Source organism: Streptococcus sp. NPS 308, from assembly GCF_002355895.1.
GTDB lineage: Bacteria > Bacillota > Bacilli > Lactobacillales > Streptococcaceae > Streptococcus.
The window spans coordinates 1209988-1325330 of the sequence record NZ_AP017652.1; the positions used below are offsets into that span (position 1 = coordinate 1209988).

Consider the following 115343-nt stretch of genomic DNA (forward strand, 5'->3'; position numbering starts at 1 on the left):
TCATCTGACCAGCAAAGAAAAGGTTTGGTTGTTTCTTAGAACGGTAGGTCTGCTCAAGAAGATTTGGTGAATCCATGTAAGAATTGCGGTGCATAACCCCATAACGGACAAACTCTGCATTTTCAAGACCAGGAATCATTTGGAAAACACGCTTTTGCTCCCCCCATTTGAGATGGGTTTGGAAACCGACGATATTGTAAAGACTACCAGCTGCATTATCCTGACGGAGCTGGACAACAGCATAAGGTGTTTTAAATTCTCCGTCACGAGGGCCTGTGTAATCATCTGGATACTCCAGACCGACTGGCTTCATAGGACCATAAAGCATAGTTTTAATACCACGCTTGGCCATGACTTCGATCGGCATACAACCTTCAAAGTACTTTTCTTTTTCGAAAGAATTGAGCGGTGCTTCTTCCGCATTGACCAAGGCTTCATGGAAATCCATAAACTCTTGCTTGGTCATGGGAGCGTTGAGATAGGCCGCTTCTCCCTTGTCATAACGAGACTTGAGGTAGACCTTATTCATATCAATGGTGTTGACATCGATAATAGGCGCTGCCGCATCATAGAAATAGAAACCATCACCATCATTAAGGGCATGAATTTTTTCAGCTAGAGCATCGCTCGTCAAAGGGCCAGTAGCGACAACTGTAATAACATCTGTTGGTAATTCTGTAATCTCATCACGGACTACTTCAATCAGAGGGTGGTTGGCTACTTTTTCGGTTACCATCTGAGAGAAACCATCTCGGTCCACCGCAAGCGCCCCACCTGCAGGAACACGTGTAGCTTCTGCTGATTCCAATATGACAGAACCTAATCGACGCATTTCTTCCTTGAGGAGCCCAACAGCATTAGTCAGGGCATCGCCACGAAGAGAATTGGAACAAACCAACTCCGCAAAATTGTCTGTTTTGTGCTGAGGTGTTGACTTGACACCACGCATTTCATAGAGTTTAACTGGAATACCACGTTCTGCGATTTGGTAGGCAGCTTCAGACCCCGCTAAACCTGCTCCGATAACATTGATATAAGATTGAGACACGACACTAATACCTCTTTGGGTGGAACATCCGTCCATATCCAAACAAGCCCCTGGATTGTTTGACAACCACAAATCTTTCTAATTTTTCTTTTACTAGTATAACAAAAAAAGGGAAGAAGGCAAACTTCCCTGTTTAGTCATTTTCTTGATTTTCTTCCCAATCGTGGTAGGCAGCGTAGAGCTGGCTTTTATTCCACTGGTAGAGTTTCGCAACTTCCTTAATGGCTTGATTTTTCTTCATTCCTTGCTGGATACGATGTTGGATTTCTAAGAACAAGTCCTCCTCGTCCTTTTCCTCCACATCCTGACTGGCACCTTCAACGATGAGGAGACACTCGCCCTTGAGTGGCGTTTCAACCACGCTTGCCAGCAATTCAGAGATGGTTCCTCTTTGGTATTCTTCATAGATTTTGGTCAATTCCCTGACCAGGACCACCGAGCGGTTACCGTAGACTTCTAGCATATTTTCCAATGTATCTGCCACACGATGGGGCGATTCGTAAAAAATCTGAGTTTCAGGATAGTCTTTTTTTGAGTCGAAAAATTGCTTTTGCTGGCCTGATTTTCTCGGTAAGAAACCATAAAAAATATGTGGTTGTGGCGCCAAACCACTGGCAATCAAGGCAGAAATCCCTGCAGAGGCACCTGGAACTGTGACAACTGCAATCTCTTCTTCGATGGCTGCCTTGACTAAATCATGCCCAGGGTCTGAGATACTGGGCAGACCCGCATCGGAGACCTGAGCAATACTTTGCCCTGCTTTCAGGAAACCAATCAAATCAGGAATTTTTTCCTTGGCATTGTGCTCATGAAAGCTGATTTGCTTGGTCGGAATGTCAAAATGCTTGAGCAAAAGACCAGTATTGCGCGTGTCCTCAGCCGCAATCCAGTCCACCTCTTTCAAGGTCTGGATAGCACGAAAGGTCATGTCATCCAGATTGCCAATCGGCGTTGCCACTAGGTAAAGCTTGCCATAGGGAGATTGCCCCTTAAAACTTTTTTGAATCTGCATGCCTACTCCCTGTATAACAACTCGTCACAGAACATACATTCCTCGTCCTGTTCTCGGCGTTGTCCATAAAAATCATTACAAACGTGAAACCCGTCCTTATAGATTCGACGGACGCTTTCACGAACATGCTTGGCCTTGACGGGAGCATCTGCTTCTACCTCGCCTAAGCGTTCGCGCAACTTACTATTTTCCAAACGAAGAGCTGTATTTTCCTCTACCAAGCTCTTGAGATTTTTCTTAATGGCTTCCACATCGGCCAAGGTCACCAATAACTGTTGGGAAAAATCGTCCAGCGCATCAAATAATTCTTTCTTATCCATAAACCAGCCCTTTCCTTTCTTTATCCTTCATTGAGTTTATATTTCTTTCAAGACCAGATATTCCAAGGCATTTTGAAAGCTGACATTAGCCTGCCACATTTTTCTAGCTTCTAGTAAATCTTGTAAAATCTGTCGAATCCTTGCTTGCAAGAGATCCTGCCCACAGAGCACCTCGAGGATTCGCAAAACCTGATCTTGTTTTTCCTTGTCATCTGCCAAGCTGGCTAATTTCGCCACCTGCAAATAACTCTCTTTTTTCTTAGCTAATAACCAGGTCAGCAGGCGTTCGCTCTCATCCACCAAGGTCCAAAAACTAGCCTGATTGACCAACTTTTCAGCTTCAGCACGTGATTGACAAAACTGGGCTAAGAGAGTTGCTTTTTTCTTGACCAGACCTGTTTGTTCTAATTGATGGATGAGCTTTTCTTCTTGCTTTTTAAAGTTGAAAATCTGGGTCCGACTACGGATTGTTGGCAAGATTTTTTCCTCATCGCTGGTCAAGAAGAAAATGTAAACTTCGCTCTGGGGTTCTTCGATGACCTTGAGCAGAGAGTTAGCTGCGTTGGGATGCATTTTTTCGGCCTGCTCGATAATAAAGACCTGCTGCTGGCTTTCAATCCCTGCTTGGGAAAACTGACCCACCAATTCCCGAATCCGTTCTGTCTTGATGACCTGATTGACTGGCTTGATTAAAGTAACATCGGGAAATTCTTCCTGTTCAATCAGCTTACAGTTTCGGCATTTCTCACATGGTAGAACGCCTACCTTATCCCTACAAAAGAGGCTCTTAGCCAAAAACTGCGCCATTTCCAAGCTTCCAAAGAAACCTGAAAAAAGATAGGCGTGATTGAGCTGGTCTTGTTCTAGGACACGGACAAAGCGGTCAAACTGGTCTGGCTGCCAAGCCTTTAGTTGATCTTGTTTCATTTATCCAAGCCCATTCTGTCAAATAAGACAGCCTTGGTCGTTTCCACAACTTGCTCCAAAGGAAGACTCGCATCAATCTTGACAATGCGATTTCCTTCTTTGTCCAGAAGAGAAAGGTAACCTTGACGAACTTTCTTGTGCAAGTCTAAGCCTTCCAAGTCCAAACGATTGACCTCGCGATCACTATTGGCAGCAATACGAGCCAGCCCTTCTTCCACTTCGATGTCAAAATAAAGTGTCAAGTCGGGTTTGAGGCCATCTGTCGCAAAGTGATTGAGCCAATCAATGGCATCAATATCCAAGCCACGGCCAAATCCCTGATAAGCAACGGAACTATCGATGAAGCGGTCCATAATGACCAACTTACCAGCTTCAAGAGCAGGCAGAACTTTTTCCACCAAGTGCTGTCTGCGACTGGCGATATAGAGAAGAAGCTCTGTTTTAGGATCCATCTGAGTATGGCTGGGGTCCAAAATCACTTGACGAATCTTCTCCCCAATCAAGACTCCACCTGGCTCACGGGTCGTCAGTACCTCTACTCCTTTTTCCTCTAAAATGGGGAGTAGAGCCTCTAAAACACTGGTCTTTCCTGCTCCCTCTGGTCCCTCAAGAGAGACTAAAAATCCTTTTGACATGTCTAACTCATTTCTTTTTTTCTACCTTCTATTCTATCAAAAAAATAGGTTTTTGTGACAATCTTTTTACGCCTTCTCTATTCAATCGACCATAAAAGAGGCTGGAAGTCATCCAACCTCTTATTTACCTAGTTCTTGTGTTCGTTTATAAGCTTGATGAACTGCGTCCATGACGGTACCTCTAAAGGCATGTTCTTCCAGACTTGCTACACCCGCGATAGTCGAACCTCCTGGGCTGCAAACTTGGTCTTTCAAAACTCCAGGATGTTGCTGGCTTTCCAGAACCATTTGTCCAGCGCCGACTACTGTTTGGGCTGCCATTTTCAAGGCCCTTTCTCGGGGCAATCCTGTCTGAACACCTGCATCTGCCAAAGCTTCGATAAAGAGGTAGACAAAGGCAGGACCACAACCAGCAAGCCCTGTCGCAGCATCGATTAAGCCATCCCCAAGTTCAACTAAGAGGCCAGCCTTGGCTAAAAGCTGACAAAAGAGTTCCCTGTCCTCAGCACGACAGTTTGCTGACATGGCATAACTAATCACTCCTTGGCCAATAGCCACTGGAGTATTGGGCATGATGCGAATGATTCGGTGTTGACTTGGGATAAGACTAGCTAGTTTTTCCAAGGTCAATCCAGCCGCCATGGAAATCAAAAGAAGACTCTCTCGTTTTTCAAGGATGGTCTGGTATTGAGAAAGCAAGTCTGAGAACTGAGCAGGCTTAACACCTAGAAAAATCACATCTGCTTCTGCAAAAATTTCTTCATTGCTGGAAGCCTGACCGCCGAAGTTGGCGATAAAAGCATCTACTTTCGCTTGACTACGATTGGCAAGGAGAAGGTCATCACCCGTCTTGGCCTGCCAGACAGCCTTGGCCAAGCTAGCTCCCATATTCCCCAAGCCGATAAATCCAATCTTCATCTCTTACTCCCTTATCTGTCCGTCACCAGTAACCACATACTTGTAGCTAGTTAATTCCTTCAAGCCCATTGGACCACGCGCGTGCAGTTTCTGAGTCGAAATCCCCATTTCACATCCAAGACCAAACTGGCCACCATCAGTGAAACGCGTTGAAGCATTGACATAAACCGCTGCAGAGTCTACTTGATTTGTAAAGTAAGCCGCAGCTTCAGCATTTTCTGTCACAATGGCATCCGAATGATGGGTGCTGTGGGCTTCAATATGCGCAACCGCTTCTTCTAAACTGCTCACAACCTTAACAGCTAGGACATAGTCCAAAAACTCGGTGTCAAAGTCTTGGGCCTCAGCTGCTTGACCTGAAAGAAAGTGACTTGCTTTGCTATCCAAACGGAATTGAATCGGTTCCAGCCCAGCTTCTTTCCGACTTGTAACCAGAACTTGCTCCAAACGAGGAAGGAAGCTTGCTGCCTTGTCTTCATGAACCAGCAGAACCTCCATAGCATTGCAGACAGAAGGACGACTGGTTTTAGCATTGTTGATGATGGCTAGAGCCTTGTCTTCGTCTGCATCCTTATCTACATAGACATGGACAATCCCAGTTCCTGTCTCAATAACAGGCACGATAGCATTTTCAACCACGGCATTGATCAAACCAGCTCCTCCTCGAGGAATGAGAAGGTCTAGATAGCCCTTGGCCTTCATCATAGCATAGCTACTTTCTCGACTGGTATCTTCTACTAGTTGAATCACATCTGGGTGAATAGTAGTCGTCTCCAAGCCCTTCTTCAAGGCTGTGACAATAGCATGGGCAGTTTGATAGGCATCTTTACCACTACGAAGAACGACCGCATTTCCACTCTTAAGAGCCAAGGCAGCCGCGTCAGACGTCACATTTGGACGACTTTCGTAGATAATCCCAATAACCCCCATGGCCACACGTTTCTTGGTAATAACCAAGCCATTTTCAAGCTGACTTGTTTCTAGGACCTCACCAATAGGATCTGGTAAAGCAACCACTTCACGAATCCCTCTTGCCATCGCTTCTATACGTCCCGCATCCAAATAAAGACGATCCAGCATGACATCTGAGATCTTCCCTTTGGCTGCTGCCATATCGAGGGCATTGGCCTCTAAAATCTCCTCAGTAGCTGCCAATAAATAATCAGCCATAGCTAGCAAGGCTTGGTTTTTCACTGCTTCACTGGCAGTATTGATTGATTTCTTAACAGCCTGTACCTGTTCGAATTGTTCTTGTGTACTTACCATCGTTCACCTCTAAAATTCTGTAAAGAGCAGCTGGATTTCAGGAGTGATGGAAATCCAGTCATCACGGTGAATCAAGACTCCCTTAGCTTTTTGAGAACGGAGCATATCTTCTAGGGCTGAGACACCAAATTGGACACGTCCCTTTCCAAGAGATTGACCTGTTTCTTTATCTGCTACTGTTACAATATCGTGGTAAGAGAAGTTTCCTTCCACTTCTACCACACCCGATAAAAGGAGACTTTTCCCGTTTTTTGAAAGTGCCTCTGCAGCTCCACCATCTACCCAAATCGTTCCCTGACTTTGAGCATAGAAGGCTAGCCATTGTTTCTGAGTACGAAGGCCTTTCTCTTGCGCAACAAAGAAGGAACCATCCTTGGTCTCTTCCGCCGCCTCAATCAGAGCATCTGATTTCAGGGACGAGCAGATATAGACTGGCACCCCCGACTCCGTCGCGATCGTAGCCGCCTTGATCTTAGTCAACATCCCACCTGTACCATTAGACGAACCTGCTCCACCAGCCATATCAATAATCTCACGATTGATAGTCTCGATTTTCTCAAGACGTTTAGCTCTTGGATCTGAGTTGGGATTTCCAGTATAGAGACCGTCTACATCCGTCAAGAGAACCAAAAGGTCTGCTTGCACCATAGCCGCTACCTGAGCACTCAGAGTATCATTGTCCCCCACCTTGAGCTCATCAATAACGACACTATCATTCTCGTTGATGATAGGAATGGCACCACGATGAAGCAATACAGACAAAGCCTGATGGGCATTCTTATAACGACGTTTATCTACAAAATCATCCTGAGTCAGCAAGATTTGCGCAGAGACGATTTGACGCATGAGGAGGTTGGTTGTGTATTCTTCTAGGAGCAAACCTTGTCCTACTGCAGCTGAAGCCTGCTTATCTGCAATCTTGGTCGGCCGTTTTTTAAAACCTAAAGCACCAAAGCCTGCCGCTACTGCCCCAGATGACACCAAAATCAACTCATGTCCAGCTTCATGCAACATAGCCAATTGCTGGGTAATTGCCTTTACTTTACTTCTTGATAAACTCCCGTCTTCATTTGTCAAGGACGAAGTCCCTACCTTAAAGACGATTCGTTTGTACTTCATATTCTCACTCCGATTCTTCATATTTATCCATTATAACATGAATACTTTAAAATGGAAAAGACTTGAAATGAAAAAGGTTGAGACAAGGCATCTCAACTCTTTTATCTATTCTCAGTTTTACGCAATCTTTCCAGCGTTTCTTTAAAAATCTCTGGAATATCTGCTGTGAACTCCAAGGTTTCACCTGTTCTCGGATGAGTAAAGCCTAGAGTCTTAGCATGGAGAAATTGCCCATGTCCCTTCAGTGTCTTACGAGGACCATAGACTTCATCACCAGCGACTGGATGGCCAATATAAGCCATATGAACACGGATTTGGTGAGTACGCCCTGTTTCCAGTTGCAACTCTAGCAAACTATAATCTCCAAAGCGTTCCAAGACTTGAAAACAAGTCACTGCTGGCTTCCCTTTAGCAGTCACTGCCTGTTTCTTACGATCTTTTTCACTACGACCAATCGGAGCTTCAATCACACCACGATCATTGGGAAGATTGCCATGAACAATCGCCCAGTATTTGCGGAGAGACTTCTTATCCTTGAGTTCTTGAGCGAGTGCTAAGTGGGCCTCATCATTCTTAGCAATCATAAGGAGACCAGACGTGTCCTTGTCTATGCGGTGAACGATGCCTGGGCGGAGAACCCCATTAATACCTGACAGGTCCTTGATATGGTACATGAGAGCATTGACCAAGGTTCCACTGGTATGACCTGCGCTGGGATGAACCACCATCCCTTGAGGTTTGTTAACAACGGCCACATCCTCATCTTGGTAGATAATCTCGAGCGGAAGATTCTCAGCTACATACTCCAAAACCTCCGGTTCTGGCACATGGTAGGTGACGATATCCCCCTCTTGGACAGTGTATTTAGCTTTCTTGACTTGACCATTGACCAAAACTTGTCCTGCTTTGATTTGTTCATTAGCGAGACTGCGTGACAATTCTGTCAGGTCCGACAGGGCCTTGTCTAAACGCACCCCACCTCTTTCAATTTTTATTTCCATTTACTTCCTCTTTAAGCATTGCAATCAATAAAACGATCACGCCAACTGTCAAATAGCTGTCAGCCACATTGAAAATCGCAAAGTTGATAAAGTCTAGGTGAAACATATCCACCACAAAACCTTGACTCATTCTGTCGATAAAGTTGCCAAGACCTCCCGCGATTATCAAAGTCAGTCCAAAAACCATCCAGAGAGAATCCTCCATGTGCTTATGTAGATACCATATGGCACCTGCCATGACAAGCAAGGTTATGATGGCAAAAAACCACTGCTGGTCTTGTAACATAGAGAAGGCTGCCCCTCTATTCTGCAGGTAGGTCAAGCTAACAAGATTGGGTATCCAAGACCGGACCTCTCCCAAAGGTATCTGTTGGACGACATAGGCTTTAACCCACTGATCCAGTGCAATTAAGAGCAGTACAATCACTGCCACTATTCCTCTTTTTTTCATGATTTCCTCTTCTGATCAAAATATTCTTGCATAACCTCAACGAAGAGTGTCCCAGCTTGACTAAGCTCAACTTCTTCCCGTTTGACATAAACCATGCGGTTATCTAAATTATCCTTGAGACGAATAACTGTAATGCCATTAACACTGTCACTATCCAAAAATCCAGACCCAGTAGCATAAGCATCCGTTCGCTCTAAAATACCGTTTAAGGTAGCACGGTCCGTCACATTGAACATCTGGGAGCTAGCACTGGTATCAACAAAGTTCTCTGAATAGTAAAGATACTCGTCCTTTTCTTGAGTGAAACGAACTGTTGGTAAGTCAGCTAAATCCTCCATGACCAGTTCTTCTTTTTCCGCCAAAGGATGCCCTTCACGCAGATAGATGTGGGTATGAAAAGGAATCAGATCAATGACTTCGAGACCTAACTTTTCAACTCGTTGTAGAATTCCCTTTTGATTTTGATTGTTGAGGTAGATAATCCCAATCTCACTGTGCCCCTGAGCTACTTCATCTAAGATTTGAACTGTAGTAGACTCAAAAATACGGAAATTCTTGTAGTCAGGATAGCGCTCTGAAAAAGCCGTAATGGTTGGTGGCAAGAAGTCATAGTGCTGGCTAGCAATAGAGAATTCATCTTTTTCTTCCTCAGGATTGGCATATTGATTTTGAAAAACATCAAAGCCTTTAACTAACTCCTGCGCTTTCTCATAAAATTCCATACCACGACGGGTCAAGAAAGTCCCCGAACTTGTCCGACGGAAAATCTTAAACCCCAGCTCTTTTTCCAAATCGCGTACAGAAATAGACAGACTAGGCTGACTGACATACATCTTTTCAGCAGCTTCACGAAAAGTACCACTGTTGGCAATGGCCACAACATAGCGTAATTGTTGAATGTTCATCTTCTACCCCCAACTTCTCTATCTGTTCATTATACCATAATTCAGAAGTTTTCCACAAAGGAAAAAGAATATCCATGATAAAATCCAACTACACAAGACTTAAAAAATATGGGTATCAGCGTGGGTACCAAAATAAAAAAATAGGCTTTCCGAAAACTCGGAAAGCCTTATTTAATGCTACTTCTAGCTTCCTCGCCTTTTCATTTCAAGGCTCGGGATAAAAAGGTTCACTGGACCTTTTTATTTTGCGATTGGGTAAACAGAAACTTGTTTCTTATCGCGACCTTTACGTTCAAAGCGTACTACGCCTTCAACTTTAGCGAACAAAGTATCGTCTCCACCACGTCCAACGTTTACACCTGGATAGATGTGTGTACCACGTTGACGGTAAAGGATTGATCCACCTGTTACAGTTTGTCCGTCAGCTGCTTTAGCTCCAAGACGTTTCGCTTGTGAATCACGTCCGTTTGATGTAGAACCTCCACCCTTTTTGTGGGCGAAAAGTTGCAAGTTGTTAAGAGTCATTTTTAACATAATGTTTTCCTCCGTGTTAGTTTTCTGTGATAACTCTGGTTTGGACGAACTCAGATGAGTCCTCCGATAAGTTTGCCATACCCAAGAAAAATGATTCGAAGAATAACTGCGTCATTTCTCTCTGGTGAGAAGGAAGATCTTTTGGTATTTCCACCATCAGATAGCCACCTTCATCTTCGTTTAATTCTAGGATTGGTTCATAGCCTGCAAATTTCTCAATAGAATTGATAAAGTTAATGGCAAGCGTAGAAACCGATGCACACACGACATCTAAGCCGTATTCGCCACTCTCGGCGTGTCCAGTAATTTCCGCACTCCTCAGCTCGCCATCTTCGGCTCTCTCAAAGACTGCCTGTATCATGTGTTCTCCTTAAAATTAAGCGTTGATTGCGTTGATGACAACTTTTGTATATGGTTGACGGTGACCTTGTTTACGGTGGCTACCTTTTTTAGGTTTGTACTTGTAAGTAACAACTTTCTTTTGTTTTCCTTGTTTTTCAACAGTTCCAACTACAGTAGCTCCAGCAACAAGTGGAGTTCCGACAACAGTGTTTTCACCACCAACAAGAACAACTTCGTTAAAAGTAACTTCTTGACCAGCTTCAACGTTCAATTTTTCAACGTAAACTGCTTGACCAACTTCAACTTTAACTTGTTTTCCGCCAGTTTTGATAATTGCGTATGTGCTCATTATGCACCTCCTATGATTTTTAGGGTTTCCCCGTATTTTGTGAAGACTCGCCTAGCATCGTGGGACGAACCACTTAGTATATGAGCTCTATGTATAACAAAGTTTAAACTTCGTATACGACAAGCAACGATGTTCGTGCGGTTGCACAGGACTGTGCATAGTCAACTCTTCAAGTATAGCATATCTTCTTTTTTCTTACAAGCGAAATCAATCAAAATTAAGCTTTTTCTTTCCTTTTTTCCTCCAAGAAGCAAAAACCATACTAAGGTAAAAGATGCTCATCATCACTGGAACACCTAGAATCGTCTTTTCATGATAGAAAATCGTCAAGTAAGCTGAAAAGACAACTCCAAGAACAAAGCTGGTAAGTAGGCTAACGAAAATCAAGGCTTCTCGCAGGAAGGGCGTATGCTTGGTTCGGAAATAATCCCCAAAAGCCAACATGGTTCGTTTAATATTCCCAGTCATAAAAGCATTATTATAGGCAATCCCTGACACTTCTCCAAAGGCTGTTGTCACCAATCCCATACAAAAAGCTAAAGGTGGGACTAAGTAGATATTGTCAACTGACAAGGGAACAAAGCCAATGATTATGGATAAGACCGCGAGTGGAATCAAGGACAAAATCGGCTTTTTTACTATTCGGAGTTTTTCTTTATACAATGTCAGTAAAAAGACCCCCATCATAAAGGAAAGCAAGGTCATTACTTTAGCACTGGCATCCGAGACATTCTGTTGAATGAGTCCTACAGAAAGAAAAACCACATTCCCAGTTTGACCTGCTACAAGTGTATTCCCTCGAACGATGAAGGTATAGGCATCGACATATCCTGCACAAAAGGTCAAAAAAAGCGCTAGTCTTTTAGACTGACGAGATATTTTTCTTATTGGTAATAATCTCATTATCTCTCCCATTTCAGTTTCATTTACTCATTTCAATATTGTACCACTTTCTTTGAGAAAAGCGTAGTCCATTTGAAAATTTTTACCATCTGTTGGATAGTCCTTCTTTTCTATGTTATAATGAAGGAAGGATTTAAAGTCGGAAAAGGAGTATCTATGTTTAAACTAGGTGTCATCGGAACAGGCGCTATCAGCCATCACTTCATAGAAGCAGCCCATGCCAGTGGCCAATACCAGCTGGTCGCTGTCTACTCTAGAAAACTAGAAACTGCCGCAACCTTTGCTTCTCGATATCAAGATATCCAGCTCTTTGATCAATTAGAGGGCTTCTTCAAGAGCTCCTTTGATGTAGTTTATATCGCCAGCCCAAACTCCTTGCATTTTGTTCAAGCCAAGGCTGCCTTGTCTTATGGCAAGCATGTCATTCTTGAAAAGCCAGCTGTCACTCAGCCACATGAATGGCTGGATTTGAGACAGACAGCTGAGAAAAATCACTGTTTTATCTTTGAAGCGGCTCGTAATTACCACGAAGAAGCTTTTACCACTATCAAAAACTTTTTAGCAGACAAGCAAGTGCTGGGAGCAGATTTCAACTATGCCAAGTATTCTTCCAAGATGCCTGACTTGTTAGCAGGACAGACTCCCAATGTCTTTTCAGACCGTTTTGCTGGCGGTGCCCTTATGGACTTGGGGATTTATCCTCTCTATGCTGCTATTCGCCTTTTTGGAAAGGCTCAAGACGCGACTTATCAAGCTCAACAGCTTGACAATAGCATTGACCTAAATGGAGATGGTATCCTCTTCTACCCAGACTATCAAGTTCATATCAAGGCTGGGAAAAACATCACTTCCAATCTTCCTTGCGAGATTTATACAGCAGATGGAACCTTGACCCTCAACACGATTGAGCATATCCGTTCAGCTATTTTTACCAACCACCGAGGAAATCAAGTTCAGCTCCCTATCCAACAGGCTTCTCATACGATGACTGAGGAAGTTGCTGCGTTTGCACAGATGATCCAGCAACCAGATCAGACACTTTACCAGAACTGGCTGGATGATGCAAGTTCTGTTCATGACCTATTATATACCATGCGCCAGTCTGCTGGCATTAGATTTGAGGCAGAAAAATGAAAACTAAACTACCGACTGAATGGCAAGAACTGAGCGACCAGCTCGGTTTCCAAGAATTCACTCCCATTCAAACTCAACTATTTGAGCCTATACTTGCTGGAGAAAACCTCCTAGGAGTAAGTCCGACAGGAACTGGTAAGACCCTAGCTTACCTCCTGCCAAGTCTTCTAAGGCTAAAAAAGAAAAAATCTCAGCAGCTCTTGATTCTAGCACCAAATACCGAACTGGCTGGACAGATTTTTGATGTATGTAAAACGTGGGCAGAAGCCATCGGTTTGACTGCTCAGCTCTTCCTATCAGGTTCCAGTCAGAAACGCCAGATTGAACGCCTAAAAAAAGGACCAGAAATTCTGATTGGAACTCCTGGCCGTATCTTTGAATTGATTAAATTGAAAAAAATCAAGATGATGAATGTGGAATCCATCATCCTGGATGAATTTGACCAATTGCTCGATGATTCTCAGATTCACTTTGTCGAGAAAATTACCCACTACGCACCTCGTGACCACCAACTCATCTACATGAGTGCGACGACCAAGTTTGACCAAGAAAAAATTGCTCCAAACACACGCACCATTGATCTTTCTGACCAAAAACTGGACAACATTCAGCATTTCTACATGCAAGTAGACCAACGTCATCGAGTGGATATGCTACGAAAGCTAGCTCATGTTGAGGATTTCCGTGGTCTAGTCTTCTTTAACAGCCTATCAGACCTTGGAAGCGCTGAGGAAAAACTACAGTATCGGGATATCTTGGCTGTTTCCCTCGCTAGTGACGTCAATGTTAAGTTTAGAAAAGTCATTTTAGAGAAATTCAAGGACAAACAACTAACCCTGCTCCTTGCAACTGACCTTCTGGCACGTGGGATTGATATTGATAGTCTAGAATGTGTCGTAAACTTTGATATTCCTAGAGACATCGAAACTTACACTCACCGCGCTGGCCGTACAGGTCGCATGGGCAAAGAGGGCTATGTGATCACTCTCGTAACCCATCCTGAAGAGCTTAAAAAACTCAAGAAGTTTGCTACAGTTCGAGAAATTGTCCTAAAAAACCAAGAACTCTATATCAAATAAGGTTGGCTCACACCAACCTTTTTTTATCCCCAAGTAATTTCTAATTGATAGCTGGCAAAAGGGTGTCCCTCTTGATTTTGTAGTTGATAGGCTAGCTCAATCTTTTGCCCATCCAGTTTGTAGTGACTCGTTTGAATGATAAACTCCTGCATCCCCATTGGAGTCGGAATATAAGCTAAACTATCACTATCCTTGAGAAAACGCATGATGGTTTTGGGACTCGAGAAACGGGTCATCACTAGTTCTTCTTCATGAAACTTGAGAACCACTTTTTCCTTTTCCTCATTATAGAAAAGCAAATAACGATAATCTCCCTTTTCACGCACTTCCACGTCATAGAGTTGGTCTATGACTTCCAACTGTTCATCAAACCGAATCGTATTTCGCATCCGAATCTTCACATCAAATCCTCTTTCATGTCTCTTGTCCTACTATTTTACCAAAAAGAGCAGGATTTTGCTATAATGGTCATATGAACGAAAAAGTATTCCGTGACCCAGTTCACAACTATATCCATGTAAATAATCAGGTCATCTATGACTTGATCAATACAAAAGAATTTCAACGGCTCCGTCGTATCAAACAGTTAGGGACATCTAGCTATACCTTTCATGGTGGAGAGCATAGTCGTTTTTCTCACTGTTTGGGCGTCTATGAAATTGCCCGTCAAATCACTGAAATTTTCGAAGAAAAATACCCTGAAGAATGGGATTCCAATGAGTCTCTCTTAACCATGACTGCAGCGCTTCTCCACGACCTTGGACATGGAGCCTACTCTCATACTTTTGAAAATCTCTTTGACACTGACCATGAGGCTATTACCCAGGAAATTATCCAAAGCCCTGAAACAGAGATTCACCAGGTTCTTTTACAGGTCGCTCCAGACTTTCCTAAGAAGGTTGCCAGCGTTATCGACCACACTTATCCAAACAAACAGGTGGTTCAGTTGATTTCTAGTCAGATTGATGCGGACCGCATGGACTATCTCCTTCGCGACTCCTACTTTACCGGTGCTTTTTATGGCCAGTTTGATCTGACTCGTATCCTTCGTGTTATTCGTCCTGTTGAAAATGGAATCGCCTTTCAGCGTAATGGGATGCACGCCATCGAAGATTATGTTCTCAGTCGTTACCAGATGTACATGCAGGTGTATTTCCACCCAGCTACACGGGCCATGGAGGTTCTTCTGCAAAATCTTTTGAAACGTGCCAAAGAACTCTATCCAGAAAACAAGGACTTCTTTGCCCTAACCTCTCCACACTTACTACCATTCTTTGAAAAAAACGTTTGCTTGTCTGATTATCTAGCACTAGATGACGGAGTTATGAATACCTACTTCCAACTCTGGATGACTAGTACAGATAAAATTCTAGCCGACCTTTCCCAACGTTTTATCAATCGTAAGGTCTTTAAATCTATTACTTTTTCTCAGGAAGACCAAGACCAACTCGCAAGCATGAGACAACTGGTTGAAGAAATCGGTTTTGATCCAGACTACTATACTGCCATTCATAAGAACTTTGACCTCCCTTATGATATCTATCGTCCCGAATCTGAAAATCCACGGACACAGATTGAGATTCTACAGAAAAATGGAGATCTAGCAGAACTCTCTAGTCTGTCTCCTATCGTCCAATCCCTTGCTGGTAGCCGCCACGGAGATAATCGTTTCTATTTCCCAAAAGAAATGTTAGATCAAAACAGCATCTTCGCAAGTATCACTCAGCAATTTTTACACTTGATTGAGAACGATCATTTTACCCCAAATAAAAACGAATAGAGGAAATATATGAGTATTAAACTAATCGCCGTCGATATCGATGGTACCCTGGTTAACAGTAAAAAGGAAATCACTCCTCAAGTCTTTTCTGCCATCCAAGATGCCAAACAAGCTGGCGTCAAGGTCGTCATTGCAACGGGCCGACCTATCGCAGGCGTTGCCAAACTTCTGGACGACTTACAGTTGAGAGACGAGGGTGACTATGTGGTAACCTTCAACGGTGCCCTTGTCCAAGAGACTGCTACTGGTCATGAGATTATCAGCGAATCCTTGACCTATGAGGATTATCTGGATATGGAATTTCTCAGTCGCAAACTCGGTGTTCACATGCACGCTATTACCAAGGACGGTATCTATACTGCCAATCGCAATATCGGAAAGTACACGGTGCACGAATCAACCCTCGTCAGCATGCCCATCTTCTACCGCACTCCTGAAGAAATGGCTGACAAGGAAATCGTCAAGTGTATGTTTATCGATGAACCAGAAATTCTCGATGCTGCGATTGAAAAGATACCAGCCGAATTTTACGAGCGCTACTCCATCAATAAATCCGCTCCTTTCTACCTTGAGCTCCTTAAAAGGAATGTAGACAAGGGTTCAGCCATCACTCACTTAGCTGAAAAACTCGGATTGACCAAAGATGAAACCATGGCGATCGGTGACGAAGAAAATGACCGTGCCATGCTGGAAGTCGTTGGCAACCCCGTTGTTATGGAAAATGGAAATCCAGAACTCAAAAAAATCGCCAAATACATCACCAAAACAAATGACGAATCTGGCGTAGCCCATGCTATTCGTACCTGGGTATTGTAGCAAAAGGTAAATAAGTTTGCCTTAGTTTCTGCAGAAACCGAACCTGTAGAAACTACCATACCCAACATTTCAAATGCAAGGATAACTCCACAAGCACCACCAACTTTCATTTTACGGATTGAACCATAAGCCTTATATTCTTGTCCTTTTTACATTTAATTATTTATCTCCTTTTCTAAAAACATTTATAACAAATTAAAACTCTCAATCACTTGATGGTGAACGAGAGAGTTTATAAACAACTACAATCATATTTTCTCCTTTTCTACAAAAAAAGAGCCAGTAAAACTGACTCTTAATCTATTTCCATCTACCTAAATCATCAACCCAATAGCCTTGTACCCTCTCAGAACGAGCATAGATACCATTAGACTTCAAATAAAACCATGCTTTATAATAATTATCGTAAATCCATTCACTTTTTGCCATCTTACCATTAGATTTCAGATAATATGAGCCTTGCCATGCACTATTCGCATAAACTCCATTCGATTTTAGATAATACCACGCTTGATAAGAACTATCATAAATCCATTCACTTTCTGCCATCTTTCCATTAGATTTCAGATAATATGAACCCTGCCATGCACTATTCGCATAAACTCCATTCGACTTTAGATAGTACCATGACTTGTAATATGAGTCATAAACCCATTCACTCACAGCCATCTTCCCATCTGATTTCAAATAATATGAACCTTGCCAAGTATTTTTCAATGGTTGATTATTCTTATAGAAATACCACGTTTTACCTTCTTGAATCCAGCCATTCTTCTTAAATGAAGGTGCAAGATCAGGCTTAGTTGGATTTTTTTCTACCTTTTTCTCCTTTGATGGAGTTGGTTTTGTCTGAACAGGTTTCTTATTCTGAACATATCGTCCAGTACCATCAACATAGTATCGACCATTGTCTACCCATGAATCTGTAACCATTTTTCCATCAGAACCAAACCAATAATCACCTTCCCATGTGTTTTTTATAGGTCTATTATTCTTATAGAAATACCATGCTGTTCCTTCTTGAACCCAGCCATACTTTTGATTTTTATTTTGAACATATTTTCCTGACTTGTCAACGTAATAACGTCCATTATCTACCCATGAATCGGTAGCCATTTTTCCGTCAGAACCGAACCAATAATCACTTTCCCATGTGTTTTTTATAGGCCTATTATTCTTATAGAAATACCAATCGTTTCCTTCTCTTATCCAGCCTTTTTTCTCTTTTAAGGCTTCTTTCGCTTTACGTTCTTTCTCCTTTTCTTTTTCTTCTTCTTCGTTTAACTTATCAATTTCTTTAGAGATTTTTTCATATTCTTTATAAGAAATATTTAGTTTTTCCAACTTCCCTTTTTCTACTTCCAACTCTTTCTCTTTCTTGCCAAGAGTTGATTTTCTGTTACTTTCTGTAGTATTCACAGGAGTTTTTGTACTAAAATTATTCTTAGTTGATTTTGAAATTTGCTTGTCCGAAACAGTAATAAAACTCATTTGAGTTCCATCTTTCAACAAGAAAATTGAAAGACCAAAATAATCTACATTATTCGGCTTCCCCCAATTCACTCCAGCAATGGATTGAGCATGATAGTATTCATAACCATTATACATAAAATCTAAAATGGCATTATAAATAGTACGTTTTAATTGTGCTTTTGTAACATCATATAAACCCTGAGTCGTACCTGCGCCATTTTCATAATATTGAGCACCATATTTTTTTTCTTCATCTTCCTTAGTAGAAGTAGGCAACCCATACTCTCTGGCTACCTCATTGATTCCTTTTACATAGTGCCAATACTCTACACTTCTATCTGCTTTTTGCATTTTAACAGACAGTTTACTAGCAAAATCAATAGACGATTCAGCAAGAACTAGTTCCTTAGTTCCCATTTGCCTTCTTACTTGATTTATCATATCAAAGGCAAAATAGTTCAATTCAATCAATACTTCTTTTGGAAGATTATCAAGATCATAAACTTCAGCTTTATCTGAACCAACAGTTACAAAGTCATTTTTCTGTAAAGCTAACTTCGCACTTTCACTTTTCAGAATTTCTTCTGCCTGATCTCGTTCTTGTTCACTCTTACTATCATCAAAATTATCCTTTAATGCTTTAACATAAGCAGGACTTACCTTAATAGTATTCTTTTCACTATATGGAACTTTCAAGGCTTCAACTTGTTTCTTCAAGGTATCAACCTTATTCTCAGACTCAACAAGTGAATACCAACGACCATCACCTAGATAGCCAGTAACACCATTCTTCTTAGCAAGTTCACTTCTTTGATTATCTAATTCTTTAATCTTAGATTGTCTTGCAGAATCAGCATGAACAACACTACTAAATGCCAACAATATAGCAGTTGATAAAAAAGCTATTGACTTTTTATATTTCATTCAAATATCCCCTTTTTTTAAAATGTTATATACATTATATCATATCCCATTAAAAATAAATTTTATTATTTTAAAATTCAATAATCACTCCATCTTCTCTGAAACGATTATAGGTTCTTTCAATCTTAGACATAATTTTACTGTAATAACTTCGTGTAAGTTGACCTACAGCATACAACCGATAATACAAATCATCACAACATTTTTTTGAAGATACATAAACATCAGCACCATTTTTTACATGAGCATAGATTTTCAAATTCCAGCAGAATCGACTATAGATTCGGTTATACTCTTTTATGATCCATTCTTCGGAATATGTCCTCAAACCCTCCTTATAACCATACTCTTCGATTTTAACACACCTCTTTCCTACTACTAAATCTTCTCTGCTAGGTCAAGTAAGAATCGTTTCACTTCACCTTATGAACATACTTAGTCTTATCATCTTCAGCAAAGCGAATAGTTTCTTCATAACTCTTTCCCTTAGTCAACATTGTTACCAAACCATGAGAAAATTGATGGTGACAACCTAGATTGTCTAAATCCTTTGTAGACAATATTTCTTCACGCTTCACAGTGAATTTTTCATCTACATTGATAAAATCATCTATCATACAATTATAATATTTTGCTAGCTTGTAAAGTTTATCAATGCTAGGCTCACGATCACCACTTTCATAGCGTTTATACGCTTTCTTTTGGATTCCTAAATAATTTGCTAAATCATCCTCTGACTTATTATTTCTTTCTCTATATAGAATCAATGCTTTTGATACGTTTATCATTTTTGTTACCTCATTTTCTATCTTCAACACCTCTACTCATATTGTTAATTTACATAAAGGAATATAGTAGATTCCCTTGTGAAAACTAACAATACTTTCAATTCTTATCAGGACAAAACCTGTTTTATAAAAATCTAGTTATTGTTAATTTTTCGCAAAATAAAAAGGCTTATTTCAAAGTCTTTTTACGTTTTTTCAATAGAATATAGCAAAATAAAATGTACGCTCTTATCTTCGCATACTTTCAGCTTCTCAGCCTACTACCTTCGCCAAGGTCACAAATTTAAAGATAACCCAATATCCCCTCTTTCTTACCCAAAGGCATTAGCAAGATTTTACTCTCACACCGACCATACAACACATAGACCTCACTATCTCACTCTAGCTACCTTCTAAGAAGTATCATTGACTGTACCACAGCCGTCAGTTCCCTTTTCTTATCTACTAAGTCGAAAGGACGAAACACCCACATTTTACATATTCGTATATAAAATGTGGGTGTTTCTCATAACTAATTTACATTAAACAGGGATAAATGAATCAAAAATTAATCGTTTAACTAAAATAGCGAATTTAAATAACTTATACCTATAAAGACTTACTTCTATGATCTACTTTACTTCATAATCATAAAAATCAAAACAAATATTTGGTCAAATTTGAGTCATACTTTGGTCAAAAATTCCAAAAATACTAACCTATTTTAAAAAGCTAACTTATGATGATTGCCCTTAAACTAACATTTTGAATATTCTTTGTTTTTCTTTATATTTCCCAAAATGCCCCCTGCAGGAATCGAACCTGCAACTACTCCTTAGGAGGGAGTTGTTATATCCATTGAACTAAGGGAGCTAGAGAAAAACCCTGCTGGGTGAGCAGAGTTTTTTAGTCGAATTAACGACGGATTTCTTTGATACGAGCTGCTTTACCTTGAAGAGCACGCAAGTAGTACAATTTCGCACGACGTACTTTACCGTAACGAACAACTTCGATCTTTTCAACACGTGGAGTGTGGATTGGGAAGATACGCTCAACACCTACACCGTTAGAGATTTTACGAACTGTGTAGTTTTCTGAAATGCCAGCACCTTTACGTGCAATAACAACACCTTCAAAAATCTGGATACGTTCACGGTTACCTTCGACAACTTTCGCGTGTACACGAACAGTGTCACCAGGACGGAATGATGGGATATCTGTACGAAGTTGACCTTCAGTCAAGCTTTGGATTAATGGATTCATTTTATTCTCCTATCTTTGTCAATCTTGAGGAACCTTCCTCAGCGGATAAACTGTATTTTTGTGCGTCCATTACACACAAGATACAGTTTACCAAATTTCCACCTAAAAGTAAAGAAATTTATAGCAGAATTCCTAAAAAAATCGCTAGAAAACCACCTATGTAAGTTATAACTAAATAGCTATAAAATACCTTCTTGTCACTGATTAGTCTTTGCAGCTCGTCATTCAAGGTTGAAAAGGTCGTTAACCCTCCACAAAAACCTGTCGCTAGGATGGCATAGACTTCCTTGGACTCCACATGATTGTAGAGTAGGCCAATTAAAAAACATCCTAGAAGATTGGCAATGAGAGTTCCCAATGGCAATTTTGAAGCTTGATTATAGCGGGAAAAGAAATAACGCACCAAGGCTCCGAACCCGCAGGCGATTGCAAGATAAACGACTACCATTTCTTCCTCCCTAGAACATAAGCTAAGAGTAGGCCTCCACCGATGCTCAAAAATAAGTAGATGCCTAAGCTAAGATAACGCCCGGTATCAAGCAGTTTTACTGCATCAAGCATTAGGCTAGAAAAAGTTGTCAAGCCACCACAAAATCCTGTACCCAGCGCCAAAACCAAGCCTTTACTAGTTCCTGTATAGACCAGATAGCCTTTCACCAGATAGACCAGGCAGAAAATGCCTAGATAGTTGACAAGAAAGGTCCCCCAAGGAAAGTCTGGGCTAGCTGGTAACCAAGTGGAAATGAGATAGCGGACAAGGCCTCCCACCATTGCAGCTAGAAAAATCCCTAGCGGATAGAATTGTTCTTTCTTCATTTGATATTCTGATCCTGATAATCACGCGAACGTTTGAGAATGTCTGAAAAAGTCGCAACAATGGTTTCTTGGTAATTCTTATTGGTTACACGACTCCTTACCTTTTCAAAAATGACTGCTTCTCGCTTGGTATCTAAAATAGGTTTTCCTGAGGCTTTCTTATAGGCAACTACACCCTCAACCAAGTTCATTCGTTCTTCCAAGAGCTTAACGATTTGGTCGTCGATTTGATCAATTTCTTGCCGAATACTAGCTAAATCCATAGTGTCTCCTCCTTTATTTGAATTATTGTATCAAAAAGCCACCAAATAGGCTAGTAAAATCTAGTTTAACTACTAAAAACTGCACCGACTCCTTCCAGTCAGCGCAGCTTGTTTCTTATCCTACTTTTGCAGCCAATTCTTCTGCGAATTGTTCCAAGCGTTCGATGTCTTCTTCTTCAGCAGAGAGATCAACTTTAACACATTCTGAACCTTTTTCTGCACCTGTCGCTACAAAAACGCGATCAAAGTCATCGACAGCCTTACAGAATTCGTCGTAGAAGGTGTCACCTGAACCAACAACTCCGTAGATTTTACCATTCAAGTTGAGATCAGCTAGGTCTTCATAGAAGTCCATCATCTCATCCGGCAATTCTCCATCGCCATAAGTATAGGTCGCAACGATTGCGATATCCGCTTCCAAGAAGTCTGAAGCGTCAACAGTCGTACATTCATCAACATCGACATCCAAGCCCAAGTCACGCAATTTATCTGCTACAATATCTGCAATTTCTTCGGTATTACCGGTCATACTGGCAAATACAATTTTTGCTAATGCCATATCGTCCTCCTCAATTTATCTTTCTCCATTATATCATATCTTTTTCATTTTAAAAATAAAAATTCTTGTGCTACAATGAAATGAGAAAGAATTGAGGTTATTTATGGAAATTTGCCAGCAAATTTTAGAGAAAATTAAAGAATACGATACCATTATCATTCATCGTCATATGAAACCAGACCCTGATGCCTTGGGAAGTCAGGTAGGCTTGAAAGCTCTTCTCACACACCATTTTCCAGAAAAGACCATTAAAGCAGTCGGTTATAACGAACCGACTTTGACTTGGATGGCAGAAATGGAAACTGTTCAAGATAGTGACTACCAAGGAGCTCTTGTCATTGTCTGCGATACAGCCAATACTGCTCGTATCGATGATAAGCGTTATCATCAAGGTGACTTCCTGATTAAGATTGACCACCATCCTAACGATGATGTTTACGGAGACTTGTCTTGGGTCGATACTGGCTCAAGCAGTGCTAGTGAGATGATTGCCCTATTTGCAGAAAATACTCAACTAACCTTGTCAGATCAAGCTGCTGAACTACTGTGTGCAGGGATTATCGGTGATACCGGTCGCTTTTTATATCCTTCTACTTCTGCTCGTACTCTTCGTATTGCCAGTCAACTCAGAGAACATAACTTTGACTACGCTGAATTAATGCGTAAAATGGACACTATGAGCTTTAAAATTGCCAAACTGCAAGGGTATGTTTATGATCACTTAGAAGTTGATGAAAACGGAGCTGCACGCGTTCTTCTCAGTCAAGAAATCTTGAAAGAGTATAATGTTACTGACGCTGAAACCGCAGCGATTGTCGGTGCACCAGGAAGAATTGACAGTGTCAGTCTCTGGGGGATTTTTGTCGAGCAAGCTGATGGGCACTACCGCGTTCGTTTACGTAGTAAAATCCATCCAATCAATCAGGTCGCCAGAGAACATGACGGTGGCGGCCATCCGTTAGCAAGTGGAGCCAATTCTTATAGTTTAGAGGAAAATGAACAAATATACGGGAAGCTTCAAGAAGTCGCAAGAACAAATCAAGGCTAAGATTCATTCTTAGCTTTTTTCCATTCTTTTTTCTTGAAAATATACGGTTTCTTTGTCACTCACTTTATGGTATAATAAACCAAAGAAAAGGAGACTTATTATGGAAAAAAATCGTTTGTTTATTCTCATTTCTGCTGGAGTAGCCATTCTAGGTTCACTCTTGCCATGGGCTACTTTAAATGCAGGTGCTTTTGGCTCCTATAGTGTGCACGGTTTTAACGGAGATGGCTGGTTTGTTATCATCGCGGCTATCGTCTCTATTGTTCTGACATGCTTGAATAATGTCAATAAACCAATGCCTAAAGGTTTTGCCATTGGTGTCATTGTTGCAGGTGCAATTTCTACCCTCGTCACTCTTGTTAATTTATTCAGCATAAACAAGTATGTAACTCATATTGGTGGATACGGCGTTTCAATCGGTTTTGGTTTGATTCTTTCCCTTCTTGCTAGTATTGCCCTTGTAGTGACTGGTCTCTTGGCAATGTCAGGTGGTAAAATCACAAAAGACTCATTAGCAGAATTAGCTGAATCAGGAAAAGATTTTGCTCAAACAGTCGGACGCGTAACAAGTACTACCGTAAAAACTGCAGTTGAGGAAATCAAAAAAGAATCTCAAGAACATAAAAAAGAAGAAACTCCAGCTGAAAAAAAAGAGACAGTTAAAGAGGAAACCGAGCAAAAAGAAGAAGAAGCTACAGAACCAGCTCATGTCAAAGCTGAAACTGAAAATGAAGAACCTGTTAAAGAAGAACCAGTTGAAACTGAACTAGCTGAAGAAGAAACTACTGAAAATAAGACTGTTGAAGAAAGTGAAACAGTAAAAGAATCATCTGAAGAAGATTCAACTGAATCTAAAAATGAAGAGAAAGAAGAACAAAAAGATCCAAGTCAAGCGGACCAATAATTCTTCTCCCTATCACCTCAGTAAAAACTGGGGTGATTTTTATCTATATTTTTAATAAAATCAGGGAAAAGACTTGCCAAAATAGTCATAATCTGATAGACTAGTAAGGTAACAATCTATGGCTCGCAAAGAGACCATGGCAGAAAGGAAATATTGCAAAATGAAAAAAGATATCCATCCAGAATATCGCCCAGTTGTCTTCATGGACACAACTACTGGTTACCAATTCCTTAGCGGTTCAACTAAGCGCACTAACGAAACTGTTGAGTTCGAAGGCGAAACTTACCCATTGATCCGTGTGGAAATTTCATCAGACTCACACCCATTCTACACTGGACGTCAAAAGTTCACTCAAGCAGATGGACGCGTGGATCGTTTCAACAAAAAATACGGTCTCAAATAAGAATAAAAAGAACAGTTTCAACTGTTCTTTTTTCTTTCTTCAAATCAGGGCTCAAGCACCACTGCTGTTCCGCTACAGGTAACCATCAGCATACCATTCTCAGCACCTAAGGTTTCATAGTCCATCTTAACCCCAATGATAGCATTTGCGCCACGTTCACTTGCACGCGCCATCATTTCTGCTAGAGCTTCTTCTCTCGCTTGGGTTAATTCGCCTTCATAACTACTAGCACGACCGCCAAAAATATTACGGAAACCAGCCGCCATATCTTTGAACATATTAACCCCAGCAACCACTTCGCCAAATACAATTCCTTTGTATTCTAGGATTTTCTTTCCTTCGATCCCCGTAGTTGAAATAATCATCTTTAGGTCCTCCTTGCTTCTTTTAGAACATTGTAAACCCTTTCATTATCTTTGTCAAGAAATTCCTTATTGTTTTTATACTCCCATCAAAAAAGAGAAGACTTGGAGTCTTCTCTTTTTTCTTGGTTAAATCGCTTCTGTGACAAAACTACGACTTTCTAGCACCTTAAGCATGGCATTTGCTGTGTCTAGTGCTGTAAAGAGTGGCACACCGTGTTCAATGGCTGAACGGCGGATTTGCTCACCATCTTCGTCAGCAGTTCGCTTGGTTCCGACAGTATTGATGATCGCTTGGATTTTTCCTTTACGAACAAAGCTTGGGATATCCTTCTCATCATCACCAATCTTACCAACAGGCTGGGTATGCAATCCATGGCTAGCAAAGAAGGCTGCAGTTCCTTCTGTCGCGAGGATACCGTAACCGATATTTTGGAAACGGCAAGCCAAGTCCAATGCTTCTTCTTTGGCATCATCAGCAATGGTGAAGACTACATTTCCAAAAGTTGGCAAATGGAGGTAAGAAGCTTCAAAGGCTTTATAGAGAGCTTTTTCTAGAGTTGCATCAGATCCCATGACTTCCCCTGTTGACTTCATTTCAGGACCGAGCAAGCTATCTACCTTAGCCAACTTGGTGAAGGAGAAGACAGGAGCCTTGATATGAACGCGAGTACTTTCAGGGTAAAGTCCATCTTGGTAACCAAGTTCTCCAAGGTTTTGACCAAGAATTAACTTAGTCGCTACTTGAGCCATAGGGATATTGGTTACTTTTGAAAGGAATGGAACCGTACGGCTGGCACGAGGATTTACTTCAATGACGTAGACTTTTTCATCCTTGATGACAAACTGGATGTTCATCATACCAAGACAGTTAAGACCGATTGCTAGGCGTTTGGTGTAGTCTGCAATGGTTTCTTGAACCTTTTGCGACAAGGTTTGCGGTGGGTAAACGGCCATTGAGTCACCTGAGTGGACACCAGCACGTTCGATGTGTTCCATGATACCAGGGATGAGGACATTTTCTCCGTCTGAAATGGCATCAACTTCACACTCTTGCCCAACGATGTAAGAGTCAACAAGAACTGGGTGGTCTGGACTAGCCTTAACAGCGGTACGCATGTAAGAACGGAGGTCTTCTTCGTTTTCAACGATTTCCATGGCACGTCCACCCAAGACATAAGATGGGCGAACAAGGACTGGGAAACCAATCTTGCGAGCTGCAAGCACGGCTTCTTCTTCATTGGTAGCCGTTTGTCCTGGTGGCTGGGGAATATCCAAGTCTTTAAGGGCTTGCTCGAAGAGGTCACGGTCTTCGGCACGGTCTAGATCAGCGACTTGCGTACCAAGGATGGTCACACCTGCTTTTGCCAATGGCTCCGCAAGGTTGATAGCTGTTTGACCACCAAACTGAACGATAACGCCTTTTGGTTGCTCCAAGTCGATAACATTCATAACATCTTCGAAAGTCAATGGTTCAAAGTAGAGCTTGTCAGATACCGAGAAGTCTGTAGAAACGGTCTCTGGGTTTGAGTTCATGATAATAGCTTCATAACCAGCGGCCTGAATAGCCTTAACCGAGTGAACAGTTGCGTAGTCAAACTCAACCCCTTGACCGATTCGGATTGGACCTGAACCTAGGACTAGGACGGATTCCTTATCAGACTTGATAGACTCATTTTCCCATCCATAGGTTGAATAAAAATATGGGGTTTCAGAGTCGAACTCTGCCGCACAGGTATCGACCATCTTGTAGACTGGGATAATCTTGTTTTCCAAGCGAAGTTGACGAACTTGCTCAGCTGTTGTTTTCCAGAGTTCAGCAATCTTACGGTCTGAGAATCCATTTAGCTTAGCTGTTTTCAAAACTTCTAGCTCTTGTGGATGAGCACCCAATTCTTGCTCGATTTCAAAGATATGCAAGAGTTTATCAAGATAGAAGATATCAATCTTGGTCAATTCAGCAATTTCTTCTGGTGTGTAGCCACGGCGAATGGCTTCTGATACGTAGAAGAGACGATCATCTTGAGCCTTGACAACTTTTTCAATCAAGGCATCATCCGAAACAGATGCTAGTTCAGGCATTTCATTGTGGTGAACCCCAATTTCAAGTGAACGACAAGCTTTAAGAAGTGACTCTTCGATGTTGCGTCCAATGGCCATGACTTCTCCAGTTGCTTTCATCTGAGTTCCAAGACGACGCTCACCTTTTTCAAACTTGTCAAATGGGAAACGTGGAATCTTAGCAACGACGTAGTCAAGAGCTGGTTCAAACATAGCATAAGTTGAACCTGTAACTGGGTTGATGACCTCATCCAGGGTCAAACCAACGGCAATCTTGGCAGCCAATTTGGCAATCGGATAACCCGTCGCCTTAGAAGCAAGGGCTGACGAACGCGATACACGAGGGTTTACTTCGATAACATAGTACTTGAAGCTATGCGGATCAAGGGCCAGCTGAACGTTACACCCACCTTCAATCTTGAGAGCGCGGATAATGCTCAAGCTCGCGTCACGTAGCATTTGGTTTTCATAGTCTGACATGGTTTGCGCAGGAGCAAATACGATGGAATCCCCTGTGTGAATCCCAACGGGGTCAAAGTTTTCCATGTTACAAACAACGAGGGCATTGTCAGCTGAATCGCGCATCACTTCGTACTCGATTTCCTTGAAACCTGCGATTGAACGTTCAATCAAACATTGGGTAACAGGTGACAGTTTCAACCCATTTTCAGCGATTTCACGCAATTCTTCCTCGTTGGCACACATACCACCACCAGTACCACCTAGGGTAAAGGCTGGACGAACGATAACAGGGTAGCCGATTGATGCTGCAAAGGCAACAGCTTCTTCTACTGTGTTGACAATTTCAGACTCTGGGATTGGTTGCTCAAGCTCTTCCATCAATTGTTTAAAGAGGTCACGGTCCTCCGCTTGGTCGATGGCAGACAATTTAGTACCGAGAAGCTCCACACCAAGCTCATCTAAGATACCATTTTTAGACAATTCCATGGCCATGTTCAGACCCGTCTGACCTCCAAGAGTTGGAAGCAAAGCATCAGGATGCTCCTTACGGAGAATACGTGTCACAAACTCGAGTGTAATCGGTTCGATGTAGACCTTGTCCGCAATCTCCTTGTCCGTCATGATGGTTGCAGGGTTTGAGTTCACCAAGACAACTTCATAACCTTCCTCTTTCAAAGACAAGCATGCTTGGGTCCCAGCATAGTCAAACTCAGCAGCCTGACCAATAATAATCGGACCAGAACCAATCACCATAATTTTTTGAATATCAGTACGTTTAGGCATTTATAAGATATTAAGGGCGTCAAGCGGACAAAGCTAAAATAGGAGTTATGACGAAGAACTGTCAGTTCTAGGAATAACTATCTTTTTAGCAATGTCCGTAGCCCGTATTCAGTTCAGCAAATACGGATTGCCCTTCTCCTTTCTATTCGGCAACTCTCAGGTTACCATTAAATAAATTCTCCGACGATTTTTTAGCGAAACAATCATTTTCGATAAAAAATCTAGTGCAGGGAGTTTATAGTTCGCCTTATAGCGACTAAAAGAAACGACCTGACTTTCTATTCGTCGCCTCAGAGGGCGACATTAAATAAATTCTCCGACGATTTTTTAGCGAAACGATACTTTTCGGTAAAAAATCTAGTGCAGGGAGTTTTTAGTTCGCCCAATAGCGACTAAAAGAAACGACCTGCCTTTCTATTCGTCGCCTCACAGAGCGACATTAAATAAATTCTCCGACGATTTTTTAGCGAAACGATACTTTTCGGTAAAAAATCTAGTGCAGGGAGTTTTTAGTTCGCCTTATAGCGACTAAAAGAAACGACCTGCCTTTCTATTCGGCAACTCTCAGGTTGCCATTAAATAAGATACAAAGGGCGAATAGAAAGCGATTGAATTTTAGGAAACCAAGGAAGGATTGACAATCCAAGTTGGTTTCTCTAAATTCCGAGCTTTCCGTCCGTGTTCAGTTACATAAATTCTCCGACGAGCTTTTACTCGTTTTTAGTTTGCTTGTTTAAAAGCTTCCATCATCTCGATAAACTCGTCAAATAGGTAGCTAGCATCGTGTGGACCAGGAGCTGCATCTGGGTGGAATTGTACAGAAAAACCTGGTTGGTATCTGTGACGTACACCTTCAACTGACTTGTCATTGATTTCTTCGTGGGTAATAATCAAATGCTCTGGCAAGTCCTCACGGCTAACTGCATAACCATGGTTCTGGCTAGTAAAGTCTACTCGTCCTGTTGCGATTTCACGTACAGCGTGGTTAAATCCACGGTGGCCAAATTTCATCTTGTAGGTCTTAGCCCCATTTGCCATGGCAAAGAGTTGGTGTCCCATACAGATACCAAAGATTGGAATTTTTCCTTGCACACCACGAATCATGTCCAGTGCTTCTGGAACATCTTCTGGGTTTCCTGGACCATTTGACAGCATGACGCCGTCAGGGTTGAGATGGAGAATTTCTTCTGCTGTGGTTGTATATGGAACCACGGTCACGTTACAATTCCGTTTCGAAAGTTCGCGTAAGATGGAGTGTTTGAGACCAAAGTCTACCAGAACGACACTCAATCCAACTCCAGGAGCAGGATAAGCTGTCTTAGTAGAGACTTGCTTGATATTATCTGTCGGCAAGACTGTTGCTTGGAGCTGGTCTGCGATATGGTCCATGGTATCACCAACATGCGTAAGGGTTGCCCTCATAGTACCATGCTTACGGATAATCTTTGTAAGCGCACGAGTATCAATTCCTGAGATACCAGGGATTTTCTTGGCTTTCAAGAATTCGTCCAAGGTCATTTGATTGCGCCAGTTGCTGGCTCTACGCGCTTCTTCAAAAACTACTACTCCCTTACAGGTAGGACTGATGGATTCGTAGTCATCACGGTTAATCCCATAGTTTCCCACCAACGGGTATGTGAAAGTCAAGATTTGTCCATTATAAGACTGGTCTGTAATGGATTCTTGATAGCCGGTCATCCCTGTATTAAAGACGATTTCACCTGTTACATCAATATCTGCTCCGAAGGCCTTGCCTTCAAAAACTGTGCCATCTTCTAATACTAGAAGTCGTTTTGTCATATAGTCACCTCTCGTGGACGCTCTCAGGCGTCTTTTAACGTCTTGTGTTTATTTTGCTTTTCTGTATGCCAGAACAGATTCTAAGATTGCCATTCTGACAAATACACCATTGGTCATTTGTTGGACAATGCGTGATTTTGGCGCTTCAACTAAATGGTCTGCGATTTCGACATCACGGTTGACTGGGGCAGGGTGCATGAGAATTGCTTTTTCTTTCAAGCGATCATAACGCTCTTGCGTCAAACCATGTTGCGCATGGTAGCCTTCTTTTGAAAAGACTACTCCACTTTCATGACGTTCATGCTGGACGCGAAGGAACATCATGACATCCACCTGATCGATGATCTCGTCAATACTTACAAACTGGCCATAGTCTGCGAATTCCTGACTTCTCCATTCCTCAGGACCTGCAAAGTAGAGCTCTGCGCCTAAACGTTTCAAAATTTGCATATTTGATTTGGCTACACGTGAGTGGTCCAGATCCCCAGCGATAGCGACCTTAAGCCCCTCAAAATGGCCAAATTCTTCATATATTGTCATCAAATCAAGCAAGCTCTGACTTGGATGTTGTCCTGAACCGTCTCCACCATTGATAATGGAAGTCGTAATGGTTGGACTGGCAATCAACTCTCTGTAGTAGTCGACTTCTGGGTGACGGATAACACAGGCATCCACTCCAAGTGCAGACAGTGTCAAGATTGTGTCATAGAGTGTTTCACCCTTGTTAACTGAACTTGTCTTCACATCGAAATCGAGTAGATTCAGTCCCAGCTTAATCTCTGCTACTTCAAAGGACTTATGTGTACGAGTCGAACTTTCAAAGAAAAGGTTGGAAACGATATGCTGGTCCTCATAGGAAGCCTGCGCTCCATTCTTAAATTCGATTCCTCGTTTGATCAATTTCATGACCTGATCTACAGTAAGGTCTTCCATAGAGACCACATGTTGCAAAGCTTGTTGATTTTCTGACATGGTTAACTCCTTTTTGCTATCTAGGCTTCTTCGGTAATAAGAACTCTATCTTGTCCATCTAGTTCTGCCATCTCTACGATGATCTCTTCAGAGCGACTAGTTGGAATATTTTTCCCAACATAGTCTGGACGGATTGGAAGTTCTCTATGTCCGCGATCCACTAGAACTGCTAAACTCACACGAGCAGGGCGACCATGGCTGACGACGTTGTCAATAGCTGCACGAATGGTACGACCTGTATAGAGCACATCGTCCACTAAAATGACTTCCCGGTCTGTCACATCAACAGAGATTAAAGAAGTATCTTCACCACTTTTAACATCGTCACGGAAAGGTTTGGTGTCCAGCTCTACTACTGGAACTGAAAGAGATTCTAACTGTTCCAAGCGTTCTTGGATACGGCGAGCAATAAAGACACCTCGCGTTTTAATACCAGCCAAAACGATTTTGTTCAAATCTTTGTTTCGCTCAATAATCTCGTAAGTGATTCGAGTAATCGCGCGTTTGACGGTCAATTCGTCTACAACTTCTTTTGCCTTCATGACAAACCTCCAAAAAGAAAAGTCTCCTTAACAAGGAGACTTCAGAATGTATAGCCAAGCGAGCCCTACTGCAAACAGTATAGACTTCACCCTTCTACTTAATCCAGCTCCTTGTCTGCCTCACGGGACAGGTTTAAAGGAATATTTTATTGTCATTACTATATCACAAAGACCCGTTCAAATCAAGTAAAAACATTCATTATTTTCACTTATAACGAACTAAAATCATATAATTGAGGATAGTGATCGCATTCTGGATTTTTTGGATGACAGATAGCCCGTCCAAAGTAAATCATGGCTTGGTGGGCTGCCAACCATTTCTCTGGTGGCAGAATGTCCATAACACGTTTTTCTACTTCGAGGGGTGAAGCCGATTTTTTGACAATATCATGGTGCTTGCAGATACGCTCAACATGGGTGTCCACTGCAAAGGCTGGAATCCCAAAGCCCACGCTCATGACGACATTTGCTGTTTTGCGACCAACACCTGCTAAGCTTTCTAATTCCTCGCGAGTCTGAGGTACTTGTCCGTCAAAATCGTCTAATAATTGTTGGGCACATTTTTTTAAAAACTTGGCTTTATTGCGATACAGTCCCAAGCGAGAAATGTGCGAAGCAATTTCACTTTCAGTTGCCACAGACATGGCTTGAGGCGTTGGAAAAGCAGCAAAGAGACCTGGTGTAGCCTTGTTGACTGCAGCATCTGTCGTCTGGGCTGACAACATCACTGCAACCAATAGTTCAAAGTGATTGGTAAAATCAAGGCTGGGTTTGGCATCTGGGAAGAGAGCTATGATTTCTTCTAGCACTTTACGTGCTCGTTTTTTTGACAAGACCATTATTCGTCTCCATCAAATAGTCCTTGCAAGCCAGCAAATGGACTGTTTTCTTCTTTCTTGACTGCTTGTTGAGCTTGGTACTCCTCCTCTGTCATGATTTGCCAGTCATTACCTGAAACAAATCCTTGACCAGCTTCTTCTTCAGCTGTCAAGACTTTGATTGGAATGTTTAGCAAGATATTATCTGACACACTTTCAGCCAAATCAATTTCACCATTTTCGATAGGCAGGACCAAGTCATCATCTAAAACTTCCTGATCTAGTTGGTTGGTTGCGCCTTCCATGAAAACCTCTGTCACTGGATAAGACTCTGCCAACTCAACTGGCTCCATACTGCGACTGGAAGCAAGGACAATGGTGTAAGATAGTTGATAATCTAAGAAATACATGCGGTCTTCATATTGGACCTTCCCTACCGCAAGGATATCTTTGACATCTAAAATTTCTTGATTACGGGCACGCAAGTCTGATGCCAGGTCTAAAGCTTGTTCAAAATGTAGGCCTTCAGGCTGCTTACGAATTTCTTGAATATTTAACTTCATATTTCCTCCATAAAGATTTACTCACTTGATTATACCATGAAAAGGCTACAAGTCAGCCTTCCAAACTTTGATATTAAAATCTCCTTTTTAACATATTTACTATGACATATTTTCTGTTTAGTGCTATACTATAGGCAAGAATACATCAGAGCAAGGAGGATGCTCATATGGAAGACAAAGCACTAATCAACGAAGCTTACCAACTCCTATCCGAGTTAAATAAAAGCTACCAAAGTTGCAAACAGGGTACAGCCGATGATTTCCGTCTACAAGAACTGCTGAACAGCACTCTCAAGGAACTTAAAAAAGCGGAAAAGCTTGACAACAGTATCTTAATCGACCTTGAGAAATTTTACCAATGTACCAGTCTTTTGATCGGACTGGGGAGCCTAAAACTAAACGATCCAGCACGCACTGCTTGGCGCAACTATGACAAGTTCCACTACGAACATGTCAAACACGTGCTAACTCTCTATGGGCCTGTTTTCGGATTTTAGAGTTTATAATTTTAGGTTTACTATTGACAAAATTTCCTTAAAGGTATAGGATAGAGGTACTAATACTCGGAGGTAAGGGAGACATGAACAACTAAGTCTATCAAATAAAGAACTTTATTTAGTAGATCTTGTTTTTGTCTCTTTTTGCATGCTCTTTTTGTACTAGATTTTCTAGTATCTTGTCCTCATTGAAAATCAAAAAACTAGAAAGCTATGCTCCTCTTGGGTTGGGGTAGGCAGCTCCAAGCTAGTTTGACGAGCTTTTTAACGAGGAAAATAGAGTTTTGACAGTGACTTTGGGCTCTACTAGATAAAGTAGAGCTTTTTGTTATGCACTATGGACATTCTAGAAAGGGCAACAATATGATAAAAATCAATCATCTGACCATCACACAAAACAAAGATCTACGAGATCTTGTATCTAACCTAACCATGACTATCCAAGAAGGAGAAAAGGTTGCTATTATTGGTGAAGAAGGAAATGGTAAATCGACTTTACTACGAGCTTTAATGGGGGAAGCATTACCTGATTTTACTATCAAGGGCGACATTCAGTCTGACCTTCAATCACTGGCCTACATTCCTCAAAAGTTACCTGAGGAGCTAAAAAATAGAACTCTACATGACTACTTCTTTTTGGATTCTGCTGATTTAGACTACAGCATTCTTTATCGTTTGGCGGAGGAGTTGCACTTTGATAGCGACCGTTTTGCTAGCGACCAAGAAATTGGCAGTCTGTCAGGTGGCGAAGCTTTGAAAATTCAGCTCATCCATGAGTTGGCAAAACCCTTTGAGATTCTATTTTTAGATGAACCTTCAAATGACCTGGATCTTGAGACAGTTGATTGGCTAAAAAGTCAGATACAAAAGATGAGGCAAACCGTTATTTTCATTTCCCATGATGAAGACTTTCTTTCTCAGACGGCAGATACTATTGTTCACTTGCGACTAGTCAAGCACCGGAAAGAAGCGGAAACACTAGTCGAGCATTTAGACTATAATCTCTATAGTGAACAAAGAAAGGCTAATTTTGCCAGACAAAGCCAGCAAGCTGCTAACGACCAGAGAGCCTATGACAAAACCATGGAAAAACATCGCCGAGTTAAGCAAAATGTAGAAACTGCCTTGCGTAACACTAAAAACGATGTTGCTGGGCGCTTACTGGCTAAAAAGATGAAAACTGTTCTCTCTCAAGAAAAACGCTTTGAAAAAGCAGCTCAGTCCATGACACAAAAGCCACTTGAAGAAGAGCAAATCCAACTTTTCTTTTCAGACATCCAACCATTACCGGCTTCTAAAGTCTTAATCCAACTGGAAAAGGAAAATTTGTCCATTGGCCAGCGCATTTTAGCTCAGGAGTTACAACTAACGGTCCGTGGCCAAGATAAAATCGGTATCATAGGGCCTAATGGTGTTGGAAAATCGACTTTGTTATGCAAGTTACAACAACTCCTAAGCGACAAAAGAGAAATTTCTCTTGGTTTTATGCCACAAGATTACCATAAAAAACTGGAATTGGATCTATCTCCAGTAGCCTATCTCAGCCAAACTGGGGAAAAAGAGGAATTACAGAAAATCCAATCTCACTTAGCCAGTCTCAATTTCAGTTATCCAGAGATGCACCACCAGATTCATTCTTTATCTGGTGGTCAACAAGGTAAACTCCTACTTTTAGATTTAGTCTTGCGCAAACCAAACTTTCTCCTTCTGGATGAGCCTACACGTAATTTTTCTCCCACTTCTCAACCCGAAATCAGAAAACTCTTTGCCTCCTATCCCGGCGGTCTGATCACTGTTTCACATGACAGACGCTTCTTAAAAGAGGTCTGTACGAGTATCTATCGTTTAACAGAAAATGGTTTGGAAGTTGTTGATTTACAAGATTTTTAGATTTCAAACATAGCAAAAATCCAGAGACGACCTCTGGATTTTGTTTACATATGTTTTAAGCGTTCGATTCGTTCTGAGATAGGTGGGTGGGTATAAAAGAGTTTTTGTAGTCCCCCACCTTTCTTGGGATCATTGATATAAAGAGCGCTGCTAGCATCGTCTACGTGACAGATTATGCTCTGACTTTTGTTTAAATTGTATAAGCTAGAAATCATTTTTTAATATTTTACAACTCAAACCATTCTAATATGACATTATCTCATATACAAAAAGCAAAACGCAACCAGATTATTGAGGACATGCAAAAGAATGGAATTCCATAGGTTGTCAGAAGTCTTGTACCTTATCCCAAATGCAAATCCCATACCTAAATAGGTGATAAAGCTAGGAATAGTATAGGGACCATGCAGATAAGCAAAAAGAAGCGATGTAGCAAACAATCCAAAATATGTATTCTTAAATACTATCCCCTGTAACATACCTCGCATAAAGATTTCTTCCGTGACAGGTGCCAAAACACAGAGATCCACAAAAAGTACAGACCATGAAAGTGAAAAACTTTGCACAGCTTGAGTTGTGTCTGATTGGGTAGGGCCTAAAAAATTGACCAAAATATAAAACAGGAAAAGCAAGGCGTATGATAGAAAACATTTTAAAATATCTTTTAGGCAGATTTTCCGAATGTGAAACAAGTCATACTTTTTTCCTACATATAAAAATAATGCAAGTTCAACAAGTGTAAAAAGGATTGATAACGTTAATGAATTTTCTCGCATGATTTTCTCTGCTATACTCAAATGAATCGGCATAAAAATCAAAATCAAGAAAAACGTCATCCAGCGCTTATACATCATTCACCTCAATTATATAGAATTATATAGAATTACATATATTATACTATTTTTTTGTGAGATGACAAGTTAAAAGTGAGATGCTAAAAGCAAAAATCCAGAGAAACTTCTCTGGATTTTGTTTACATCTGTTTCAAACGCTCAATTCGTTCTGAGATAGGTGGGTGGGTGTAAAAGAGTTTTTGTAGTCCGCCACCTTTCTTGGGATCATTGATATAAAGAGCGCTGCTAGCATCGTCGATGTGGTGATGCATTGGCTCGCTATTGTCCAACTTGCGCAAGGCATTGATCATCCCTTGAGGATTGCGGGTCAGCTCCACACTGGATGCATCCGCTAGAAATTCTCGCTGACGAGAGATAGCTAGTTGTACCAAGGTTGCTGCAAGTGGTGCTAGAACAATGGCTAAGAGAGAGATAACAAGCATGATAATCTCTAGACCATTTCCATCGCGATCATTATCACTCCGTCTGCGGCCTGCGCCACCCCACCACATCATCCGACCAGCCATACTAGATAGCAGTGTAATAGCACTAGCAAGTGCAACAGCAATGGTCGAAATGCGGATATCGTAGTTCCGAATGTGACTGACTTCATGACCCATGACCGCTTCTAGCTCCTCACGGTTCATGATGGCTAGAAGACCCGAAGTGGCCGCAACTGCCGCATTCTGCGGATTAGAACCTGTTGCAAAGGCATTTAAAGAAGAATCCTCAATGATGAAAACACGTGGCATGGGAATCTGAGCAACCATGGCCATATCTTCCACTACATGGTAGAGGTCTGGTGCTGTTTGCTCATCAACCTCACGCGCCCCATTCATAGACATGACAATCTCTGTTGATTGAAAGATCATGGTCAAGGCATAGACAAAACCGATGATTAGGGCTATGATCATACCCCCAAGACCTGAGCGCATGAAGAGATAACCAACCGCATAACCAACCAAGGTCAAGAGTAGGAAGAAAACCAGCAATAAAATCCAAGTTTTTCGTTTATTACTCGAAATTTGATCAAACAACATCTTAGTCACCTAAACCGCTAAAGTCAACTTTAGGAACTGCCTTTTCCTCTTCAGGTGTTTGAAGGAAGTCTGCAGCTTTAAATCCAAATAGTCCTGCGATGATGTTACTTGGGAAGCTTTCAAGTTTTACATTGTAGTTGCTGACAACACTGTTGTAGAGTTGGCGTGAGTAAGAAATTTTATTTTCTGTATTGGTCAACTCTTCTTGCAATTTGATAAAGTTAGCACTAGCTTTCAAGTCTGGGTAATTCTCTGCTACTGCAAAGATACCAGAAATCTGGCGGGTAAGGGCATCACTGGCCTTCATCGCTTCAGCTGGTGAAGTTGCTGCGGCTACTTGTCTACGAAGTTCTGTCACCTTTTCCAAGGTAGAACCTTCATATTTGGCATAGCCTTTGACTGTTTCAATCAAGTTTGGAAGGAGATCATTACGACGCTTCAACTGAACATCTATCTGGCTCCAAGCCTCCTTGGTCTGCATACGATTTTTCACCAAACCGTTATAGCTAACAATCACAAAAATAACAATCAGAGCCAAAACTCCAAGAATAATCCAAGTCATAATCTTATTCCTTTCTGCTTTTAGATTACTACCAGTATATCAAAATTTTAATGAATATGGTAAAATAAGATGATACTAGAGAAGGAAACGACTATGAAACCAGAAACATTTTACAGCTTGCTCGTCGAGCAAAATCTTCCACTTTCTGACCAGCAAAAGAACCAATTTGAACGCTATTTTGAACTCTTGGTCGAGTGGAATGAAAAGATTAACCTGACCGCTATTACAGACAAAGAAGAAGTCTACCTCAAACACTTTTATGATTCTATTGCACCCATCCTACAAGGCTTGATTTCAAATGAAACTATCAAACTTCTTGATATCGGGGCTGGGGCAGGATTTCCTAGTCTTCCTATGAAAATCCTCTATCCTCAGTTAGATGTAACCATCATTGATTCGCTAAATAAACGCATCAACTTCCTCCAACTATTGGCCCAAGAGCTGAATTTGGACGGAGTTCACTTCTACCATGGACGTGCAGAAGACTTTGCCCAAGACAAGAACTTCCGTGCCCAGTTTGATATGGTGACAGCTCGTGCTGTTGCCCGTATGCAAGTCTTATCTGAATTGACCATTCCCTATCTTAAAGTTGGTGGAAAACTCTTGGCACTCAAGGCCAGCAATGCTCCCGAAGAATTGCTAGAAGCCAAGAATGCCCTCAATCTCCTCTTTAGCAAGGTTGAGGATAATCTCAGCTACGCCCTACCAAATGGAGATCCACGATACATCACTGTGGTAGAAAAGAAAAAAGAAACCCCAAACAAATATCCACGTAAGGCTGGCATGCCCAATAAACGCCCGCTTTAATTTTTTTAGTAAAAAAATGTTTACAAAGTTCGTAATTTCTGCTATACTATCACAAGCAAAGGTTTTTAATGTCATCCCGTGAGGTGACGAAGACGCAGAAATATATAAAATTCTTTGAGAATGAGATCATCCTCTTTTTAAAGAAGTCTTACTCTGAGAGCCTGTTGCTGTAAAATAATGGGCTCTTTTTTGATGCCCAAAAGTGAGGTTTATATGAAACAAGAATCAACTGTTGATTTGTTACTAGACGTTGATCAACGTCCTTCAGCTGGGAAAGGTATCCTCCTCAGCTTCCAGCACGTTTTTGCTATGTTTGGAGCGACCATCCTAGTTCCTTTGATTTTGGGAATGCCTGTATCCGTTGCCCTCTTTGCATCTGGTGTCGGAACCCTGATTTATATGGTTTCAACTGGCTTTAAAGTTCCGGTTTATCTCGGTTCTTCTTTTGCCTTCATCACTGCAATGTCTCTTGCTATGAAGGAAATGGGTGGCGACGTCTCTGCTGCTCAAACAGGGGTTATTCTAACTGGTTTGATTTATGTCATTGTCGCAACAAGTGTCCGCTTTGCTGGTACGAAATGGATTGACAAGCTCTTGCCTCCTATCGTTATCGGACCTATGATTATCGTAATTGGTCTTGGTCTTGCAGGTTCAGCTGTAACAAATGCTGGTCTTGTTGCTGATGGCAACTGGAAAAATGCTCTTGTAGCTGTGGTTACCTTCCTCATTGCTGCCTTCATCAATACAAAAGGAAAAGGGTTCCTTCGTATCATTCCTTTCCTCTTTGCCATTATCGGTGGATATATCTTCGCAGTTCTTCTTGGTCTTGTTGATTTTACTCCAGTCCTTCAAGCCAATTGGTTTGAAATTCCTGGTTTCTACTTGCCATTTAATACAGGTGGTGCCTTTAAAGAGTACAACTTATACTTCGGTCCTGAAACAATCGCAATCTTGCCTATCGCTATCGTAACCATCTCTGAACACATTGGAGACCATACCGTCTTGAGCCAAATCTGTGGCCGTCAATTCTTAAAAGAACCAGGACTTCACCGCACGCTTCTTGGTGACGGTATCGCGACATCTGTATCTGCCTTCCTCGGTGGACCAGCCAATACGACTTACGGTGAGAACACTGGAGTTATCGGTATGACTCGTATCGCTTCTGTTTCCGTTATCCGAAACGCTGCATTTATCGCAATTGCTCTTAGCTTCCTTGGCAAATTTACTGCCTTGATCTCAACCATTCCAAATGCTGTGCTTGGTGGCATGTCCATCCTTCTCTACGGAGTTATTGCCAGCAACGGTTTGAAAGTTTTGATTAAGGAACGCGTTGACTTCAGTCAAATGCGTAACCTCATCATTGCTAGTGCCATGTTAGTACTTGGACTTGGTGGAGCCATCCTTAAACTCGGTCCAGTAACCCTTTCAGGTACTGCCCTATCAGCGATGACAGGTATCATTTTGAATCTGATCTTGCCATACGAAAACAAAGACTAATCTTATAGATAGCAAAAATCCACTCAGTTGAGTGGATTTTTTATTTATGCTTACTTTCCAGCAGTAAATCTTTCAAAGAAATGATAGTCACTGCAAGCAGAATCATGGCCATACCAACAAAATCAATCGCATAGAATTGCTCCTTCATAATTAAAAAGGCAAAGAAAACAGCTGAAATGGGCTCTATGGAAGCCAATAAACTGGATTTAACTGGTCCTATTAGACTAGCTCCTTTTAGAAAAGCTGTGTAGGCAAATACTGTTCCAATGATGATAATGCCAGCAAATGCAAAGAGAAAATCCAAGCTAGTCGGTATACTGGCCTGCAAAACTCCTGTGAAGGGAATAGCCCCGACACCAGAAATAACCATTCCTACACCAATCACCAACATACTTCCCCACTTCTTAATCAAAGCGATAGGAAGGATAATATAGAGGGCGTAGGTCAAGGCAGAAAAGAGTCCCCAAAAAAGACCCGCAGGTGTGATCGACAACTGGTCAAGTTCCCCATGCGTAGCAATAAGAAAAGTTCCTCCAATTGCTAAACCAATTGAAATAATCTCAGCCAGAGTCGGTGCTACCTTGTCCTTGATACAAGTATAAATCAAGATTCCAACAGGACAAACATACTGGAGAACCGTCGCCGTTCCAGCATTGGTTTCCTGAATGGCAGAAAGATAGGCAAACTGGTTTAAGAAAAGTCCAAATAAGGCAAATAACAAGAGAGAAAAAAGGCTTTTTCTGTATTTTAAAAAAGCAAGAAGTTTATCCTTTGAAGTTGCATAGGTTAAAAATATGAGAGCCAAGCCTGCAATGATAAGTCGTAAATTAGTCAAGACTAGAGCGGAAATCCCGTGTGCCATCAGGTATTGACCACTGGTTCCAGACAAGCCCCAAGCAATCCCTGCCACTACTGTATACAGAGTTCCTTTTACGGTTTTTGACATGCTTCTCCCTACTCCTCTTGACGAATCATTTCCATCACTTGATTTCGATCGACTATCCACTGGGCACGCTCATCCTTCTCATACGTTCTGTTGGATAGAAAGATAGCCGCTTCCTGCTTCTCCCGATTCCACATAATGAAGGTACCTGTATAGCCCGTATGATCCAGCCAGTCTTCTTCCAGATTCCAAGCTAGCGAACGCTCTTTATCCTCTAAGGGAGAGTAATTTCGACTTAGGTTTTCAGCAAAATCATCTTTCAAGTAATGTTCCAGAAAGATTTGCAAATCCTTAACAGTTGAAAATAAACCAGCACTCCCAGCATGTTTGCCCAAAAGACGAGCTTTGGGATCGTGGATACTACCTGCCGCTACTCCTCTAACTGTTGGTACAGCAATCTCAACGGGACCAAACATTGTTTCCTTCATGCCCCATGGTTCCAAAACTTGTTCTTCTATAATCTGATCCAAGTCTTGGTTAAAGATTTTTTCCAAAAGAAAGCCTAGGAGTAAAAAGTGAACATCCGAGTATAGAAAAGCAGGACGACTACGTCTATTTAGATGAAACATGGCCTCTCTTAATTCCTCAGAGTCTAACTGATCCCTATTGGGAATAAAGGGATCCAGATCTGTCGCGTGGGTCAAGAGTTGACGAATAGTGATATCTGGGTAATCACATTCAGCTAAAAAGTCCGCCACTGGTCGATCAATGTCTAGTTTCCCCTGTTGCCACAAGAAGGTCAAGACTGTCCCGACTCCCACAACCTTACTCACACTGGCTAAGTCATAGACTAGCCCTGACTCTGTTTTCAAACCTTTCTCAGGATCACTCAAGCCTAGGTAGGATTCTCTCCATTCTCCGTCCTTAAAATACGCAAAAGAGGCCCCGGGATAGACCCCTGCCTCGATTTGATCTTCTATTTTTTTTAGAATCTTTGTCCACTTCATGCTTCTTCAAACCATAATTCGATGTTATTGGTATCTTTACCAAGGAAGAATTTTTCAGACTTTGGAATAAAATAGTCTGTGCCTTCAAATTTCTGACGAAGACTAGTCAACTCTAGATCCTTTACCAAAAATTTCAGCATAGACAAGTCCCAGGTAACATTGTTTTCAACAGCCAAATCTGGACCTTTCCCTTGAGTAAAGGTAATGGCATTAGTTGCCACTTCTGAAGCAAGTAAACTCTCCCTGTCCTCAGGGAGACGGAGCTCGACGGAAACCTCAAATTGACTCAAGTATTTTATACTTTTATTTGAATAAAATTCCGGAATCGTGTCTAGCAGAACTAAGTCTTCAATATGATTTTCCGCATGAACAAGGATCACATCCTGTTCAGGAGAAACAATCTCAAAAGCATAACCACAGCTTCCTTTAAATAGGCGAGGAAGGGACTTCATCTGTGAAAGAATGCCCTCGATTTCAGAAGGATTCTCAACTTTTACCACGAGTCTAGCAAGTTTCTTAAGCCCTTCAACTCTGCGAGTTCGCATGCTCGGAGCTTCTTCTAAAATCAATCTCTCCGTACCTGTCTGATCTCCCAAGGAGAGAAAGGCAGACTCTTCTAACAAGGGTTTCATCCCTAGGGTTTCAATGTAAAATTTTTCATTTAATTTTCGGTTATTAACTTTCACAGTCGGAATGATCCGAACTATCTCATTCACACTCATAAATTCCTCCAACTCTCTTATTTTAAAGGATTTTCGAATATTTTACAAGCCATATCTGTTTTATTTAAAAATTTTATAGCAAAAAAACTGGGTTCCCCCAGTTTCTTTTATTATAGATAAAGTAGTTTGAATACTGCTACTGCTGCAATAGCCGCTAAGATTGGAGCTACAACTGGTACCCATGCATACCACCATTTTGAATCACCCTTGTGTTGACCAAGAACTGATTTTGGAAGGAGTTCGTGAAGAAGACGTGGTCCAAAGTCACGAGCTGGGTTCAAAGCAGGCCCAGAAGGTCCACCGAGTGAAGTTACCAAGGCCATCACTAGGAAACCAAGTGCCAAGTGCGCAACTGAAAGTCCAGCAGCTGTGTGTGGAGCTACTTGAGCTTTCACTGCCATTTCAGTTAAATCAACAGTTTGTCCAGCTTGAGTAGCCATTTGTTTCATGTATTGAAGAACCTCAGCACCGAAGAAGTTTTTAGTCAAACCAAGTGCTGCAAAGAAAAGAACAAATGAACCTACAAACTCATTTAGGAAACCATTAACAGTAGCTGCAAAACGTGATTCTTTTGTTCCATGGTCCAAACTTGAGATAGTTGAGAAAGTTCCCAAGATGTTGTTTGGATTTTCTGTTTTCAAATAGTAAGGACGGTGAGTCGCTACAACCATAGCTTGACCGAAGATTGCTCCCAAAACTTGTGCTAGGATGTAAAATGGTACTTGATCCCAAGAGAAAAGACCACTAACAGCAAGTCCAAGAGTGAAAGCTGGGTTGATGTGGTTTCCTGATACGTTACCGAACATCAAGGCTGGGATCATAACCCCCATACCATAACCAACTGCGATAACGAGCCAGCCACTTTGGTGACCTTTCGTACCTTTAAGTTCAACGTTAGCAACTGCACCATTACCAAGAATGATCAAAATAGCAGTTCCCAAGAATTCTGTGGCATATTTAATAGCCCATGTAAAATCCATTTGATAGATTCTCCTTCAATTTTTTTAGACAATCCTTATTCTATCAATTTTTAGGCCTTTTAGCAATATCTTTTCTAAAAGAATCTCTGGAAAACGCTTTATTTAACTTATCTTTAAGAAAAGGACAAAAGGAGTCAAACTCCTTTCATCCTTTTCATTAGTCTTGACGTTGACCAAAGTCTGCAATCATCTGCTCCATCTCTTGACGGCTTGGAGTTGTCAGCATATAAAGGTAATCCCCTTGTAGCTCTGCAAAAGCTGCTGGCATGATTTTTTTGACCTTGAATTGTTGGCTATACTTGGCAAGCAAGTCTTCTTCTGAATAAACAGCGAAAAAAGTTCGAAATTCTTTTAAAATTAAAATTACATATTCTTTAATATGTTCTTTTAAGAAAAGTTAACTCTTTCCACTATTTAAATTCATCTGATTCGTATATATCTGATGGTAAAGAGTTATTCATTACAAATTTCTCATTATTAATACGAATAAATTCTCCATCTATTAAGTCATAATTGTAATTAGTCCTACTATTTATTTCAATAAATTGATTTTCAACATTATTAAATAAAAATACGGTAACTTCTAGGTTACTACTAGTAATAGGTTCTGTGATTTGAATATTGTAAAATTTTTCCTTACGATTATAATCACATGAACTAAACTTCCTATAATCATCACTTCCTGTTTTGATAAGTCGTACAGTTTTATCATCTAAAATTATACCTATACTATCATCATTGTATTTTTCAATTTTTCCAATATATTCCGCTTTCTCATTATAGATAAAATTCTTTTCATCAAAAGTTAATATCTTACCCAAAAATATAATTCTATTGCCATCAATAGTTAGTATGAATTTTCTAACAATAATATCTTGCTTCGTAAACTTATTTATTGTAATCATATTCCAATTTCCGCATAAATATTTTTGATTAGATGGTAATCCAAGCATAATTTGAATTTTTTGTCTCAGTTTCTTAAAATAAATTAAAAATAAAAAAAGAGGATATGTTATTTCTAATACAATAAACCTATAAAGTCCAGTTAGTAATACCGTATTAAAGGAACCATTATTGAATTCAGTACGAGGAAAAATTAAAGAGGTAGTATAAATTACTGGAATCAAAAATAATATAGATATTTTAATCAACGATAGTTGTTGTTGTCGTTGTTTAGCTACTTTTATATTAAATACATCTTCTAAAGTATCTGTTTCAAATAATAAAGTTATGACTGCTGTGGTTGCTGAAACTAAAGCAGAAGAAGATGAATCAATAAAAAATAGTAAAATTGAAAAAATAATTACAAAAACGATTAAAAATGTTCCAGTCAGTATCGCCCTTGAATTTGATTTTTCTTTTATAAAACTCTCTATAGATATCGTGAATATAGAAAAAAGTAATATCCATTGTTGAGGATCATTAAACATGGAAAATAAAGTAAGAAACTCTATCAGACCAAATAAAATTGTTATAAAATAATTAAAGCTCTTTTCCAGTTTATTTTTTCTTTTTGAAACAAAGTAAGTCACTGGCATTTTTGTTAGAAGAAATACCACAAATAAAACTGATAAAACCTGATCTGTCATGCCAAAAATGGAAATGAAGTGAGATCCAAGAAATAACGTTATTATAAATATAATAGTGTCAATAATAGACGAGAGAAAAATAGGCTTTATTTCTTCTTTTTTCATTTTAAATTTATACTCCTTAAAATAAATTAATAGTTGATTTACAAAATATATTTAAAATAATAGAAAAATTTTCTATAAAACATCTTTGATAATAACGTTTATACAACATTATATCATATTAATTAAAATGGTTCAAATTCACTAACAATTAGTCTTCTGTTCTATTAAAAAGGACAAAAGAAGTCAAACTCCTTTCATCCTTTTCATTAGTCTTGACGTTGACCAAAGTCTGCAATCATCTGCTCCATCTCTTGGCGACTCGGAGTGGTCAGCATATAAAGATAGTCCCCTTGTAGCTCTGCAAAGGCTACTGGCATGATTTTTTTGACCTTGAATTGCTGGCTGTATTTGGCAAGAAGGTCCTCTTCTGAATAAACATAGTTGGCATTGGCACGACGTGATGTAGCTAGACAGTATTGAGGTTCAAATTCTGATGCTGGGAACTCTTCTCCTGCGACAATAGCTGCATAACCTCGGTAGAGATCCAAGGAGTGAGCGAAGTTATAAACATCAATGGTAAAGCCACCTGCAGGACGGTTATTGTACTCAATGGCAATGTAGTCATCCCCGTCACGGAAGAACTCGATATGGAAAAAGCGTTCTCTCATTCCAAATTCCTTGACTATGGCCTCGCCATACTTGCGCAGTTTGGGATCCATATCCTTGAGGACATAGTAGGAATTGTCCATCTTATAAATCATCAGATCAAGTGGTGTATAGGCGTAGTCAAAGGTTGTTGAAAAGACAATCTGACCATCCTTATCCACTAGTCCGTCAAAGGTACAGATTTCACTAGAAGTGACAAATTTTTCAAAGAAATACACGGTTGAATGGTCCCATGCTTGCTTGAAGTGATTTATATCTTCTTCTGTTTCAAGCTTAAAGGTTGCTGCCGCTCCCACTCCGTTATCAGGTTTGGCAATCATTGGTAGGCCAATCGTATCGACTGCTTGGTCTACATCTGCTTCTGTCTGGATAACAGCGCCTGGTACAACAGGTACGCCTGCCTTTTGGAAGAGTTTCTTCATCTCAGACTTAAACTTGGTTTTTTTAAGATCTTCAGGTTTGGCACCAAAGACATTGAATTGTTCTCTGAGTCTTGCGTCTAGCTCAAGCCAGTATTCATTGTGGGACTCAATGCGGTCGATAGGACCATGCTTGTAGAAAAGAAAGGCAACCGCACGCTTGACTTCATCTATATTTTCAAGATTGTCAACACGGAAATACTCGGTTAGACTATTACGCAAAGGCTCATCCAGTTGCTCGTAGGGTTCTTGACCAATTCCCAAGACTGTAATGCCTTTACTAGCTAGTTCGATAGAAAACTGTTGAAAATTTTGTGGATAGTAGGGAGAAATAACAAGGTAATTCATAGGCAACTCCTTTTATAGATACAAGTGTCCAAGAAAATAAGGCATTTGTTTACGCCACCATTCCCAGTCGTGGGCAACATCATGCCCCCATTCAGCAAACCAGGCTGGAATTTGTTTCTGGTCAAAGGCTTCTTTGAGCTTGTAGAAAGATGGTAGACCGTCTTGTTCCCAAGCACCTAGGCCCGTACAGACGACGATTTCTGCCTGACGGTAACGATCGATAAACCATCCGTCGTTTTGATTCCAGATATAATCGACTGGAGAGTTTTGGTAAATAGCATCATCATTGTAGTAATCACCAACGAAGAAACGTGCGTCATAAACACCGCTGAGAGCAATCACCTTGGTAAAGACATCTGGATGCTGGAGGAAGAAATTGAGTGCATGGTAAGCCCCCATGGAGCAACCAGTTGTCATCATGGCATCAAACCAACCTGTCTTATGCTTGATAAAAGGAATCGCCTCCTCAATCACATAACGTTCGTAAGCTCGATGCATCTCCGCCTGGTCATGACTATTTTTCCAAGTAGCCAGCCAGCTCTCACTATCCACACTAGATAGGGTAAAGAATTGAACACGACCTTCTTCGATAAAGGAAGCACAGGCATCAATCATGCCAAAATCATAGTATTCATTGTGACTGCCACCAGATGAAGCAAAAACAACAACTGGAATCCCAGCATGCCCATAACGGTTGAGATACATTTCTCGGTTGAGGTGGCCACTCCAGTGGTTAAGGTTTTCAATATGCATTGGCTTTCTCCTTTCCTAACTTACCATTTCTCTGCAAAAAATCGAAGACAGTCTGGTAAATTTTCCGACCAAGGAATCTCACTATGGATGGCACCAGACTGAACTTTCAAAACAAGATTATCCAAGTGTATTCCACCTGCAATCAAATCATGATAATAGCGAAGAGATGAGTCGATATAGGCTTGCTTGATATTGCCAGCCATCAGAGTCTTGTCCGTATCATCCGCTTCTTCCGTTCCAACATAGATAAAAATGCGCTGTTCAGGCGACAATTTCTTGCGCTCGATATAGCGGTTAAAGGCTTCTTGGTGAAGCCAGTTAGCAGATGAGAAGACACCTAGACAACCAATTCGGTCTTGGTACTCTAGTCCGATAAACTGGGTGATATTGCCTCCTAGCGACGAACCAATCATAGCCGTGTGCTGGCGATCAGCTTTGGTACGATAGGTCTCATCGATAAAAGGCTTGACCACCTCCATGACAAACTCGGCATACTCCACACCCTTACCGCCAAACTGCTGGCCTGGAATAGGAGATTCTTGGAACTTCCAAGCCGCGTACTCATGCATCCGACCCAAACCATCATTGTCGATAGCTACAACAATCATGCGACTGATATCAGGGTTTCGCTTAATGGCTGGAATAATCTTCCAAGAGTGTCCGATATAGGACTCCTTGCTGTAAAAGACATTTTGCCCATCATGAAAATAAACAACAGGGTAAAAACGGTCTGTGTCTTTCTCGTAGTCCTTAGGCAGGAGAACACGCACACGACGCTCCTTTCCTGTATAAGGAACCTTGAGTTTATGTTCTCTCATTTTTAAGTAAAAGTAAGAATGATTCATTGTCAGAAAACTCTCTATATTCAAAATTTTATCTCATTATACCATAAAAATAGAAAAAAAGTCAGTAATTGTCCATTTTAAGGATAAATAACTAACTTTTTTCATTTGAATTCTAAATTCTTCTGGTTTTTCTGATTAGAGGAGATTATCAATTAACTCATCGACAGCGTCTTTTTCAGCTTGAGGTGTGATCTTAGTAAGCATAATCCCTGCCACTGCTCGCTCAACCAATCCTTCGACATCCATGCGTTTTTCATACTGCTCTGCATTCTCTATCTTAGGATTGGTCTTAGGACGATCAGGCGCAAAAATAGTACAGCAGTCCTCAAAAGGCTGGATAGAAATTTCAAAGGTATCAATTTCCTGAGCGATGTCAATGATTTCCAGCTTGTCCATGGTAACCACAGGACGAATGATTGGAGTGCTAGTCACAGCGTTGATAGTCTGCATGCTTTCCAAGGTTTGGCTCGCTACTTGACCAAGACTTTCCCCATTAATGATAACTAAACCATTTCGTACCTCACGGATACGATCGGTAATGCGCATCATAAAACGACGGGTCAATGTCATGAGGTAGGCTTCTGGCGCCTTAGCCTTGATTTCTTCTTGAATCTCTGTGAAAGGCACCTCGATAAACTGGATATTGCCCCCAAACTTGGTCAATTTTCGAGTCAAATCGTGGGCTTTTTTAAGGGCACCAGGACTAGTATATGGTGGGCTGGCAAAGTGAACGGCTTCAATATCAACCCCACGTTTGAGAGCTAGATAACCTGCCACAGGTGAATCAATTCCACCTGACAACATGAGCATGCCTTTACCAGAACTTCCCACAGGTAATCCTCCTGCTCCACGAAAGGTTTCATAGGATAGGTAGGCAGCCTCCTCACGAATCTCAACTTGAAGATTAATATCTGGATTTTTCATCTGAGCTTGCACGTTTGGAATAGCCTCGAAAACAGCACCGCCAAGAGTTTGATTGAGTTCACGACTATCCAATTCGAAGTTGTGGTCGCTTCGCTTACTAGTGATTTTAAAGGTCATGCCCTCCTTGTAGATAGCTTTCATAATCTCTTGGACAGCTGATTTAAGAACTTCTACAGACTTTTCAACCTTATATACGGGAGAAAAGTTTTGAATTCCAAAGACTTGTTTGAGAGATTCTGCTACTGCTGTATAATCAGCTCCATTGAGATAAGCGTGGGCACGGTCGCGATCTGCGGTTACCTTAACTTGAGGATAGATGGACAAAACGTCCGAAATATTATTACGAAGTTTATTGATGAAACGCATACGATTTTTGTGCTTGGTTGACAATTCTCCATAGCGAATCATAATTTCTGAATACTGCATAAATGCTCCTATCTTACTTTTCTAGTTTGATTGTAAATTAATTTTAGCTTGGTCAAGAACTGCTCGACCTGACTCATGTCATTTTCTAAGTCTAAGCTTAGACGCACAGCTGACTGGGCCTTATCTTTGTCCAGTCCCATGGCTATCAAGGTACCCGCAGGTTTTCCAGCCTTGGACGAACAAGCAGAGGTTGTGGAAATGAAAATATCATAGTCTTCAAATGCATGAACGATGACTTCCCCACGAACACCCTTAATCCCAAAAGTCAGGATATGAGGGGCAAAGTCATCCTCATCTGAAAAGACAAAAATATCTGGATAGTCCAGAAGGGCTTGGCGAATGACAGCCTTCATCTGCCCAGTCTTAGCAGTAAATAAGTCTAGCTTTTCCATAGCCAAACGTAAAGCCTTAGCTGTTGCGGCAATCCCTGCAACATTTTCAGTTGTCGAACGATAGTCTCCCTCTTGACCACCTCCAGTTAAAAGAGGCATGATCCTCTTACCAGACTTGATATAGACAAAGCCAACACCTCGGACACCATGAAACTTATGGCTCGAAAAGGTCGCAAAATCCACTCGATTCGTCAGATACTTTTCAGTTGGAATTTTAGCAAGTGCCTGAACTGCATCAACATGGAAAGAAATAGTTGGCTTGTCTGCCAAGAGTTTTGAAATAGCCTCAATAGGCTGGATAGAGCCGATTTCATTGTTTACTGCCATAATGGAGACGAGGGTCGTGTCAGGTCGTATCAAATTCGCTAGAGCCTCAACATCCACAAATCCTCTGCTATCAACTGGGGCAATATCCACCTCAAAACCTTGACTTTTCAGCCAGAGTGCTGACTCCTTGACTGCTGGATGCTCAATAGCTGATACGATGATGTGCTTGCCAAACTGGGCTTTTTCAAAGGCTACACCCTTGATAACCCAGTTATCCCCTTCTGTTCCACCAGAGGTAAAGAAGATTTCATCACTTTTCTTCCCAATCAAATCTGCAATTTGCTGCCGGGAAGCATCTAAAATTCGTGTTGCCTGGTCTCCCAAACGATGGAGACTGGATGGATTTCCGACAATTTTTGAAGCGACCTGCATGTAGGTTTCAAGAGCTTCAGGATAAGGCTTGGTCGTTGCCGAATTATCAAAGTAAATCATGTTTTCTCACGCTTTCTAAAATCACTTCCTCTATTGTATCACGAAAAGAGACCTGCGACAAGAAAGGGAATCTTCTCTTTTTTTAAGATTTTTTTAAAGAAATGAGGTATAATAAATCATAATCAAAGGAGAGTATCATGTCTAATTATCGTAGAACTTCTAATAAATCAAAAACTGAACACATTAAAAAAGGATTTACTGTCTTTCAAAAAACGATTGCTACCATCGGTAGTATCCTTGGTCTCATCACCGCTACTATTACCATCATGAACGCTATGGATAATAACAAAAACAACAAAAAAGAACCGACGACAACCCAAACAACTGTTGTCAAGGAAATTCAAAAAGAATCCCCTCAGGAAAATACTACACCTAACAAGGACAACACTCCTACTAAAGAAAAAACCTCACAAGAAGAAACTTCTCAATCCAACAAGAAAGAGGAGAAAAAAGAAGAGCAGAAAACAACAACTCAGGACTCTTCTACACCTGCTACAAATAAAGAAACAAGCGATAACGGTACACAGTCAAATACGACAAATACAGAAACTAAAACGAACCAGTAATCACTAAAATAGCTTCCTTCCAGATTTGGAAAGAAGCTATTTTTTATTGTTGCAATACTTTGCGTGGTTTGGTTCCCTCAGCTGGACCGATGACACCTGCCATTTCAAGTTCTTCCATCAGGCGGGTCGCACGGTTAAATCCAACCGACAAACGACGCTGAATCATAGAAGCGCTGGCTTTCTGCGTCTCGATAACCAGAGCCTTGGCTTCCTCAAAGAGCGGATCGCCACCAGCTTCACCATCAGAGAAATCTCCCTCATTATCTGGGACGTCTCCTGGGTCAAAGCTATCATCGTAGTCCGCATCTGCCTGAGCCTTGATGAAGTTTACGATACGTTCAACATCATCATCCGAGATAAAGGACCCTTGCAGACGGACTGGGTGATTTTCATCAATTGGTTTAAAGAGCATGTCTCCTCGACCGAGCAATTTTTCAGCTCCATTTTCATCCAAGATGGTTCGTGAATCTGTACCTGATGAAACTGCAAAAGCCACACGAGACGGTACATTGGCCTTGATAAGACCAGAGATGACATCAACCGATGGACGTTGCGTTGCAAGAATCATGTGAATCCCTGCCGCACGCGCCTTCTGTCCGAGACGGATGATAGCATCTTCCACTTCCTTGCTGGCCACCATCATAAGGTCAGCCAACTCGTCCACAATGACAACAATCAAAGGCAGGGGTACTTGTTTGTACTCAGATTGGCTATTAAATTCCTCGACCTTAGCATTGTAACCAGCGATATTTCGCACACCAACCTTAGCAAAGAGTTCATAACGGTTTTCCATCTCATCCACGACTTTTTGGAGAGCCTTGCTGGCCTTACGTGGATTGGTCACAACTGGGATCAAGAGATGAGGAATGTCATTGTAAACCGATAACTCAACCATCTTAGGATCCACCATCATAAACTTGACCTGGTCGGGTCTTGCTTTCATAAGAATGCTAGCAATAATACCGTTAACTGCGACTGATTTCCCTGATCCCGTCGAACCTGCAACCAGTAGGTGGGGCATCTTGGAAAGGTCAAAGGTGCGAGCAGTTCCATTGACAGCCTTACCCAGAGGAATTTCGAGGAGATTTTCTGGTTTAGTCTGAGACTGTTCCCAGAGCTCACGGAAGGAAACGGTCGCAATTTCAGAGTTAGGAACCTCAATCCCAACTAAGGATTTACCAGGTATTGGAGCCTCAATCCGAACATCCTTGGCCGCTAGAGCAAGCGCTAAGTCGTCTGCCAGATTGGAAATGCGGTTAACCCGGACTCCAACTGCTGGCTTGACTTCATACTTGGTAACAGATGGGCCGATTTCAGCCCGTTCCACCGTCACCTTGATACCAAAGCTAGCAAAGGTTTCTTCTAGGATTTTGATATTTTCTCGAACAATTTTCTTTTCCTTGGACTGGTCTTTGGGTTTATCTGGCGCAAAGAGTTGCAAGCTTGGCAGTTTGTATTCAAGGGCTTCTTTGGCCGAAAAATCAACCTGCACCTCTTCATCCTCAAAGTCTTCTTCCACATCTGGAACTTCAAATTCAGCTTGAGGAAGGATAATCTCCGGTTCACTCCATTCTTTTTCAGGAATTGGGGGGAGATCGTAACTTGGTTCTTCTGATAAGATTTCTCCAGTTTCAGGATCTACAGGAGGAAGCAGTATCGCATCCTGTTCTTCTTGTTCTCTCTGAATTCTTGCTGCTTCTTCAGCTTCTTGACGAGCCTTCTCTTCTTCTCTCTTGATGAAGCGTTCCTGTTTTCTCTGTTCCTGTTTTTCCATGAAGGATCTGAACTGAGCTCCAATAAAGGCTGCGACATCATAAATAGACCAGGGACTAACCAAGAGTGCCCCAACTAGAATCAAGAGAACTCCAATAAAGTACGATCCGATATTGGAGAAAAGAAAGGATATGGGGATATAGAGTCCAACACCAAGCAGGCCTCCACCGGCGAAGCTAGTCACCCGCATACCAGTCAGGTCCGTCATAACTTGAGACAAGGTCCCTTTTAGAACTGACTGCTCCAAGCCAAATTTCCAGACAAGATAAGCCTCAAAAATTAAGAGTAAGCCAGCGAAGATACAAAGAAATCCTGACAGAAGTCCCTCTTGCTTACGTATCCATTTAAATAGAAAGAGGTAAATGAGGAGGGCACCAATGGCCACATAGGCCAAACTTCCGACCACCAGTCGAATGAGATTATAAAGGGTGATACCCGCCGCACCAAGCTTGAGGGCTGCAATAATCAATAATAAGGCAATCCCTAAGGAAATCAACATCCTCTGAATAGCTTGTTTTCTTTCGAGTTCTGCTTTAGACGGTCTCCGTCTTGTTTTTGTAGTATTCTTGTTTGCCATTCTTCTATTATACCATATTTCACAGCCATTTCGAATAGAGAAAAAGATTGCACCAAATGGTAACAATCTTTCTATTCTAATACTTTTTATGCTTGTGGTTTGCGTAGGGAACCATAAACCACACCACTTACAATTGCACCAACCAAAACAAAGGCAAGATAAAGAAGAGCATTTGAAGTTAGAGCAATGACGAAGATTCCTCCGTGTGGTGCCATGAGTTTGATACCTGCAAGACCAACGAGTCCTCCTGCTACTGCTGAACCAAGGATAAAGCTTGGGATCGCACGAGCTGGGTCAGCTGCACCAAATGGAATTGCTCCCTCAGTGATAAATGACAAGCCCATGATGATGTTTGTCAAACCAGAGTTACGTTCTTCTTTAGTAAATTTATCTTTGAAAAGAAGGGTTGCGACAAAGATAGCAAGTGGTGGCACCATTCCTCCCGCCATAACTGCTGCCATAGCTACAGAACCACCTGAAGAAACAGTCGCTGCAAGCGTACCTGTACCAAAGACATAGGCTGCTTTATTGACAGGTCCACCCATATCGACAGCCATCATACCACCAAGAACGATACCAAGAAGGACAGCTGATCCTCCTCCAAGACCGCCTAGGAAGTCATTCATAGCAGTGTTGATTGCTGCCATCGGGATGTTAACAGCCAACATAACAAATCCTGTCAAGATTGTTCCAAGAAGTGGCAAGAGAAGGATTGATTTAGCACCTTCAAGTGAACGAGGAACCTTAACGTATTTCTTGATAGCAAGAACCAAAGCACCTGCGATAAATCCACCAACAAGGGCACCGAGGAAACCAGATGAGACACCTACAAGAGTTGAAGTTGCTTCACCACCTGCGGCATAAGGGATTTTTCCAAAGGCAAAACCTTCTTTGGCAATTGCACCAGCCACAAAACCAGCTACCAAACCTGGTTTTTCAGCGATAGAATAAGCAACATAACCTGCAAAGACTGGAAGCATCAAGCCGAAGGCCGCGCCACCAATTTTCATGAACATAGAAGCCAATTCATGGTAGGAACCAAGATTTCCAAGGCTATCTTGTGGCACACCAAAAGCTCCGTCAATCAAGAAAGCAAGGGCAATCATGATACCACCACCTATAACGAATGGCAACATTTGAGACACACCACTCATCAAGTGTTTGTAGAAAGCACCACCGATACTTTGTTTTTCATTGCTTGCTGTTGCAGCTTTTGCTCCATTGGCAGCACGATAAACTTCAGCATCTCCTGAAAGAGCCAAGTTGATCAACTTTTCCGTCTTACGGATACCATCAGCAACCGGACGATTGATTAATGGTTTGCCATCGAAACGATCCATTTCAACGGCCTTATCTGCTGCGATGATAACTGCTTTAGCCTTACGGATATCTTCTGCAGTTAGTTGATTTCCAACACCGCTGGCACCGTTGGTTTCAACCTTTATCCCAACACCCATTTCAGCAGCCACTTTTTGAAGAGCTTCTTGGGCCATGTAAGTATGAGCAATCCCTGTCGTACAAGCTGTAACAGCTACGATAAAGTCGCCAGAGTCATTGGCAGGTGCTTGGATAGGCTCCTCAGCTTTTTCTGAAGCTTGGTCAAAAAGTTCGATAACTTGATCAGCTGATGTTACTTGACGAAGTTTGTCAGCAAATCCGTCTTTCATCAAGTATTGAGACAATTCTGCCAAGGCTGCCAAGTGAGTGTCATTGGCACCTTCTGGAGCTGCAATCATAAAGAAGAGGTCTGTTGGTTGCCCATCCAAGCTCTCATAGTCAACACCCTTGTTTGACTTAGCAAAGAGAACGGTTGCTTCTTTGACAGCAGAGTTTTTGCTGTGTGGCATAGCGATTCCGTCACCCAAACCAGTGGAAGTTAGAGCTTCACGCGCTAAGATTCCTTCTTTAAAGGTTTCAAAATCTGTCACATAACCGTGATCTACCAAACTTTTAATCATTTCTTCAATGACAGCTGTTTTTTCAGTTGCCTGCAAATCCAGCAACATAACATCTTTTCTCAATAAATCTTGAATTTTCATCTTTTTTCTACCTCAACTTTTTCATAAGTTTCTTTAATAAATGCTGCAGTTGCTAAATCATCTGAAAATGTAGTTGCTGTTCCACAAGCCACTCCCCATTTGAAGGCTTCTACTGCGTCTTTTGATTTGACAAACTCACCCGTAAATCCAGCAACCATCGAGTCACCAGCTCCAACTGAGTTTTTCACGGTTCCTTTAATCGGTTTAGCAAAGTAGGTTCCCGCTGATGTTACCAGAAGGGCACCATCACCAGCCATTGAGATAATAACGTTTTGAGCACCTTTAGCCAATAACTCTCGGGCATGTTTCTCTATCTCATCTAAACTTTCGAGCTTCACTCCAAAGATAGCACCAAGTTCATGATTGTTTGGTTTGACTAAAAGTGGTTGATAATCCAAACTATCAATCAAGGTCTGACCTTCAAAGTCACAAACCACTTGCGCACCAGTCTGGCGTGTCAAGGCAATCAAATCCTTATAGATAACATTGCCTAGGTTCTTAGCACTCGAACCTGCAAACACCACCGTATCATCTGCTGTCAGACTAGACAAAATAGCTTTCAATTCTTCTAACTGAGCTGGCTCAACATTAGGACCAGTCCCGTTGATTTCTGTTTCTTGGTCTGCTTTAATCTTGACATTGATTCGAGTATCTTCTGCTACTTGGACAAAACGTGTCTCGATTTCTTCCTCTGTAAGGGTATCTGTGATAAATTTACCAGTAAAGCCTCCAATAAATCCGGTCGCTGTATTGGGAATACCCAAGCGCTTCAAAACACGACTAACATTGATTCCTTTCCCACCAGCAAACTTATCATCACTGTCCATTCGATTGACACTACCGACTTCTACGTTGTCTAAGCGAACGATATAGTCAATGGATGGATTGAGCGTGACTGTATAAATCATACTTCTATTACCTCCGTTTTCTCCTTAATAGCCTGCAAGAGCTCATGCCCTTGACTTGTGATAACGATAGCGCGTTTGAGTGGTGCTACCTTGGCAAAGCAAGTTTGTCCAATTTTTGATGAATCCACCAAAACATAGGTCTGTTTGGCATTCTCTAAAATAGCCCGCTTAACAGCTCCCTCCTCCATGTCAGGAGTCGTATAATAACCATCGTCAACACCATTCATCCCGATAAAGGCACGGTCAAAGTGTAATTGGTTAATCTGGTTAAGAGCAACGCCCCCGATGCTAGCATCTGTCGTCATCTTGACGCTACCTCCAACCATGACAGTTGGAATCTGCTTTTCTACCAGCTGAACTGCATGGTGAATCGAATTGGTCACAACGGTGATCTCCTTATTAACCAATTCCTTGATCAAAAAAGCAGTTGTTGTTCCAGCATCGATAAAGATAACATCTTGTTCCTTGATAAGAGATGCTGCTTTCTGAGCGAGTAATTTCTTTTCCTGAAGGTTTTTGACAGATTTTTCTTGAATGGTTTCTTCTTCCTGCAAGGAGTGGGGCAATTCTGCTCCACCATGCACACGACGAAGCTTATTCTCTGCTTCCAACTCATCCAAATCCCTTCGAACCGTTGATTCTGACGTTTCTAACAAACTAACTAACTTTTCTAAAGAAACTACTTGATGCTGATTAAGTTGCTCTAAAATTAATTGTTTTCTCTCTGTTTTTAACACCAAAACACCTCCTGTTATCGTTTACACTATTCATTCTAACACAATCTCTATCAAAGTCAAGCAATTTTTGTCATTTTCTTTCAAATTCTATCATTTTTCTTATTTCCAACATTTTTATTGCAAGATAAGTGGCTTTATGGTAGACTATTTGAGTAAGTATTGGAAGATTACTCAAGAGGCTTAAGAGGCCGTGTTGGAAACGCGGTAGGCGTGTAACAGCGTGCGTGGGTTCGAATCCCATGTCTTCCGTAGAAAAAGAAAAACTGCATTGAGGTGCAGTTTTTTTTACCGTTCTAAGAACAATATATAGAAATGAAAGGCTGAGTTACTTTAACTACCACACCACATTTTTCTGTATCCTGCCCTATCCTAATTCATAAAAAAACAAGTAGTTTATTAAGACTACTTGTTTTTCTTTTAAATCTAAAGATTAGATATTGCTTTTATCTTTCTTATCTGAAGATTTGTCTGTTGATTTATCAGTAGATTTGTCTGTAGACTTTTCTTTGTCATTCGACTTCGTAGAGTTTTTACGTACAATCTTATCATACCCTTCTGTGTTGTCAAGTAACTCAGATGCTAGAGTACGGTAATCTTCTTGAGAAATAAGCCAGTTCCCATCTTTGTCCTTGGTTAATTTGATTTCAGTATCAAAATCTCCAGTAGTAAATGGTGTGTGTGCTAAGTTAGGATCTACGTCAGTATAGACAGTAAAATCCTTCTTGAAAAGATGCTCGAAGATCCAGTAAGAGATCAAGGTTTGGTAACGTTTAATATCAACATCTGATCCAGCTTGATTGTACTTAGCTAGGTTGTCAACACCTCCAATTAGAGTGGTGAGAACTTCCCTTGTAGATGAAGCCAATCCTTTAGAGTGTAGTTTTTTAGAGTTAAAAGTAACAGTAGCTGTATTACCGGATTCATCTACTTTCACATCTTTAACTGAATAAGAACCAATGTCTTGGTATAATCTACGTCTCATTTTCAAGAAACCTGAAATTGTTTCTTCTGGAGTTTCAATAGGGAAATCATCATGCCATTTTACAGAGTATGTAGATGCAGGTGAAAGACCATCATCTTTAATTTTTTCACTTGTTTGAACTGCAATAACGGCATCAGTCCATTTTTCATAAGTTTCGCCATAAATCTTCTTGAATCGTACAGAGTCGCTAGTGAGAACAGAGTCTAGGAGAATTTCAGCATCTTTTGTAACTTTCTCTTTAACTTCCGCTGCTTCATCCTTCTTCTCAACTTGTTCCGTTTTCTCCTTGTCATCAGAAGAAGCTTCAGATGACTGATTAGAAAATGCGGAACATGCACCCAAGACAACTGTTGAGACTGCTAAGATACTTAGTAACTTAATCTTTTTCATGTTTCACCTCTTTATGAAAATTTACTCTTGGAGAACACCTCCAAGTAGATTAGTTTAGAAAAACACGGGGTTCATCTAACGGAGAATGGGGGATTCGAACCCCCGCGCCGGTTACCCGACCTAACGATTTAGCAAACCGTCCTCTTCAGCCTCTTGAGTAATTCTCCACTAGCAAACTAAAACAAATAGGATACAATAAAGGATACAATTTGACGAAATAATCCCAAAAATCCTATTGATGATGGAGCCGGTGGGAGTCGAACCCACGTCCAAACACCTGCCAACATATTTGTCTACAACCATAGGTTATGTATTGTTTTAACAGTCCCTCGACACATAACTCAAGCCTAGGAACTGCGAGTCTATCAATCTCTTATCAAACCACTAGACAAGGCTTGATCGTATCTCGCTAATCATAAGACCTGTCATTGAACACGAGCAATCCAAATCAGGTCACGCCTGCTGGTTTTTAGGCAGCTAGAGCGTAAGAAGTGTTATTTTTTGCAGTTATATTTAACTGAGCGTTTACGTCGCCACACGGGTTGCAAAATATGCCTCATAATGCCTGTCGAATCCGTAACGACCCCAGGATGTTAGAACTATTATAACCTATCTTCATAAAAATTGCAAAATCAAGCCAATTCTTTAGAAAAGATACGTTTTCAAAGCATCTGATAAGGCTTGATAACCAGCTACACTTAGATGGAGACCATCCGTTGTATAGGCTGATTGAAGTTGTCCTTCTGAATCTGTCAAACTATCATAAATTGGTAGAAAATCTACTTGCATATAGGCGGAGGCTAGAGCCTCATAGGCTTGATTCCATTCTCTGATTTTTTCATTGGTACGAATGTAAACTGTCTGCTTGTATTCTTCTCCTTCATTGACTGGCAGAATAGAAACTAGCTTTATTTGTGACAGCGGATAATCTCGGTTAAGCGATTGAATCACACCTTCAAGATTATCCAAGGCTTCATTCATGGGAATATCTTTTCCGATATCGTTTGTCCCAATTAAGAGAACAATTTGATCGACAGCATCACCATAAAGATGGGCATCAAGATTGTCTAGTAGAAGTCCCGTCTGGTAACCTCGGATGCCTCGATTAACAATCGTCTTGGTAGTCCCGAGTAACTCTTGCAAAGGGTAGTATTCTACAATCGAATCGCCGATAAAAATCATATCTGGCTCTAAAAGAGAAATCTGATTGAGTTCACGATACTTGGTTTGAATTTTTGCTTGCTCTTTTAGGAGCCAATTTTCTAATAACTGTACTGCCACCTTATCCCTCTTTCTCTAACCAATTTTCTAGGACCTGATAAACGCCCCCTTGGCTGTTAGCTGGAGCTAGGGCAGTTGCAACTGCCTTGGCCTCATCATCAGCATTTTCCATAGCATAGGCAATTCCAGCCATCTCCAACATCTCAACATCATTTTCGCTATCACCAAAAGCCATGATTTGTTCCGATGTCAAATCCCAGCGCTTGAGCAATTCTTCCAATCCCCAAGCCTTGTGAACCCCAGCTTGCAGGATATCGATACAGCCATAACCGCTAGAAACAGCTCTTACACGACCATCAAAGAGGTCATTGATTTCCTGCAAAACTGCACTAGAACGTTCTTCACCAACGACCATGCTCATCTTTAGGACTCCTCCAAAGAGGTCTGAGTTTAGCTCATCCACAAAATTGGTCCTTTGGTAAAGTTTTTCAATCATCTCTGGAGTCATAAATTTTTCCAGGTCTGTAAAAACAGTTCCTTCCTTGACAAAACTCCCATTCATGCTGGTGACGACGAACTGATCTCGACACTCCCTCCCTTTAAAATGAAGGAGAGCCTTGTCAACCATAGCATCATCCCAGGTCTGAGCCTGAAGTAATGTATCATACTCAAATATCCGCGCACCGTTAGCAACAACCAGGACTACTCGACTCGCCAAGTGTTCTAGTAGTTGCCTCATCCGATGGACTTCATTCCCCGTCGCAATGACAAAACGGATACCTCGTTCATCTAATTGGTCTAAAATTTTTTCTAAACGTGGCAAATCCAGTTGCCCTCTTGGATCCAGCAAGGTTCCATCCATATCTGTTGCAATTAATTTAATCGTCATCTCGTCTCCTTTAGGGCGAGTACCTACCACTTCAACCCTACATGTTCATTCATTTCTTTATAGGCTGTGTCAATTCGTTCCTTGGTCGCCTCATCCAACTGCTCACGGTAACGTCCTCCTTCAATGAAGTCCTCCAAGATATAGGTCTGATAGAGGAAGAGAGGATAGCCTTCTGGGGAGTAAGTCCCTTTGGGTGTTCGATTAACCCAAGTAGGATGCGCTTTGGCGGTTTCAATTCTTGTCTTTCCATCTTTTTTCTTAATGGTCACATCCATGAGAACACCGCGCTCTGTCCACTTGGCATTTTCCTCGTCTTGCATGGTTTCAATACGCTGGTTTGAAAGGAAATTCCCCATGGAATAGATAATCAGTTTTTTGTCACCATCTTTTTCGACCGTTTCGGCAGGTTCAACGACGTGAGGATGCCCTCCAAAGATAATATCGGCTCCCCAGTCCACCATCTTGTGATACAGTGTCTTTTGTTCTTCCGTTGGTTCCAACTGGTATTCAATTCCCATCTGAGGCATAACAACAGTGATATCCGCTTCTTTCTCGGCACGCTCGATTTCTGCCTTCATCTTTTCTTCGTTTAAGTCAGAAAGATAGCGATTATAGTCCTCTTGGGAAATAGATTGTTCAATGCCATTAAAGCCATAGGAATAAGCCAAGAGAGCTACCTTGATACCATTGACTTCCTTAATAACAAGTGGAGACTTGTCCCGTGGTTCCTTTGTGTAAACTCCGATAGGTGTCATTCCTGCCTTTTCAATAGCTTGAGCTGTTGAGACCACTCCCTCTATCTGAGAATCTAGGATGTGATTGTGGGCCAAGTCTAGAACTTGATAGCCTGCATCCTTGATCGCATCCATCACCTCACCAGGTGCATTAAAAAGAGGATAACCTGCCAAATAGTGGTCCTTGTTCACCGTTCCTTCAAAGTCACCAATTACCAAGTCCGCTTGTTTGAGCCAAGGCTTGACATACTCAAAATTTTCATGAAAATCATAAGTCCCATCTTCTTTTAGAGCTGTTCGGTAGATAGGGATATGATAAAGAAGATCACCGTTTGCCATGATACGGGCTGTCTTTTCGTCAGAATCATTTTCCTTGAATTGACTAGATGTACTTGTAGAATCAAGAGTTTGACTACTAGGACTCGTTCCCTTGTTGCCTTGTACTGCTCGAACTAACAAGTTCCCTCCCATGGACACGGCAACTGCAAGTAGCAAGACCATAATAAACTGGGCATTGGTCCAGGATTTATAATTCCGAAAGAAACCAATACTTTTCCCCAACAATCCATCAATAGGTCCATGAGATCGTCTATTTTGTCGCTTTTCCATCTTTATTCCCCCTTGCTTTTTGGTGCAAGTCTTTTCTTTTATTATACCACAGACAAAAGAGGAATACCGTTTATTATATTATTTTTTAGTAACTTCTGCGACTTTCTTTCTCGCCTATTTTGTGTTATCATGTAGAGGTAATGAAAGGAGAGAAAATGTCTGCTATAGAACGTATTACAAAAGCTGCTCATTTGATTGATATGAATGATATTATCCGTGAGGGAAATCCAACTCTGCGCGCTGTTGCTGAGGAGGTGACTTTCCCATTGAGTGATCAAGATATCATCCTTGGCGAAAAAATGATGCAATTCCTCAAACATTCTCAGGATCCTGTTATGGCTGAGAAAATGGGACTCCGTGGTGGTGTTGGCCTTGCTGCTCCCCAGCTGGATATCTCAAAACGTATTATTGCTGTTTTAGTGCCAAATATTGTGGAAGAAGGTGAAACTCCAGAGGAAGCCTACGATTTGCAAGCCATTATGTACAATCCGAAAATCGTCTCCCACTCTGTTCAGGATGCTGCCCTTGGCGAAGGAGAAGGTTGCCTATCTGTTGACCGTAACGTACCAGGCTATGTTGTCCGCCATGCCCGTGTCACTGTTGATTACTTTGACAAGGACGGTGAAAAACACCGTATCAAACTTAAAGGATACAACTCCATCGTTGTCCAACATGAAATTGACCACATCAACGGAATCATGTTCTACGATCGTATCAATGAAAAAGATCCATTTGCTGTTAAAGATGGTTTACTGATTCTGGAATAAAGAAAATCCCGTTGCAAGACGGGGTTTTGTGTTATAATAGAGGCATGAAAACAAATGATATTGTCTATGGCGTCCATGCCGTTACTGAAGCCCTCCTTGCAAACACTGGAAACAAACTCTACCTCCAAGAAGATCTTCGAGGTAAGAATGTTGAGAAAGTCAAGGAACTGGCTACTGTGAAAAAAGTCTCCATCTCTTGGACCTCAAAAAAATCCCTCTCTGAAATGACCGAAGGTGCTGTCCATCAAGGATTTGTCCTTCGAGTTTCTGAATTTGCCTATAGCGAGCTAGATCACATTCTTGCCAAAACGCGTCAAGAAGAAAATCCTTTGCTATTGATTCTAGACGGGTTAACTGATCCTCATAATCTGGGTTCTATCTTGAGAACTGCTGACGCGACCAATGTTTCAGGAGTCATTATCCCCAAACACCGCGCTGTCGGTGTAACTCCTGTTGTTGCCAAAACGGCTACAGGAGCTATTGAGCATGTACCGATTGCTCGAGTGACCAACCTTAGTCAAACTTTGGATAAACTCAAGGATGAAGGCTTCTGGACCTTCGGAACGGATATGAATGGTACTCCTTGCCACAAATGGAATACAAAAGGAAAAATCGCCCTCATCATAGGTAATGAAGGAAAAGGCATCTCTAGCAACATCAAAAAACAGGTCGATGAGATGATTACCATCCCCATGAATGGGCATGTTCAAAGCCTCAATGCCAGTGTTGCTGCAGCCATTCTCATGTACGAAGTTTTCCGAAATAGACTATAATAAAAAGTTTCCAGTCATCTGATTGGAAACTTTTTATGATTATACTCAATGAAAATCAAAGAGCAAACTAGGAAACTAGCTGTAGACAGCTCAAAGCACTGCTTTGAGGTTGTAGATAAGACTGACGAAGTCAGCTCAAAACACTGTTTTGAGGTTGTGGATAGAACTGACGAAGTCAGTACCCATACCTACGGCAAGGCGAAGCTGACGTGGTTTGAAGAGATTTTCGAAGTGTATTAACTATGTTCGGTGATAAACTTGTAGGCTTCTTGACCTGCGATAGCCCCATCTCCAACTGCTGTTGTCACTTGGCGAAGGTCTTTCTGGCGAACATCTCCAACTGCAAAGATGCCATCAACGCTAGTTTTCATGTGATTGTCTGTTACGATCCAGCCTGCCTGGTCTTGGATATTCAAATCCTTAACAAAATCACTAACAGGGTCCAGTCCAACATAGATAAAGACACCTCCGAAGGCTTGCTCTGTCACTTGACCAGTTTTTACATTTTCAAATACAACTGACTCTACTCGGTTTTCACCTTTGATTTCCTTAACTACAGAGTCCCAGATAAAGTTGACTTTTTCATTAGCAAAGGCACGGTCTTGCAAAACCTTTTGGGCACGAAGTTGGTCGCGACGGTGAACAATAGTGACAGACTTGGCAAAGCGTGTCAAGAAGAGAGCTTCTTCTACCGCTGAATCTCCACCACCGACTACGAGCAAGTCTTGGTCACGGAAGAAAGCTCCATCACAGACCGCACAATAGGAAACGCCTCGGCTATTTAATTCTTCTTCTCCAGGAACATCTAAAAGACGGTGTTTAGAGCCAGTTGCCACGATGACAGTACGGGTTTCATAAACTTGGTCATCAGTGATTACCTTCTTATAGTCAGCATGATCTTCAATCTTTTCAACAAACCCATAAAGGTGCTCCACTCCAAGATTTTCAAGTGGTTCAAACATTTTTTCAGCCAATTCAGGTCCACTGATATTGGCATAACCTGGATAGTTTTCAATATCAGATGTGTTGTTCATTTGCCCGCCTGGCAGACCACCTTCAATCAAAGCCACTTTCAGATTGCTTCGAGCAGCATATAAGGCAGCTGTCATTCCCGCAGGTCCAGCACCAATAATAATCGTATCGTACATTTCGATTCCTTCTTTCTTGTTGTAACTATCTTTATTCTAACTGTTTGAAGTTTATTTAGCAAGCATTATGCTCTGAAAACTAAAATGAGACTCATGACGGCAAAGGATAATACTGGAATCACCAAAACCCCAATCATAATCATATCATAGAGATGGGCTTGACGGGCCTTGGCTGTCTTGTCCACACCAGACATAGCTCGCAATCCAATCCAAATCCCTAAAGAAATCACGACGAGAATGGTCGTTAAGATCAAACTCTCGAAATATAAAGAAAATAGTTGCAGCAGCATGATCTCTCTCGTTTCTATCTTTTTTAAAGAGTAAACTCAGCTAGTCCAACTAACTGAGTTTTCCTTTTTACTATTATATCAAATATAAGTCCGTTTGTAACTAGCGAAGAATTCTTTTGTCCGTTCTTCTTTCGGCTGATTGATGATTTCATCCGGTGTGCCTGACTCGATGATTTTCCCTTTATCTAGGAACAAAATCTTATCTGCCACTTGGGCTACAAAAGACATATCGTGACTAACCAAGATCATGGTTTGACCAGACTTAGCGGCATCTGCAATAGATTTTTCCACTTCTCCGACCAATTCTGGATCAAGAGCTGATGTTGGTTCGTCCAAGAGCAAGACGTCTGGTTTCATAGCGAGGGCACGCGCTAGGGCAACCCGTTGCTTTTGCCCACCTGACAAATGACGAGGGTAATGTTGCTCCTTATCAGAAAGACCGACCTTAGCCAACTCTTCCTTGGCGATTTTGGTTGCTTCCTCATCTGATAATTTCTTAACAACAACCAAGCCTTCCTTGACATTGTCAAGGGCTGTTCGGCGTTCAAATAAGTTGAACTGTTGGAAAACCATGGACAACTTGCGACGAAGGGTTAGAATCTCCTCTTGGCTAATCTGAGAAAAATCAACTATAAAATCGTCAATCTGGATGGATCCGCTATCTGGTGTTTCAAGATAGTTAAGGCTACGCAAGAAAGTTGATTTCCCTGCTCCAGATGAACCAATCAAGGCTACTACTTCTCCCTTTTGGATATCCAAGTCCAGATGATCCAAGACAGTCTGACCTGAAAAGGATTTGCTTAAATTCGAAATCTTAATCATTAACGTAGGTCTCCTTTCACATCTGTAGTTACTGTATCCGGCGCAGAAATTTGCATTTTCTTCTCGATAAAACGACCGAGGCTTTCGATTCCGATATTGACTACCCAGTAAACAAGGGCTACGGAGATGAATCGCTCAAAGTAACGATAATCAGCTCCACCCAAAATCTGAGCCTGAGCAAAAACTTCGACAACACCCGCACTAAAGGCTAGCGAAGTTCCCTTGGTCAAACCGATGAGGGAATTGATCAAGGTTGGAGTAGCTACCACCGCTGCATTAGGAATAATGACACGACGATAAACTTGCGCACGGGTCATCCCCAGACTGCGTGCCGCTTCAATCTCACCAGGATTGACAGAAAGAATGGCTGCACGAATGGTTTCGCTGGCATAAGCTGCCTCATTAAAGGCAAAAGCTACGATAGCAAAGGTTGCTGCAGGAATAGCATTGATATTGAAGCTGGTTCCCCATTGTTGATTGAGGGCTTTCAAAGCAAGTGGAATCCCATAGTAGGTCAACATAAGCTGAACCAAAATCGGTGTCCCTTTTAAAAAGCTGACAAAAAAGGCCTGTAAGGGATATAAAATCTTAACACGGTTTATTTTAACAATGGCAAAAACCAAGGCTAGCACCAAACCAAAAATCGCACCGCTAAGCGTCAACATGATAGTTGTGGGAAGTTGTTGGACAATTCTTGGAATCCCATCAAAAACCGAACGCAAGCTAAAGAGCTTACCGTCTGGAATCAGCTGCATCAAGCTCTGGTACCAATCTGATGCTAAAAGTGTTGTAACAGTCATAAAAACATCCTCTCCTGATAATGATTCATTCTACCATACTTCTGCTCGCAAGCAAATTATTTGCTACGGGTAAAGCAGACTTTGTCTATCTTCTAGTTTATCACACTTTAAAACAGGGAAGCTATATATTTTACCTATCAAGAAGATAGATAAAAACTATTTCAAGCCCAGTTCCCCGTAGGATTTTCTATAGCCGATTTGCTTAACAGCACCATTCTCCACCAAAATTGGACGTTTCAATAACATGCCATCACTCGCTAGAAGCTTGGCAGCTTCTTGATTTGATAGACTTCCAACCTTATCCTTCAAGCCAAGTTCACGGTACTTGATACCACTGGTATTGAAAAATTGTTTCACTTCAAAACCAGAAGTTTCTAGCCAGTTTAAAATAACTTCTTCACTTGGTGTTTCTTCTACAATATGGATATCTTGATAGTCAAGTCCGAGTTGGTCAAGTTCATTCTTTGCTTTCTTACAAGTTGAACATTTTGGGTATTCGATAAATTCTAACATCTTCTTTTCTTTCTATTTTTTATTCTCTTGAAATGCTGCACCTTCATGTTGCAAGAGCCAGGCTTTCTTTTCGACTCCCGATGCATAGCCTGTCAGACGATTGCCTGACCCCAGCACACGATGACAGGGTACAAGGATGGACCAGGGATTACGCCCCACTGCTCCGCCAATAGCTTGGGCAGAATTCACCTGCAAGTCTTGAGCTATTTGTCCGTAAGTTACTGTTTGACCGTAAGGAATAGCCTGTAAGTAAGCCCAGACTCGCTTTTCAAAATCCGTTCCAATGGGAGCCAAAGGTAAGTCAGATAGATCCTGAACACTGCCTTCGAAATAGGTATCTAAATAGGAAATAACTTGCTCTAATACAGGATGGCTACCAACTTCTTCTATCGTTTCATCCCCTAATCCTCTCTCAAAATGAGTTTGGTCCTGCACCCAAATCCCAAACAAATATTGCTCATCAGCAACTAAGGACAAGGTTCCAATTGGCGATAAGTAGAGCATTTTTGAATACTTTTTCTGCGTCATTTTTTTAATCTCTGATAGGCCAAGCGTTCCCCATCAACTGGAACTTTTCCGACCTGACTGAATCCAAGTTTTTCAAAGATATGCTGCATGGCCTTGTTTTGTGCATGCGTATCTGAACGAAAATCTAGATAATCAAAACCTTCAATCAAGCCTTCTAGGAAAGTCTGAGCAACTCCTTGTCCTTGGACATCTGTTGCCACAGCGATACGGTGAAAGACCAGATATTCTGATTCTTCCCCATGCCAACTTCCTTCATAAATGGCTTCATAGGCTTCCTCTGGGCTCTTGGTCACAGCAGCATAGGCTAACAGTTCTCCTCCCTCTTCCAATGCCACATAGGCTTGACCAGAGATGATATCATCAATAATGATGTCAGCATTTGGATAGCCATTTTGCCACTGGTCACTACCAGACTTGGCTAAACACTTTTTGGCATCCTCCATCACCTGCATAATCGCATCTACTTCGTTTGGAAAAGCTAAACGAATCTCCATCTTTTCCCCTCATTTCTAACTATTTTCTCTCATCATAGCATAATTTAAAGCTTTCTACAAGCAGTTGAAACTTGACTTTTATTTTTTATTATTTTATAATCTAGTTATTAAAACTAGATAAAAAGGAGTTGGAAATGAATTCTAACTTTTCCTACCCAAAATGGGAAGACATTCCAAACATTGACCTCTATCTGGATCAGGTTTTACTTTATGTCAATCAAGTCTGTGCTCCTATCTCTCCAGATAAAGACAAGGGGCTAACAGCATCCATGGTCAATAACTATGTTAAACATGGTTACCTGACAAAGCCTGACAAGAAAAAATACCAACGCAAACAGATTGCCCGTTTGATTGCCATCACCACTCTCAAGTCTGTCTTTTCGATCCAAGAAATCGCTCAGACACTGAATAGTCTACAAACTCAAGCGAGCTCAGACCAGCTCTACGACGCTTTTGTGGACTACATGAACCATGGGATTGATCCAGAAAATCCTATTATCCAAACCAGCTGTCAAACGGTTAAACTCTATCATCAAACTCTAGACTTAATCCTTAGCAAAGAAGAGGAGAAAATCCAATGAACACCAGCCTAAAGCTCAGTAAAAAACTTAGTTTTGGAGAGGAAATTGCTAATAGCGTGACCCATGCTGTGGGTGCCGTTATCATGCTCATCCTACTTCCTATTTCATCCACCTATAGTTATGAAGCACATGGATTTTTATCGTCTTTTGGCGTTTCTATCTTTGTTATCAGTCTCTTTCTCATGTTCCTCTCGTCAACCATTTACCACTCTATGGCCTATGGTTCGACCCACAAATACGTCTTGCGAATCATCGACCATTCTATGATTTATGTGGCTATCGCAGGCTCTTATACGCCAGTCGTCTTGACTTTGATGAATAACTGGTTTGGGTATCTGATTATTGCCATTCAATGGGGAACGACCATCTTTGGCATTCTCTATAAAATCTTTGCTAAAAAGGTTAATGAGAAATTCAGCCTTGCCCTTTACCTGATTATGGGCTGGTTGGTTCTAGCTATCATTCCTGCCATTATCAGTCAAACAACGCCAATTTTCTGGAGTCTCATGGTAACTGGCGGACTCTGTTATACAGTTGGAGCTGGATTTTACGCTAAGAAAAAACCTTATTTTCACATGATTTGGCATCTCTTTATCCTAGCAGCATCTGCACTCCAATACATCGCGATTGTTTATTACATGTAAAAAAGTTGAGAATCTTTTCTCAACTTTTTTCTTTACACATATTGATAAAGTACTGGTGCAAGCGAGCATCATCTGTTAACTCTGGATGAAAAGAGGTCACCAGCATATTTTTTTCTTGAGCTGCAACGATTTGGTCGTCTAGGGTTGCTAGGATTTCAACACCCTCTCCAAGACTACTGATAATTGGTCCGCGGATAAAGGTCATTGGAATCTTGCCAACTCCCTTACATTCTGCCTCTGTATAGAAGCTTCCCAGTTGGCGGCCATAGGCATTGCGTTCAACCACTATATCCATGGTTCCAAGATGACTTTCTTCCTGGGAAGTGATTTCCTTAGCCAGCAAAATCAAGCCTGCGCAAGTACCAAAAACGGGAAGACCAGATAAAATGGCTTCTCGGATTGGAACCAGCATCTGCTGGTCACGCAAGAGTTTGCCCATGGTTGTAGATTCCCCACCAGGCAAAATCAAACCGGACAAGTCACTCTGACGTTGTTGAAAATCATCTAAATTTCTGATTTCAACACTAACAACACCTAAGTTTTCTAACACTTTTGCATGCTCTTCAAAGGCACCTTGCAAGGCTAATATTCCGATTTTCATCTATTTTCCTCGCTCAGCCATGAGAATTTGGATTTCATTCTCATTGATACCAACCATGGCTTCCCCAAGATCTTCTGAAATTTGTGCTAAGATTTGTGGGTTTTGGTAATTGGTTACGGCTTTGACAATGGCACTTGCTCGTTTAACAGGGTCTCCTGATTTGAAAATACCTGAACCGACAAAGACGCCCTCTGCTCCCAATTGCATCATCAGCGCAGCATCTGCTGGCGTTGCAACGCCTCCAGCTGCAAAGTTTACAACTGGCAATTTTCCATGTTCATGGACATACTGAACCAATTCAATAGGGACTTGCAAGTCTTTGGCAGCAACATAGAGCTCGTCTTCACGTAGGTTTTGAATGCGGCGAATTTCCTGATTCATCATACGCATATGGCGAACGGCTTGAACAATGTCTCCTGTACCGGGTTCTCCTTTTGTACGAATCATGGAAGCTCCTTCAGCGATACGACGCAAGGCTTCACCCAAGTCCTTAGCTCCACAGACAAAAGGAACTTGGAATTCCTTCTTGTCCACATGGAAACGATCGTCAGCTGGAGACAACACTTCACTCTCATCGATATAGTCAATCTCAATAGCCTCTAAAATCTGAGCTTCTACAAAATGTCCAATTCTAACTTTGGCCATCACTGGAATGCTCACTGCTTCTTGGATCTCCTTAATCATCTTTGGATCACTCATACGAGAAACACCACCAACTGCACGAATATCAGCCGGAATCCGCTCTAAGGCCATAACAGCTGCCGCACCAGCAGCCTCTGCGATACGAGCCTGTTCAGGGTTCTGCACATCCATGATAACACCGCCCTTAAGCATCTGCGCCAAGTTTTTATTTAGTTCATAACGATTTTCAGTCATTTCTTTATCCTCATCATTTGTATTGGTAGCTACCATTTCATTTTAAGCCAGAAAAGAATGAACCACAAGATAAAAAAACAATAATTGTATGGGTACAGATTAATTAAAAAACTATCTGACCTTAACTTAAGGCCAGATAGCTCAGCTATTGTTATTTTTCAGCTGTAAGTGCAGCCATTGTGATGTAGTTGTAAGGTTTGTTAAAGTGTGGCAAGAAGAATAGGTCTGTCAAAGCCAACTTGTCAATTGTCACATGTTCTTGGATAGCAAGTGAGAACATATGAATTCCCATGCTGATAGCAGAATCACGTGATACCATTTGAGCACCAAGAATTTCGCGACTGTCTTTATCAAAGACAATCTTGATGGCAACTTCATGGTTGTCGTGCTTCATAAATTCTGGTTTTTGAAGATCGTTAAAGCCTGTTTCAGTTGCGTTGTAACCAGCAGCTTTAGCTTTTTCAAGAGTCAAACCAGTTGAAACCATGTGCAGACCGTAGATTGAGATACCGTTTGATCCTTGTACACCGATTCCTTCAAGTTCGTGTCCACAAGCGTTGTAAGCACCAACGATACCAGTACGAACAGCGTTTGAAGCAAGCGCGATGTAGCTAGTGTCTTTACGAGCGTTGTCATAAACAGTCGCACAGTCACCTACTGCATAAACACCTGGAATTGATGTTTCTTGTTTCTTGTCTACAAGGAAGGCACCGTTACGGAAGAGTTCAATCTTACCATCAGCAAGAGCTGTGTTTGGACGGAAACCAACTGCAAGAACAACCATATCCACATCAAATGTTTCTTTGTCTGTTACCAAGCGTTCAACTTTACCATCACCTTGGATAGCTTTTACTGTTTGACCAAGTGCCAAGCGGATGTTGTTGTCTTCCAAGTTCTTCGCCATCATTTGAGTGAAGTCTTTGTCGTAGTAGCCGTTCAAAACAGTGTCTACGATATCAACAAGAACAACTTCTTTTCCAAGACGTTCGAAAGCTTCAGCAAGTTCAACACCGATATAACCACCACCAACAACTGCGATGCGCTCAAGGTGTTTGCTCTTGTCAGCAAGTTTTTCGATAACTTCTTCTGCGTTTTGGTACAACTTAACAAATTGAACATTTTCAAGTGTTGCTTTGAATTCGCGGTTGCCCTTAACGATTTCAACACCTTCGATTGGAGGCAAGATTGGAGTTGAACCAGTCGCAAAGATCAATTTGTCATAAGACTCTTTATGTTCTTGACCTTCAACTTCTGCTGTCACAACTTTATTGTCATAGTCGATTGAAAGAACAGGTGAGTTCATGTAAACTTTTGCACCCTTAGCTTCCAATTTTTCTTTATCAGAGTAGAACAAGCCTTCAGCTCCGTCGATTTGTTCCCCGATCCAAAGCGCCATTCCACAACCAAGGAATGAAATATTTGAGTTTTGGTCAAATACAACGATTTCATTTTCATGTCCAAAATTGTCCAACATAGTATTGATACATGCTGTACCAGCGTGGTTAGCACCAACTACAACGATTTTACTCATAGAAAATTTCCTACCTTTAATTTAAAATTTACCTTTCTAGTATAACATTTACTGTTAGCGTTTACAAGGTATTTGCTTAGAATTCTCTTATTTTAAGCAATTTTAAGTTTTATTATATTATTTTTTTTGAGTTTCTATCTTTTTTTATATTTTTTGAGCATATTTCTTGACTTTTTGTTAAAATTTATTTGTGAAAACGCTGACTTTATGTTATGCTAGAAACATGGAAATAAAATGTAAGGGGTTCAATTCTCGTAAATTTAACCTAGCTTGAATATTTCCTCTGAAGAAGAAAGGAGTTGGTAGCTTGCCTCTTCGTTCACGTTCTGAACGACTCATGGGAACAACTATCACGATTTCATTAGTAGATGAACAGGCAGATTGCCTGCTTCAAGGAGCCTTTGATTTACTCAGAGAGCTCGAGTACCGCTTCAACGCCAACAGTCAAGAATCCGAATTGATGGAGATCAATCACCAGGCTGGAATTGCTCCGGTCAAGGTCCATCCTGACTTATTTGAACTGATTGCTCTTGGGTTAGAACATAGTCTAGCTCCATCTAGCCATCTCAATATCAGTATTGGTCCCTTGATTCAAACCTGGCGAATCGGTTTTTCAGATGCTCTACTCCCCGAGCTAAACGAAATCGAAGCTGTCTTGCCTCTAGTTGACCCGCATTTTATCAAGTTAGATCCAGCTAGCTCTACTGTATTTTTAGAGAAAAAGGGAATGAAACTTGATTTAGGTTGCTTAGCTAAAGGCTATAGTGCAGATAAGGTTGCTCAGTATTTAAAAGTACACGGAGTCACTTCTGCCTTGATCAATCTCGGAGGAAATATCCTCACCATCGGGAACAATCAAGCCAAAGAAGGGAAAGACTGGCAAATCGGTATTCAAGATCCACGAAATCCTCGTGGCAATCATCTCCTAACCATTCCTGTTTCTAACAAATCCGTCGTCACTTCTGGTATCTATGAACGCCACATGACAATAGACGGAGAAGACTATCACCATATTTTTGATAGCGAGACAGGATTCCCTGTCGAAACAGAGCTCGCTAGCCTAACGATTATCTCAGATAAATCCGTCGATGGTGAGATTTGGACAACCCGCCTATTCGGAGAACGTAGCGCTTCTATCCTCTGGCAAGTCGAAAGTTTAGATGGCATCGAAGCCATTCTCATCGACAAAGAGGGGAACCTTACATGTTCTTCAGGCCTTTAAATTTGTATTATGTAAAAAGAGAAAGGAAATCTCATGCTAAAACTTATTGCCATTGTTGGAACGAACTCTAAACGTTCTACAAACCGCCAATTGCTCCAATACATGCAAAAACACTTCGCCGACAAGGCTGAGATTGAACTTGTTGAAATCAAGGATATCCCTGTTTTCAACAAACCAGCAGATAAACTTCTTCCTGCTGAAATTCTTGAAATTGCGGCTAAAATTGAAGCATCTGATGGTGTCATCATCGGTACCCCTGAGTACGACCACTCAATCCCTGCAGTTTTGATGAGCGCTCTTGCTTGGCTATCTTATGGTATCTACCCACTTTTGAACAAACCAATCATGATCACTGGTGCTTCTTACGGAACTCTTGGTTCATCTCGTGCTCAATTGCAACTTCGTCAAATCTTGAACGCTCCTGAAATTAAGGCAAATGTTCTTCCAGATGAATTCTTGCTTTCTCACTCTCTTCAAGCATTTAACCCAAGTGGTGACTTGGTTGACCTTGATGTCATCAAGAAATTGGATGCCATCTTTGATGACTTCCGTATCTTTGTGAAGATTACTGAGAAATTGCGCAATGCGCAAGAATTGCTTCGCAAAGATGCAGAAGAATTTGACTGGGAAAATTTGTAAGATAGGAGACCGAAAGAATGAAATTTGTTGGACTTGTTGGATCAAACTACGATCAATCATATAACCGCAAACTCTTGGAATTTATTCGTCGTAATTTCAAATTCAAATTTGAATTAGAAGTTCTTGAAATCGACGAAGTTCCAATGTTTAACCAAGACGAAAAATGGGACGAAAGCTTCCAATTGCGTTTCTTGTATAACAAGATTACACGTGCTGATGGTGTCATAATTGCGACTCCTGAGCACAACCACACTATCTCAGCTTCTCTCAAATCTGTACTTGAATGGCTTTCATACGAAGTTCATCCATTTGAAAACAAACCTGTTATGATTGTGGGAGCATCATACTACGACCAAGGGACTTCACGTGCCCAAGTTCACCTTCGTAAGATTCTTGACGCTCCTGGTGTCAATGCCTACACACTTCCAGGTAATGAATTCCTTCTTGGTAAAGCCAAAGAAGCTTTTGATAACAATGGAAACATCACCAACGAAGGCACTGTTAAATTCCTTGAAACTTGCTTAGATAACTTTGTAAAATACGTAGGAGTCGTTTCGAAATTGAAAAAACCAAAACCAATCGAACCAGAAGACTTGGATTGTGGAAAACCAATTGCTACAACCATTACAGAAGTTGACCCTGATGATCCAGAATGGGTAGAAAAAGTTGCAGCAATCACTGGGGCTGTTTCTGGTGATACCTATGTCAAATTGGACCACGGTATCCTGACAGTTAACCAAATCGATATGTTCTTGAAAGCTATGCCATTTGAATTGACATATGCTGATGATAACAACCAATTCCTCTACTACAACAACGCTCACCAAGATCCAGACACCATGTTTGCTAAACGTGTACCACCTCAATCAGGTAGCCGTATGTCAACTGTGCATGGTTCTCTTCCGCCAGCACGCATGAAAAATGTAGAGTGGGTTATCGGAACACTTCGCAACGGAAACCAAGAATACGTCCGTACGATCGTTCCAGGTTCTCCTGCAGGTGTCATCAACACACACAACTACCAAGCAATGTACTATCCTGATGGATCATACGCTGGAATCAATGAAATCGTCTTTAACTTCCAACCATGGCTTGACTGGTACCTAAAAGAAACGGGTCAACGTTTGGTGGGTGGTAGCGGATCATTTGCTCCTGCAGCTGGAGGTCATGGAGACGCCGATGCTACTTCTGGCGCTTCTGATTCAGGTGATGCTGGAGGCCACGGTGGTGACGCAGACGCTACTTCTGGTGCAAGCAACTAAGAAACCAAAAAGGAGCCAGGTGGCTCCTTTTTTATTACAACAGAAAAGGGGCTTGTAAATCATCTACAAACCCCTTTCGTTTTATGAGTTAGGATCATCTAAACTACGGCCGTGTAAACCTTTTTCACGTTGTACTTGGCGTAGTTTTTCTGGTGTGACGTCATTTCCTTCTTCGTCGACAATTTTGATTCCTTCAATGTGGTGGCGAACAGAACGACGATAGCCTTCAATATACTCCTCACGAAGTTTAGCTTGTTCCACTTTTTCAGCAGAAGTTAAGCCTTCTGTTTTTTTCTTTTTAGCAAGCTCGTTAATACGATCAATTTTTTTAGGATCCATGTTTCTCTCCTTTATGATAAGATTTAATCCGTTTACCAGATTTTATTTGGTATTGATTTGGTTGAAACGTGCAAGTTTAGCTGCTTTCTTGGTTAATTGTGACAAGATTGCCAAACGATTTTGACGGATAGACTGATCTTCAGTCATTACCATGGTATTCTCAAAGAAAGCATCAATAACTGGACTAAGCGCAAAGAGTTGTTCTAATTGCTGGCTTGCAGTTCCTGATAAAACTAATGATTCTACTGCCTCCGCCAAAGCTTTCTCTTCTTCATTCTCAAAGAGAGCAGGATCAACCGTGTCAGAACCTTCTGCCTTCTCAGCCAAGTTGAAGGCACGGGAGAGGGATTCAACAGACGATTTGAAATCTTCTTTCTTGCTTGCTTCGACAAGAGCACTTGCTGCTTCTAGCATATCTGCCACAACAAAGTTCGAACTTGCAAGAACTGCTTCCTTGATATCTTTTGGAGTAGAACCCATCATCTTATCAACACGAGCCTTGATAAAGTCCATGACCTCTGCTTTATTTGCATAAGTCAAGCTGTCAAATTTCAAACTGTAAAGGCTATCAATCAGCTCATCCATAGCAATATGCCAACCAAAAGCATCCAAGATACGAACCACACCTTGCGTCGCACGACGAAGGGCATAAGGGTCGTTAGAGCCTGATGGAATCAAGCCTACTGAGAAGAAACTCAAAATCGTATCCAATTTGTCTGCAATGGCTAGAATGGCTCCGACCTTACTCTCTGGAAGTTCGCCTTCGGCAGCTGTCGGCATATAGTGTTCACGAATAGCAGCTGCAACTGCTGGAGTTTCTCCAGCAAGAAGAGCATATTTCTCACCCATAATTCCTTGGAGTTCATCAAACTCACCAACCATACCCGTCAACAAGTCAAACTTGTAAATGGCTGCTGCACGCGCTAGGTCAACTGTTTCATCCACTGACAAACCAGCTTTTTCTGCCAAGAGAATGGCAATCTGACCTGTACGAATCATGTGTTCACGAAGAGAACCAATCTTTTCGTGGAAGGTGACGTTGTTTAATTTTTCAACAAGGTCAGAAATAACCAATTTTTGGTCTTCACGCCAGAAGAATTCTCCGTCTTCCAAACGGGCTACCAAGACTTTTTCATTTCCTTTGATGACATTTTCCAAATGCTCTGCGTTTCCGTTACGAACTGAAATGAAGTTTGGTAAGAGTTTACCGTCTTGATTACGAACAACAAAGTAGCGTTGGTGTTCCTTCATCGAAGTCACCAAAACTTCTTCTGGAACTTCAAGGTATTTGGCATCAAAACTACCCATAAAGGCAGTTGGGTATTCAACCAAGTTCAAGACTTCGTTCAGCAAGTCCGTATCAATTTCGATACCTACACCATGTTTTGCCTCAATTTCCTTGATTTGGTCAACAATCATTTGCTGACGTTCACGTGGATCCGTGATTACAAACTGTGCGCGAAGGTCTTCTTCGTAGCTCAAAGCTGACTGAATCTTAGTTTCTTGTCCCAAGAAACGATGGCCACGGCTTACACGACCGCCCTTGATATCAAGGAAATCCAAGTCAAACTCTTCTTCATCTAAAAGAACAGTTAAAGTGTGAACAGGACGGATGTATTCAAAGGTATTGTTAGCCCAGTGCATGCTGACAGGGAATGTCAGTGACTTCAAGACATCTACAACACCTGGAACAATTTTCTCAACTGGTTGACCCACTTCTTCCTTGGTAACATAGACATATTCTTCACCCTTGATTTCACGGAATTCGATGTCTTCAACTGTCAAGCCTTTTCCACGGACAAATCCTTGAGCTGCTTTGGTGAAGTTTCCATCACTATCCAAGGCAATTTTCTTTGCTGGACCCTTGAAATCTTCTGTCAAATCAGACTGTTTGTCTGCAAGACCAGTCACACGAACAGCCAAACGACGTGGCGTTGAGAAGGTTTGAATGTCTTCAAAGGACAGGCGGTTTTCCTTGAGGAAGGCTGCCATTTTTTCACCTAGTTGTTTTTCACTTGGAGTTACTACGTAGGCTGGTAACTCTTCAAGACCGAGTTCTACTAATAAGTTTTTTGTCATGTTTTTTCCTTTACATTTTCTTCAATCTTTTTTGATATGCACCTTAGGTACTGGGGACGCCGCTAACTAACTTTGTGAGTCTGTATGGAAATCTGATGCTAAATTGATTAAGATTTCCAACAGTCTCATCAAAGTGGATTTAGCTGACTGATTTTTGAACCTAAGGTTTCAAAAATCCCCACATAACAGTACAGCGGTGCATAACCCTCTAGCAAGTCTTCGACTTGCCTCTAACGATTTTAGAGCACAGTATTACTCACTATTCTGCGTCTTCTGCTAAGAGTTTAGCTCGTGTTACTTCATCTAAAAGTGGGTAGCCTAGGCGTTTGCGTTCTGCGACAAAGGTTTTGGCTACGACACGGGCCAAGTTACGGATACGAGCGATATAGCCCGCGCGCTCCGTTACAGATACGGCCCCACGCGCGTCCAGCAGGTTAAAGGTATGTGAACATTTGAGAACATAGTCATAGGCAGGGTGAACCAAGCCCTCTTCCAAGGCACGACCAGCTTCTTTTTCAAACTTATCAAAATTTTCTAGCAACATTTCTTGATCAGAAATTTCAAATGAATATTTTGAATGCTCATACTCAGGCTGGATGAAGATTTCTCCGTATTTAACACCATCAGCCCACTCGATATCATAAACAGAATCCACTTCTTGAATGTAAGAAGCCAAGCGTTCTAAACCATAGGTAACTTCCGCAGTCACAGGGCCAGTTGCCAATCCACCAACCTGTTGGAAATAAGTGAACTGCGTGATTTCCATACCATCAAGCCACACTTCCCATCCAAGACCAGCTGAACCAGTTGATGGATTTTCCCAGTTATCTTCAACGAAGCGAATATCATGTTCCAATGGATTGATACCCAATTTTTCCAAAGACTCAAGGTAAAGCTCTTGGATATTTGATGGAGAAGGTTTCATGACCACTTGGAATTGGTGATGTTGGTAAAGACGGTTAGGATTTTCCCCGTAACGACCGTCAGCGGGACGACGTGATGGCTCTACATAAGCCGCATTCCATGGCTCAGGTCCGATAGCACGAAGGAAGGTATAAGGACTCATTGTCCCCGCACCTTTTTCATTGTCATAAGCCTGCATAAGCATACAACCTTGGTCATTCCAAAATTGTTGCAAAGTCAAAATAATCTCTTGAAAGGTTAGTTTTTTGGACATGTTTTACTCCATTTTCTATAATTTCTTGCGACACGAGTCTGCCTTGTCAATTATACGAGGCAAGACGAGTTAGTACTGCGTCTAGCTCAGGCACTCTAGTGCTGAGCGTGGGGCAGTCCGACTGTAAGGAGGTCTCTGCCACTGACGCAGTGGAAAGTCAATTTTTTAGACATTGTTTACTCCTTGTTATTAATTCTTGAGACTTTGGATACAAAAAGAACCGTGTCTTTACTCCTAAGTCTGTGACCTAGGGGCGTCAGAAACGCGGTTCCACCCTAATTTATTACTTCATTGTTTTTAAAAATACGACAGAAAGCGCCAGTTTCTTAGTTTGTTCTACTTGGCTCCCACTGTCCCAAGCTCGCTTGAAGAACGCCATAAGACTTTCTTTCCTGTTGAATATTATATCAGAAAGGCAAGAAATTTACAATTCTTTTTCTTACTTTCTAAAAATCCATCTCATCCACACGAGGTGCGCCCGAAGTCACTGAAATTGTCTTTAAGACTTCTCGCTCGTCTTTGCTGAGTTCAATTTCAAAACAGTCAAGATTGCTCTGGATGCGAGAGGCTGTCACTGACTTAGGTAGGGGTAAAAATCCTTCTGCCAAGCTCCAAGCCAAGGCAATTTGAGCAACTGATTTCCCATGCTTAGCAGCAATTTCTTGGACTTCTGTCTTGTCAAACAACTCCCCTTGCCCAAATGGTCCCCATGCCTCTAAGAGGATTCCTTTCTCTTTACAGTAGTCAACCACTTCCTCCTGATAAACTCCTGGTGCCAAGCGTACCTGATTGACCGCTGGGATGATTCTTGCTGTCTCAAGTAAGTCATCCAAATGATGGGGAAGGAAATTACTAACGCCGATAGCACGAATTTTACCTTCTTGGTACAGGTCCTCCATCGCTCTCCAGACATCGGCATTGCGAGTTTTCCATTCGTCATTTTCTCTTAAAGGTTTTGGATTTGGCCAATGGATAAGGTACAAATCTAGATAATCCAATCCCAATTTTTCCATTGATTGCTCAAAAGCATGTCGAGCTTCATCATAGCTGTGATTGGTATTCCAGAGTTTGGTCGTTACAAAGATTTCTTGGCGAGGAATACCGCTATCTCGAATAGCGCGACCAACACTCTCCTCATTTTTGTAGATAGCTGCAGTATCGATATGACGATAACCAGCCTTCAAGGCTTCCAAAACAGCTTGGTAGGCTACTTCTCCATTTTCAGCTTTCCATGTTCCAAATCCTAGTACAGGAATTGAAACTCCATTATTAAGGGTGTAAGATTTCATCATTTTTCCTTTCTATGTGAAGAAAATCTAAAGAAACAAAGGCTGATTACCAGAACACTTGCTCCTTTAGATCTTGAAGATTATTGATCACGGTCATAATACATTTCGTGAGCCTTCAAGCGAGAGTTGAGCAATTCGGGAACGGTCACAAATGTATACCCTTCACCCTTTAAATACTCAATAACACTTGGTAGAGAATTAACAGAAGGACCATGGATATCATGCATGAGGATGATGGAACCATTGCGAACCTGACGTTGTATCTCTGTTAAAATAGCTGTTTCATTCTTACTCTTCCAGTCCAAACTATCCACATTCCACATGATAAAGCTCAAGTCCAGACTGTTACGGATATCATCTGTAATGGCACCATAAGGAGGGCGCATGAGTTTAGAACTCGAACCTAGAACTTGGGTTAACAAATCTTCTGTGTCAGCGATTTGCTTTTTAGCATCTTCGAGAGATAGTTGGGAAAGGACAGGATGACTCCAGCTGTGGTTGGCAACCACATGCCCCTCAGACTTCATCCGTTTAAGGATGTCTTCATTGCCAGCGATGTTTTTACCAAGTACAAAGAAGGTCGCCTTTACTTTGTACTTAGCTAATGTATCCAAAGCTTGTGTAGTTGTAGACGGATTTGGACCATCGTCAAAGGTCAAAGCCACAACTTTTTTGTCTTTTTGTGCAAAGTAAGCTTGATAGAGTTCAGCATCTTTTTCTAATAGATAAGAGGACTCCAAAACATCAAAGAAACTGGATATCGGTAGAGCAATTTCCTCCAAAGTCTCCCCTGGATTAGGAGGATAAAGGATGATTTGACTATCTTTATAATCAAAGCTCCATGATGCCAGATCTTGGTCTGTAAAGTTTTTTAGGACCTGATCAATTTTTGTCTGGTCGAGTTTCTTATCTTCTAGAGTTGATTTGATTTGACTCAGTAAGAGTTCCTTAGCCTTACTTGCATCTTTGAAGAGTTTGCTGAGGTCAAAATCTTTCCCATCTTCAGTCAAGAAAATTTTCCCTAAAGAAGTCTTTTCTTTTTCTTCAACCTTTGATGCAGACAAATCGTAGACTTGCTTGCTGATATTACGAGAAACAACTCCCTTTAAGACGGGGTCCAACTGCTCACTATAATAAAAGACCAAATCCTCTTTATCTTCCAGCTTTTCTTTGATATCCTGGTTGATTTTTTCTCTAACAGACGCAATGACTTCCTCTCCTTGCAGAGGGTAGTAGGCAATCACCTCAGCTTGACCTTTTCGGAAATGGTCCTTCTGACTACCTGAGTTGAATTGCTGGTCCTTTTCGCTTTTTAGCGCTTCAATTTTTTGTTCGTAAGATTGCTTTTGTAGTAGCTTATAACCAATAGCACTCCCTAATAGAATCGTAGCAACTCCTAAGATTCCAACAAGGGAAAGCAATAGCCTTCTCGTTTTATCGTGAGAAACACGTTTCGCTCTATTTTTTTTCATATTTCCATCATATCAAATCGAGGCTATTATTTCAATGATAAACAGGGATTCTGTCTTTTTTTAGGAAAAGAAAAAAGCTTAGAAATCTTCTAAGCTTCTATTTTTAAAAACGAATCGCTTCACGTGTTTTCTCATATGAAGTTACAAAACGGTTTGTAACCCCCGGTTCAGCAACTTCCAAGGCTTGTGAAATTTTTTCAAAAGATGCCTGGTAGTCAAACTCTTTTTCAAAAATTTCAAGCGCTTCGTTGAAGGCCTCTTGGATACGCTCATCGAATGAACGGTAACGATTTGAGTATTGCAAGAGTTGCTCCGTCAAGGTTGCATATTGAACGATATCATAGGTTTCTGTTTCAAGTGCTTCCATATCATTTGTTGCAATTTCAAGAATTCGTTTAACCGATTCAATATTCACTTGTGGTTGTTCTAACTCTGCCATCAGATCTTCTGTGTTATGACTTGCAGTAAAGAAAAGTTTCAAGAAACTTTGAGGAATACCTGGCAAGTTTCTCTTCTCCATGTAACGTTTGATAGTATGCAAACGGTTCACATAGACATTTGCTTTTTGGCGAGCATTGAGGTCGTCTTTTTCAATTTGCGCAAGTCGTTCGCTAACAGAGATTTGCTCATCCTCTATATCCTTGAGGTTGCTTTGAAGCATTTCCAACTGTTCTTCAAGAGCAGAGTAGGCTTGTGTTGACTCACCTTGATCCTCTGTCACTTCCATGATTGCTGTATCAAGTGCAGCCAATTCTGCTTGAAGACGACGAACATGATTACCATCACTTTCAGGAAGAAGGTAGGTTTTAGTCAAGCGTTCAAGATCTTGAACAAGCACCTGATTATTTTCTTTCAAGTGGTTGAGATAAGTTGGTAATGTCGAAAGAAGACTTTCAACTACTTTTTGAGCTGCAATTTCACGAGTGAAGATATCATAAAGTGCGTTGATTTCTTCTTGGATGCGATTATTTTCATACTCTGCATTGTCCAATTCCAACTGACGAATATTTTCTTGATTATTTTTCAAAGACTCATGCAAAAGTTGGAAACGGGATTCAATATCTGTTTCTGTAAAGTGGTAGTTGGCATCCAACAGCTTGCGATAACCTTCTTCCAAATCTGCCAATTGTTCTGGCAGTTCCTTTGTCAAGGTTTCAACAAGAGCTGGAATTCGCTCAACGATGTGTGTCAAAGCGAGAATATGATTTTCAGTTGAATCAAGAATTGCTGCGGCTTCAACCGGGTCACCTGATGAATTTAGGGTAACAAATTGAGAGAATTCAGATTGGATGTTTTCCAATTGTTTCTCAATCTCAGGAAGGGCCTTACCATATTTCTCCGAATCTTCTGCAACGGTATGTTGAAGGGATTCAAACAAGTCCAAAGCATGAAGGACGCGACCACTATTCTTAGATTCTTGTTTTTCAAGTTCAGAAAGGGCATTACGAATAGCAGCAATATCTTCTTCAATCAAGCCGATTTGGCTTTCAATTTGATCAATCTTGTGAGCAGCTTTGAAAAAACGGAAAGAATTATTGTAGCTTTCAGCTTCAAAGAGGTGATTTTCAATATCAGCAAATGAGTTCAGAGATAAATCAACCCATTTTTGGTTCCATTCACGGAAGGTCACCTGACTTTGACCAATCAAGTGCATGTTTTTAACGGCTTCAACCTCATCATTTACAGGAAGGTTGTAGAGTTCTTCTTTTCTTTCTTCAAGGGCCGTTAATCTGCTTACATTACGCTTACGTAAAAAGATAGCTGTTACATAAGCTAAGATCAGAATGACTGCAATTGCAACCATTAGATAAATTAGTTGTCCATTAGACATATCAAACTCCTTTTATACTAGAAACAATCGTAATGATTATATCATATTTTTTAAACCAAGGGAACTATTTCCCACATTTTTTAGACGTCAAGTGTACTGTAAACAGCGTTTTCTTCGATAAATTCGCGACGAGGTTCTACTCGATCCCCCATCAACATATCAAAGATTTTATCTGCTTCGGCAGCATCATCTACCGAAACACGCGCCATCAAGCGATGTTCAGGATCCATGGTTGTTTCCCACAATTGGTGGTCATCCATTTCTCCCAAACCTTTATAACGTTGGATGGTTGGTTTTGAACGCCCTTCACTGTGACGTGCTAAGGCTTCTTGGAGTTTAATTTCTTGATCTGCACCAGGTTGAATGTATTCTTTAATCTCACTTCCAACCTTAACCCCATAAATCGGTGGTTGGGCAATGTAGACATAACCAGCCTCTAAGATTGGTTTCATGTAGCGGTAAATCAAGGTTAGCAGGAGTGTTCGAATGTGGGCTCCATCAACATCGGCATCGGTCATCAAAACGAGTTTTTGGTAACGAGCCTTAGTGACATCAAATTCTGCACCAAATCCTGTTCCCATGGCTGTGAAAAGACTTCGAATTTCTTCGTTGGCAAGGATTTTATCCATGCTAGCTTTTTCAACGTTCAAAATCTTACCACGAATTGGCAAGATAGCTTGGAATTCACGGTTACGACCAGATTTAGCTGATCCACCAGCTGAGTCTCCCTCAACGATGAAGAGTTCGGTTTCAGCAGGGTTATTTGAAGAACAGTCTGCTAATTTCCCTGGAAGATTGGAAATTTCCAAACCAGATTTCTTGCGAGTGACTTCACGCGCACGCTTGGCAGCTACACGAGCCTTGGCAGCCAAAATCCCTTTTTCCACGATGCGCTTGGCAATCTGCGGATTCTCCATGAGGAAATCAGAAAAGGCATCGCTAAAGAGGCGGTTGGTAATCTTAACAACTTCGCTATTTCCCAGTTTGGTCTTGGTTTGTCCTTCAAACTGCGGATTAGGGTGCTTGACTGAGATAACAGCAGTCAAACCTTCACGAACATCTTCCCCTGTCAGGTTGTCTTCATTGTCTTTTAGCAGTTTATTCTTGCGGGCATAATCGTTGATAACACGAGTCAGAGCCGTACGGAAACCTTGCTCATGTGTTCCACCTTCATGGGTATGAATATTATTGGCGAAACTCATGACGTTTTCGTGGTAACCCGTTGTGTACTGCATGGCTACTTCAACAGTAATGTCATCCATCTCACCGTCTGTGTAGATTGGTGTATCAAAGATAACATCCTTATTCTCGTTGATATACTCAACGTAGCTAGCAATCCCACCCTCATAATGGTAATGCTTGGTTTGTTCGAGACCTTCACGCTTGTCTGTAATTGAAATTCGAAGCCCTCGGTTCAAAAAGGCTAATTCTTGAACACGTTTGTTTAATTTTTCAAAGTCAAATGTTGTTGTTTCTGTAAAAATCTCTGGGTCTGGTGTAAAGTGAACTGTTGTTCCTGTTTTATCTGTATCTCCAACGACCTCAAGATCAGCAACAACATGACCACGACGGTATTCTTGGTAATGAATTTTGCCGTTTTTGTGAACATGAACATCTAGTTGCGTTGAAAGAGCGTTTACTACTGATGAACCTACTCCGTGGAGTCCACCTGATACCTTATATCCGCCACCGCCGAATTTTCCTCCAGCGTGAAGAACCGTAAAGACTGTCTCAACAGCAGGACGTCCCGTCTTTTCTTGAATATCAACAGGAATTCCACGACCGTCATCCACAACTGTAATAGAATCATCAGGTTCGATAAAGACTTGGATATGACTAGCAAATCCAGCCAAGGCCTCGTCAATAGAGTTATCAACAATTTCCCAGACTAGGTGGTGAAGACCCTCTTTAGCAGTCGATCCGATATACATACCTGGACGCATACGAACGGCTTCCAGACCTTCTAAAACTTGAATTTGACTGGCATCATAATCCTGTGCCTGTTGATTTTTGATTTCTTCTGTCATTTTTTCCCTTTTCTTACATGTCTATTGCTTGTCTCAATATCGCAACGTTATTAAAAAGATAGGCATCTAAGCCAACAGCTATACCTGCTTCTACATCAATATTTCTGTCACCAATGACCAAACCTGATGAGATATGATACTTATCACGTAAATAAATCATGGACTCAGGATCTGGTTTCCGTTTAAAGCCAGAACTGGCAGTCACCACCTCGGTAAAGTAGTTGGCTATCCGGGTCTTAGCAAGAAGTTCTAGCACTTGGTCATTTCGATGAGAAACCAAGAAATGGCGGCCACCCTCGTCCGAAATGTCTTTGAGTAATTCTGGAATTCCCTCAAACAAAACTGGATGTTCTAGCTCACGCGCTTCATTTTCTTTGTAGTGCTCTAAAAAATCCTCGATATCTGGTGCAAACTCCTCGATGGCAAAAGCTGTCGAAACCTTCAAGGCTTCGTAAACACAGTCGTGTTCTTGCTCTAATCCATATTGGGCCAAGGTTTCTACAAAGGCTGCAGTAGAAGTCTCGTAATTATCCAATAGGGTACCACCTAAATCCCATATGTAGTCGTGATATTTCATACCCTTCATTATACCATTTTTTTATGAAAAAAGCGATGATTTCCTAGATTTTTCCAAGTAAAAAACGAGAGTCTGCCTCTCGTTTTATTCTTGATTTCCAAAGACATCTCGATAGAGCATACCGACTCGTAAACTTTCGGCATCTCCTCCCAACTGATCCACCAATTCATAGGCAAAGGCAAGGGCTGTTGACGGTCCTCGGCTGGTTGTTAGATTGCCATCCACAACAACTGTTTCCTTTTGGTAAATCCCGTCAGTAATTTGCTCCTGCACACCGTCATAACAGGTAAAGCGCTTATCTTTTAAAACACCTGCTTGATGGAGGGCGATTGGGGCTGCGCAGATAGCCGAAATCTTCTTTCCCTCTTGGTTAAAGGCTTGAATCTCAGAAATGAGGGCTTGATTATCCCGTAGATTTGCTGATCCAGGCATGCCACCTGGCAGAACGAGCAGGTCATAGTCGGATAAATCACCATCAAAGACACGATCGGCTGTTACCTGAATGTCATGTGATCCTGTCACCTGCTCCTCAAATCCTACCATATCACAGGAAATGTTTGCTCGACGCAAGACATCGACTACTGTCAAGGCTTCGATTTCTTCAAAGCCATTTGCTAAGATAACTGCTACTTTTACCATAGCGACCTCCTTATTTGATTTGTTTTAGGATTACTTTTTTTCGTTTGAATGGAATTTTCCCACTCTTTTCTTCTGCTAGATTGGTCTGGTAACTCATAGACAAGAGGAGACCGACACCGATGAGGTTACTAATAATAGCGGAGCCCCCTTGAGAGATGAAAGGTAAAGGTATCCCAGTCAGTGGAAGCAAGCCAGTCACTGCGCCAATATTTTCAAAGATATGGAAGAGCAACATCATGATAAAGCCAGTCGAAATATAGGTATAGAACTGGTTATTTGATCTGAGAGTAATCTTCAACATCCGATAGATAAGAAGTAGGTACAAAGCAATGACAAAGACTGAACCAATGAAGCCAAAATCTTCCGCAATCACTGTAAAAATCATATCACTCTCACGTACTGGAATGAGGAGATTGGAAACATTGAAACCTTGTCCAAACAAGCCACCACTTCCAATAGCAATTTGCCCTTGCGCCTGTTGGTAAGTTGTTGTTTGCGCAAAGTCAAAGGGATTGAGCCATGCCAAAATACGGTTAATCTGGTAGGTCGGCATCCCAATCTGGTGCAAGAAAGCACGTCCATCTTTACTGATAAAAATCGCTAGAAAGCCTCCTACTGCAGTCACTCCCGTAACAAAAACTGGAATGATAATCTTCCACGAAACGCCTGAAAGGAGAACCATACCTGCAAAAATAGCCACGAAGACCAAGGCAGTCCCTAAGTCACTTTGTAGGGCTAAAAGGACCAGCACTGGGATAGTAAAGCCAATCATCCAAATAATCAACAGGAAATCCAAAGGGATGGTTCGACGCCACTCCTTGTGCTTTTGAGTGAATTGCACAATGACTCGAGCTAATATCAAGATGTAGGAAATCTTCATGAACTCAGATGGTTGAAAAAGTGTTGTCCCTCCAATTGACACCCAGTTTTTAGCACCCGTAGAAGCTACCAAACTCGGATTGTAAAAAACAAGAGGTAGGACCATCAAAGCTAGCCCTAGACCATAAAGATAGGGAGTCACCTTCCATAAAAACTCGGTATTAAAGAACATGACCACAAAGCCAATGACAAGCCCTAAAGCAATCCAGGCGATTTGCTGACCTAGAATTGGAAGTACATTATTAGGATAGTCATGGCTAACTGCTATATAAATAGCCACTACTCCAATCACCAGTAGACAAAATACTGGTAGAAGAAGACTATAGTCGACTCGAGAGTCGAAGGAACGTTTCATCTTTTTTACCTTTTCTCTTTCTTGGATTTTTCTTTCATTCTATTGCGACGAGATTGTAGAAAATCTGCTACTGCAGACTCTAGCTGGTCTCTAGCAAGGACCCGAACCGTTCTTTCTTTTGACAAGGTTTGGGCGATTTGTTTGCCATAGCGCTTGCTGACAACACGGCTATCTAAAAGCACAGCAACCGAACCTTGGTCAGGCCGTCTAACAGTACGACCTAATGCTTGTTTTAGCCGAATAATAGCCATCGGCAATTGATAATCATAGAAAGGATTTTTTCCTTCACGACGTAGTTCTTGGTTTAATTTTTTGGTTAACGGTTCTTGTGGATTTTGGAAAGGCAATCTCGGAATCACTTGAAGTACAAATGGATGGGTTGAAAAATCAACTCCTTCCCAGAAACTACCTGTTCCAAGCAAGATCTGGCGTTCACCTTTGTCAAAACGTTTTTTCAGTTGGCTTGGTTCCCCATTTTTATACTGAGCTAGATGAGGTTGGTCTAGCAAGTCCGAAACTGCCAGTAACATCTCTTTTGAGGTAAACAAAACCAATAAGGGTTCTTGAAAGGCTTGTAAACGTCGGATGACAGAAGCCACTTCACTCGCATAGTCAAAAGGCGAAATTTCGGTAACGATAGGAAAGTCATCAATTAGATAGACTTCTTGTTGGTCCTGCTTTGCTACATCAAGCCTAACAAGTGGCGCATCTGGAAATCCCAGTAAATCTGCTAAGGAAACTCGATTGCTAATTTCAAGAGTGGCCGACACTCCTAGGAGCCTACAAGCTTCTGGCAATAAGTCTGCTAGTATAAAGCGGCCTCTTTTGCTTGAACAAATCAGGACATCCTTACTCGATTTCTCTGCTGGAGCAAGCCAAAATTCACGGTCCGACGTAAAAAAGTTTGCAATCTCTCTATACTCTGGGAGAGCTAACTCTGAAAAATGTTGGCGTAACTGTTCGAGAGAATCCAACCACTTTCCATTCTTCAGACCTGACTGATACTGCTCCATCAAGTAACGACATTCAAAACCTATACTCTCAAGCAAGCGTTTCTGAATCAAATCTTCCACTGTCTCCAAAGACTTTTCAATTTGAGTTACAAGATCCTCAAGGCGATAAGCCTGCTGAGCTATATTTTCAAGGGCTAGGAGCATTTTTTGAGCTTCATCCAAGATCACCAAACGGTTGTCGACAAACTCTGGATTGTCCTCCAAACGAGTGACCAGATAGGCATGATTAGTCAAGAGAACACGACTAGTCTTGGCTTTTTCCTGCCCTCGTTTCCAAAAATCCTCTGTGGCAAATAAACTTTTCTTTGAAAGCTTGCCATCGTGGACTAGTTCAGGTAGATAATGCTGATAGCGATAAAGTTGCCCAATTTCGTCCAAGTCACCAGTCTCTGTCTCCGTTAGCCAGATGAGCAGTTGCATTTTAAAGCGTGTGAAAAGACGATTAGACTCAGATCGATGGAGAACTCTGTGAAAGGCATCCAGTTTTAAATAATTTTGAGGCCCCTTGAGACTATGAATCTCCAGATGAAAAACCTCTTTTAAACGCTGTCCTTCTTCTTGCATGATCTGATTTTGAAGAATTTTAGTCGGAACGCTCACTAGGATTCCAGCTTCACTCTCCGAGTTCAAAGCTGGGAGGAGATAACCGTATGTCTTACCCAATCCCGTTTGAGCTTGGATAAAAGAAGTCTGGTGTTCTTCCAATAAGTGCTCAACCTTCTCCGCAAAATCCAGCTGCTGTGGACGCTCCTCCAGCCCCAATAAAGAAATGTTTTTAGCAAAGTCTTTGGATAACTTTCGTGGGACTAAGCCTTTGCTTTCCTTTCTGAGGAAAAGCCCATGAAGCTCCATCAAGTCTGGCGAAGATAAGAGAGATTGTTGCTGATAGACCTCCTCAATCACCAGATAACTTTCATAGAGAAGGTTGTCTGCATGGTTTAACAAGCTTTCTAAAAGCCCTTTAGGTAGCTCGAAGAGTTTTTGACGCATGTAAAGTAAGAGTTCAGCTGTTGCCTGAGCATCTGACAGGGCAGTATGGGCATGTTCCAGCTCAATGCCCAACTCTTGACAAAGGATACCTAAGTTATACTTTTCAAACTGAGGATACAAAACTTGGGCAAGCTCAACTGTATCCACCCGCGGTGTGCGCAATTCATAGCCTTCAAAAAAAAGAAATTCTGCAAGGAGGTTGGCATCAAATTGTACATTGTGCGCAACAAAAACACCGTCCTTAACCAATTCAAAAATTTTTCCAGCCACCTGAGAAAATTCTGGTGCTGCAGCCAAACGCTGATCGGTCAGACCTGTTAATTCTTTGATATGAGAATCCAAGGGTTCATGGGGATTGACGTCAGTCGCATACTGATCGACGATTTCGCCATTCTCAATCACCACAATGCCTACTTGAATAATTTTTGCCTTGCTTCCGGTGCTGGTCGCCTCTAAATCAACGACCACATACCGATTATTTCTCGCATTCATCATTAAAAATTATATCAAAAAAAGCATGATTTGACACCCCTCAACTTTGATAACAATCTTGTTTCACTTTCGAGTTCGATTAAAAATCAAGACCTTAAAAGTGAGAATTTCTCGCAAGTTCAGCAGTTGCTTGCTGGTTCTGAGGTATTTGAAAAACTTAACAGGATAGTTACATCAATACAAAAAGACAACCAAGGAATTAGCCGCCTTTTTGAGATATTTTTTTCATTTTTTTCGGAAGTGTCTTGCTAATTTCTGTTGGCAAGACAAGATAGTGTTCTTGAGCTAGTTCTTGGGCAATAGCTGAGTGCAGATGGGTCGCTACTACTACGCGTTCATAGAGATTGACATGTGGAAACTGACCTGCAAAACCTGCAATCATCCCAGCCAAAGTATCTCCCATCCCACCAGTTGCTTGATAGGGGCCTCCAACCTCCAGTTGATAGTATTCAGGTTTGCCAGCTTGCCAGATACGAGTCGCTGGACCCTTCTCGACTAGAATCGTTCCTTGAGGAAAAGATGAAAGAGCCCTAGCTGTCGTCTCAGTATTTTGATGGTCAAGAACTATACCAGACAGTCTTTCCCATTCCTTTTGGTGGGGAGTTAGGATGAGCTGACTAGATGGGAATGGCAAATGACCTTTTGCTAAGATACCCAAAGCACCACCATCAATAATCAAAATCTGGTCATTTCTGAGCTTATCAAAAACCCGTTTTACAAGTTCTTCTCCGAATGCATCCTCTCGCAAACCCGGACCTAACAAGACAACTTCTGCCTTTTCCAACTGTTCTTTTAGTAATGCTTTGTCCTTTAGAGAAAAAGCCATGGTCTCAGGTAAATGGCTGTGCAGGGCTGTGATATTCTCCTTATCCGTGCCAACAGTCACCAACCCTGCCCCACTTTTGACAGCTGCAATGGCTGACATGATGATAGCTCCCCCATAAGGATAGGTCCCTCCCAGCAAGAGCAGGCGCCCGTAATCTCCTTTATGGCTGTGACAAGGCCGTTCAATAATGACTTTTTCTAATAAAGTTTGATCAATCACTTTCATCGTTATTTTCCTCTCACTCCATTATACTATAAAAGGAGGGGCAAACCTCCTTTTACACTATTTTCTCTTAAATTCCGCAAAGGTCTGTAAGATTTTAGCTGCTACTGCTGGAGAAGGAGCTCCTTTTAGCTCTAACGTGTCATCTGCATATGGACTAAGACCAGCAAAATCTCCAATCTGGACAGAGTAGAGAGATGTTTTAAAGAGCTCAATATCGTTTTGGTCATTTCCAAAAGCAATGAAGTTCTCTCCACATAACTTTTCAACAGTTGTCGCCTTATGAGTGTCCAAGGGGTTGACATAAAGGCACTTTTCATGCGCATGATAGGACAGATGAGCCTGCCCCAGTCTTTCTAACTGACCAAGCAGGTCATCAAGCAACTCCTCATGGTCACCCATATAAACGACTACCTTAATCGGAGTACCCAAGTCCTCGAGTTTCTGGTGACGAGCCACCTTTAGGGGATCCACGCTGGAGATAAATGGAATTTTTTCCACAATCTGACCACTATAGTCAAAGCAATCATCTGCAAAGAAAGGAAGATTATAAGTCTGGCAATAATCCACTAGCGCCTGATAAACTCTAGCATCGAGATTTCTTTCGAAGATAGCCTTCCCCAAGTGATAGGCTACGCCACCATTCAAACCTATAACCAAGCGCTGACTGAGTTCAGGGCCTAATAAACCCAAGCAATCCCGATAAGAGCGAGCTGAGGCAAATACAAGATCATGCCCATAATCTTCAGCCTTTAAAAGAACCTGCTGAATCTCCTCATCAATGGTCATGTAGTCAAAAGATAGCGTTCCATCCAGGTCAAATACGAATTTCATCTTCCTAGTCCTTGTTTAGTGTTCGAAGCGCTGCCTGATAGGTTTGCTCCATTAGCATGGTAATAGTCATAGGTCCAACTCCACCAGGTACAGGTGTGATGTGACTAGCAAGTGGTGCAACCGCATCATAATCAACATCTCCACAAAGTTTGCCATTTTCATCTCGGTTCATCCCAACGTCAATGACAACCGCTCCCGGTTTGACAAAGTCAGCAGTCACAAACTTAGCACGACCGATTGCAACGACAAGAATATCCGCCTTAGCAGCCACCTTGGCAAGATGATGGGTGCGTGAGTGAGTCAAAGTCACAGTCGCATTCTTTGCTAAAAGAAGCTGAGCCATCGGTTTTCCAACGATATTGGAACGACCGATGACAACTGCATTTTTACCTTCTAGATCAATCCCATATTCATGAAACATTTCCATAATTCCTGCAGGTGTCGAAGGAATCATAACTGGATGACCAGACCAGAGGCGACCCATGTTTAGCGGATGGAAACCATCCACGTCTTTTTCGGGGTCAATAGCCAACAAAACTGCCTCTTCGTCAATATGTTTAGGTAAAGGCAACTGGACCAAAACCCCATGCCAAGCTGGATCTTGATTGTATTTGGCAATCAAATCTAACAATTCTTCTTGGGTAATGGTTTCAGGAACTCGCACTACTTCACTATGGAATCCTGCAGCAAGAGCCGACCGTTCCTTATTGCGAACGTAGACTTGGCTGGCTGGATTATCTCCAACCAAAATCACCACCAAACCTGGAACTAAACCTGTTTCTTCTTTTAGTTTGGCCGTCTTTTCAGTCAACTGTCCTTGTAACTTAGCTGCAAGAGCCTTCCCATCGATAATCTGAGCCATATCTCTTCTCTTTTCTATCAAATATCCTCTATTATATCAAAAAATAACTCGCCATCCTAACACTTCTTGCCTAATGGACCTTATAGTCTGAAACTATAAGAAAAAGCTCAGTTGCAGGACTAGTCATTCTCTTACTGGAGGATAAAGGAACTCCACAGAATAATGATATTATTTTTTGATTCTGCATCAAAAATAATGTACAATATAAGTAAAGGAAGTCTTACAAAAAAGGAGGATAGAGATGTCAATCTTTCATAAATATATACTATTTTTTATATTTCTTATACTAGCACTATACTCTGATAAGCTTTTCAAAAAGAACCACCAAGTTTGGAAAATTATTTTCGCAGTATTAGGTATACTTACAAGCATTAGCTTCATGTTTTAACTAAAATAAAGTAGGAATCAGTGTTTTCTGATTCCTACTTTTTATTTATAACTTTAATCTAAACTGAGTAAAGAAGTTTTGATATAACTTATCGAACTATCTACCTAAGAAAAAGTCGAAATGGATATAAATTTACAACTCTTACAAAACCTTACTCAAGAAATCTTTGGTTCTTTGTTCTTGGGTTTGTTCAAAGACTTGCTCTGGCGTTCCATCTTCGACAACAACACCATCAGCCATAAAGATGACACGGTCTGCTACCTCACGCGCAAAGCCCATTTCATGAGTCACAATCACCATGGTCATCCCTGACTTGGCAAGGTCTTGCATAACAGCTAGAACTTCTCCAACCATCTCAGGGTCTAGGGCTGAAGTCGGCTCATCAAAGAGCAAAACATCTGGTTCCATAGCAAGTCCACGTGCAATGGCAATCCGTTGTTGCTGACCACCTGACAAACTCTGAGGATAGGCCTTTGCCTTATCTGGCAAGCCAACTTTTTCTAACAGTTCCTGTGCTCTTTTCTCCGCAACTTCCTTGCTTTCACCTTTGGTTTTAATTGGTGACAAAGTGATATTTTCCATCACTGTCATATTGGGAAAGAGGTTGAATTGTTGGAATACCATACCCATCTTTTCACGCATGGCAAAAAGGTCATTTTTCTTATCTGTGATATCGACTCCTTCAAAGATAACCTTACCTTTACTTGCTTCTTCAAGGAGATTCATCGAACGAAGGAGAGTTGATTTCCCGCTCCCTGACGGACCAATAATGACCACAACTTCTCCTCGTTTAATCTCAAGGTTGATGCCTTTTAAAACTTCATTTTCCCCAAAAGACTTATGTAGTTCTTCAATTTTAATCAAGGTTTCTGTCATTATTTCTTGTCTCCTTGTCCAATATGTTTTTCAAATGCTTTCAACGCCACTGTCAAAACAGAGGTCATAATCAAATAGTAAAAGGCTGCAAATAAAAGTGGAGTCAACGGTAAATACGTTGTTGTTGCTACTGTCGTTGCACCATTCCACAACTCCATAACTCCAATCGCAGACAAGAGGGAACTATCCTTGATAATGGTGATAAATTCATTTCCCAGAGCTGGAAGAATATTCTTGATAGCTTGTGGCAAAATGACATAACGCATGGCATTTTTCGGACGAATACCAAGAGAGTAAGCAGCCTCTAACTGACCTTTAGGAACCGCATTGATCCCCGCACGAACAGTTTCAGACACATAAGCTCCACTATTCATAGAAATAATCAGAATACCTGGAATTAAACGGGAAAGGTCCACACCTAAAATCCCTACTTGAATAGTAGGCGCATCGATATGCATGAGGGCAAAAGCAATCATAATTTGCACCATCATCGGTGTCCCTCGGAAAATCCATACATAAACATTTGCAAACCAGACAAGAGGTCTAAAACGTGAACGTTGAGCAAAGGCCAATAAGACACCAAGAATGGTACCGAAAAAGACTACCAGAATTGAAATCACTACCGTGATAAGAGCACCATAATTAAAATAAGGTAAATACTTTGGTAAAAAGGAAAAATTCATATAAACTCAGCTTTCTAAATATCAGATTGTATGATTATAACATGTTCTGAATTAAAATTCAATATTTTTTCACTGATTTTCACCAATAATTTTATGCAAAAGAGAAATAGCGAGAAATCTTAGTTTTTTCTAGTCAAGTCCCCGTGGTTTATGGTAAAATAGTAACGATAAGAAATGGAGGAGAATCATAATGGAATCACATTTGGTTAGAATCATCAACCGCCTAGAAGCTATGACAAAAGATGGCGGAAATCTTAAACGTAATTTTGAACGTGAAGGAGTTGTTGTTGCAGAGGTTGCTTACAGCTATGACGAAGAAAATGGATCACTCTTCACCCTTCGCGATGTTGAAGCACGTGAAACCTATACCTTTGATAGCATTGACTTGATTGCAATGGAGATTTACGAACTCCTTTACTAATAGAATAACAGTGGGGAAACCTGACTGATGAACGAGAATCCTTTTTGTCCCTGCAAATAGGATTTTTTCTTACCATCAGTAACAGAGATTTTCTTAGGAACTTTCTCTCCAAATCTTCCTAGCCCAATCTTTTTACTTGCTTTACACCTTAATCATGCTATAATGAGAATATAAAAACTTTGACTATTTTTGACCTTTTATCAGGCCAAGGGTAAGAATGAAATGAGGTAGATGTATGCTCTGTCAAAACTGTAAAATTAACGACTCAACAATTCATCTTTATACCAATCTCAATGGACAGCAAAAACAAATTGATCTCTGTCAAAATTGCTATAAAATTATCAAAACGGACCCAAACAATACCCTCTTTAAAGGGATGACTGACCTAAACAATCGTGACTTTGATCCTTTTGGAGACTTTTTCAATGATTTGAACAATTTCAGACCTTCTTCTAATAATGTCCCTCCAACTCAATCAGGTGGAGGATATGGGGGTAATGGTGGCTACGGACCTCAAAATCGCGGACCCATTCAAACACCGCCTCCAAGTCAAGAGAAAGGTCTTCTAGAAGAGTATGGAATCAATGTTACTGAGATTGCTCGTCGGGGAGATATTGACCCTGTTATTGGTCGAGATGAGGAGATTATCCGCGTTATCGAAATCCTCAACCGTCGAACCAAGAACAATCCTGTCCTTATCGGAGAACCAGGTGTCGGTAAAACAGCCGTTGTCGAAGGTCTAGCTCAGAAGATTGTTGATGGTGATGTTCCCCATAAACTCCAAGGTAAGCAGGTCATCCGTCTGGATGTGGTCAGTCTAGTTCAAGGAACAGGGATTCGAGGCCAATTTGAAGAACGCATGCAAAAGCTCATGGAAGAAATCCGCAAACGTGAGGACATCATCCTCTTTATCGACGAAATCCATGAAATTGTTGGTGCAGGGTCAGCAGGCGATGGCAATATGGATGCAGGAAATATCCTCAAACCAGCCCTTGCCCGTGGTGAATTGCAATTGGTTGGAGCTACTACTCTCAATGAATACCGCATCATTGAAAAAGATGCTGCTCTCGAGCGCCGTATGCAGCCTGTCAAGGTAGATGAACCAACTGTCGAAGAAACCATTATCATCCTCAAAGGGGTTCAAAAGAAATACGAAGACTACCATCACGTCAAGTATACTGATGCTGCTATCGAAGCAGCTGCAAATCTTTCCAATCGCTATATTCAAGATCGATTCTTGCCAGACAAGGCTATTGACCTGTTAGATGAAGCTGGTTCTAAGATGAATCTGACACTGAACTTTGTTGATCCTAAAGTGATTGACCAGCGTTTAATTGAAGCTGAGAATCTCAAGGCTCAGGCTACACGAGAGGAAGACTTTGAAAAAGCTGCCTATTTCCGCGATCAGATTGCCAAGTACAAGGAAATGCAGAAAAACAAGGTGACCGATCAGGATACTCCTATCATTAGCGAGAAAACCATTGAGCATATCATCGAGCAGAAAACCAATATTCCTGTCGGAGAACTCAAAGAAAAAGAACAGTCTCAGCTTATCCATCTAGCAGACGACCTCAAGGCCCATGTTATCGGACAAGACGAGGCTGTCGATAAGATTGCCAAAGCCATTCGTCGTAATCGTGTTGGACTTGGAACTCCTAACCGCCCAATCGGAAGCTTCCTCTTTGTCGGACCAACTGGTGTTGGTAAGACAGAACTTTCCAAACAACTAGCCATTGAGCTCTTTGGCTCTGCTGACAGCATGATTCGCTTTGATATGAGTGAATACATGGAAAAACACAGTGTGGCTAAATTAGTCGGAGCCCCTCCAGGTTATGTCGGCTATGATGAAGCTGGTCAGTTAACGGAAAAAGTTCGTCGCAATCCTTACTCACTTATCCTTCTCGATGAGGTCGAGAAAGCCCATCCAGATGTGATGCACATGTTCCTTCAAGTCTTGGACGATGGTCGTTTGACAGATGGGCAAGGACGAACAGTTAGCTTTAAGGATGCTATCATTATCATGACCTCAAATGCGGGTACTGGTAAGGCTGAAGCCAGCGTTGGTTTTGGAGCCGCTCGTGAAGGACGTACCAACTCTGTCCTCGGTGAACTCGGTAACTTCTTTAGTCCTGAGTTTATGAACCGTTTTGACGGTATCATCGAATTTAAACCTCTCAGCAAGGACAACCTTCTCCAAATCGTCGAACTCATGCTAGCGGATGTCAACAAACGCCTCTCTAGCAACAATATCCACCTCGATGTGACAGACAAGGTCAAGGAAAAGTTGGTTGACCTAGGTTATGATCCAAAAATGGGAGCACGGCCACTCCGCCGTACCATTCAAGACTATATCGAGGATGCCATCACTGACTTCTACCTTGAAAATCCAAGTGAGAAAGTCCTCAAGGCAGTCATGACAAGCAATGGCAATATTCAAATCAAATCTGCCAAAAAAACTGAAAAAACAGAAGAGATTGCTTCTGAAATAGAAGAATAAATCTATATAACAAGTGCAGAAAGTCTATCATTTTCTGCACCTTTTTTACTAAAATAAATGCAAAACCTTGACAGCTTGCCCCTCGTCCATTATGATAATAATAAAGATACTAGAGAATGAGGAAAGTTCAATGGCCAACCCAACTTTTGGTGAAAAAGAAGAAAATGTGACCTACCAGCACCGCTATGGTGTTTACGCAGTTATCCCTGATCCTGAAAAAAAACAAATCGTTTTAGTTCAAGCTCCCAATGGTGCTTGGTTCTTGCCAGGTGGAGAGATTGAAGCGGGAGAAGACCATCAAGAAGCACTGAAGAGAGAACTCATCGAAGAACTTGGCTTTACAGCTGAAATTGGAAGCTATTTCGGACAAGCTGATGAGTATTTCTACTCTCGTCACCGTGATACCTACTACTACAATCCAGCTTATCTCTACGAAGCTATTTCTTTCCAAAAAGTACAAAAACCTTTAGAAGACTTTAATCATATTACTTGGTTTCCTATTGACCAGGCAATAGAAAAACTCAAACGTGGTAGCCACAAATGGGGAATTGAAGCTTGGAAAATCAGGCATGGAATTGACTAAAATACACGATTTTATCCAAAAAGTGCTATAATAGAGTTAGAAAATCGGAGGAACTATTATGAAGCTTATCAACACGACTAATTCACACTCGCAACTTGTTAAAAGCCAATTAGAAAGCACTGACGCAACGCTTGTTGAAGTTTATTCAGCTGGAAACACAGATGTGATTTTCACTCAAGCTCCGCTTCACTATGAAATCCTCATTTCCAACAAACACCGCGCTATTCGTGAACCAGAAATCGAAACCATCCAAGATTTCTTCATGAAACGCAAAATCGATAAAGATAATATCGATGAAGCCAATATTAAGACCCTTTATTCAGATAAATTGATTGAAATTTCTATTCCTACAAAATAAGAAAGCCAGCCAAAAGCTGGTTTTCTTTTGCAAAAAAAGATTGGTAGTTTCTACCAATCTTTTATTTTTATTTCACAGCTTCTTTCAAAGCGTCTACCTTGTCCAAACGTTCCCAAGGAAGGTCAATATCTGTACGTCCCATGTGTCCATAAGCCGCTGTTTGACGGTAAATTGGGCGTTTGAGATCCAGCATTTGAATAATTCCTGCAGGGCGAAGGTCAAAGATTTGACGCGCTGCTTTTTCAAGCTTGCTTTCAGCTACTGTTCCTGTACCAAAAGTATCGATACGAACAGAAACAGGCTGTGCCACCCCAATAGCGTAGGCCAATTGCACTTCTGCCTTCTTAGCAAGGCCTGCTGCAACGATGTTCTTGGCAATGTAGCGAGCTGCATAAGAGGCTGAACGGTCCACTTTAGTCGCATCCTTACCAGAGAAGGCACCACCACCATGGCGAGAGTAGCCACCATAGGTATCCACGATAATCTTACGACCAGTCAAACCTGAGTCCCCTTGAGGTCCACCGATTACAAAGCGACCAGTTGGATTGATGAAGAATTTGGTTTGCTCATCCAAGTAAGAAGCTGGAATAACTTCCTTGATAACCTTGCTAATCACATCATCGTGAATTTGTTCGTTGCTGACTTCTGGGTCGTGCTGAGTTGAAATAACGACTGTGTCCACACGTACCGGACGGTCATTTTCATCATACTCAACTGTTACTTGTGATTTGGCATCAGGACGAAGATAGCTGATTTCACCAGACTTACGAAGTTCTGCCAAACGACGAACCAACTTGTGACTAAGTGAGATTGGTAAAGGCATGAGTTCTTCTGTCTCATCCACTGCAAACCCAAACATAAGACCTTGGTCTCCAGCACCAATCAAGTCCAGCGGATCTTGATCTACATTCCCACGAACCTCCAAGGCTTCGTTAACACCTTGGGCGATATCTGGTGACTGCTCAACAAGTGACGGATGAACTCCCACCGTCTCCGCAGAAAAACCATACTCTGTATTGGTATAACCAATCTCTGCAATGGTATCACGAACCACACGGTTAATATCCACATAGGCATTTGTCGAAATTTCACCAAAAACATGGACAGAACCAGTATAAACAGCTGTCTCAGCAGCAACATGCGCCTCTGGATCCTCTGCTAAAATAGCATCCAAAATCGCATCTGAAATTTGGTCTGCAATCTTATCTGGATGCCCCTCAGATACAGATTCAGACGTGAATAATTTACGTTCTGACATAAAAATGTCCCCCCTTAAAAAATATTGTTATAGAGTTACAAAGTACTGATAGAAATTTCTATAGTCTAAGAGTTACGACGCGAAAGAAATAAAAACGATGTTTTTTTATTTCTGAAGCTAGTAAGGCGCATAGGGTGACCGCGTTATAGCGGCAACCGTAGAAGGACGAGCTACTTTGGAGCCGTCATTCTTTGCGAGTTACAAAGTACTGATAGAAATTTCTACCATCTTATCGGGACTATATAACCTTATCATTATACCACTTTTTATTTTTTTTTGCAGTATTTTTAAAAATTCATAAAATGAAGTTAAAAAAGGAGCTATGCAGCTCCAATTTTATACTTAAAATGTTTGGCGTTTAGCTTTACGCTCGGCACGGCCACGCGCACGATTTTCAGCACGCTTGGTTTTGCGACGTTTTTCATCTACCGCCCATTGAATCTTCTTCTTATAGCCTGGTTTGACTTTTTTCTTTTTCTTTTTGACTAAGCCAATCATTTCAATATCAAGCTTATCCTGCTTCTTTTCACGGTTGGCACGACGATCACGGTCATAGGTATCTTGGAACTCTCCGTCTTTAATCATCTTAGGAATAAACTTGATTCCTAATTTCTCCAACTCACGGATATCCGAGTCATCGCTTGGCTGGTAAAGCGTAATAGCTATACCAGGTAGACCATTACGTCCAGTACGTCCCACACGGTGAACAAAGAAGGACAAGTCTTGAGGAATGGCGTCATTGATGACATGACTAACACCTTCAATATCAATTCCACGCGCTGCCAAGTCCGTTGCGACAATGTACTCAAAATCAAGATTTTTCACCTGATTCATGATCCGCTTGCGCTCACGAGGAGCAATATCCCCATGAATCTTAGCCACCTTCAAACCTTGAGCTGTTAGATATGTATGCAATTCATCTGCACGCGTCTTGGTATTAACAAAAATCATGGCTAGATATGGTTGCATGGCTTGCGTCAACTCATAAATCTGAGCATTTTTATCTCGTCCCTTGGTCGAAATCAACCAGTTATCAATGGTATCGGAGATGACTGTTTTTGTTTTGATTTTTTCCATAACAGGATTTGACAAATATTTTTTCAAGAAAGGCTGCAACTTCTGTGGAATGGTTGCTGAAAAGACCATGAATTGCAAGTCTTTAGGAAGGCTTCCTGCTATCTTATCAACTGTCTCTAAGAATCCCATATCCAAGGTCATATCGGCTTCATCGACAACAAAGGTCTTAGCCTTATGAATAGCCAGATCACCAGATTTTACCAAGTCATAGATACGACCTGGAGTCCCGATGACAATGTGGGGCTGGTTACTTGCCAATTTATCAATCTGACGTGCCTTATCCGTCCCCCCCACATAATTAACCACACGAACTTCGACATCCGAGTGGGCCGCAATCTGACGTGCTGCTTGGTAGATCTGAGTAGCTAACTCACGACTTGGAGCAGTAATGACCGCCTGCACACTATCGCTAGTTTCATCTAATTGCTGGAAAATTGGTAACAAGAAAGTATGAGTCTTTCCAGAACCTGTTTTTGATTCACCAACCAAGTCACGACCTGCCAAGACTATAGGAATTAACTTATCTTGAACCTCTGTAGGAGTTGTATAATTCAACTCCTCCAAAGCCTTTTCTATATAATTTTTAAACTGAAATTTCGTAAATGACATATTATCCTCGATTCTATTCATCTAACCATTATACCATATTTTGAACATTTTCAGTAGTTAAGTCCGACTAGCAAAAAATGAAAGGGATTGCTCCCTTTCATTTTCTATTTCCAGTGTAAAACGGCATTCAAACCATAGTGGTCACTGACTTGCGGACTATTCTGACCATCAAAAATTACATGCAAGCTTTCTACTTCTAACTCTTTCGTTGTAAAGACGTAGTCGATTCGAAGTGGTTCAGAATTACCTTTCCAGCCATCAATTTCTGGTGGTACTGTATGGCGGCCACTTCTCTCCTTAGCAACTTCAAAAGCATCTTGTAACTCTAGAGGACTAGCTAGGATAGCTTGATAACCTTCCTGACCAGCTGGGTTATTGAAATCTCCAGCTAGTAAAAGAGGTTTCTTTAAATCCTTCAGTACAGCCTCAAATCGTGCCCATTCTTCCTGAAAACCTTTATCCCACCATGAAAGATGGACGCTTGCAAGAGCGAGTTCCTTACCTTCAACTTCTGTCTCAACCAAGGCGACACGGCGAGTATGGTAGTCTGTTGGATCATCTACATCCGAAACCAAAATCTCACGCGCTTGAATAGGTGTCTTGGATAAGATAGCAACACCCTCATGGTAGCGGTCATAACCGATATGGTTATAGGCCCAGGTCCAATAGTAGCTTCTTCCTTTCTCAGCCAATTTTTCAACCAAAAGTCTAACATAGTGGTCTTGGTGAATTGGCTCTGCCGCTGGCAAAGCTTGATAGAGGGCATTAACCTCCACCTCAGGAGAAGTGATTTCCTGATTGATTTCTTGGAAACAAATCAAATCATAGTCTTTATCAAGAATATCTTGGAGCAAGAGCTGGAATTTTTCTTCTGCTTCTTTCTCCATCCAACTATGGGTATTGAGTGTTAAAAATTTCATGCTTTTCTCCTAAAACAAGAGGTTGGAAAACAGCTTCCAACCTCAAGTATATTACAATTCTACTTTTGCAACTGCTGTTTTCGCTGCAAGAGAACCAGTTTGTTCTAATTTAACAGATTTAATCGCTTCGGCATTTGTGAAGACAACCACTGTTGAAGTTTCACGATCTGCTGCACGGATAGCATCCAAGTCAGCTGTAACAAGAAGATCACCAGCAGCAACCTTTTGTCCTTCAGCTACGTGAACTGTAAATGGTTTTCCTTCAAGACTTACTGTGTCCAAACCGATGTGAACAAGTACTTCAAGACCTGCTTCAGTCACAAGACCAAGAGCATGTTTAGTTGGGAAGACACTTGATACAGTACCAGAAACTGGAGATACGATATTTCCATTTGCTGGTTCTACTGCGAAACCGTCACCCATCATTTTTTGAGCAAAAACAGGATCTTTAACTTCGCTCAATTCAACAACTTGACCGTCAGCTACTGAATAAACTTCCTCTGTTACACCTTTGTAGTGTACAGTGTTTTGTTGAGCTTCAGTCATTTGACTTGGAAGAGTTTCAGGAATAATTTCACCTGAGTCAAGGATATCTTGGATATCAGATTTCAATACGTCAGCTTTTGGTCCGTAGATAGCTTGGACACCTTGTCCTTTCATGACAAGACCCATAGCTCCTTCTGCTTTCCATTGTTCCTCAGTACCAACGCGATCTGCATCTTTAACAGTTACACGAAGACGAGTCATACATGCATCAACATCTACGATATTTGCACGACCACCAAGAAGGTTAATGATATTTACGGCTTGAGAAGCTGCTGCAACTTTTGGAGTTCCAGAAGCTGCTTCTTCTGATGCTCCTTCAGCTGTTTCGTAGTTTCCGTTACGTCCTGGGGTTGCGTAGTTGAATTTCTTGATCATGAAGTTGGCAATGAAGTACATGATAACCGCAAAGAGAACAGTTACCCAGATAAAGTTAACGATATCCATACCAATACCAGCATTAATTGCCAATGGTGTACGAGTCAAGAATTCAATTGAACCGAATGAGTGGACACGAAGGTGAACAATATCTGCCATAGCAAAGGCAGCACCTTGAACTACTGAATAAACAAGGTAAAGCGGTGTCGCGATGAACATGAACATGTACTCGATTGGTTCAGTAACCCCTGTCAAGAATGTTGCAAGGGCTGTCGCAATCATCATACCCTTGTATTGGTGTTTCTTGTCAGCATCAACATTGCGGTAGATAGCAACGATGACACCCATCAAGATACCAAATGAACCGATCATTTGTCCAACTTTGAAACGAGCTGGATGTACTGTATCTAACAAGTGTTGGTATTGACCAGCATCAGTACCTTTAAGGTTTACAAGGTCTGTTACCCATGCAAGCCAAAGTGGATCTTGACCAAATACTTGGCTACCTTTTGCTGCACCAGTTAAGACTTCATAAGTACCACCAAGAGCTGTGTAGTTCATTGGGATAGTCAACATGTGGTGAAGACCAAATGGCAAGAGCAAACGCTCCAAAGTACCATACAAGAATGGTGCTAAAATTGGTGCAGTTTCTTGAGAGTTTGCAATCCAGATACCAAAGCTATTGATACCTGTTTGAACAAGTGGCCAGAAAATTGAAAGAACAATAGCAGCAATTACTGAACGAACAATAACTACAAACGGTACAAAACGTTTTCCGTTAAAGAATGAAAGTGCATCAGGAAGCTTACGGAAGTTATAGTATTTGTTAAAGGCAGTTGCCCCTATAAAACCAGAAATAATCCCTACGAAAACACCCATGTTAAGTGCTGGAGCTTCCATAACACTGATAAAGTAATCAGAAACTTTGATTGACCCACCCAATAGTGTTGAAACCATAGCATTTGGATCTTTTAGCATATCGCCAGATACGCCAAAGATTGTACCTGTGATACGGTTAATAAGGATAAAGGCAAGACCAGCAGCAAAAGCACCACCAGCGCGTTCTTTAGCCCAGCTTCCTCCGATAGCAAGGGCGAACAAGATATGAAGGTTAACGATAACTCCCCAACCGATTTGCTCTAGTACACCACCAGTAATTACAAGTGGTGAAAAGTTAGGGTTAATCATCACGAGCGACTTACCAATTGAAATCATCAATCCAGCCGCTGGCATAACAGCGATAACCACCATCAAAGCCTTACCGAATTTTTGCCAAAACTCGAAAGACAAGACATTTTTGAATGTAGCTTTCATCATTCAAATCTCCTTTATTTTATTTTAGGCAAACGTTTTACGAAAACGTTTGCACCAACTTATATACTAATTATACCACTTTTTATTTTTTTGTAAAGGCTTTTATAGAAAAAAATTCTCCTTTTTCTTAAATTTTTATACAAAAAAGAGAAGTTCTTTAAAACTTCTCTTTTAAACTGTCTGGATATTTCCACTAAGCTATGCAATTTGCATTGATATCCAATTAAATTTTCAAGAATCGACGCATTGAAATTCCTGATCCGATTGATCCAATGAAGATTCCGATGACAAACAAGAGAACTGTCATCAAAGGAATAAATAGATCTGGCGTAATCATGGATAGGTTTTGACCAACCAAGGATTTATTGACAGACTGGTAAACCATATTGTAGATAAAGAATACTAGGACTGAAGGAATAGCTGCTCCAAATAAACCAATGAAGGCACCTTCCAACAAGAATGGACCACGGATGTAACTATTCTTAGCTCCTACCAGACGCATAATCTGAATTTCACGGCTACGCGAAATAATGGTGATACGAATGGTATTGGAAATCAAGAAGACCGCGATGAAAATCAAGAGTCCTGCAATAATCAATCCCCACACACGGATGAAGGAAGCTAGTTCAAAGAGTCGTTGAGTGTTGGCTCCACCATCTTGAACTTCTGAAACTCCCTCGATTTTCTTAGCATCTTCAGCTACTTTCTTTACATCACTTGGAGATTTGGTATCTACGATATAGGCATCATAGAGTGGGTTGGCATCCCCTTCAAAGACCTTCCAGTCATCCCCCATCGTTTCAGTCAATTTTTGGTATTGCTCCTCTTTACTTGAGAAGGTAACGCTTTTTACAGCTGGCATAGCTTTCAAAGCATCATAGACCTTGTGATAGTCATTGTTGGTAACTGTCTGACCTTCTTTTTCAATCGTTTCACTGTTATCTGCCACATCCTTACGAATGTAAACCATGACACGAACGTTGTTTTCAATATCGGTAGCCAGTTTAGCTGTGTTAAAAATTACGGATGCAAACAGGGCAACGAGCGTCAAGGTAATCATAACCGAGCTCACTGCTGCTACTGTCATCCAGCCATTTCGCTTTAAACTTTTTAGTGATTCAAATAAATGGCGAAAAAATCTACTAATCATCGTATCCATATTCTCCTTTTGCTTCGTCACGAACGACACGGCCATTTTCAATGGCAATGACACGGTGGCGCAAGGTATTTACAATCTGGCTATTATGGGTAGCCATCAATACTGTAGTACCTTGGAGATTGATGCGTTCCAACAGATTCATAATTTCCCAAGAATTATCTGGGTCCAAGTTTCCTGTCGGCTCATCGGCAATCAAGACTTTCGGATTGTTGACAATCGCGCGAGCAATGGCAATCCGTTGTTGCTCTCCACCTGAAAGTTCATTAGGGAATGAACGAACCTTATGTTTCAAACCAACTAGGTCCAAAACTTCCATCACACGTTTTTTAATGGTACGGCGGTTCTCACCGATTACTTCCATTGCATAGGCAATATTTTCATAAACGGTTTTCTTTGGCAAGAGTTTGTAGTCTTGAAAGACAACTCCAACACTACGACGAAGAAGAGGAATATCTTTCTTCTTGATTTTAACCAAATTAAAACCTGCAACTGTTAAACTACCTTTTTCAATCTTTACTTCTCGATATAAAGCTCGAATAAAGGTGGACTTCCCTGCTCCAGAAGGTCCTACGATATAGGCAAATTCTCCTGGTTCAATAGTGACAGACACACCACGCAAGGCAGTCGTCCCGTTGTCATACTTTTTGACAACATCTCGCATTTCAATGATTGACATGTGAGTTCCTTTCTATCTTAGCTGATTCTCCATTTGAGATAGGCATCGATGAAACCATCTAAATCTCCATCCATAACCTTATCTACTTGGGCAACTTCAAAGCTCGTACGGTGATCTTTCACCATGGTATAAGGTGTGAAGACATAAGAACGGATCTGACTTCCCCAAGTGATTTCTTTTTTCTCGCCTTTGAGGGAATCGACTTCTGCTGCTTTCTTTTCTTGCTCCATTTGATAGAGCTTAGCCTGCAACATCTTCATAGCACGATCTCTATTTCCATACTGGGTACGATCGACTGTCGATTGAACGACTGTCCCCGTAGGAATGTGCGTCAAACGCACACCTGTTGAAACTTTATTGACGTTCTGTCCACCAGCACCACCTGAACGGAAGGTATCCATCTTGATATCGTCGTCACGGATTTCTACTTCGATGGTATCATCTAACTCAGGCATAACTTCCACAGAAGTAAACGAAGTGTGACGACGTTTAGCAGAGTCAAATGGTGAAATACGGACCAAACGGTGAACACCCATTTCCGACTTGAGAAGACCGTAGGCATTTGGACCTTCAAAGGACAAGGTCACAGACTTGATGCCCGCTTCATCACCAGCTTGGTAATCCAAGACTTCAACTTTAAAGCCTTTTGCATTTCCATAACGAGTGTACATACGAAGTAACATATCGCCCCAGTCCTGAGCCTCAGTCCCGCCTGAACCTGGATGAATTTCCAAAATTGCATTATTATGGTCATAAGGTTCTGACAAGAGAAGCGTCATCTCATAGCTGGTCATCATCTTATCCAACTCAGTTAGTTGCTCTACCAGTTCATCATGGACTGACTCGTCTTCTGCTAAAAAGTCTAATAAAATTTCAACTTCATCCTGCGACTCCTCCATTTTATGGAAGGTGTTGTAGGTATTTTTTAATTCATTTAATTCTTGCGACGTTTTTTGGGCCGCAATATTATCGTTCCAAAAATCAGGTTCTGTCATCTTGTTCTCCAAGATGGCAATCTCTTCCTCTAATCCTTCGAGGTCAAAGAGACCCCCTGAAAGAAGCTAATTTTTCACGATTTGCATCAATTTTTTGACGAATTTCTGAAATGTCCATAAATACTCCTTTTCATATCGTTTTATTATACCATAATCTCTCATTTCTTTCCATATTTTGCTTTTTTATGCTTTTATTGCCCAACAAAAAGAGGCTCTAAAGCCTCTGGTTTAAAGGATTTTTGCAGAGGTTCGAGCAATCTCCTCTACTTGAATTCCTTCTCTTTCAAATTTTTCTTTTAAGGAATCTAGGTCAATCATTCCATCAATTTGAACCTCAATGACAACCTTACCATCCTTACGAGGGATATTAACTGTGTGAGAAATATTCAAATTTTCCTCAACAATCAAGGTCACGATTTTTCCTAAAACTCCGACCTCGTTTTCCGTAATAAAACGAACACGAATCCCTTCTTCTCCATAACCAGCGATTTCCAAAAAGGCTTGGAAGACATCGCGGTCCGTAATCACTCCATATACCTGCTGGTTATCAACAACCGGTAAAATGCCAATCTTGTTTTTCAACATCAGGTAGGTCGCATCCTCTAGGCTTGCGTATCCAGAAACTGTCACAACATCCCGAATCATGACGTCTTTAACTTTAGTCTTATTGAGAAGATAATTCATCTCGTAGATAGAAAGACTGGTTGCTTTAGACGGACTTGCCTCTGCGATGGTTCCTTCTGTAACAAGACCAACCAATTGATCATTTTCGATAACAGGTAAACGGTGCAAGCCTTGCTCGCGCATCAAATCTGCTGCGTGTGCTACAGTCGTATCAGGACTGATATAAACTACCTTGCGTGTCATAAAATCTTTAACTGCCATGAGACTTCTCCTTCTCTATTTCTACTTTCATTATACACTTTCTTAGACAATCAATCAAACGCTTTCAGATCTTTTAAAAATTCTAAAAAAGCTAATCTCTTACAAAAAAGAGCTCTGATTTCGAGCTCTGTGAATGAGGGATTAACAATCCTCATTCGGTTTTATTTCATCACTTAGGAAATTGCTACGCAATCTCCATCCACAACCTAGACTGGTCTCCCAGACTAAAGGAGAATTGCATACGCAATTCTTATCCGCCGACTAAAACAATCCACTGGTTCTGATGATTGCTACGCAATCTCTATCTTCCGACTAAAAAGGTCCCCCGGACGTTAGGGGAATTGCTTTTGCAATTCTCATCCGCCGACTAAAACAATCCACTGGATTGTTTTAGCCACCTAGATATGCTTTTCTGACTTCGTCTGATGCTGCGAGTTCTTTTCCTGTTCCCGATAGGACAATCTCACCTGTTTCAAGTACATAACCTCGATCAGAGATAGCAAGGGCCTTGTTAGCGTTCTGTTCAATTAGGAGAACCGTTGTTCCCTGCTTCTGGATATCTTGAATAATATCAAAAATTTCTTGGATAAAGATCGGAGCCAGTCCCATTGACGGCTCGTCCAAAAGGAGAAGTTTAGGTGTAGACATGAGGGCACGTCCCATAGCAAGCATCTGTTGCTCACCACCAGATAGAGTTGCCGCATCTTGGTTTTTACGCTCTTCAAGACGAGGGAAACGCGAAAAGACTTTTTTCAAGTTAGCTTGATTTTCTTCACGATTTTTCTTTAAAAAGGCTCCCATTTCTAAGTTTTCCATAACAGTCAGGCCTGGAAAAACATGGCGTCCCTCAGGTACTTGTGAAAGGCCAGCAGCCACGATTTTTTGCGCTGGCAACTTTTGAATTTCTTTGCCTAAAAACTGAATTTTTCCAGCACTTGGACGAACCAGACCTGAAAGGGTACGAAGAATAGTTGTTTTACCCGCACCATTAGCACCAATCAAAGAAACAACTTCACCTTCATTAACCTTGAAACTTACATCACGAACCGCTTGGATCATACCGTAATGCACAGAGAGGTTTTCAACTTTTAACATAGACATTAGGCTTCACCTCCTAGATAAGCTTCGATAACACGTTTGTCGTTCTTGATCTCATCCGGAGTCCCATGAGCAATCAACCGACCATATTCAAGAACATAGATACGCTCAGTGACTTCCATAACCAAATTCATGTCGTGTTCGATGAGCATGATGGTAATTTTAAATTCATCTTTGATACGACGGATCAATTCTGTCAATTCAGCTGTTTCTTGTGGGTTCATCCCAGCTGCAGGTTCATCCAAAAAGAGGATTTTAGGTTCTGTTGCCAGAGCACGAACGATTTCTAATCGACGTTGTTGACCATAGGCCAGATTCTTCGCAAAAGTATCTGCGTCACCATCCAAATCAAAGATCTTCAGCAAGTCCAAAGCTTTGCTTTTTAATTCTTCTTCATTCTTATAAAAAGCTGGTAGGCGTAGAAAGCTCGCAAGGACATGTTGTTTATGATGATTGCTAAACGCAATCAAAACATTTTCCAAAACTGTCAAGTCCTTGAACAAACGAATATTTTGGAAAGTACGACTGAGTCCAAGTGAAGCAATCTTATAGGGAGTTTTCCCATTTAGGAGGTGACCATCTAGAGTCACAGTACCTTCACTTGGTTCATAAACACCAGTCAAGAGATTGAAAAGGGTTGTTTTACCAGCGCCGTTTGGTCCGATCAAACCAACCAATTCTCCCTCGTTCAATTCAAGAGTGACATCTCCAACAGCTGTTAGACCGCCAAAATGTTTGGTTAACTGTTTAACTTCAAGTAATGCCATTAGTTTTGTCCCTCCTTCTTAGATTTTTTAAAGAAACGTGATAGACTCAATTCCCATGTTCCAAGAAGTCCGCCTGGTCTGAAAATCATGACCAATACAAGGGCCAAAGCGTAGATAATCATACGTACGCTAGCTACATCTTGAAGGAGCATATTTAAAATTCCTAAAACAATCGCTGAAACGATGGTACCAGTAATAGATCCAAGTCCACCAAATACAACGATAATCAACACGTTGATGGAATTAATAAAAGTGTAATCTTTTGGGACAACAGAACCGATAAAACCGGCCTGAAGTGAACCAGCAATACTTGCTGTAATGGCACCAAAGACAAAAGCGATAATCTTGATCTTTGTAGTGTTTACCCCAACGGACTCAGCAGCAATCTCATCCTCACGAACAGATAGAGTAGAGCGTCCAATTGGACTACGTAAGAAGTTGAGAGTTGCAATAGTTGTGATCACCACAAATAGATAAACCATTTGCCAGTTGGTAAAGTTTGGAATACCCAAGATACCAGCGGCACCGTTGGTCAAACTTCCACCATTAATGATAAAGATACGAATGATTTCTGAAACACCTAGTGTCGCAACAGCCAGGTAGTCACCCTTCAAACGGAGTGTTGGAATCCCAACGAGCAAAGCAACTGCACCAGAAATCAAGGCGCCCAAGAGCATTGCACCAAAGAAGGCTCCATAGGTTGGTGATTTTGAGCCAACAATCGCTGCTGCATAAGCCCCAATTGCCATAAAACCTGCATGACCAAGTGAGAATTGTCCTGAAAAACCAACGATTAAGTTCAAACCTACTGCAAGGATGATATTAATCCCAATTTGTTCTAAAATTTGGACATGGAATAGATTGAGAACACCAGCAGAAACCAGTACGCTAATCAATCCATAACCCGCTAACAGAAGGAATAACCAGAGAATATTTACTTTAAGATTTGTCTTCATTGTTTACACCTTCTCTTTCACATTCTTACCAAGGATACCCGCAGGTCGAACAATCAGAATCAAAAGCAAAATTCCATATACGATAGCATCACGGAAATCAGACATACCGAAGGCAGTTGCAAAAGTTTCCAACAAGCCAATAACAAATCCCCCTAGAGCTGCACCAGGAATAATCCCGATACCACCAAGTACAGCTGCAACGAATGATTTTAGACCTGGAGTCACACCCATCAAAGGTTCAAGAGAGTTGTAGTAAAGGGCAATGAGGACACCTGCTGCACCAGCAAGAGCTGAACCCAAAGCAAAGGTAAAACTGATTGTACGATTTACATTAATTCCCATCAATTGAGCTGCATCACTATCAACTGATACAGCACGCATCGCTTTCCCCATTTTTGTTTTTTTGACGATCAATTGCAATAAAACCATTAACAATATAGAAACTGTTAAAATCATCAATTGAACATTTGTCAAGCTAATTGGCCCAAAATCAAAGCGAATTGTTTCAATCGCTTGAGGGAAAGCACGAGTATTGGCACCTACTAGATAAACCATCCCATATTCCAGTAGGAAGGACACTCCGATGGCAGTAATCAATACAGAAATACGTGTAGAGTTTCGCAGAGGACGGTAGGCAAGAAATTCGATCACAACACCAAGTAGTGCAGTTCCCGCCATTGAAATAATTAAAGCTAAAAAGAAATTCATTTGGAAAGAATTAATCAAAAAGTAACCAATAAAGGCACCCATCATATAAATATCACCGTGGGCGAAGTTAATGAGTTTGATAATTCCATAAACCATGGTATAACCTAGGGCCAAAAGTGCATAAACACTACCCAGAATTAGACCATTCACAAGTTGTTGGAGCATAGCATTCACTCTTTTCTATCCTTATTTTTTAGAAAATTTCATTATTTTCACAAGTTCATAAACACCGAAACAGGGAGTGAGTCAAAGGCTCATTCCCCATTTCAAGTACTATTCTAATGTTATGGTTTTACAACTTCTGCTTCTTCAACTTTACCATTGTTCATGGTCATCATGTAAGCAGTTTTCACTGTATTGTGGTCAGCATCAAAGCTTGTTTGACCAGTTACACCTTCAAAATCTTTGGTTTTAGCAAGGTTGTCCTTGATTTCACCTGAGTTTTTAGCACCTTTTGCAGCATTCGCTACTAGGTAAACTGAGTCATAGGCTAAAGCTGAGAATGTTGAAGGCTCTTCGTTGTATTTAGCACGGTATGCTTCAAGGAAAGCTTTAGCTTTTGCAGAAACATCAACAGTAGTTGAGAATCCTGAGATGAAGTAAATGTTTGATGCTCTTTCAGCAGTTGCTTGTTGAACAAATTCTTCACCGTTAAATCCATCACCACCAATGATTGGTTTATCAATTCCCATTCCACGAGCTTGGTTTACAATTTTACCAGCTTCTGTGTAGTAACCTGGAACTACGATAGCGTCAAACTCTTTCCCTTTCATTTTAGTAAGGGCTGCTTGGAAGTCAGTATCACCTGCTACAAACGTTTCATCTGCTACAATCTCACCCTTATAGGATTCGCGGAATGATTTAGCAATACCTTTAGCATAGTCACTAGCATTATCAGTATAAAGAACAACCTTCTTAGCATTCAATTTGTTTGTTACATAGTTAGAAATAATCTTCCCTTGGAAGCTATCTTGGAATGTTCCAATAAATAAGTAATCTTGACCTTTAGTCAAACCGTCTTGAGTAGCACTTGGTGAAATCAATGGCACTCCAGCTTTAGTAGCGTTAGCTACAGCTGCAGCAGTTGCACCAGATGTCGCAGGTCCTACAATAGCTGCTACTTTTGATTGGGTAACAAGGTTTGTTGTAACAGAAGCTGCTTCAGCAGTTTCTGACTTGTTGTCTTTGTCTACAACTTCGATTTGTTTTCCATCGATTCCACCTGCAGCGTTGATTTCGTCTACAGCAAGTTGGGCACCTTTTTGTTCAGCTGTACCGTAAGCAGCTACAGCACCTGTCTCTTCAAAGTTAAAACCGATTTTGATTGTTTTTTCGTCTACTGGATTTCCAGTTGTGTTTGACGCTCCTGATTTAACTTCACCACATGCAGCAAGAAGGGCCACACTAGCAAGAGCCACAAAAGATAGGGCAAATTTTTTCTTCATTTTTAATCTCCTTATAGTCGTTTCAAAAATTGTATGTTAAGAATATACCGAATTATCAGAAAATTGTCAATACATTTATTTATTTTTTTAAATGATAACGTTTTCTTCGTTACGATAGAGATTGCCAACAAAGGGAGTCTCTAACTCTTGAATATGACAAGGCCTTACCTTTTTGATAAATCGTTCCTTAGCTAATTTCTCAACCAAGCTTTCTAGATTCTCAGTCGGAACATAAAGTTGCAGGTAGCGATGCTTTTTAGAATGATAGAAAATGTCTCCATATTCCTGTAGTTTTTTCGCATCTCTATTATAGTAGAGATAGATGATTAATCCTGATCGGTTTGTTTTTTCAAACATGAGGAAGCCTCTTTCTAAGAAATCTTATCCTATTATATCAAAAAAAGCAAACTCCGTCGAGTTTGCTTTCATGCTTTATTAGTTCAAAGAATTGTTAGCCATGATTTCATCAATAAAGCCATATTCAAGCGTTTCTTGGGCACTCATCCAGTAATCACGTTCCGCGTCTGCATGAATTTGCTCAACTGATTTACCAGAGTTATCTGCAAGGATTTTTTCCAAGGTCTTACGAGTTTTGAGCAAGTGTTCTGCTGCGATTGCCATATCTGTCTGTTGGGTACCACCACCGGTTCCACCCATTGGTTGGTGAATCATGTACTCTGCATTTGGAAGCATGAAACGTTTGCCTTTTGCGCCACTTGATGCA

The 115343-nt window shown here is 41.3% G+C and carries 115 protein-coding genes, 3 tRNA genes, 1 other RNA gene, 2 pseudogenes and 1 other annotated feature (2 of these 122 only partly in view); of the genes and pseudogenes, 24 read left to right on the forward strand and 97 right to left on the reverse strand.

Features of this window, described 5'->3' with window-relative positions; all coding sequences use genetic code 11:
• From trmFO to SNAG_RS06380, 15 genes are all read right to left on the reverse strand, one after another.
• Window positions 1-1048: the 5' portion of a methylenetetrahydrofolate--tRNA-(uracil(54)-C(5))-methyltransferase (FADH(2)-oxidizing) TrmFO gene (gene trmFO, locus SNAG_RS06310; RefSeq protein WP_172842395.1), read on the reverse strand. The gene continues 287 nt to the left of window position 1, outside the view; only the first 1048 of its 1335 coding nucleotides appear in the window; its start codon is at window positions 1046-1048; its stop codon lies beyond the left edge, outside the window.
• A gap of 133 nt (window positions 1049-1181) precedes the next feature.
• Window positions 1182-2060, reverse strand: a complete 879-nt coding sequence (gene rsmI / locus SNAG_RS06315) for a 16S rRNA (cytidine(1402)-2'-O)-methyltransferase (RefSeq protein ID WP_096407620.1) — start codon at window positions 2058-2060, stop codon at window positions 1182-1184.
• A 2-nt stretch (window positions 2061-2062) separates the two neighbouring features.
• Window positions 2063-2380 (reverse strand): DNA replication initiation control protein YabA, encoded by a 318-nt coding sequence (gene yabA / locus SNAG_RS06320; protein WP_000358227.1) that lies wholly within the window; start codon window positions 2378-2380, stop codon window positions 2063-2065.
• A 36-nt stretch (window positions 2381-2416) separates the two neighbouring features.
• Window positions 2417-3307, reverse strand: a complete 891-nt coding sequence (locus SNAG_RS06325; protein ID WP_096407623.1) for a DNA polymerase III subunit delta' — start codon at window positions 3305-3307, stop codon at window positions 2417-2419.
• Window positions 3304-3942 (reverse strand): dTMP kinase, encoded by a 639-nt coding sequence (gene tmk, locus SNAG_RS06330; protein ID WP_096407625.1) that lies wholly within the window; start codon window positions 3940-3942, stop codon window positions 3304-3306. The genes SNAG_RS06325 and tmk overlap by 4 nt, the downstream gene beginning before the upstream one ends.
• Window positions 3943-4062: 120 nt before the next feature.
• Window positions 4063-4860 carry a pyrroline-5-carboxylate reductase gene (gene proC, locus SNAG_RS06335; protein ID WP_096407628.1) on the reverse strand — a complete coding sequence of 266 codons (798 nt, stop codon included), beginning with the start codon at window positions 4858-4860 and terminating at the stop codon, window positions 4063-4065.
• Window positions 4861-4863: 3 nt separating this feature from the next.
• On the reverse strand, window positions 4864-6126 hold the full coding sequence (locus SNAG_RS06340; RefSeq protein ID WP_096407631.1) for a glutamate-5-semialdehyde dehydrogenase: 1263 nt from the start codon (window positions 6124-6126) through the stop codon (window positions 4864-4866).
• A gap of 9 nt (window positions 6127-6135) precedes the next feature.
• Window positions 6136-7245, reverse strand: coding sequence for a glutamate 5-kinase (proB, locus tag SNAG_RS06345; protein WP_231906659.1), 1110 nt, complete (start codon window positions 7243-7245; stop codon window positions 6136-6138).
• 101 nt (window positions 7246-7346) lie between these two features.
• Window positions 7347-8246 (reverse strand): RluA family pseudouridine synthase, encoded by a 900-nt coding sequence (locus SNAG_RS06350; protein WP_096407636.1) that lies wholly within the window; start codon window positions 8244-8246, stop codon window positions 7347-7349.
• A complete protein-coding gene (gene lspA, locus SNAG_RS06355; protein ID WP_096407638.1) occupies window positions 8230-8697 on the reverse strand; it encodes a signal peptidase II in 468 nt (155 codons plus the stop codon). The genes SNAG_RS06350 and lspA overlap by 17 nt, the downstream gene beginning before the upstream one ends.
• Complete coding sequence (locus SNAG_RS06360) at window positions 8694-9602, reverse strand: LysR family transcriptional regulator (RefSeq protein ID WP_001025720.1); 909 nt, start codon at window positions 9600-9602, stop codon at window positions 8694-8696. The genes lspA and SNAG_RS06360 overlap by 4 nt, the downstream gene beginning before the upstream one ends.
• A gap of 240 nt (window positions 9603-9842) precedes the next feature.
• A complete protein-coding gene (rpmA, locus tag SNAG_RS06365; RefSeq protein ID WP_000916509.1) occupies window positions 9843-10136 on the reverse strand; it encodes a 50S ribosomal protein L27 in 294 nt (97 codons plus the stop codon).
• Between the two features lie 16 nt (window positions 10137-10152).
• On the reverse strand, window positions 10153-10497 hold the full coding sequence (locus tag SNAG_RS06370) for a ribosomal-processing cysteine protease Prp (protein WP_000613698.1): 345 nt from the start codon (window positions 10495-10497) through the stop codon (window positions 10153-10155).
• Window positions 10498-10512: 15 nt separating this feature from the next.
• Window positions 10513-10827 carry a 50S ribosomal protein L21 gene (gene rplU, locus SNAG_RS06375; RefSeq protein WP_000109141.1) on the reverse strand — a complete coding sequence of 105 codons (315 nt, stop codon included), beginning with the start codon at window positions 10825-10827 and terminating at the stop codon, window positions 10513-10515.
• Between the two features lie 33 nt (window positions 10828-10860).
• Window positions 10861-10980 (reverse strand) — a sequence feature (ribosomal protein L21 leader region).
• 54 nt (window positions 10981-11034) lie between these two features.
• On the reverse strand, window positions 11035-11730 hold the full coding sequence (locus SNAG_RS06380; RefSeq protein WP_172842396.1) for a YoaK family protein: 696 nt from the start codon (window positions 11728-11730) through the stop codon (window positions 11035-11037).
• Between the two features lie 156 nt (window positions 11731-11886).
• On the opposite strand from SNAG_RS06380, the gene SNAG_RS06385 reads away from it, so the two are divergent.
• Both SNAG_RS06385 and SNAG_RS06390 read left to right on the forward strand, forming a co-directional pair.
• Complete coding sequence (locus SNAG_RS06385) at window positions 11887-12864, forward strand: Gfo/Idh/MocA family protein (RefSeq protein WP_096407643.1); 978 nt, start codon at window positions 11887-11889, stop codon at window positions 12862-12864.
• Window positions 12861-13943, forward strand: coding sequence for a DEAD/DEAH box helicase (locus SNAG_RS06390; RefSeq protein ID WP_096407646.1), 1083 nt, complete (start codon window positions 12861-12863; stop codon window positions 13941-13943). Before SNAG_RS06385 ends, SNAG_RS06390 begins: the two co-directional genes overlap by 4 nt.
• A 23-nt stretch (window positions 13944-13966) precedes the next feature.
• Here the strand turns inward: SNAG_RS06390 and SNAG_RS06395 are convergent, their stop codons facing one another.
• A complete protein-coding gene (locus SNAG_RS06395; protein ID WP_096407648.1) occupies window positions 13967-14344 on the reverse strand; it encodes a DUF1934 domain-containing protein in 378 nt (125 codons plus the stop codon).
• 71 nt (window positions 14345-14415) lie between these two features.
• Here SNAG_RS06395 and SNAG_RS06400 point away from each other — a divergent pair, with 71 nt between their 5' ends.
• Window positions 14416-15723, forward strand: coding sequence for an HD domain-containing protein (locus SNAG_RS06400; RefSeq protein WP_096407651.1), 1308 nt, complete (start codon window positions 14416-14418; stop codon window positions 15721-15723).
• 9 nt (window positions 15724-15732) lie between these two features.
• Window positions 15733-16539, forward strand: coding sequence for a sugar-phosphatase (yidA, locus tag SNAG_RS06405; RefSeq protein ID WP_096407653.1), 807 nt, complete (start codon window positions 15733-15735; stop codon window positions 16537-16539).
• A gap of 300 nt (window positions 16540-16839) precedes the next feature.
• Here the strand turns inward: yidA and SNAG_RS06410 are convergent, their stop codons facing one another.
• The 8 genes from SNAG_RS06410 to SNAG_RS06450 form a co-directional block, all read right to left on the reverse strand.
• Window positions 16840-18936: an SEC10/PgrA surface exclusion domain-containing protein gene (locus SNAG_RS06410; protein ID WP_096407656.1), complete on the reverse strand. Its 2097-nt coding sequence runs from the start codon at window positions 18934-18936 to the stop codon at window positions 16840-16842.
• A 413-nt stretch (window positions 18937-19349) separates the two neighbouring features.
• Entirely contained in the window at window positions 19350-19724 is a 375-nt protein-coding gene (locus SNAG_RS06420) for a helix-turn-helix transcriptional regulator (protein ID WP_231906660.1), read from the reverse strand.
• A 780-nt stretch (window positions 19725-20504) separates the two neighbouring features.
• Window positions 20505-20576 (reverse strand) — tRNA-Arg (locus SNAG_RS06425).
• A 42-nt stretch (window positions 20577-20618) separates the two neighbouring features.
• Window positions 20619-20966 carry a 50S ribosomal protein L19 gene (gene rplS, locus SNAG_RS06430; RefSeq protein WP_001068669.1) on the reverse strand — a complete coding sequence of 116 codons (348 nt, stop codon included), beginning with the start codon at window positions 20964-20966 and terminating at the stop codon, window positions 20619-20621.
• 118 nt (window positions 20967-21084) lie between these two features.
• Window positions 21085-21414 carry a fluoride efflux transporter CrcB gene (gene crcB / locus SNAG_RS06435; RefSeq protein ID WP_096407661.1) on the reverse strand — a complete coding sequence of 110 codons (330 nt, stop codon included), beginning with the start codon at window positions 21412-21414 and terminating at the stop codon, window positions 21085-21087.
• Window positions 21408-21782: a fluoride efflux transporter CrcB gene (gene crcB, locus SNAG_RS06440; protein WP_096407663.1), complete on the reverse strand. Its 375-nt coding sequence runs from the start codon at window positions 21780-21782 to the stop codon at window positions 21408-21410. The genes crcB (SNAG_RS06435) and crcB (SNAG_RS06440) overlap by 7 nt, the downstream gene beginning before the upstream one ends.
• Window positions 21779-22045 carry a chorismate mutase gene (locus SNAG_RS06445; RefSeq protein ID WP_096407666.1) on the reverse strand — a complete coding sequence of 89 codons (267 nt, stop codon included), beginning with the start codon at window positions 22043-22045 and terminating at the stop codon, window positions 21779-21781. The genes crcB (SNAG_RS06440) and SNAG_RS06445 overlap by 4 nt, the downstream gene beginning before the upstream one ends.
• Before the next feature lie 115 nt (window positions 22046-22160).
• The gene (locus tag SNAG_RS06450) at window positions 22161-22604 is read right to left on the reverse strand and encodes a flavodoxin (protein WP_001162125.1); all 444 of its coding nucleotides are present in this window, start codon (window positions 22602-22604) and stop codon (window positions 22161-22163) included.
• A 103-nt stretch (window positions 22605-22707) separates the two neighbouring features.
• On the opposite strand from SNAG_RS06450, the gene SNAG_RS06455 reads away from it, so the two are divergent.
• The 3 genes from SNAG_RS06455 (at window position 22708) to SNAG_RS06465 (ending at window position 24959) form a co-directional block, all read left to right on the forward strand.
• The gene (locus tag SNAG_RS06455; RefSeq protein WP_096407669.1) at window positions 22708-23652 is read left to right on the forward strand and encodes a DHH family phosphoesterase; all 945 of its coding nucleotides are present in this window, start codon (window positions 22708-22710) and stop codon (window positions 23650-23652) included.
• A 100-nt stretch (window positions 23653-23752) separates the two neighbouring features.
• The gene (locus SNAG_RS06460) at window positions 23753-24556 is read left to right on the forward strand and encodes a lantibiotic ABC transporter permease (protein WP_096407672.1); all 804 of its coding nucleotides are present in this window, start codon (window positions 23753-23755) and stop codon (window positions 24554-24556) included.
• A gap of 160 nt (window positions 24557-24716) precedes the next feature.
• Entirely contained in the window at window positions 24717-24959 is a 243-nt protein-coding gene (locus SNAG_RS06465) for a type B 50S ribosomal protein L31 (protein ID WP_096408869.1), read from the forward strand.
• A gap of 44 nt (window positions 24960-25003) precedes the next feature.
• Here the strand turns inward: SNAG_RS06465 and SNAG_RS06470 are convergent, their stop codons facing one another.
• The 7 genes from SNAG_RS06470 to SNAG_RS06500 all read right to left on the reverse strand — a co-directional run bounded on the left by SNAG_RS06470 (window position 25004) and on the right by SNAG_RS06500 (window position 33322).
• Window positions 25004-25324, reverse strand: a complete 321-nt coding sequence (locus SNAG_RS06470; RefSeq protein WP_000587312.1) for a heavy metal-binding domain-containing protein — start codon at window positions 25322-25324, stop codon at window positions 25004-25006.
• 126 nt (window positions 25325-25450) lie between these two features.
• A complete protein-coding gene (carB, locus tag SNAG_RS06475) occupies window positions 25451-28627 on the reverse strand; it encodes a carbamoyl-phosphate synthase large subunit (protein ID WP_096407676.1) in 3177 nt (1058 codons plus the stop codon).
• 720 nt (window positions 28628-29347) lie between these two features.
• Window positions 29348-30427, reverse strand: coding sequence for a carbamoyl phosphate synthase small subunit (locus SNAG_RS06480; RefSeq protein WP_096407678.1), 1080 nt, complete (start codon window positions 30425-30427; stop codon window positions 29348-29350).
• Between the two features lie 48 nt (window positions 30428-30475).
• Window positions 30476-31399, reverse strand: coding sequence for an aspartate carbamoyltransferase catalytic subunit (locus tag SNAG_RS06485; RefSeq protein ID WP_096407681.1), 924 nt, complete (start codon window positions 31397-31399; stop codon window positions 30476-30478).
• Window positions 31400-31419: 20 nt separating this feature from the next.
• The gene (pyrR, locus tag SNAG_RS06490) at window positions 31420-31941 is read right to left on the reverse strand and encodes a bifunctional pyr operon transcriptional regulator/uracil phosphoribosyltransferase PyrR (protein ID WP_000644748.1); all 522 of its coding nucleotides are present in this window, start codon (window positions 31939-31941) and stop codon (window positions 31420-31422) included.
• Between the two features lie 209 nt (window positions 31942-32150).
• Window positions 32151-32780 carry an endonuclease III gene (nth, locus tag SNAG_RS06495; RefSeq protein WP_061408921.1) on the reverse strand — a complete coding sequence of 210 codons (630 nt, stop codon included), beginning with the start codon at window positions 32778-32780 and terminating at the stop codon, window positions 32151-32153.
• Window positions 32780-33322 carry a YceD family protein gene (locus SNAG_RS06500; protein WP_096407683.1) on the reverse strand — a complete coding sequence of 181 codons (543 nt, stop codon included), beginning with the start codon at window positions 33320-33322 and terminating at the stop codon, window positions 32780-32782. Before SNAG_RS06500 ends, nth begins: the two co-directional genes overlap by 1 nt.
• Window positions 33323-33489: 167 nt before the next feature.
• Between SNAG_RS06500 and SNAG_RS06505 the strand changes: the two genes are divergently transcribed.
• Window positions 33490-33819, forward strand: a complete 330-nt coding sequence (locus SNAG_RS06505; RefSeq protein WP_096407686.1) for a helicase BlpT — start codon at window positions 33490-33492, stop codon at window positions 33817-33819.
• Between the two features lie 330 nt (window positions 33820-34149).
• Complete coding sequence (locus SNAG_RS06510) at window positions 34150-35709, forward strand: ATP-binding cassette domain-containing protein (protein ID WP_096407688.1); 1560 nt, start codon at window positions 34150-34152, stop codon at window positions 35707-35709.
• Between the two features lie 44 nt (window positions 35710-35753).
• Here SNAG_RS06510 and SNAG_RS06515 read toward each other — a convergent pair.
• The 4 genes and pseudogenes from SNAG_RS06515 to SNAG_RS06530 form a co-directional block, all read right to left on the reverse strand.
• Window positions 35754-35879 (reverse strand): annotated as a pseudogene (locus SNAG_RS06515) (zinc metalloprotease HtpX); the annotation flags it as partial.
• Between the two features lie 84 nt (window positions 35880-35963).
• Window positions 35964-36563, reverse strand: coding sequence for a CPBP family intramembrane glutamic endopeptidase (locus SNAG_RS06520; protein ID WP_231906661.1), 600 nt, complete (start codon window positions 36561-36563; stop codon window positions 35964-35966).
• A gap of 119 nt (window positions 36564-36682) precedes the next feature.
• Window positions 36683-37582 carry a zinc metalloprotease HtpX gene (htpX, locus tag SNAG_RS06525; RefSeq protein ID WP_096407693.1) on the reverse strand — a complete coding sequence of 300 codons (900 nt, stop codon included), beginning with the start codon at window positions 37580-37582 and terminating at the stop codon, window positions 36683-36685.
• Between the two features lies 1 nt (window position 37583).
• Window positions 37584-38144: a LemA family protein gene (locus SNAG_RS06530; RefSeq protein WP_000219838.1), complete on the reverse strand. Its 561-nt coding sequence runs from the start codon at window positions 38142-38144 to the stop codon at window positions 37584-37586.
• A 93-nt stretch (window positions 38145-38237) separates the two neighbouring features.
• Here SNAG_RS06530 and rsmG point away from each other — a divergent pair, with 93 nt between their 5' ends.
• Both rsmG and SNAG_RS06540 read left to right on the forward strand, forming a co-directional pair.
• Window positions 38238-38951 carry a 16S rRNA (guanine(527)-N(7))-methyltransferase RsmG gene (gene rsmG / locus SNAG_RS06535; protein WP_000801958.1) on the forward strand — a complete coding sequence of 238 codons (714 nt, stop codon included), beginning with the start codon at window positions 38238-38240 and terminating at the stop codon, window positions 38949-38951.
• Window positions 38952-39164: 213 nt separating this feature from the next.
• Window positions 39165-40448 (forward strand): uracil-xanthine permease family protein, encoded by a 1284-nt coding sequence (locus tag SNAG_RS06540; RefSeq protein WP_172842397.1) that lies wholly within the window; start codon window positions 39165-39167, stop codon window positions 40446-40448.
• Between the two features lie 40 nt (window positions 40449-40488).
• On the opposite strand, the gene SNAG_RS06545 is transcribed toward SNAG_RS06540, so the two are convergent.
• The 11 genes and pseudogenes from SNAG_RS06545 to SNAG_RS06590 all read right to left on the reverse strand — a co-directional run bounded on the left by SNAG_RS06545 (window position 40489) and on the right by SNAG_RS06590 (window position 51206).
• Window positions 40489-41394 (reverse strand): DMT family transporter, encoded by a 906-nt coding sequence (locus SNAG_RS06545; protein WP_096407698.1) that lies wholly within the window; start codon window positions 41392-41394, stop codon window positions 40489-40491.
• 8 nt (window positions 41395-41402) lie between these two features.
• On the reverse strand, window positions 41403-42338 hold the full coding sequence (locus tag SNAG_RS06550) for a serine hydrolase domain-containing protein (RefSeq protein ID WP_096407701.1): 936 nt from the start codon (window positions 42336-42338) through the stop codon (window positions 41403-41405).
• A complete protein-coding gene (locus SNAG_RS06555; RefSeq protein WP_096407703.1) occupies window positions 42335-43060 on the reverse strand; it encodes a CppA N-terminal domain-containing protein in 726 nt (241 codons plus the stop codon). The genes SNAG_RS06550 and SNAG_RS06555 overlap by 4 nt, the downstream gene beginning before the upstream one ends.
• A 110-nt stretch (window positions 43061-43170) precedes the next feature.
• On the reverse strand, window positions 43171-44040 hold the full coding sequence (gene gla / locus SNAG_RS06560; protein ID WP_096407706.1) for an aquaglyceroporin Gla: 870 nt from the start codon (window positions 44038-44040) through the stop codon (window positions 43171-43173).
• 157 nt (window positions 44041-44197) lie between these two features.
• Window positions 44198-44368: pseudogene (locus SNAG_RS09775) on the reverse strand (ATP-grasp domain-containing protein); the annotation flags it as partial.
• An 82-nt stretch (window positions 44369-44450) separates the two neighbouring features.
• On the reverse strand, window positions 44451-45734 hold the full coding sequence (locus tag SNAG_RS06565; protein ID WP_096407709.1) for a hypothetical protein: 1284 nt from the start codon (window positions 45732-45734) through the stop codon (window positions 44451-44453).
• A 206-nt stretch (window positions 45735-45940) separates the two neighbouring features.
• Entirely contained in the window at window positions 45941-47107 is a 1167-nt protein-coding gene (locus SNAG_RS06570) for an ATP-grasp domain-containing protein (RefSeq protein WP_096407711.1), read from the reverse strand.
• Window positions 47108-47119: 12 nt separating this feature from the next.
• Window positions 47120-47860 (reverse strand): esterase family protein, encoded by a 741-nt coding sequence (locus SNAG_RS06575; protein WP_096407714.1) that lies wholly within the window; start codon window positions 47858-47860, stop codon window positions 47120-47122.
• A gap of 20 nt (window positions 47861-47880) precedes the next feature.
• Entirely contained in the window at window positions 47881-48705 is an 825-nt protein-coding gene (locus tag SNAG_RS06580) for an alpha/beta hydrolase (protein WP_096407716.1), read from the reverse strand.
• A gap of 135 nt (window positions 48706-48840) precedes the next feature.
• Window positions 48841-50055, reverse strand: coding sequence for a tRNA uracil 4-sulfurtransferase ThiI (gene thiI / locus SNAG_RS06585; protein WP_096407719.1), 1215 nt, complete (start codon window positions 50053-50055; stop codon window positions 48841-48843).
• Window positions 50056-50063: 8 nt separating this feature from the next.
• Entirely contained in the window at window positions 50064-51206 is a 1143-nt protein-coding gene (locus tag SNAG_RS06590) for a cysteine desulfurase family protein (protein ID WP_096407721.1), read from the reverse strand.
• A gap of 137 nt (window positions 51207-51343) precedes the next feature.
• Between SNAG_RS06590 and SNAG_RS06595 the strand changes: the two genes are divergently transcribed.
• Entirely contained in the window at window positions 51344-51772 is a 429-nt protein-coding gene (locus SNAG_RS06595) for a DUF6556 family protein (protein WP_096407724.1), read from the forward strand.
• Window positions 51773-51815: 43 nt separating this feature from the next.
• Here the strand turns inward: SNAG_RS06595 and SNAG_RS06600 are convergent, their stop codons facing one another.
• The 4 genes from SNAG_RS06600 to SNAG_RS06615 form a co-directional block, all read right to left on the reverse strand.
• Window positions 51816-54122, reverse strand: a complete 2307-nt coding sequence (locus SNAG_RS06600; RefSeq protein ID WP_096407726.1) for a DNA translocase FtsK — start codon at window positions 54120-54122, stop codon at window positions 51816-51818.
• A gap of 86 nt (window positions 54123-54208) precedes the next feature.
• Complete coding sequence (locus tag SNAG_RS06605; protein WP_096407729.1) at window positions 54209-56161, reverse strand: PTS fructose transporter subunit IIABC; 1953 nt, start codon at window positions 56159-56161, stop codon at window positions 54209-54211.
• Window positions 56158-57069, reverse strand: coding sequence for a 1-phosphofructokinase (gene pfkB / locus SNAG_RS06610; RefSeq protein ID WP_096407731.1), 912 nt, complete (start codon window positions 57067-57069; stop codon window positions 56158-56160). Before pfkB ends, SNAG_RS06605 begins: the two co-directional genes overlap by 4 nt.
• A complete protein-coding gene (locus SNAG_RS06615; RefSeq protein ID WP_096407734.1) occupies window positions 57066-57806 on the reverse strand; it encodes a DeoR/GlpR family DNA-binding transcription regulator in 741 nt (246 codons plus the stop codon). The genes pfkB and SNAG_RS06615 overlap by 4 nt, the downstream gene beginning before the upstream one ends.
• Before the next feature lie 161 nt (window positions 57807-57967).
• Here SNAG_RS06615 and SNAG_RS06620 point away from each other — a divergent pair.
• A tRNA-Ser gene (locus SNAG_RS06620) sits at window positions 57968-58055 on the forward strand.
• Between the two features lie 181 nt (window positions 58056-58236).
• Here SNAG_RS06620 and SNAG_RS06625 read toward each other — a convergent pair.
• From SNAG_RS06625 to SNAG_RS06650, 6 genes are all read right to left on the reverse strand, one after another.
• A complete protein-coding gene (locus tag SNAG_RS06625; RefSeq protein ID WP_096407736.1) occupies window positions 58237-59178 on the reverse strand; it encodes a hypothetical protein in 942 nt (313 codons plus the stop codon).
• 79 nt (window positions 59179-59257) lie between these two features.
• Window positions 59258-59345 (reverse strand) — tRNA-Ser (locus SNAG_RS06630).
• A 72-nt stretch (window positions 59346-59417) separates the two neighbouring features.
• Window positions 59418-59765, reverse strand: a transfer-messenger RNA (tmRNA) gene (ssrA, locus tag SNAG_RS06635).
• 58 nt (window positions 59766-59823) lie between these two features.
• Window positions 59824-60459 (reverse strand): SGNH/GDSL hydrolase family protein, encoded by a 636-nt coding sequence (locus tag SNAG_RS06640; protein WP_096407739.1) that lies wholly within the window; start codon window positions 60457-60459, stop codon window positions 59824-59826.
• Between the two features lies 1 nt (window position 60460).
• Window positions 60461-61288: an HAD family hydrolase gene (locus SNAG_RS06645; protein ID WP_096407741.1), complete on the reverse strand. Its 828-nt coding sequence runs from the start codon at window positions 61286-61288 to the stop codon at window positions 60461-60463.
• Between the two features lie 23 nt (window positions 61289-61311).
• Window positions 61312-62631 carry a CapA family protein gene (locus SNAG_RS06650; RefSeq protein WP_096407744.1) on the reverse strand — a complete coding sequence of 440 codons (1320 nt, stop codon included), beginning with the start codon at window positions 62629-62631 and terminating at the stop codon, window positions 61312-61314.
• Between the two features lie 155 nt (window positions 62632-62786).
• Here SNAG_RS06650 and def point away from each other — a divergent pair, with 155 nt between their 5' ends.
• On the forward strand, window positions 62787-63398 hold the full coding sequence (gene def, locus SNAG_RS06655; protein ID WP_045616898.1) for a peptide deformylase: 612 nt from the start codon (window positions 62787-62789) through the stop codon (window positions 63396-63398).
• 44 nt (window positions 63399-63442) lie between these two features.
• On the forward strand, window positions 63443-64171 hold the full coding sequence (rlmB, locus tag SNAG_RS06660; RefSeq protein WP_096407746.1) for a 23S rRNA (guanosine(2251)-2'-O)-methyltransferase RlmB: 729 nt from the start codon (window positions 63443-63445) through the stop codon (window positions 64169-64171).
• A 236-nt stretch (window positions 64172-64407) separates the two neighbouring features.
• On the opposite strand, the gene trxB is transcribed toward rlmB, so the two are convergent.
• From trxB to SNAG_RS06700, 7 genes are all read right to left on the reverse strand, one after another.
• The gene (gene trxB, locus SNAG_RS06670) at window positions 64408-65319 is read right to left on the reverse strand and encodes a thioredoxin-disulfide reductase (protein ID WP_096407749.1); all 912 of its coding nucleotides are present in this window, start codon (window positions 65317-65319) and stop codon (window positions 64408-64410) included.
• Between the two features lie 65 nt (window positions 65320-65384).
• Window positions 65385-65609 carry a DUF4059 family protein gene (locus SNAG_RS06675; RefSeq protein ID WP_000926604.1) on the reverse strand — a complete coding sequence of 75 codons (225 nt, stop codon included), beginning with the start codon at window positions 65607-65609 and terminating at the stop codon, window positions 65385-65387.
• Window positions 65610-65687: 78 nt separating this feature from the next.
• The gene (locus SNAG_RS06680) at window positions 65688-66431 is read right to left on the reverse strand and encodes an amino acid ABC transporter ATP-binding protein (protein WP_096407752.1); all 744 of its coding nucleotides are present in this window, start codon (window positions 66429-66431) and stop codon (window positions 65688-65690) included.
• The gene (locus SNAG_RS06685; protein ID WP_049537241.1) at window positions 66431-67231 is read right to left on the reverse strand and encodes an amino acid ABC transporter permease; all 801 of its coding nucleotides are present in this window, start codon (window positions 67229-67231) and stop codon (window positions 66431-66433) included. Before SNAG_RS06685 ends, SNAG_RS06680 begins: the two co-directional genes overlap by 1 nt.
• Window positions 67232-67387: 156 nt before the next feature.
• The gene (locus SNAG_RS06690) at window positions 67388-67744 is read right to left on the reverse strand and encodes an arsenate reductase family protein (protein ID WP_096407754.1); all 357 of its coding nucleotides are present in this window, start codon (window positions 67742-67744) and stop codon (window positions 67388-67390) included.
• Between the two features lie 12 nt (window positions 67745-67756).
• The gene (locus SNAG_RS06695; RefSeq protein ID WP_096407757.1) at window positions 67757-68272 is read right to left on the reverse strand and encodes a methylated-DNA--[protein]-cysteine S-methyltransferase; all 516 of its coding nucleotides are present in this window, start codon (window positions 68270-68272) and stop codon (window positions 67757-67759) included.
• Window positions 68269-68766, reverse strand: a complete 498-nt coding sequence (locus tag SNAG_RS06700; protein WP_096407759.1) for a GNAT family N-acetyltransferase — start codon at window positions 68764-68766, stop codon at window positions 68269-68271. The genes SNAG_RS06695 and SNAG_RS06700 overlap by 4 nt, the downstream gene beginning before the upstream one ends.
• Before the next feature lie 134 nt (window positions 68767-68900).
• On the opposite strand from SNAG_RS06700, the gene SNAG_RS06705 reads away from it, so the two are divergent.
• Both SNAG_RS06705 and trhA read left to right on the forward strand, forming a co-directional pair.
• Window positions 68901-69347, forward strand: coding sequence for a DUF1836 domain-containing protein (locus SNAG_RS06705; RefSeq protein ID WP_096407762.1), 447 nt, complete (start codon window positions 68901-68903; stop codon window positions 69345-69347).
• Window positions 69344-69991, forward strand: a complete 648-nt coding sequence (trhA, locus tag SNAG_RS06710) for a PAQR family membrane homeostasis protein TrhA (protein ID WP_001097972.1) — start codon at window positions 69344-69346, stop codon at window positions 69989-69991. Before SNAG_RS06705 ends, trhA begins: the two co-directional genes overlap by 4 nt.
• Before the next feature lie 19 nt (window positions 69992-70010).
• Here trhA and pdxT read toward each other — a convergent pair whose 3' ends face one another.
• From pdxT to nox, 3 genes are all read right to left on the reverse strand, one after another.
• Window positions 70011-70592, reverse strand: coding sequence for a pyridoxal 5'-phosphate synthase glutaminase subunit PdxT (pdxT, locus tag SNAG_RS06715; RefSeq protein WP_096407764.1), 582 nt, complete (start codon window positions 70590-70592; stop codon window positions 70011-70013).
• Window positions 70593-71468, reverse strand: a complete 876-nt coding sequence (pdxS, locus tag SNAG_RS06720) for a pyridoxal 5'-phosphate synthase lyase subunit PdxS (protein WP_096408872.1) — start codon at window positions 71466-71468, stop codon at window positions 70593-70595.
• Between the two features lie 151 nt (window positions 71469-71619).
• Window positions 71620-72999 (reverse strand): H2O-forming NADH oxidase, encoded by a 1380-nt coding sequence (gene nox / locus SNAG_RS06725; RefSeq protein WP_096407767.1) that lies wholly within the window; start codon window positions 72997-72999, stop codon window positions 71620-71622.
• 307 nt (window positions 73000-73306) lie between these two features.
• On the opposite strand from nox, the gene SNAG_RS06730 reads away from it, so the two are divergent.
• The 3 genes from SNAG_RS06730 to SNAG_RS06740 are packed head-to-tail and all read left to right on the forward strand — an operon-like array spanning window position 73307 to window position 76122.
• On the forward strand, window positions 73307-74221 hold the full coding sequence (locus SNAG_RS06730; protein ID WP_096407770.1) for an FAD:protein FMN transferase: 915 nt from the start codon (window positions 73307-73309) through the stop codon (window positions 74219-74221).
• Between the two features lie 33 nt (window positions 74222-74254).
• Window positions 74255-74860 (forward strand): NADPH-dependent FMN reductase, encoded by a 606-nt coding sequence (locus SNAG_RS06735; RefSeq protein WP_000915929.1) that lies wholly within the window; start codon window positions 74255-74257, stop codon window positions 74858-74860.
• Between the two features lie 17 nt (window positions 74861-74877).
• A complete protein-coding gene (locus tag SNAG_RS06740) occupies window positions 74878-76122 on the forward strand; it encodes an NAD(P)H-dependent oxidoreductase (RefSeq protein WP_096407772.1) in 1245 nt (414 codons plus the stop codon).
• Between the two features lie 81 nt (window positions 76123-76203).
• Here the strand turns inward: SNAG_RS06740 and SNAG_RS06745 are convergent, their stop codons facing one another.
• The 16 genes from SNAG_RS06745 to SNAG_RS06825 all read right to left on the reverse strand — a co-directional run bounded on the left by SNAG_RS06745 (window position 76204) and on the right by SNAG_RS06825 (window position 95972).
• Window positions 76204-76461, reverse strand: coding sequence for a DUF896 family protein (locus SNAG_RS06745; protein WP_000371301.1), 258 nt, complete (start codon window positions 76459-76461; stop codon window positions 76204-76206).
• Between the two features lie 42 nt (window positions 76462-76503).
• A complete protein-coding gene (gene glyS, locus SNAG_RS06750) occupies window positions 76504-78540 on the reverse strand; it encodes a glycine--tRNA ligase subunit beta (RefSeq protein WP_096407775.1) in 2037 nt (678 codons plus the stop codon).
• 259 nt (window positions 78541-78799) lie between these two features.
• On the reverse strand, window positions 78800-79717 hold the full coding sequence (gene glyQ / locus SNAG_RS06755) for a glycine--tRNA ligase subunit alpha (RefSeq protein ID WP_061865956.1): 918 nt from the start codon (window positions 79715-79717) through the stop codon (window positions 78800-78802).
• Between the two features lie 446 nt (window positions 79718-80163).
• Window positions 80164-81006, reverse strand: coding sequence for an aldo/keto reductase (locus SNAG_RS06760; protein WP_096407777.1), 843 nt, complete (start codon window positions 81004-81006; stop codon window positions 80164-80166).
• A gap of 80 nt (window positions 81007-81086) precedes the next feature.
• Window positions 81087-82478, reverse strand: a complete 1392-nt coding sequence (pgdA, locus tag SNAG_RS06765; RefSeq protein WP_096407780.1) for a peptidoglycan-N-acetylglucosamine deacetylase PgdA — start codon at window positions 82476-82478, stop codon at window positions 81087-81089.
• A gap of 103 nt (window positions 82479-82581) precedes the next feature.
• Entirely contained in the window at window positions 82582-84309 is a 1728-nt protein-coding gene (gene ezrA, locus SNAG_RS06770; RefSeq protein WP_042767761.1) for a septation ring formation regulator EzrA, read from the reverse strand.
• A gap of 80 nt (window positions 84310-84389) precedes the next feature.
• The gene (gyrB, locus tag SNAG_RS06775; protein ID WP_061408805.1) at window positions 84390-86336 is read right to left on the reverse strand and encodes a DNA topoisomerase (ATP-hydrolyzing) subunit B; all 1947 of its coding nucleotides are present in this window, start codon (window positions 86334-86336) and stop codon (window positions 84390-84392) included.
• Between the two features lie 13 nt (window positions 86337-86349).
• Entirely contained in the window at window positions 86350-86913 is a 564-nt protein-coding gene (locus SNAG_RS06780; protein WP_331712109.1) for an HAD-IA family hydrolase, read from the reverse strand.
• Between the two features lie 84 nt (window positions 86914-86997).
• A complete protein-coding gene (locus SNAG_RS06785; protein WP_096407785.1) occupies window positions 86998-87552 on the reverse strand; it encodes a DJ-1 family glyoxalase III in 555 nt (184 codons plus the stop codon).
• A 10-nt stretch (window positions 87553-87562) separates the two neighbouring features.
• Window positions 87563-88786, reverse strand: a complete 1224-nt coding sequence (locus SNAG_RS06790) for an FtsW/RodA/SpoVE family cell cycle protein (protein WP_096407787.1) — start codon at window positions 88784-88786, stop codon at window positions 87563-87565.
• A 5-nt stretch (window positions 88787-88791) separates the two neighbouring features.
• Complete coding sequence (locus SNAG_RS06795) at window positions 88792-91281, reverse strand: bifunctional DnaQ family exonuclease/ATP-dependent helicase (RefSeq protein ID WP_443031042.1); 2490 nt, start codon at window positions 91279-91281, stop codon at window positions 88792-88794.
• A gap of 199 nt (window positions 91282-91480) precedes the next feature.
• Window positions 91481-92332: an NAD(P)H-hydrate dehydratase gene (locus tag SNAG_RS06805; RefSeq protein ID WP_096407795.1), complete on the reverse strand. Its 852-nt coding sequence runs from the start codon at window positions 92330-92332 to the stop codon at window positions 91481-91483.
• A gap of 57 nt (window positions 92333-92389) precedes the next feature.
• The gene (locus SNAG_RS06810) at window positions 92390-93163 is read right to left on the reverse strand and encodes an HAD hydrolase family protein (RefSeq protein WP_096407798.1); all 774 of its coding nucleotides are present in this window, start codon (window positions 93161-93163) and stop codon (window positions 92390-92392) included.
• 4 nt (window positions 93164-93167) lie between these two features.
• Window positions 93168-94025, reverse strand: coding sequence for a bifunctional methylenetetrahydrofolate dehydrogenase/methenyltetrahydrofolate cyclohydrolase (locus SNAG_RS06815; RefSeq protein WP_172842398.1), 858 nt, complete (start codon window positions 94023-94025; stop codon window positions 93168-93170).
• Between the two features lie 529 nt (window positions 94026-94554).
• A complete protein-coding gene (locus SNAG_RS06820) occupies window positions 94555-95289 on the reverse strand; it encodes an amino acid ABC transporter ATP-binding protein (RefSeq protein WP_096407803.1) in 735 nt (244 codons plus the stop codon).
• Window positions 95289-95972, reverse strand: coding sequence for an amino acid ABC transporter permease (locus tag SNAG_RS06825; protein WP_096407805.1), 684 nt, complete (start codon window positions 95970-95972; stop codon window positions 95289-95291). Before SNAG_RS06825 ends, SNAG_RS06820 begins: the two co-directional genes overlap by 1 nt.
• A gap of 190 nt (window positions 95973-96162) precedes the next feature.
• Here SNAG_RS06825 and SNAG_RS06830 point away from each other — a divergent pair, with 190 nt between their 5' ends.
• The 4 genes from SNAG_RS06830 to SNAG_RS06845 all read left to right on the forward strand — a co-directional run bounded on the left by SNAG_RS06830 (window position 96163) and on the right by SNAG_RS06845 (window position 99831).
• Window positions 96163-96393: a DUF1797 family protein gene (locus tag SNAG_RS06830; RefSeq protein ID WP_000443579.1), complete on the forward strand. Its 231-nt coding sequence runs from the start codon at window positions 96163-96165 to the stop codon at window positions 96391-96393.
• A 235-nt stretch (window positions 96394-96628) separates the two neighbouring features.
• Window positions 96629-98890 carry an ATP-dependent Clp protease ATP-binding subunit gene (locus SNAG_RS06835; RefSeq protein ID WP_096407808.1) on the forward strand — a complete coding sequence of 754 codons (2262 nt, stop codon included), beginning with the start codon at window positions 96629-96631 and terminating at the stop codon, window positions 98888-98890.
• Between the two features lie 130 nt (window positions 98891-99020).
• The gene (locus SNAG_RS06840; protein ID WP_096407810.1) at window positions 99021-99473 is read left to right on the forward strand and encodes an NUDIX hydrolase; all 453 of its coding nucleotides are present in this window, start codon (window positions 99021-99023) and stop codon (window positions 99471-99473) included.
• A gap of 58 nt (window positions 99474-99531) precedes the next feature.
• A complete protein-coding gene (locus SNAG_RS06845; protein ID WP_000767191.1) occupies window positions 99532-99831 on the forward strand; it encodes a DUF1827 family protein in 300 nt (99 codons plus the stop codon).
• A 67-nt stretch (window positions 99832-99898) separates the two neighbouring features.
• On the opposite strand, the gene metK is transcribed toward SNAG_RS06845, so the two are convergent.
• The 15 genes from metK to clpP form a co-directional block, all read right to left on the reverse strand.
• Entirely contained in the window at window positions 99899-101089 is a 1191-nt protein-coding gene (gene metK / locus SNAG_RS06850) for a methionine adenosyltransferase (protein ID WP_096407813.1), read from the reverse strand.
• A 342-nt stretch (window positions 101090-101431) separates the two neighbouring features.
• On the reverse strand, window positions 101432-102775 hold the full coding sequence (locus SNAG_RS06860; RefSeq protein ID WP_096407815.1) for a DEAD/DEAH box helicase: 1344 nt from the start codon (window positions 102773-102775) through the stop codon (window positions 101432-101434).
• Window positions 102776-102879: 104 nt separating this feature from the next.
• Window positions 102880-103695 carry an endonuclease/exonuclease/phosphatase family protein gene (locus tag SNAG_RS06865; protein WP_096407818.1) on the reverse strand — a complete coding sequence of 272 codons (816 nt, stop codon included), beginning with the start codon at window positions 103693-103695 and terminating at the stop codon, window positions 102880-102882.
• 51 nt (window positions 103696-103746) lie between these two features.
• A complete protein-coding gene (locus SNAG_RS06870; RefSeq protein WP_096407820.1) occupies window positions 103747-105933 on the reverse strand; it encodes a PTS transporter subunit IIBC in 2187 nt (728 codons plus the stop codon).
• A gap of 220 nt (window positions 105934-106153) precedes the next feature.
• Complete coding sequence (gene ftsX, locus SNAG_RS06875; RefSeq protein WP_000625559.1) at window positions 106154-107080, reverse strand: permease-like cell division protein FtsX; 927 nt, start codon at window positions 107078-107080, stop codon at window positions 106154-106156.
• Window positions 107073-107765, reverse strand: a complete 693-nt coding sequence (gene ftsE / locus SNAG_RS06880; protein WP_000022274.1) for a cell division ATP-binding protein FtsE — start codon at window positions 107763-107765, stop codon at window positions 107073-107075. Before ftsE ends, ftsX begins: the two co-directional genes overlap by 8 nt.
• A 17-nt stretch (window positions 107766-107782) precedes the next feature.
• Window positions 107783-108878 (reverse strand): peptide chain release factor 2 gene (prfB, locus tag SNAG_RS06885; protein WP_096407823.1). Its coding sequence is split into 2 segments (ribosomal slippage): window positions 107783-108805 and window positions 108807-108878, totalling 1095 coding nucleotides; the frame shifts between segments, so codons are not numbered across the junction.
• A gap of 110 nt (window positions 108879-108988) precedes the next feature.
• Entirely contained in the window at window positions 108989-109645 is a 657-nt protein-coding gene (locus SNAG_RS06895) for a CBS domain-containing protein (protein ID WP_000268651.1), read from the reverse strand.
• A 390-nt stretch (window positions 109646-110035) separates the two neighbouring features.
• On the reverse strand, window positions 110036-110746 hold the full coding sequence (locus SNAG_RS06900; protein WP_096407828.1) for an ABC transporter ATP-binding protein: 711 nt from the start codon (window positions 110744-110746) through the stop codon (window positions 110036-110038).
• Window positions 110746-111510 (reverse strand): ABC transporter ATP-binding protein, encoded by a 765-nt coding sequence (locus tag SNAG_RS06905; RefSeq protein WP_001186012.1) that lies wholly within the window; start codon window positions 111508-111510, stop codon window positions 110746-110748. Before SNAG_RS06905 ends, SNAG_RS06900 begins: the two co-directional genes overlap by 1 nt.
• The gene (locus SNAG_RS06910; protein ID WP_096407831.1) at window positions 111510-112466 is read right to left on the reverse strand and encodes a branched-chain amino acid ABC transporter permease; all 957 of its coding nucleotides are present in this window, start codon (window positions 112464-112466) and stop codon (window positions 111510-111512) included. Before SNAG_RS06910 ends, SNAG_RS06905 begins: the two co-directional genes overlap by 1 nt.
• A 3-nt stretch (window positions 112467-112469) precedes the next feature.
• Window positions 112470-113339, reverse strand: a complete 870-nt coding sequence (locus SNAG_RS06915) for a branched-chain amino acid ABC transporter permease (protein WP_096407833.1) — start codon at window positions 113337-113339, stop codon at window positions 112470-112472.
• Between the two features lie 119 nt (window positions 113340-113458).
• Entirely contained in the window at window positions 113459-114619 is a 1161-nt protein-coding gene (locus SNAG_RS06920) for an ABC transporter substrate-binding protein (protein WP_096407836.1), read from the reverse strand.
• An 87-nt stretch (window positions 114620-114706) separates the two neighbouring features.
• Window positions 114707-114976, reverse strand: coding sequence for a YlbG family protein (locus SNAG_RS06925; RefSeq protein ID WP_049536622.1), 270 nt, complete (start codon window positions 114974-114976; stop codon window positions 114707-114709).
• 78 nt (window positions 114977-115054) lie between these two features.
• Window positions 115055-115343 carry the final stretch of an ATP-dependent Clp protease proteolytic subunit ClpP gene (gene clpP / locus SNAG_RS06930; protein ID WP_000613463.1) on the reverse strand. 302 nt of this gene lie beyond the right edge of the window, so 289 of the gene's 591 nt are visible here — the last part of the coding sequence; the start codon falls outside the window, past its right edge; its stop codon occupies window positions 115055-115057.

What these genes read in the sequence shown, in the direction of transcription:
- rsmI (WP_096407620.1), bottom strand. Translation starts at nt 2,060, where the DNA reads ATGCAGATTCAAAAAAGTTTTAAGGGGCAATCTCCCTATGGCAAGCTT.
- yabA (WP_000358227.1), bottom strand. Translation starts at nt 2,380, where the DNA reads ATGGATAAGAAAGAATTATTTGATGCGCTGGACGATTTTTCCCAACAG.
- SNAG_RS06325 (WP_096407623.1), bottom strand. Translation starts at nt 3,307, where the DNA reads ATGAAACAAGATCAACTAAAGGCTTGGCAGCCAGACCAGTTTGACCGC.
- tmk (WP_096407625.1), bottom strand. Translation starts at nt 3,942, where the DNA reads ATGTCAAAAGGATTTTTAGTCTCTCTTGAGGGACCAGAGGGAGCAGGA.
- proC (WP_096407628.1), bottom strand. Translation starts at nt 4,860, where the DNA reads ATGAAGATTGGATTTATCGGCTTGGGGAATATGGGAGCTAGCTTGGCC.
- SNAG_RS06340 (WP_096407631.1), bottom strand. Translation starts at nt 6,126, where the DNA reads ATGGTAAGTACACAAGAACAATTCGAACAGGTACAGGCTGTTAAGAAA.
- proB (WP_231906659.1), bottom strand. Translation starts at nt 7,245, where the DNA reads ATGAAGTACAAACGAATCGTCTTTAAGGTAGGGACTTCGTCCTTGACA.
- SNAG_RS06350 (WP_096407636.1), bottom strand. Translation starts at nt 8,246, where the DNA reads ATGGAAATAAAAATTGAAAGAGGTGGGGTGCGTTTAGACAAGGCCCTG.
- lspA (WP_096407638.1), bottom strand. Translation starts at nt 8,697, where the DNA reads ATGAAAAAAAGAGGAATAGTGGCAGTGATTGTACTGCTCTTAATTGCA.
- SNAG_RS06360 (WP_001025720.1), bottom strand. Translation starts at nt 9,602, where the DNA reads ATGAACATTCAACAATTACGCTATGTTGTGGCCATTGCCAACAGTGGT.
- rpmA (WP_000916509.1), bottom strand. Translation starts at nt 10,136, where the DNA reads ATGTTAAAAATGACTCTTAACAACTTGCAACTTTTCGCCCACAAAAAG.
- SNAG_RS06370 (WP_000613698.1), bottom strand. Translation starts at nt 10,497, where the DNA reads ATGATACAGGCAGTCTTTGAGAGAGCCGAAGATGGCGAGCTGAGGAGT.
- rplU (WP_000109141.1), bottom strand. Translation starts at nt 10,827, where the DNA reads ATGAGCACATACGCAATTATCAAAACTGGCGGAAAACAAGTTAAAGTT.
- SNAG_RS06380 (WP_172842396.1), bottom strand. Translation starts at nt 11,730, where the DNA reads ATGAGATTATTACCAATAAGAAAAATATCTCGTCAGTCTAAAAGACTA.
- SNAG_RS06385 (WP_096407643.1), top strand. Translation starts at nt 11,887, where the DNA reads ATGTTTAAACTAGGTGTCATCGGAACAGGCGCTATCAGCCATCACTTC.
- SNAG_RS06390 (WP_096407646.1), top strand. Translation starts at nt 12,861, where the DNA reads ATGAAAACTAAACTACCGACTGAATGGCAAGAACTGAGCGACCAGCTC.
- SNAG_RS06400 (WP_096407651.1), top strand. Translation starts at nt 14,416, where the DNA reads ATGAACGAAAAAGTATTCCGTGACCCAGTTCACAACTATATCCATGTA.
- yidA (WP_096407653.1), top strand. Translation starts at nt 15,733, where the DNA reads ATGAGTATTAAACTAATCGCCGTCGATATCGATGGTACCCTGGTTAAC.
- SNAG_RS06410 (WP_096407656.1), bottom strand. Translation starts at nt 18,936, where the DNA reads ATGAAATATAAAAAGTCAATAGCTTTTTTATCAACTGCTATATTGTTG.
- SNAG_RS06420 (WP_231906660.1), bottom strand. Translation starts at nt 19,724, where the DNA reads ATGATAAACGTATCAAAAGCATTGATTCTATATAGAGAAAGAAATAAT.
- rplS (WP_001068669.1), bottom strand. Translation starts at nt 20,966, where the DNA reads ATGAATCCATTAATCCAAAGCTTGACTGAAGGTCAACTTCGTACAGAT.
- crcB (WP_096407661.1), bottom strand. Translation starts at nt 21,414, where the DNA reads ATGGTAGTCGTTTATCTTGCAATCGCCTGCGGGTTCGGAGCCTTGGTG.
- crcB (WP_096407663.1), bottom strand. Translation starts at nt 21,782, where the DNA reads ATGAAGAAAGAACAATTCTATCCGCTAGGGATTTTTCTAGCTGCAATG.
- SNAG_RS06445 (WP_096407666.1), bottom strand. Translation starts at nt 22,045, where the DNA reads ATGGATTTAGCTAGTATTCGGCAAGAAATTGATCAAATCGACGACCAA.
- SNAG_RS06450 (WP_001162125.1), bottom strand. Translation starts at nt 22,604, where the DNA reads ATGGCATTAGCAAAAATTGTATTTGCCAGTATGACCGGTAATACCGAA.
- SNAG_RS06455 (WP_096407669.1), top strand. Translation starts at nt 22,708, where the DNA reads ATGGAAATTTGCCAGCAAATTTTAGAGAAAATTAAAGAATACGATACC.
- SNAG_RS06460 (WP_096407672.1), top strand. Translation starts at nt 23,753, where the DNA reads ATGGAAAAAAATCGTTTGTTTATTCTCATTTCTGCTGGAGTAGCCATT.
- SNAG_RS06465 (WP_096408869.1), top strand. Translation starts at nt 24,717, where the DNA reads ATGAAAAAAGATATCCATCCAGAATATCGCCCAGTTGTCTTCATGGAC.
- SNAG_RS06470 (WP_000587312.1), bottom strand. Translation starts at nt 25,324, where the DNA reads ATGATTATTTCAACTACGGGGATCGAAGGAAAGAAAATCCTAGAATAC.
- carB (WP_096407676.1), bottom strand. Translation starts at nt 28,627, where the DNA reads ATGCCTAAACGTACTGATATTCAAAAAATTATGGTGATTGGTTCTGGT.
- SNAG_RS06480 (WP_096407678.1), bottom strand. Translation starts at nt 30,427, where the DNA reads ATGACAAAACGACTTCTAGTATTAGAAGATGGCACAGTTTTTGAAGGC.
- SNAG_RS06485 (WP_096407681.1), bottom strand. Translation starts at nt 31,399, where the DNA reads ATGTCAGAAAATCAACAAGCTTTGCAACATGTGGTCTCTATGGAAGAC.
- pyrR (WP_000644748.1), bottom strand. Translation starts at nt 31,941, where the DNA reads ATGAAGGCAAAAGAAGTTGTAGACGAATTGACCGTCAAACGCGCGATT.
- nth (WP_061408921.1), bottom strand. Translation starts at nt 32,780, where the DNA reads ATGGTCTTGTCAAAAAAACGAGCACGTAAAGTGCTAGAAGAAATCATA.
- SNAG_RS06500 (WP_096407683.1), bottom strand. Translation starts at nt 33,322, where the DNA reads ATGAAGTTAAATATTCAAGAAATTCGTAAGCAGCCTGAAGGCCTACAT.
- SNAG_RS06505 (WP_096407686.1), top strand. Translation starts at nt 33,490, where the DNA reads ATGGAAGACAAAGCACTAATCAACGAAGCTTACCAACTCCTATCCGAG.
- SNAG_RS06510 (WP_096407688.1), top strand. Translation starts at nt 34,150, where the DNA reads ATGCACTATGGACATTCTAGAAAGGGCAACAATATGATAAAAATCAAT.
- SNAG_RS06520 (WP_231906661.1), bottom strand. Translation starts at nt 36,563, where the DNA reads ATGATGTATAAGCGCTGGATGACGTTTTTCTTGATTTTGATTTTTATG.
- htpX (WP_096407693.1), bottom strand. Translation starts at nt 37,582, where the DNA reads ATGTTGTTTGATCAAATTTCGAGTAATAAACGAAAAACTTGGATTTTA.
- SNAG_RS06530 (WP_000219838.1), bottom strand. Translation starts at nt 38,144, where the DNA reads ATGACTTGGATTATTCTTGGAGTTTTGGCTCTGATTGTTATTTTTGTG.
- rsmG (WP_000801958.1), top strand. Translation starts at nt 38,238, where the DNA reads ATGAAACCAGAAACATTTTACAGCTTGCTCGTCGAGCAAAATCTTCCA.
- SNAG_RS06540 (WP_172842397.1), top strand. Translation starts at nt 39,165, where the DNA reads ATGAAACAAGAATCAACTGTTGATTTGTTACTAGACGTTGATCAACGT.
- SNAG_RS06545 (WP_096407698.1), bottom strand. Translation starts at nt 41,394, where the DNA reads ATGTCAAAAACCGTAAAAGGAACTCTGTATACAGTAGTGGCAGGGATT.
- SNAG_RS06550 (WP_096407701.1), bottom strand. Translation starts at nt 42,338, where the DNA reads ATGAAGTGGACAAAGATTCTAAAAAAAATAGAAGATCAAATCGAGGCA.
- SNAG_RS06555 (WP_096407703.1), bottom strand. Translation starts at nt 43,060, where the DNA reads ATGAGTGTGAATGAGATAGTTCGGATCATTCCGACTGTGAAAGTTAAT.
- gla (WP_096407706.1), bottom strand. Translation starts at nt 44,040, where the DNA reads ATGGATTTTACATGGGCTATTAAATATGCCACAGAATTCTTGGGAACT.
- SNAG_RS06565 (WP_096407709.1), bottom strand. Translation starts at nt 45,734, where the DNA reads ATGAAAAAAGAAGAAATAAAGCCTATTTTTCTCTCGTCTATTATTGAC.
- SNAG_RS06570 (WP_096407711.1), bottom strand. Translation starts at nt 47,107, where the DNA reads ATGAATTACCTTGTTATTTCTCCCTACTATCCACAAAATTTTCAACAG.
- SNAG_RS06575 (WP_096407714.1), bottom strand. Translation starts at nt 47,860, where the DNA reads ATGCATATTGAAAACCTTAACCACTGGAGTGGCCACCTCAACCGAGAA.
- SNAG_RS06580 (WP_096407716.1), bottom strand. Translation starts at nt 48,705, where the DNA reads ATGAATCATTCTTACTTTTACTTAAAAATGAGAGAACATAAACTCAAG.
- thiI (WP_096407719.1), bottom strand. Translation starts at nt 50,055, where the DNA reads ATGCAGTATTCAGAAATTATGATTCGCTATGGAGAATTGTCAACCAAG.
- SNAG_RS06590 (WP_096407721.1), bottom strand. Translation starts at nt 51,206, where the DNA reads ATGATTTACTTTGATAATTCGGCAACGACCAAGCCTTATCCTGAAGCT.
- SNAG_RS06595 (WP_096407724.1), top strand. Translation starts at nt 51,344, where the DNA reads ATGTCTAATTATCGTAGAACTTCTAATAAATCAAAAACTGAACACATT.
- SNAG_RS06600 (WP_096407726.1), bottom strand. Translation starts at nt 54,122, where the DNA reads ATGGCAAACAAGAATACTACAAAAACAAGACGGAGACCGTCTAAAGCA.
- SNAG_RS06605 (WP_096407729.1), bottom strand. Translation starts at nt 56,161, where the DNA reads ATGAAAATTCAAGATTTATTGAGAAAAGATGTTATGTTGCTGGATTTG.
- pfkB (WP_096407731.1), bottom strand. Translation starts at nt 57,069, where the DNA reads ATGATTTATACAGTCACGCTCAATCCATCCATTGACTATATCGTTCGC.
- SNAG_RS06625 (WP_096407736.1), bottom strand. Translation starts at nt 59,178, where the DNA reads ATGAAAAAGATTAAGTTACTAAGTATCTTAGCAGTCTCAACAGTTGTC.
- SNAG_RS06645 (WP_096407741.1), bottom strand. Translation starts at nt 61,288, where the DNA reads ATGACGATTAAATTAATTGCAACAGATATGGATGGAACCTTGCTGGAT.
- SNAG_RS06650 (WP_096407744.1), bottom strand. Translation starts at nt 62,631, where the DNA reads ATGGAAAAGCGACAAAATAGACGATCTCATGGACCTATTGATGGATTG.
- def (WP_045616898.1), top strand. Translation starts at nt 62,787, where the DNA reads ATGTCTGCTATAGAACGTATTACAAAAGCTGCTCATTTGATTGATATG.
- rlmB (WP_096407746.1), top strand. Translation starts at nt 63,443, where the DNA reads ATGAAAACAAATGATATTGTCTATGGCGTCCATGCCGTTACTGAAGCC.
- trxB (WP_096407749.1), bottom strand. Translation starts at nt 65,319, where the DNA reads ATGTACGATACGATTATTATTGGTGCTGGACCTGCGGGAATGACAGCT.
- SNAG_RS06675 (WP_000926604.1), bottom strand. Translation starts at nt 65,609, where the DNA reads ATGCTGCTGCAACTATTTTCTTTATATTTCGAGAGTTTGATCTTAACG.
- SNAG_RS06680 (WP_096407752.1), bottom strand. Translation starts at nt 66,431, where the DNA reads ATGATTAAGATTTCGAATTTAAGCAAATCCTTTTCAGGTCAGACTGTC.
- SNAG_RS06685 (WP_049537241.1), bottom strand. Translation starts at nt 67,231, where the DNA reads ATGACTGTTACAACACTTTTAGCATCAGATTGGTACCAGAGCTTGATG.
- SNAG_RS06690 (WP_096407754.1), bottom strand. Translation starts at nt 67,744, where the DNA reads ATGTTAGAATTTATCGAATACCCAAAATGTTCAACTTGTAAGAAAGCA.
- SNAG_RS06695 (WP_096407757.1), bottom strand. Translation starts at nt 68,272, where the DNA reads ATGACGCAGAAAAAGTATTCAAAAATGCTCTACTTATCGCCAATTGGA.
- SNAG_RS06700 (WP_096407759.1), bottom strand. Translation starts at nt 68,766, where the DNA reads ATGGAGATTCGTTTAGCTTTTCCAAACGAAGTAGATGCGATTATGCAG.
- SNAG_RS06705 (WP_096407762.1), top strand. Translation starts at nt 68,901, where the DNA reads ATGAATTCTAACTTTTCCTACCCAAAATGGGAAGACATTCCAAACATT.
- trhA (WP_001097972.1), top strand. Translation starts at nt 69,344, where the DNA reads ATGAACACCAGCCTAAAGCTCAGTAAAAAACTTAGTTTTGGAGAGGAA.
- pdxT (WP_096407764.1), bottom strand. Translation starts at nt 70,592, where the DNA reads ATGAAAATCGGAATATTAGCCTTGCAAGGTGCCTTTGAAGAGCATGCA.
- pdxS (WP_096408872.1), bottom strand. Translation starts at nt 71,468, where the DNA reads ATGACTGAAAATCGTTATGAACTAAATAAAAACTTGGCGCAGATGCTT.
- nox (WP_096407767.1), bottom strand. Translation starts at nt 72,999, where the DNA reads ATGAGTAAAATCGTTGTAGTTGGTGCTAACCACGCTGGTACAGCATGT.
- SNAG_RS06735 (WP_000915929.1), top strand. Translation starts at nt 74,255, where the DNA reads ATGCTAAAACTTATTGCCATTGTTGGAACGAACTCTAAACGTTCTACA.
- SNAG_RS06740 (WP_096407772.1), top strand. Translation starts at nt 74,878, where the DNA reads ATGAAATTTGTTGGACTTGTTGGATCAAACTACGATCAATCATATAAC.
- SNAG_RS06745 (WP_000371301.1), bottom strand. Translation starts at nt 76,461, where the DNA reads ATGGATCCTAAAAAAATTGATCGTATTAACGAGCTTGCTAAAAAGAAA.
- glyS (WP_096407775.1), bottom strand. Translation starts at nt 78,540, where the DNA reads ATGACAAAAAACTTATTAGTAGAACTCGGTCTTGAAGAGTTACCAGCC.
- glyQ (WP_061865956.1), bottom strand. Translation starts at nt 79,717, where the DNA reads ATGTCCAAAAAACTAACCTTTCAAGAGATTATTTTGACTTTGCAACAA.
- SNAG_RS06760 (WP_096407777.1), bottom strand. Translation starts at nt 81,006, where the DNA reads ATGAAATCTTACACCCTTAATAATGGAGTTTCAATTCCTGTACTAGGA.
- pgdA (WP_096407780.1), bottom strand. Translation starts at nt 82,478, where the DNA reads ATGAAAAAAAATAGAGCGAAACGTGTTTCTCACGATAAAACGAGAAGG.
- ezrA (WP_042767761.1), bottom strand. Translation starts at nt 84,309, where the DNA reads ATGTCTAATGGACAACTAATTTATCTAATGGTTGCAATTGCAGTCATT.
- gyrB (WP_061408805.1), bottom strand. Translation starts at nt 86,336, where the DNA reads ATGACAGAAGAAATCAAAAATCAACAGGCACAGGATTATGATGCCAGT.
- SNAG_RS06780 (WP_331712109.1), bottom strand. Translation starts at nt 86,913, where the DNA reads ATGAAATATCACGACTACATATGGGATTTAGGTGGTACCCTATTGGAT.
- SNAG_RS06785 (WP_096407785.1), bottom strand. Translation starts at nt 87,552, where the DNA reads ATGGTAAAAGTAGCAGTTATCTTAGCAAATGGCTTTGAAGAAATCGAA.
- SNAG_RS06790 (WP_096407787.1), bottom strand. Translation starts at nt 88,786, where the DNA reads ATGAAACGTTCCTTCGACTCTCGAGTCGACTATAGTCTTCTTCTACCA.
- SNAG_RS06795 (WP_443031042.1), bottom strand. Translation starts at nt 91,281, where the DNA reads ATGAATGCGAGAAATAATCGGTATGTGGTCGTTGATTTAGAGGCGACC.
- SNAG_RS06805 (WP_096407795.1), bottom strand. Translation starts at nt 92,332, where the DNA reads ATGAAAGTGATTGATCAAACTTTATTAGAAAAAGTCATTATTGAACGG.
- SNAG_RS06810 (WP_096407798.1), bottom strand. Translation starts at nt 93,163, where the DNA reads ATGAAATTCGTATTTGACCTGGATGGAACGCTATCTTTTGACTACATG.
- SNAG_RS06815 (WP_172842398.1), bottom strand. Translation starts at nt 94,025, where the DNA reads ATGGCTCAGATTATCGATGGGAAGGCTCTTGCAGCTAAGTTACAAGGA.
- SNAG_RS06820 (WP_096407803.1), bottom strand. Translation starts at nt 95,289, where the DNA reads ATGACAGAAACCTTGATTAAAATTGAAGAACTACATAAGTCTTTTGGG.
- SNAG_RS06825 (WP_096407805.1), bottom strand. Translation starts at nt 95,972, where the DNA reads ATGAATTTTTCCTTTTTACCAAAGTATTTACCTTATTTTAATTATGGT.
- SNAG_RS06830 (WP_000443579.1), top strand. Translation starts at nt 96,163, where the DNA reads ATGGAATCACATTTGGTTAGAATCATCAACCGCCTAGAAGCTATGACA.
- SNAG_RS06835 (WP_096407808.1), top strand. Translation starts at nt 96,629, where the DNA reads ATGCTCTGTCAAAACTGTAAAATTAACGACTCAACAATTCATCTTTAT.
- SNAG_RS06840 (WP_096407810.1), top strand. Translation starts at nt 99,021, where the DNA reads ATGGCCAACCCAACTTTTGGTGAAAAAGAAGAAAATGTGACCTACCAG.
- SNAG_RS06845 (WP_000767191.1), top strand. Translation starts at nt 99,532, where the DNA reads ATGAAGCTTATCAACACGACTAATTCACACTCGCAACTTGTTAAAAGC.
- metK (WP_096407813.1), bottom strand. Translation starts at nt 101,089, where the DNA reads ATGTCAGAACGTAAATTATTCACGTCTGAATCTGTATCTGAGGGGCAT.
- SNAG_RS06860 (WP_096407815.1), bottom strand. Translation starts at nt 102,775, where the DNA reads ATGTCATTTACGAAATTTCAGTTTAAAAATTATATAGAAAAGGCTTTG.
- SNAG_RS06865 (WP_096407818.1), bottom strand. Translation starts at nt 103,695, where the DNA reads ATGAAATTTTTAACACTCAATACCCATAGTTGGATGGAGAAAGAAGCA.
- SNAG_RS06870 (WP_096407820.1), bottom strand. Translation starts at nt 105,933, where the DNA reads ATGATGAAAGCTACATTCAAAAATGTCTTGTCTTTCGAGTTTTGGCAA.
- ftsX (WP_000625559.1), bottom strand. Translation starts at nt 107,080, where the DNA reads ATGATTAGTAGATTTTTTCGCCATTTATTTGAATCACTAAAAAGTTTA.
- ftsE (WP_000022274.1), bottom strand. Translation starts at nt 107,765, where the DNA reads ATGTCAATCATTGAAATGCGAGATGTTGTCAAAAAGTATGACAACGGG.
- SNAG_RS06895 (WP_000268651.1), bottom strand. Translation starts at nt 109,645, where the DNA reads ATGGCAGTTAAAGATTTTATGACACGCAAGGTAGTTTATATCAGTCCT.
- SNAG_RS06900 (WP_096407828.1), bottom strand. Translation starts at nt 110,746, where the DNA reads ATGTCTATGTTAAAAGTTGAAAACCTCTCTGTGCATTACGGTATGATC.
- SNAG_RS06905 (WP_001186012.1), bottom strand. Translation starts at nt 111,510, where the DNA reads ATGGCATTACTTGAAGTTAAACAGTTAACCAAACATTTTGGCGGTCTA.
- SNAG_RS06910 (WP_096407831.1), bottom strand. Translation starts at nt 112,466, where the DNA reads ATGAAGACAAATCTTAAAGTAAATATTCTCTGGTTATTCCTTCTGTTA.
- SNAG_RS06915 (WP_096407833.1), bottom strand. Translation starts at nt 113,339, where the DNA reads ATGCTCCAACAACTTGTGAATGGTCTAATTCTGGGTAGTGTTTATGCA.
- SNAG_RS06920 (WP_096407836.1), bottom strand. Translation starts at nt 114,619, where the DNA reads ATGAAGAAAAAATTTGCCCTATCTTTTGTGGCTCTTGCTAGTGTGGCC.
- SNAG_RS06925 (WP_049536622.1), bottom strand. Translation starts at nt 114,976, where the DNA reads ATGTTTGAAAAAACAAACCGATCAGGATTAATCATCTATCTCTACTAT.